This is a genomic window from Pseudomonadota bacterium (assembly GCA_036141575.1).
Lineage (GTDB): Bacteria > Pseudomonadota > Alphaproteobacteria > UBA2136 > JAPKEQ01 > JAPKEQ01.
This window is the reverse complement of sequence record JAYZXF010000011.1, coordinates 57,672-173,014: the sequence shown is the minus strand read 5'-3', so window position 1 is coordinate 173,014 and position 115,343 is coordinate 57,672. Positions and strand designations below refer to the sequence as shown.

The window sequence follows — 115,343 nt, the reverse complement described above, 5'->3', positions numbered from 1 at the left end:
GTGCAGGCGATGTGTACTGAAATGTACATGAGTCGAACCCAGCAATGAAAAGTATATTTGCAGCATTTGAGAGTAGAGTGAAAATACACAAAGGCCAGCGATTGCTGGCCTTTGCGAGATACAGGACAAAACTTTTAATGCAGGAACTTGGGGGACCCCGCAGCCTTGCCGCTTGGTGATCACCTCCTATCTCAAAGATGTGTGATTCATATTCACCCCCTGTTACCAGTTGAAGATAATTTATTAACGCATCTCTCATTATAAATTGCACGAAAAATAGGCAGTACATTTTCACATCCAATTATGTCCTGTTGTAAATGTGCACATTTTTCAGGCAATTAAAAAATCTGTGTTATGATGGTTTTTATCCGCTTGAGAATCCCCACTCCCTGAGTTAAAGTTTTCCTATGATAAAGCTCCTATTCAATACCATTTTCACATTTGCTCTACTTGGCGCACTTGTGCTCTTTTTTGCATTTAATCCATTTGTAGAGTGGCGCCTGCAAAATACCTTGCAAGACTCCCTTGAACAAACAGTCACCTTTGAAAGTATGAGACTCTCTCCATTTACAGGCTCTGGGGATATTGGTGGTGTGACAATCAATGGGATTGGAGAGTTTAGTGAAGAGATACTTCTGTATATTCCACGTATTGATGTTAAATTTGATCCATTCTCACTTTGGAGCAACACACTCAACATTGAAAGCATTGGCGTGCATGATGCAAAAATTGAATTTGCAGGTACGGTTACAAAGAACAACGTCAGCACAATGGTTCAGCACCTCTCTAACATGCGCGTTCCTGAAAACTCTACAAGTGACGAGCTCAGACCGTTCTATCACAAACGCTACACGCTAGGCATGACAACCCAAAAAGGCACAAGGGTTGCCATTGAGCCTAACATTCTCAGAGGGCATAGCATCAGCGCAGATGTACCCATGTCAACAACACGTGAGCCCCTAGGTGGAGGCAGCGCCACATTAGAACAAGTCACATCATTCCTTATTCTGGATGTACTGAGCCGCAGCCCTGAAGCTATTACTGGTGAATTCAACCTTCTTAAGGAAGGGCTTGTTGGACTTGGGCTTTTGGATAAAGATGTTCTAACCCCTAAAGAAGAAAAGCCGGGGTTCTTTGGGCGTCTACGCAATAAGATTACAAACCTATTTTAATAAGTAAGGATCAAACACATGAACCAACCGATTTTACATAGTTTTAGATTTTGTCCTTACGCCACACGTGCGCGTATGGCTCTTGCCGCAGCAGGTATTGAGTACGGACACCGTGAAATCAACCTTTCTCAAAAGCCTCCTGCTTTTCTTGAAATTTCAGCAAAAGGCACAGTACCAGTTCTTCTGCTTGATGATGGAACTGTGATTGATGAAAGCCTTGATATCATGACATGGGCAATGGATCAAAATGATCCATTTGGCTGGAATGAACTATCTCAAGATGAGAAGTCAGCCATGCTTGAAATTGTAAAACTTATTGATGGCGACTTTGCTAAAAATAGCTTCTTCCTCCGCAACCCTCATAAAGTAAACTTTGATGATGTACACGGCAAAAAGCAGCGCAAAACGGTAGAAGAACTTTACGAAGAGCCATGTAAAGAAACTTGTGAAAAGCTCAACAGTATTTTTGCCAACCAGCCATACGTGTCTGGTGCCAAGGCAGGTTTTACTGATATTGCCATGTTCCCGTTTGTTTGGTTCCTTGCACAAGATGTATCTTGGCTCAAAGCTGGAACGTACCCACACCTCGTAGAGTGGCTCCAAAATATGGAAGAACAACCTTTCTTCCTAAACTCAATGAAACGCTTCAATTTCTGGCAAGGTCAGAAAAAATAAATAGAAAACGCGTTCTAAAAGACACAGCGCATCCCTTGATTCACAGAGGCCTGACAGAAGTCAGGTCTCTTTTTTCTTGTGTCTGAGCACAAAAGATTTTGTAATGAAAATAACAACAATATGTTTAGGTAAATAAGAGATCTAATGATCCGTTTGATTCTTTCAAAACCGGTTATTGGCGGGGTTCTCGCCCTTTTCATGGTGTACAGCACCATACACCTCGATCTATTTGAAACACTTGTTGGCTTTGCCTTTATTGGAACAATCTTCGGTTCCGCTTTTGTGATTCAAAAATCTAAAGGCTCTAATGGTGAGCGCGGTTTTGAAGAACACCTTAAATTCCTAGATGGTATGACCGGTAAAAAGAAAACAGGAACCATGGGTTCGGCTTCTTTTGCTAATACAGAGGATCTGCGTCGTGCAGGGTTACTTGGTGAAAAAGGCTTTATTGTTGGCAGATACAAAGGCCAGTTTATTCGTTACAACACACCAGGCCACATGATGACATTTGCACCAACACGTTCTGGTAAAGGTGTAGGTCACGTCATTCCAAACCTGCTCACACACCCAGGTAGCGTTGTTGTAAATGACATTAAGGGTGAGAACTTTGGTGTTGCAGGTCGCCAAAGACAAAAGTTTAATAAGGTTTATACCTTTGCTCCATTTAACGATAACAGTAACTGTTACAACCCAATGGACTTTATTCGTACAGGCACATCAGACGAGCTTGATGATGCGCGTATGATTTCAGACATGATTATTATTGAAGGTGCAAGCGACCCATTCTGGGACCGTGAAGCGAAAAACCTTGTCACAGGTCTTATTCTTTATGTCGCCAATGAAAGCCCGAAAGCGCTACGTAATATTGGTGAAGTACGCTATCTCCTCATGCAATCACAAAAGGATTTCCAGCTCACAGTAAAGGATATGTGCCGCTCTAAAAATAGCTTTGTACAGCGTGCAGGTGCATCGCTGAGCGCGACAGAGCCTAAAGTCCTTGCCAGTGTCCTTTCTACAGCCAAAGCCCAAACAGCGGTATGGGATAGCCCAAGGCTGAATGCCATCACATCTCGTAGTGACTTTGACCCACTGGATATTAAACGTGAACCCTCTTCACTATTCCTGATTATTCCACCTGAGTACTTGGACGTATATAGTACGGTAATTCGTCTCTTCACAGGTATTATGCTGGCTGCAATGATTCGTGCCAAAGGTCAACCAAAAGACCGTATTCTCTTCCTGATTGATGAGTTCCCGGCACTGGGTTACATGCAGAACATTGAGGTTGGTATTGGTTACCTTGCTGGTTATGGTGTGACCTTGTGGATGTTTATCCAGGATTTGAACCAGCTGAAGGATAACTATCCAAAGTGGGGATCATTCCTTTCTAACTGTGCCGTGCGTGCTGCCTTTGGTACCAACGATGTAGAAACTGCAAAAGTCCTTTCAGACATGATGGGTACCACAACAATTCAAGTTGAAAACAGCGGAACATCAAAAGAAAAAGGTCAGCTGATGGGTGGTAACGTGAGCAAAAACTTCAGTGATACGTCACGCGCTCTTATGACACCTGATGAAGTTATGCGAATGCCGTTTGACACGCAGCTTGTGTTTGTGCAAGGCTGTAAGCCTATTCTCGCAGAGAAGATATTTTACTTTAAAGACCCTGCCTTTAAGGGACTCTTTGATAAGTGGGACGGCTAATAAAAAGGAGATAACTCATGAAACGAACTCTTGGAAAAATTGTTCTTTGTGCCCCTCTTCTTATGCCAACTTTCTCTCACGCCACAACACTTATGCCGAATGTTCTGGAGATGTTTACATCTAAGACGTGCCCGTCTTGCCCGAACGCGGATAGAAACCTTACAGAAATGGCAAAAAAAGATGGTCGCCTTGCGCTCTCTTACCATGTCAACATTTACAAGAACCGTAAACTCAAAGATCCATTTATTTTGGTTGAAAATAACCTTCGCCAAAAAAAGTACAATGCTCTACAAAATACCAATGTGCGCTACACCCCTCACTTTGTGATGAACGGTGAATACCACATGAATGGTGGCAATAGCTTTAAAACAAAATGGCACCTTCTTCGCCATGAAAAATCTGAAGAAGAGATTTCAAATATTCACCTGACTGAAGCAAGAGATGGCTACACCCTCTTTCTTGGCGAGACCGATAAAATCAACCTTGCTCAAGACCTTTGGCGCGTCACATACAGAACAGACAACAGCTCTCACAAAATTAATACTGTAACGTCTATTGAAAGGCTCGGTGTATGGAAAGGCGGCGAAGCCTTTGTCCCTGTCCAAAAAGCAGGCAAAAATGAAGCTGTTGCCATTCTGATTCAAGCCCAAAATCAAGGCCCGATTTACACAGCAGTTTTGCCATAACTCAAAAAGCATTTGCTCCAAAACCTGTTTTTAGATAGAAAAATAGAGATTCTTATCTTTTTCTTTCTTTTTTCAGGAGTATATACATGCAAACCTTAGAAATTACTAAACTGTTTCAATTTAATGACGGCCGTTTTCTTTGCCTCGTTCTGCCTGAAGAGCCCGAAGATGAGGATAATGGTTTTCTGCCAGGCTCTATTGATGACGAACCGGATACGGGCACCATCTATATTGGTCATGAAGGCAGCAATATCCAAGTTTTGGATATTCTACCTATGAGTATTATGGGCGGTGGTGTCACACAATACCTCACTGCAGAAGGAGCTCTTCATTTCTCAGCACCACACATGAACATGCCCCCACGCTGGGAGAAAGAAGAGCTCACCGATGTCTCATACGACATTGATAAATATATTCTTGTTCGCCGTGGTGACAAAGTGATCTTTGAAAAAGTGATTGATCACAACTTTTAAACGAATGAAAAGCATCGCATTTGCGGTGCTTTTTTGTGCTCAAGATGTTAAGATAGACTTATGAATATTTTTATTGCTTCAGCACTCAGTTTTTTAAGCGGTCTAGGAATTGGACTTGCCTTGCTTTGGTTTAGACGTAACGATGCCGGAAAAATGGCAGAGCTACTCCTCTCGCAAAAACAAGAAGAAATGGATAAAACCATTTCTCAAATGCGTGATGCCTTCAGCACCCTCTCTTTGGAGGCTCTACAACGCAACACTGAACAATTCCTTTCATTGGCCTCTGAAAATCTAGACAAGAAAACTCAGGCTGGTAAGCAGGAGCTTGGCGCTAAAAAAGACATGATCGACCAAACCCTTAAAACTATGAAGGGAGAACTCGATAAAGTACAGGGTATGGTACAAACCATTGAGAAGGATCGTAAAGCGAAGTTTGATGTCCTCTCAAGTCAGCTCACATCTGCCGCTGAAGAAACCAAACAACTGCGCGAAACAACACATGCTCTAAAATCAGCTCTAAGCAACGCGCAAATTCGTGGCCAATGGGGTGAGCGCATGGCTGAAGATGTTCTGCGCCTTGCAGGATTCCAAGAAGGTATTAACTACCTCAAGCAACAGCAGACAGAAAAGAAGAGTCGCCCAGACTACACCTTCTATATGCCACAAAATCGCGTTGTACATATGGATGTGAAATTCCCTCTTGATAACTACCTTGCTTATATGGAAAGCGAAAGCGAAGTGGAGAAGAAACAGTTCCTCAAACAGTTTCTTGCAGATGCCCGCCGCCGTGTAGATGAAGTGACAAAACGTGACTACGTTGATACCACACAAGACACACTGGATTACGTGATCGTATTTATTCCAAATGAGCAAGTTTACAGCTTCCTGCACGATCAAGACCGTACCCTTGTCGATACAGCTCTGGGTAAGAAAGTTATTCTTTGTTCACCAATTACACTGTACGCCATTCTTGCCGTGATTCGCCAAGCGGTAGATAACTTCCAGATGGAGCAAAAAGCTGGTGAAATCTTACGTCTGATTGAAAAATTTGGCGCGCAATGGGGCAAGTTTACAGATGCCATTGATAAAGTTGGGAAGAAGATTGAGGACAGCAATAAGGCTTTCCTTGAACTCACAACAACACGCCGTAACCAGCTAGAAAAACCTTTGCGTGAAATTGAAGCGCTCAGACAGTCTGATAAAATCTTCAAAACAAGCTCAGGCCAACCACTTGAGTTGATTGAGAATGAAGATAAAAAAGAAAAAGACGCCTAGTCTAAAACAGGCTTCACAACTTTTGGAATCAGCTTGCCGAGCGGGCGCACGACAGAGCCTTTATACATTTGCTTTTTCGCCTCTGTCATCATGATACCGCCAAAAGGTGAACGCACCCCCTGTCCGACAGACTCAAAGAAGCTTGATTGCTTAAGCAACATTTCAAAACTGAGACAAGGCGTATGAAGAATGCTCCTTTGTGAAAGTTCTGTCAGGTTAGCGTCACGAATAAGGCGAGAAACTTGCAGCCCTGTATAAGGCCTTCCACTTGCGAGCGGCGAAAGCGCATCACGACGGCTCCAGTTTGACAGACGATTTGCCGTTAGAATAATGAGGCGACCTGACTCACTCTTTAATGTGCGCCAAATTTCGCCCATCACTCCATCCTCATGGAAAGAATGCTCCAATACATGAGAGACAATAATCACATCGAAGGTTTCATCTTGGAATGGTAGAGAGTCCTCATGCACAAGTACACTTTGATTCATACCAGATTCAGGCCATGGTACGGCTCCCATCCAAGAAGGATACGCCATGGTAACATGCGCTTCTTTTTCCCAAAGGTGAACATAAGGTGCTGTAAACCCAAGCAAGAGAATACGCTGACCGCGGCGATCTTCACATGCTTTTTCAAGGGCATGATTCACCGTACGTGCTGCCATACTTCCAACAGAAGTATGAGACCAATTCCTGAGTTTCAGAATATCTAACATTTTGCTATGATAGGCCACATGAGTACATGTGTCGAGACCATCCCTGTTTTGAATGATAATTGGGTTTACCTAGTTGAAAGCCAGGCATCTGGTGATTGCCTACTGATTGATGCAGGTGAAGCTGCACCTGTATTAAAAGCACTCAATGGCAGAGAACTCAAACATATTCTGCTCACACATCATCATGGCGATCATATTCACGGCGCGGCAGATATCCAAAAACAAACAAGATGCTACATGAATGGTGCTAAAGCAGACCTAGCAAGACTTCCACGCGGTACAGAGCCTCTTCCAGAAGTATGGGGCTGGGAAGAGTATGAATTTGAAGTGATTGAATCTCCAGGACACACTGTGGGTCATGTGATGTTTTATGAAAAGAATAACCACTGGCTCTTTAGTGGAGATACGCTCTTTATTGCAGGATGCGGTAGATTATTTGAAGGCTCACACGCACAAATGTTTAACACCCTACAACGCATTAAAGAGCTCCCTAATGATACAAAGATCTTCTGTGGGCATGACTACACAAAAGCGAGCCTTACCTTTGCTGCGCATCTCTTCCCGTATGATCAAGACATTTTAGAAGCGCTTACGCTTGCAGAAAAGAATATTCACCCGAAGATCACAACCCTCGCCACAGAAAAGAAAATTAACCCATTTTTAAAAGCTGAAACACTAGAAGAATTTAAAGAGTTTCGTATAATGAAGGATAATTTTTAGGAGACGCTTATGTTTTTAATGTCGATATGGATTTTGACGACAGTCATCACATACATTATTGCTGCAAGATACGACCTTGCCAAACCACATGTTCTGGCGTTTGGTAACCTTATCTTACCTGGAGTCGGTCTCATCTATACACTCTACCTTGTCCATATTTACCTGCCAAGAAGAGAGGGGCGAATTCCACCTGTTCTTATTTTTATACGTGTCTTTATAGAAGAGCTTGCTAAAGAATTTAAAAAATGGCGCAGTAAAAAATAAGCTTAATCCGCTGTTTCAAGCAAACCTGTCTTCTTCTTATCCATAATAATTTCACCGGTTTCAGGAATCTCCGGAATCACGCGTGATTCTAAATCAAGGTGCCCATAGCGCTTAAGGCTTGCAACAAATGACCCAAACTTTGTTTTTGCTTCAATACGCTGAGGAACAAAACTTTTGTCATTTCGCACCCAAATCGTCCAGCGATCTTTTACATCCCCAAGAGGCGTCCCATCACGATTAAGCTTTTGCATGCTTGGCTGAACTTTAAGGGCCTGATGGCCATCAATTTTACCCTGCCCCACCACCTTGAGCTTCATATCGTAGATATAGTCATTTTGCGCGACAGCATGTTGGTACATATCCCCAACCTTGATCTCACGGTCGCCAAGTGTTTTTCTAAAGTAATACAGAGCTGAAATCATATCTCTTGTATGTTCTGGAGCTCCAAAACCAACAGGCTTTTCATTGCCGCGAATATTATGGTAACGAATCATCTTTGCGTTTCGATCAAAGGTGATTGTTTTATGACCTCGATAATCATTTTCATTCAGCTCAATGGTTTGCCTGATTGAATAAAAAGGCCCCTCGTCTAAAACAGGTGAGTGAATACCTTCTGTGGTGAGGCGATCTCGCAATTGAAATGCTCTTGAATCTGTCCAAGCCCGAGCAAGAATGGTGTACCTATCATCTTGCGGCTTAAATAGAAGCTCAGCTTCCCCTACATTGAGCCATCCCCACATTTCCACAAGGTAATGAAGGCGTTCGCCCTTCTCAAACCAGTCCTCTGGCTTTGCATAAGAGGTATGTATCAACATAAAAGTGGTCAGAGTGCATATAATTAGCTTTTTCATCATTGTCCTTATCCTTGTGGTTTCTGTCATATTATCAAAAATGCAACAGGTTTGCTGATGTTTTTTCTCATAGAGTTGCAGGGGTTGATGTTCTCACGTTAGACTGGTTGCATGATGAATTTAAAACGTTTCATGGTCGTAGGAGCCCTCAGCCTTATGCTGAGTGGCTGTTTTGGCGATGCCACAGAAAAAGCCAGAGATGCAATAGATTCTCAACGCTATGAAAAAGCACATAAAATTATTGATAAAGCTCTCTCAAAGCGCACCCAAGATGCTCACTTAAACGGACTCAAAGCAGAGCTAATCATTAAAGAATGTGTAGCCAATAAGTGTTTTGATACCCAAACAGAGCCCCTCATGTTTGACCAATACCTTCGCTACGTGACAGCTCCAATTATTCTGGATAAGAAACAATATACACCGCTAGATGTTATTCTAAACCATGTTGATGATATGAAGCTCCCTAAAGAGCGTACAAATATGCTACTTCATATGGTCAATTCAACTCAGTCTGGTGGGTTAAGAAATATCCTTGTGCCACACACATTGAATACATTAGGCACCTTCATTGAAGAACAAGACAGTGACAATGCCCTGCTTATACTTGAGCAACTTTCAGAGAGTAAAAAAATTCCTGCACAGATGCTTAGCATGACAAGTGCAATATCTGGAATGCTGTCCGAAGACGTATCACAAACCAAACTTTCTATGGAAGATATTCGTAAATGGCGTGATATTCCAAGGTATGGCGAAACACTCATTCCTGTATTTATTAAAACTCTGACACGAACTGTTGGTAAAGATGTAAAAGGCAGCAACCTTCTTCTCAATGGTAAAGCCATAATCCAGTTATTGGATATTCCTATTTTCAAAGTCCCAGAAGTGAGCGAGCACCTTTCGATAGGTTACAAAAAACTTGTCCAAGATCCATTTATACAAGAGCAACTTGCAGACAATACCATCAAATCTAACATTGCCCCAATTCAGGACAGTCTCCTTAAAAGAGGGCTTATTGTTGTAAAGCTTGCAGATGCACAGCTCACTTATCAGCCTATTGCTGTGAAGCAAGTGGACTTTTCAGAATCTGATAAGAAGAAACTTGTTGAACTCTTTATGGTGCAAACAGCCTTATCTTTCAATTTAAACAACCTTGAAAACTGGCAAACTTACCTTGAAGAAATGATCACTCTTTCAGAGCGTTACAAACTGCCAGAAATTTTACTCTATAGCATTGAACCTGAGCGTGTTCCAAGTAACATTGTTGCTCCATATAATGCTTATCTTCTTGGCATAATTCGCCGCATGGTGAATGCCAACGAAAATGCTGTACCATTTTTAACGAAACTTATTCTTAATAGTGATAACGAAGAAAATCTAACGGTTCAAGCCGAAGAGATTATTAAAAACGCTATGAATAAAGCTATTGAAGCTGAAAACTATGAGCTTATTTATACGTATGGTGTATTTAACCCAAAAGTCGCCCAAATCTCTAAGCAGAAAATTATTACAAGCATTATTGATGGCCTAGAAAAGAAATGGGTATCTAATGATTTTACTGGAATGATTAAGCTATCTGATTTTCTAAATAACAACATGGGCATTGAGTTCAACTTAGATAACTTTTTACTACAAAAATTTGATGAGTTCTTAGCCTCTGATGAAATTAAAGCAAAGTTGAACGGAAATTCCTTCCAAGATTTCCTAACACTCAATATTTTAAAGAGTGCAGACCTAGGTGTAAAAGCTGATTTTGCTGCGGAACGTTTAAAAGCGTCTCCCTCTCTCTTTAATGCTTCCCTTAAAAATGCCATTATTTCAGCTGGTGATGGCTACAATGTGGCACACACCCTTCTAAAATTAAGCGATTACTTTTATGTAAGTGATTTTAGCAAAAAAGAGCAACAAACTTACGCCATGAACGCCCTCAAGGCTGCCATTAGCTCAGATGCAAAGCTCGGCGCTCTAGAAATTGCCCTTAAAGGTGAAGTTTTAAAGAAGGTTTTTCCTGAACTTCCGCAATCATTCTTCCTAAACCAAGCACTTAATAGGCTAAAAACTCCTGAAGAGTCTTCTCTATTCTGGAAAAACCTGCCAGAACACCTCAAGGAAATTGTCATTAAGATTCGTCCACAGTTTGTTTACATGCTAGAAGCCTTAGATGCCTTTTCAGACGGTGAAAGAACTCTCGCTTCTGAGAAAATTGCACTCATTAGTGACGATCAATACATGAAGCACCTACAGCCTATTGTGAATGATATCCGTATTATTGTACGTAAAAACCAAGGAACCTACATTATGAAGGACCTTGATGCAGATATTCCGCTTCTTGTGATGAAAATGGAAACTATTGATAATCCTAACCATAATGACTTTTCACAAATTCAAACTGTAAAAGCTACATTCATTAATAAAATGGGTTCTATCACAATTAGGTCAGATAAAGACCTGACGAAGAACTCAGGTAATGTGTACGCTTACAGCATGATCGTGCCATATGATGTCGATAAGCAGTCTTTGATTATCTCTGATGATGCGAAAACAACTCCAAACCTTCCGGTGAAGTTTAATACACTCTATGGTGATATTGACTCTGTAGAATTTGAAAATGGCAGCATTTATATTAAAGCATCTAACGGTAAAAGCTACCAGATGGAACGCCTAACAGATAAAGTTAATAAAAGCATCTTACCAAACGGCCGCTACGCAATCACGAAGATCACAAGCGATTCAAACGAAGCGATTGAATACTCTCTTCCTGAGGGCACGATCTTTAACTTCAAAACGCTGGAAAGTGGAAGAATTCACGATGCCGTGAAAGAAACAACTCTGTACCCAATTGAAGGCCTTGTTCTTCATCCTGCAAATAACGTTGCAAGAACCATTACAGGTTACTACTCACCAGACACACATACATCTCTTGTGAACTATAGCTACCAGTTGCAAGACGGTGGCCAACTGTTTGCTTCTGCTAAATGCCAGATTTTAGACACAGCCCTATTCTGTGCCGTAAACAATAAATTTATGTCTCGTAACAAGTATAGTCATATTGTTGAAGGGCGTCGTGCAAGACAAGGCAGTATGAACCCTGCAAAACTGATTCAAGAGCGAGGCCTGCTCCCTCCACAAACAAATTAAGATGGGCTCTTATACACTTCTTGATGGAAGACTTACCCTGTGTGGCAAGTACTATAAATCAACAGAAGATGCACTTTGGCTCGCCAGCAACATCTCCCCTAAACAAGATGAGAGCATTTTAGATGTTGGCGCAGGAAACGGTGCTATAGGGCTTAGCCTGAGTACACTTCATAAAATACCTGTGACACTCATTGAAAATAATACCAACCTTATTGACAGCCTTCAAAGTGCTATTGAAGCAAACAAAATTACGAATGCTGATATTCTAAAATGTACCTGGCCTGAAACCCAGATCACCAAACTGTATGACTATGTGATTAGCAATCCGCCATTCCACCTAATTGAGGAAGGCTTCCAAAGTCAAACTAAACAAAAAGAACATGGCATCCATAAGGATGACTTAGCCCTGTGGATTGAAGCTTGTTGTAAGTCTTGCACACCGACGGGATCTGTATCGCTATTTCTCTCTCTAAGGAGCTTTAACGCCCTTTCAGAGCATTTAAAAGGTCTCGGGCTTAAAGAGGTGACGGATATTATCTCAAACAAGCAAGAAATGCCTCGTGCTTGCATTGTAGAACTTACCCCAAGCTACACAGGAAGCCCTCAACATTACACACTCAACTGCTCTAACGAAGACATTCGCACTGAGGTTTTACGACGTGGCGGTAAAATAAAAGCGCACCGTTTGGCGCGCTCTTAATTTTTAATCTATATTAGATCTGGTTTGCGAGGTAAAGCACTGTCGCTGTGCCTGCTTCTAGGTTGTACTCTAGAGTCACGCGACCAAGGCTTGCGCTACGCTCACCATCAATACGAAGATCAACTTCATCTGCTTCGCGAATTGGAACATTGTCCAAGCGAATTTGAATGAAATCACCGTCTGCGCGACTTACTTGCTTCATACCTACAAGACCACCGTTACCGTAATCATGCTTCACACGGTATGTTTTACTTTGGATCTCAAAGTCTGGAAGAAGATTTTTGAAAGAGTGTAGGTTTGAGTATGGAGGACGCATTGCAAATGGAGTGACTAGAGCTGATGCGTTTTTGTAAGCATCACCATTTGTTGTTTGGTGCGGCCACATACGGTGACGTTCGTAAAACTCACTGTTTGCCATTTCAATTTTAATAAGATCATCAACAAGTTGCGCTGGCGAACCAAATAGCGTATCCCAAGATACACTCACGCCGATAAATGCAGCGACACTGGATACCATCCCTGTTACTAGAATAAGTTCTTCTTTAGCCATAGTTAGCTTGCCAGATTGAGACCAAAACAGTCCTTTGACACGTTGTAGCATATTCAAATCTCCCTCATATACATACATAGTTTAAATCATATAAACACCGTTTCGCAAGCCCATACAGTATACAATGCACATTATGTGCCAAAATGATCAAAAGTATATGTCATAAAAGTCACACCCCCTTACAGAACATAAGGTTAAAGCCCAGAACCCTTATATGTTTTTATCATGGTAATGAGCACAGCGTGCGAGCAAAACCCTAAGGGGTTTTGGCGAAAATATAGATTTTATATAAGCGCTGAAAGCGCGAAATATTCAAAGAAACTATATTTTCAAGATCATATTTGCGGAAAGTTTGTTCCTTCAATAAACTTTAGAGAGCAAGCTAAAGCAGGGATAAAGGATCAACATCAATGTCCAAACGCACAGCATTTGGCAACTTATATGCAAGAAGCGTTTTCTGCACAAAATCATGCGATGGCACGGGAGATTTAATCAAAATCATATAGCGGAAGCGGTTTTTAATGCGCACAAGCCCCATAGGTGAAGGCCCCATTACCACATAGCCTGCAGGCGCTGTGCGCTGCATCTGCTCTGCAATGAGTCTGGCATGGTGTACTACTTCATTTTCAATAGCCCCACTAAAGAACAAAGCTGTCAAACGAGAAAACGGCGGATCATTCCACTGCTTACGGTGTTTCACTTCACTGGCGTAAAAGGCATCCCTGTCTCCAGTCGCAATGGCTTTAAGGGCTTGGGAGTTTTTATCCAGCGTTTGAATAAGAACACGGCCTTTATCCTTACCGCGGCCTGCCCGGCCTGCCACTTGGTACAGAAGCTGAAAAGCCTTTTCTGTCGCACGAAAGTCTCCCTGCGTGTTACCCAGCATCGTATCCACCACACCCACCAGAGTTACATCCGGGAAATCATGGCCTTTGGCGACCATTTGCGTACCCACCAGAATATCAATTTCACCAGCTCTCATCTTTTCAATCAGCTGACTCATTTTTCTCACGGTTGTGAGGGCATCACTATCTGCTACAGCGATACGCGCTTCAGGGTAATATTCAGCAAGCTCATCCATAAGTTGCCTTGTACCTGGGCCATACGGCAAAATACGCTCTGATCCACATTTCTTACATCTATTTGGATAAGACATCGTATAAGCACAATGATGACAGCGTAGATGCCCGCCATGAACAGTTAATGTTGTCGAGCAACTTGGGCATTCTGTTTTTTCACCACAGTCTCGGCAGAGTGCCATAGGCGCATGGCCACGACGGTTTAAATAAATAATAGACTGTTTACCCTGCTCAAGAGTTTCACCTATGGCCTGAATCAGAGGCTCACTCATATAGTGCCTTGCCCCTTTCGGTGGATTCGCTGCAACATCAATCAGCTCCACATCAGGCAAAGTGGCTGCACCGTAGCGGCTTTTCAGCGGAAGCATTTGGTAACGGCCTTGATCTGCGTTATACCAACTCTCAAGAGACGGCGTTGCACTGGCCAGAACCACAGGGCACGACATCTTCTTTGCAAGAACCACCGCCATATCCCGACCGTGATAACGAAATAGGTCTTCCTGCTTATACGCACTATCATGCTCTTCATCTACGACAATCAATTCTAGGTTTTTATAAGGGAGGAAGAGCGCTGACCTTGCTCCAACAACAACGCGTGCTTTGCCGGTAAGCACACTCCACCATGCTTTATTTTTAGAGCCTTCTGCTTGTGAGCTATGCCAAACGGCTGGGGCAAACCCAAAACGGGATTCAAAACGGCTTAACCATTGTGGTGTCAGTGCAATTTCAGGAAGAAGCAAAAGAACTTGCCCCTCACCTGACTCCAACATGTTTTCCAAAACATCAAAGTAAACTTCGGTTTTGCCACTCCCTGTCACACCATCAAGAAGGAATGGCTGGAAAGATTTCTCATGAGCCGCACCAAAAATTGCATCAGCCGCCTTGCGCTGGTCCTCATTCAATGTAATTGAAACAGATGGATTCACACAAAGCTCTGCCTCTTCGGCATGGATCCATTCGAGGCAGCCTTGATGGGTAAGACCTTTAATCACACTACGCCCTGCGCCTGAAGCTTCCATAAGGGTCGTTGTATTCATAGGTCCTGCATCTAAGGCACCTAATACATCTTGCCTCTTTGGCGTCATCTTATCTGGCATTTTACCTGTAAGAGCGAGTACAAGTTCAGGAGAAGGTTGATCCGGAATTGAGGCTTTAACAAGAAGGGAGCGAAGCACTTCACCCATTGGCGCGAGCGTATAAGAACCTGCCCATAAAAGGAACTCAGCCATTTTAGGGTTGAGTGCTGGCACATCTGTGCGAAGTTTGGCTTCTTTTAGCTTTTTAAACGCATCTGGTGGGTTGATTGCTACCACGAGAGCAGCAACTGTCTTTGTGCTTTTCATGCCGAGGGGCACTTCCGCCCAAGAATATAACTCAGGTTCATCCTCTGAATAGACTTTATAATCCAGCGTTTTAAACAACCTTTGAGGCACAATAACACGTATCACTTTTGCAACACGCTCGTCCATTTGTTGCACATCAGCAGTTGTCGAGAACAGATCCATTGTGAGAGAATAACAAATACGGGGAAAACTTGCACAATTTTTGACAGCGCCCACACGTCAAAAAAAGGCCCGAGATGTAAAACACCCCGGGCAAGTCATAAGAGGGAAGCTCGCGGTATGAACTCAAAAATAAAATTCATTCCGTAACTATATATAGTTATGGGTACGATGATGCCGTTTGTTAACCCCCTGACTCAAAAAAAATTAAAAATAATGGAAACTCATGCGTAATACACCTGCAGCACAAGCCACAACAAACGTGACAATGCGTCCAACCAATGCAGACGATATCATTGAATATCTGCGCCAGAACCCTAGCTTTTTCCAAGAGAACAAATCTATCATTGATGAGATTGTTCCTAATGGCAGCATGGACTTTGGCTCTAACGTTGTTTCAATGCAAGGTACGCAACTACGCAAGCTTCAAGAGCAAATTGGTTCTTATAAACGTCGCAACCAGATGCTGATTCAAACATCTCTCGACAACCAAAAGAGCTTTGAAGATATCCATACCCTTATTTTAAACTTGATGCGCTGCACGACCCTTGAATGCATTGAGCGCACAGTAACAGCACACATTAGTACTATGGAAGTAGACAGTGTGAAGTTCCTTACAGTTGGAACTGAAGAAGGCCAGATGACACCAGAACAAGTGACTGACTTGAAAGGTGAAGAATATCATAGTATTATACTAAGAACTCTGAGTGAAGGTGCGGAAGATATCCTTCACGGTGACAAAGCCCCTCACATACAGAGTGACGCCCTATTGATTTTACATTCCCTCGAAGAACAACCGCTCGCAATTATTGCAATTGGAAGCACAGATAAAGAGCGATTCCATGAAGGACAAGGCACAGAATTACTTCAGTTCCTCTCGGAGTTCATTGGATATCGTCTCGCCGAAGTCCTTGCCCACTAAAGGAACAGATATGCCCACCATCGCCCACTATATTCATCACCTCAAAACGGTGAAACGTTTCAGTGTGCGCACTCTTGAGGCGTACGCACGTGACCTTGAAGATCTTTTACAGGATAAACCTTACGACAGCTTCAATGTGCATGACCTTGAAAGCTGGATCACCACCAAACGTACAGAAGAAAACTTAAGCGAAAGCAGCATCAATCGTAAACTCAGCGCTCTGAGAGGCTTTTATACATGGCTGAAGAAAGAGCATGGCTTTGATAACCCAAAAATTCGCACATTCAAGAATATTAAAGCGCCCGATAAAATGATTCATGCCGCCTCCCTTAGTACGCTTGAGACATTTATGAACGGCATCCTCTCTTATGAACATAAACAAGGCTGGCGTGACACCAGAAATCTTACAATTGTGAGCTTGCTTTATGCCACGGGCCTACGTGTCAGCGAGCTACAGGGCCTGGTCTGGAAAGATATTGAAGGTGACACCCTCCGCGTTAAAGATGGTAAAGGCGGTAAAGAGCGCCTTGTCCCTCTTATTCCTAAAATCATAGAGCGACTCAACACATGGAAAGACATGTCTCCACACGTTGGGGCAAGTGCGCCAGTATTTCCAGCTGCTGAAGAGCGCTTAGATGCCCTCACCACAAGGCGCATTCAGGATATTTTTAAAGAAACCTGCGCGAGGCACGGTATTGATGAACACCTGACGCCACATACCATGCGCCACAGTTTTGCGACACACCTTCTACAAAATGGCGCCAATATCAGAGAGGTACAGGAACTGCTTGGGCATAGCCATTTGGCAACCACGCAAAAGTACCTTTCAGCAGACCTAGATTACCTTAGAAGCCTCCACAGCAAAGCCCACCCATTAGAGACAGAGGTAGGAGACGTCAAAAAAATGGCTCAGACAAAGACCCATAAATAAGTATAATGAATTTGAGTAAGCGAATAAAAAGAATGCAAACAACCATGCTTAAAGTACTAACTCTTCTAATGGCTCTTCTTGTGAGTGTACAAGGTTTTGCCGAAAAGAAAAAAGAGCAGATCATCCTAGAAGTGATGTGGGATGACGCTGTGCGTGGCTCTGTAACCATTAACGATGAAAGCATTTGGAAATTCCCGCTCACAGAACAGGAAGAAACAGCCCTTAAAAACCTTCCCGCTTCTATTAAAGAGCAATTGAGCATTCACTCTTTTAATCCTGAGCAAAACCTTGTCAGGCTTTATGCAAATAAGCTATTTGAAGACCGTGTCAACGTGCTGCAATATAAGTATGTGAAGCACACAAAAGAATATATTCGATACCGCCCATCACGCCTTGGTTACTACCTCTACAGAACAGAAACACCAAAAGATCAGGACTCATGGGTGCTTATGGACTACAAACAAGAGCCCATTGATAACTCTGGTGAGATGACAGCCCTTATTAACCCATTTAATGAGCTTGTACCTTTCTATATTGATAACTTTGTACCAATGGACGAAGAACTTGCGACAACAGCAGACAATGTGCGTGCCACATACAGAGAGTTGACTGTTGAACTCATGAACGGAAACTTCACCAATTTAGAAACACTGAACCCTGCTCACAAACTACAGTTTGATCTCTTCAAGAATAAAGCCCTGCTCAATAACAACCAATTCAGTTGCAGACGTGGGGACCGTACAGATGCACGTATTCGTTTTATGAATGGCGCAGCGTTTGTGACGGGTGACCTTGCTTCATGCTCTGTTATTACAAAAGATAATCAACAGGATGATATCCAGTTTGATTACTTCCAATACCAATATGATGGAAAAGATTGGGTTCTCGCTGACTTCCTTGTCAGGCACCCAAGTCAGCTAAGCGTGTTCCCTGATGATTCTGAATCATCTTCTAAAGGATTGCAGCTTGATAACTTCTCTGTAGACTCAGACGACTCTTCTTCTGCTAACTGATACTGAAGATAGACATCTCTCAGTTCGTTTAGAACTGCGTCAAGACCAGCACCACTTGCTGAAGAGAAGACGTGCGGCTTTACACCTGTCTGCTCTGTAAAGTCAGCAACAAGCTCTTCTGAAAACTCATCGTCACCAATAGCATCAGACTTACTGAAGGCAAGAACTTCTGGAAGTTGAGAAACAGACTCATCAAAGTAATCATCATATTCCTCAAGCTCTTTACGAATCGTTTGGTACTTTTCAACCGGATCGCCCTCTGTTGGGTCAATCAGGTGAAGAATCGCACGGCAACGTGCTACGTGCTTAAGGAACTGGTGGCCAAGACCACGGCCTTCCGCTGCACCTTCAATCAGACCAGGAAGGTCAGCCATCACCATGTCTGTGCCGTAATGACGCACCATACCAAGAGCTGGGTGAAGCGTTGTAAATGGGTAGTCTGCCACTTTAGGCTTGGCGTTAGAAACGCGAGAAATAAATGTAGATTTACCAGCATTCGGGAATCCAACCAAACCAACATCTGCAAGAAGCTTAAGACGAAGTTGCAGTGTCATCTCTGTTGCAGGTTGGCCTTTACCAAATTGGCGGGGCGCACGGTTTGTTGAAGACGCAAAAGAAAGGTTTCCACGACCACCGTTACCACCTTCACAGATGACAACCTCTTGGCCTTCCTCTGTCATATCAGCAATCAGCTCTTCTGTTTCCCAGTTCCAAATCTCAGTACCAACAGGAAGTTTCATGATGACATCATCACCATTTTTACCGTACATGTTACTGCCCATGCCGTGTTGGCCTTTACCGGCCTTAAAGTGCTGGTTAAAGCGGTAATCAATCAATGTATTGAGGTTGTTTGTGGCCACAGCAATAACGCTACCACCCTTACCACCATTACCGCCATCTGGGCCACCAAACGGAATGTTACGCTCACGACGAAACGAAAGACAGCCATCACCGCCTTTTCCTGAGAATACATAGATCTTCGCTTCATCTAAAAACTGCATAACTTATAGCCCTAACTGCTTCTGTAATTTCATAAATTCGCGCCAGCTTTTGACGTGAACAACGTGAAGATGGGGATTATCCGCCAAAATGTCAAGGTAGCGGTCCCTTCTTTTTTTCCAACCCTTCATAGAATGGACAAACACCATATGCAGCCAGCCCAGCGAAAAACGCTCCTCACAGCCTTCTGGGGCATTGGGGCGCACCTTTCCATAGTTGGTAACCAAACGCTTTGCAACGCGGTACTGACACCCCAAAATGGAAAGATCTAGAAAGAAGACTGTTTCCGCACGCTTTAAGCGCTGCGGGAGTGATTTACGATAAGCTCCTTCCATGACCCAAGAGTCCTTACCAATCAAAGCATCATGAATTGGCATCCACTCTTCTACTGGACGCGGGTTCCAGCCTGGTGCATGCACCACACGATCCATTGAGATAAACTCCGTACCTAGTCTCTCAGCCAAGCGGCTGGCAAATGTGGTTTTACCAGCGCCGCTTGGGCCAAGAATACAAATACGCTGCCCAAGTTCACGAGGCTGCAACATGACTAATCTCAAAACCATCTTCGTAATGGACAATATGCTTCAAGCCACCCTCTAGAATTTCTAAATGATCGGGCACAAAAGCAGGTTTAATGTTGTAATCCCTGATATCCTTAAGGGGAATCCACACAAATGGGAATTGGGCGCCATCTAACTCATTCTCAGGAATGACAGCATTCTCTGGCAGATTCGCACGGTAGTACATTGCAATTTCATGACACTTAGACCCTGAAGTTGGCCTTGTGAAGAAATATTCAATAATTGCTGCAAGTTCTGTGTCATCTTCTTTAATGATAAGACCTGTCTCTTCTTCAACCTCTCGTACCACTGTTTTTTGCGTGCATGTTCCGCAGTTCACACGACCACCCGGGATAAAGTAAATATCTTCATCTGGTACATAGAGTGTAAGGAGCTTCTCATCACGCACGACCAGATAGCCGCAACGGTGAATGAGCACACCTGCACCAACCTGCACAGTAATATCACCCGGTTCTGTATAGAATGGAAGTTGTTTAGCCATAGCGTATGATCTCCTTTTTTTAGACACTCTACTCTGGCGTTCTACAAATAATCTATCTTTGCGCTTCAGGTGCTCATGTACAATGCAGTACACTGCACTCCTGTTCTCAAGATATATTATTTTCGCTGGCGCCAGAGCGAATTTGGTTTATTTATAAAAACGCGCAAAGGCCGGCTTTATAGCCGACCCTCGCAGAGATTTGAGTATGTAAGAAGTTTACGCTTCTACAGAAACAAATGTGCGGTTCTTGAAACCTTTAGCAAACTTAACGTTACCATCGTTAAGTGCAAATAGAGTGTAGTCTTTACCCATGCCTACACCAGCACCTGGGTGGAATGTGCTACCACGTTGGCGTACGATGATGTTACCAGCGTCAACGCTTTCACCACCAAATTTCTTTACACCAAGACGTTTACCTTCAGTATCACGTCCGTTTTTAGAGCTACCACCTGCTTTTTTGTGAGCCATTTACTTACCCTTTACTTTACAGAAATTTCTTGAATTTCAAGTACAGTCACGTACTGACGGTGACCTTTTTTACGACGGTAGTTCTGACGACGCTTCTTCTTGAACACGATCACTTTTTTATCGCGTACTTGCTCAAGTACTTTCGCCTTAACTGTTGCGCCTTTAACTGTTGGTGTACCTACAGTGATCTTGTCACCGTCACCAATAAGAAGAACATCTTCAAGAGTTACGCTTTTACCAGCTTCTGCTTCCAGACGCTCAACGTTAACTGTGTCCCCTTTAGAAACTTTTAGCTGCTTACCGCCACATTTTACTACTGCATACATGTCTTTGTTACTCATTTTGTATCGCTTTATTCATTCGATAAATTTGTATTCGTCTGGGGTTATTACGTTATTTATACCCTCGTGTCAAGTGTTTGTGGACAATTTTTCTCCATCTGTCAGTGATTTTTATACATGAGTTTTAGTGCCCCCTATAAGCATTTAGAGTTTGGGAGGGCTCTACGCATGACAAAACTACTACTGCTTTGCTTTGGAATTATGTTTAGCCTTTACGGCTATGACCATCTGTCTGATGGTTCTCTCACGGAAGAACCTGCTGAGATGGTAGAAGCATCTCAGGAAGACACGCCCACATCATTTACGGAGCGCATTTCTCAGAAAAGGAAATCTTAATGGCTCTCACTGATCCTTTTGTTCTTGCTCAGGTCATAGGGATCCTTGTCTTTATATCTAGTAAAGGCGCACTTCTTATTTCGAATGATTTACATATGAAAAACACGCTCTGTGCTGTACTAGCGCTAAGCAGTGTTCAATACATACTACTTGGTGAATGGTTTGCCTTCCTTACAGTTTTATGCGCAAGCTTAAGGTTTCTTGCCTCTAACTATTACCGACAAGATTCCATTATGGTGGTTTTCATAGCTCTATTTGCTCTACTAGGATGGTTCTCATATCAAACACCTATGGACGTTCTACCGATGCTTGGCTGCGCTATTATTACCTATGGTGCCTTTAAACTCAGTCAAGACCATCTACGCTTTGCGTTCATACTCTCTTCTATCTGCTGGGGGACATATAACTTCATCATAGGGGCATACGCAGCAGGGCTTTCTGACTGTGTCACGTTTATTATTGTCATCGCCGCACTTATGAAAAACTCTTGCACGCCTGACACGTTCTTTGCTAAAAACCCATTCAAACAACTCAATTTTTCTTTTTCTAACAAATGAGGCCCGTCATGGCATGGCTCAAGTGGGAACAAGGCCGCCAAGGTGGCGGATACCGCAAATTCAAACTCTTTCAGCTGTTTAAACGTATGGACGGCTATATCATTGATTACCCTGTCGGGTTTTCACTCCCAACACATAAAGACCCAACACCTCACGGCAAGCACTACCGCCTGAACATTATTCTTTCTGGCGAGGGTGATTTTTACAGTGAGAATTCCATCATTGATACCAAGTACATTAAGCTATTCAGGCCTGACGTGAATGATCATGGTGTGAAAGAAATCGCCAAACGCAGGCGTGTTCTTTCTTTTGGGATCGTCATTTAACACGAATAAAAAAGAGCGCCGTGGCGCTCTTTTTAGTTATGCAGTCTTTTTCTTGGCTGCCGGCTTTTTAGCCGCTGTCTTTTTAGCTGTTGGTTTCTTAACCACCTTCTCAGCCTTAGCAAGCGTCATAGGAGGCAGTTTAAGCACGTATTGCTTACGCCCCTGTGGCTCATGATAGATACGCATCATCACTTCACCCAGAACCCCCATACCGATCATCTGAACACCAAGGATGATAAGCATCACACCAAGGATAAGAAGCGGACGACCACCAATGTCAGAACCACCAAGCTTAAGCAATGTTAGGTATGTACAAATAAGGCCACCCATACCAAGGCTAATCAGGCCACCCATACCAAAAGCATGGATTGGACGGTTAATGTAACGCAGGATGAATTTTACAAGTAGAAGATCTAGCAGTACGCGGAATGTTTTATCAAGGCCATACTTAGATTGACCAAATTGGCGTGCATGGTGTTTCACAACCACTTCTTCAACTTTAGCACCGTACTGAGATACAACAGCAGGGATAAAACGGTGTAGCTCACCGTAAATACGTACTTCATCGAGAACTTCACGGCGGTAAGCTTTAAGCGAACAACCAAAATCATGCAGCTTCACACCTGTCACGCGGCCAATTAGCTTGTTACCGATTTGAGATGGAATGTTGTTCTTCCACTTGTTGTCCTTACGGTCTTTACGCCAGCCAGATACAATATCTGCATCTGTCTTTTGCATGTGTTCAATAAGCTTTGGAATATCTGTTGGATCGTTCTGAAGGTCAGCATCCATTGTAATAACAACATCACCTGTTGAGTGATCGAAACCTGCCTGCATAGCAGCAGTTTGACCCGAGTTGCGACGAAGCAAGATTGGGCGAAGCGCTTTGTACTTAGCAGAAAGCTCTTCGAGAACCTGAGCACTTTTATCTTTAGAGCCATCATCAATGCAGAGAATTTCCCATGTCCATGGGCTTGCATCCATAACTTTGCTTACGGCTTCAAGAAGGTGCGGAAGTGACTCTTCTTCGTTATAAACTGGGGCAACAACTGAAATATCAACTTTAGCTGCTTGGGTCATACTTAAAATCCTTTACTTACAACTGCAAGGCAATAGCCGCCTTCACAGGTTTCATATGGCTGGACGTCTGCAAAATGCTCATTAAACGCCTCTTGCCTTTCTATATCATACAAGAAGAACTGTTGGTATGTTTTCTTCTCGGCTGCAATTTCATGCGGGCGGTGTACCGCCACATAAGGCACCTTGGATATAAGCCTTACGCTCGGTTGATGCAAGCCCACAAAGTAAAATTGATCGCCCTCCTCAAAATGAGAGGCCACATACTCAGCGTGCTGCTTCAGCGCACCTTGCTGAACTTGGTAAACAGTTGGGCCAAGACCGTTAAAGAACAGGAATAGCACCATACCGTAGCTGACAGCCCACAGCATAACCCCTTGGTGGTAACCACGCTTAATGAGCGAGAACCCTGCAACCGAGCCCACAAGAATCAGCGCCGCAATCGCAACACCAATAATTCCGATATCAAATTCTTGCATCAATACAGATTGCAGCAGAATGTCATCAACAGGCCATTCCATACCAAAGTTTTCTTGAAGGTATCTAAAAATGCCAAGTACCCAATCAGGACCTTCACCAAACAGAGCTTTCGGTAGCCATTTCAGAAGGAAGAAGAACGCAAACAAAATCATAATGAATGGAAGCATCCACATCATTTGCCAGCCTTTAACCTTCATGTTGTTGATACGATCAAGGCGCCCACCGATCCAAAGTGCAAACCCTGGAAGCGCTGGAACAATGTAATGTACAAGCTTTGTTTGAGAGAAACTAAACACAGCCACTACACCCACAAACCAAACAAGCCCAAGCGCTGGAAGCACCTCTGATGGGTTATCTGAGCGCAAGTTGCTCATAAAACCTTTGGCTTGCCACCATAGCGCTGAAGGCGCAATAAGCACCCAAGGGAAGAACCCAATCGCAACCACACCAAGGTAGTAGTAAGGTGAGCTTGTATGTGTATTCCCAAGACCACTAAAGAAACGCTCTACATTGTGCTTCATAATAAATTCAACAAAGAAATCTGGGCCGTGCGCACTAATAATCATTTGGCACCAAGGGAACAAACCTAGCGCAATCGCTACAAGAATAATAAATGGGTTTGCTGCCTTTAAGCCGTGCCCAATACCTCTCGGGTTCATAAGAACTGCTGTTCCAACCACAAGCGTTGGCACAAGCGCCACCACAGGACCTTTAGTTATAAAACCTGCAGCAAACACAATACCTGCCACCCACGTAGCAACCACACTCCGCTCTCTGGCATAGATATTTGCAACGAGCGTCATCGTTGAACAGAAGATAAAGAAGTTCATCACCATATCTGCAATGGCTGCGCGAGCAAGAATCATAAAGGATAAGTTTAACGCCATCACAGCGGTGGCCATCATGGCATAGCGTGGATTACGCGTCATACGTTCTACAAAAATATACATCGCGAGGCTGAGCAAGAACGCCGCAATTGCACTTGGAACACGTGCCCCTAGAGGGGTTTCACCAAACTGCTCCATACTAAAATGCTGCAACCAGTAAATCATTGGTGGCTTATGGTAGCGCGGCTCACCGTTATATGTCGGCGTTACAAAGTCACCACGTTCACGCATTTCAATTGTTGCTTGTGCAAAAATGGCTTCATCGACATCAAACAAACCATAACGATCCAAACCAAAACCAAAAAGAATGGCCAGCATTAAAAACAGGCCAAGTACGTGATTTCTAATTTCTTTACGCTCTGAAACAGGCATATAACGAGACATAGGGGTTGTGTCCTTTATTTTTGAATCTGTCTTTGCAGGTCTGCTGGGGCCACTCTAGGCCACATCCAGTATGCCACAAAAAATCCGAGTGCACTGCCTGCAATCACATCACCAAGGTAATGAGACCCAATTCCCATACGGGCATATGATGCAGAAACAGCATAGAAAAGCCAAACAGGCGTATATTTAGGCCAATAACGGCTTAGAAAGAAGAAAAATGCCCACGTCGTTGTTGCGTGGCCAGAAGGGAAGCTATGCATATTGGAAGCAGTTTCAAACCATTCCATTTCATACCAAGTCTTCACTTTATCGCTCAACATTTTTGGACGAGGTCGACCAAAAATGTGCTTCAAAGGAATCACAAGTAAACCTGTAAATGAAATAACAAGAGTCGCACGCCACCAAAACATACGTAGTTTAGGCTGGTAATCATACCACGTTAAATACGTCATCATACCCAGGCCAATAGCAAGCTTAAACTCCAACTGCCCCATCCATGAAAGGTAACCATAAAGGTCTTGTAAATACGGTGCTTCTTCTGTGGATTGATACTTCATAATCCACCAATAGAGAGAACGATCAACTTCCGTAAAATAACAGATATAACCAACAGCAAAGAAGACGCCAATCAGCGCCAATGGCCAATGGGCCTTAAAATGCTTGCAAAATAAACTGACAAAAGACATCATGCGCGCTACTGTAAAGGGGATAAACATGTGTGGCAAGAACAATTGCACACAAAAACCAACATAAGGCAAAATTATATTTTGGAACAAACACATACTGGCTCTTGGTACCTGATAAAACGCCTCATGAAAGGCTATATTGCCAAACATAAAAGTCGTATTTTTATCGCAATTTTATGCATGCTGATCGTTTCTGCAACAACAGCGGGCATCACATACATGGTCAGACCTATGCTAGACGAGGTCTTTATTGCTGGTAAAAAATCGTACCTCTTTTGGGTTCCTATTATTATTCTAGGGCTGTTCCTCTTTAAAACATTTGCCACATATATTCAGGGCTATTACATGGAGTATGTTGGCCAGCGTCTTGTTGCAGACCTTCAGTACGATCTTTTCAAACATACAATGAACCAAGACCTAACATTCTTCCAGAAGCACACAACATCAGGCCTGTCTTCACGCTTTTTGTTTGACCTACAGCGCCTTAAAAATGCAGTGAGCCAAACCATTTCTGGCACACTTCGAGACTTTACCAGCGTAGTTGGTCTTATTACAGTTATGGTTGTTCAAGAGCCTGTTCTTGCACTTATTTCCCTAACACTGCTGCCACTTGCCGCTATTCCAATTTTACGTTTTGGTAAAAACATGCGTCGTTATAGCTCTGGTAGCCAATCTGAAACTGGCCGTTTTTCTGCCATTTTAAAAGAAGCTCTGGGCTACAATCGCCAAGTTAAAATTTACGGTATGGAGCATTATGAAAATGCACGCGCCAAAAACGCCATTGATAATGTCTTTATATATACAGTAAAAAGCGCACGTGTTCGTGCCATCGCCTCTCCACTTATGGAGCTTCTAGGCGGTGTAAGCGTTGCCCTTATTGTGGCTTATGGTGGCCACCGTGTCATGAGCGGTGAAATCACGCCTGGCGCTTTCTTCTCTTTCCTTACAGCACTGATGATGCTGTACCGCCCAGTGAAAGGCATCGCGAACATTAACAATGTACTGCAAGACGGCCTTGCTGCGGCAGAGCGTACGTTTGAGCTTATGGACGAACCAAACAAGGTCCAAGAAAAAGAGAATGCTGAAACTCTCAATGTAAGCAAAGCAGATATCCACTTTAAAGATGTCAGCCTGACATACGGAGATGGTACAGAAGCTCTGAAAGACTTTAACCTTCATGTTCCAGCAGGTAAAACAGTTGCGCTTGTTGGCTCATCAGGTGCAGGTAAAAGCTCTGTTCTCAATATGATTCCACGTTTCTTTGACCCAACAAAAGGCGACATTACAGTAGACGGTACATCTACGCAGGATGCTACGTTAAAGAGCCTGCGCCAGCACATTGCGCTTGTAACACAAGACATTGCTATCTTTGATGATACTGTTCATAACAACATTGCTTACGGCGCGGAAAACGCCAGCCGTGAAGATGTCATGAAAGCTGCTAAAATGGCCGCTGCACATGAATTCATTGAAACGCTAGATGAAGGTTATGACACGGTTCTTGGTGAAGAAGGATTTAAACTTTCTGGTGGTCAGCGTCAGCGTATTGCCATCGCTCGCGCCATGATTAAAAACGCCCCTATTCTTCTACTTGATGAAGCGACATCTAGCCTTGATAGCGAGAGTGAACAAAAGGTTCAAGACGCTCTATCAAGCCTGTCCAAAGGTCGCACAACACTTGTTGTGGCGCATAGACTTTCAACCATTAAAGATGCGGACCAAATCCACGTTATGAAGGATGGTCAAATTGTTGAATCAGGTACGCATGAAGAACTGATGAAAAACAAAGGCATCTACACAGACCTGCAAAACCTACAAGGGCACGCTGCATAATGAAGAACATTAAATACTACGGCCTCGCAATTATTATCCTGCTCTATAGCTGGATTATTCGTCTAACTTGTAAAATTCAAGTTCAAAACCGCGACGCACTGGATCGTTTTTGGAAAGATGACAAACCTGTAATGATGCCTGTTTGGCATGGTCGCCTGTTCTTCTTTACGATTATGCCGCAGTTTAGACACCCCGTCACAGCCATGATTTCTCTGCATAAAGATGGCCGTATGGTTGCCGCTTATGCCAAATTCAGAAAAACACATGTTGTAGATGGATCAAGCAGCACGGGCGCAATCAAAGCCATGAAAGCCATGATTGATGCGGGTAAAAATGGCCATACGCTTCTCACAACACCTGATGGTCCTCGCGGCCCAGCTTATAAACTCAGCCGAGGCACACTTGAAATGGGACGCCTTTCAGGCCTACCTATCGTGCCACTCTGCGGTACATCCACAAAAGCAAAAATTTTGAAAAGTTGGGATAACTTTATGATCCCCCTACCCTTTTCAACAATTACCATTCATATTAGTGAACCACACCACTGTCCTTTCAAGAGCGATAAAGAACAACGACAATCCCATGCTGATATCCTTGAAAAGGCTATGCGTACGCAAATTGAATGGCTTGATGATTACCACGGGCCTATCAAAAAATGATCTGGCTTTACCGCACATTGTGGGTGGTTTTTGGACCTCTTATTGATATTGCATTCTGCATTCGCCTTTATAAAGGTAAAGAAAAGTGGAATAAACTTCCTGAACGTCTTGGCTTCCCAAAAACAGGGCGCCCATGTGGCGATATTCTGTGGATTCATGGTGCCAGTGTTGGTGAAATGAAAAGCCTTTTCCCTCTTGTCAGCGCACTTTGTGAAAAATTGCCAGAAGCAACAGTTCTACTTACCAGTGGCACAGTGACTTCTGCTGAGCTTGTTGCCAAACAACTGCCAACATGGAACGGACAAGTCATTCATCAAATGGCGCCCCTCGATTTTGGTCTATCTGTTCACGCCTTCCTCAAGCACTGGCAACCGAAAATGAGTGTGTTTGTTGAAAGTGAGTTTTGGCCTGAATATCTCAAACAAGCGCCAAACCCAATGCTCATCAATGCGCGTGTGACAGCGAGATCTTATAAGAAATTCAAGAAGTTTAACTTCTTCTTTGGCCCCCTACTCGCACGCCTCACAGGCGCTCTTTCACAAACAGATGAAATCTCTGAAAGGCTCAGAAACCTTGGTGTACACAATGTAGAAACAGCACCAAACATTAAAGTTGATGCCCCTCTTGAAGAGCCTGATGCGGAGCAGCTTGCAAAGTTTAAGAAAATGATTAACGGCCGCCCTGTCCTTTGCTTTGCCAGCACACACCAGCCAGAAGATGACATTATAGCCATGATTCATAGAGGCCTAAGAGAAGACATTCCAGACCTCATTAGCATTGTTGTACCACGCCACCCAGAGCGCGGAGAACACATTGCTGAGTTTTTCACACCTCTTGGAATTATCACAAGGAGGCGTAGTTTAGCTGAAGGAATTGACAAACAAACTGACATTTTCGTGGCAGATAGCCTTGGCGAAATGCCACTTTGGTACAGTCTCGCTGACGCTGTAATCGTTGGTGGCAGTGTCTTTCCGCACGGTGGGCAGAATCCGCTTGAGCCCCTAAAAATGGGTAAAGTGGTCCTGTGTGGTGAATATATGTTCAATTTTGACTCCCTCTTAACTCCGCTAAAACCCTATAAAACACCGGAATGCTATGCGGATTTAACTGAACTCAAAAAGAGGGCCCTTCATGTTTTGACAGACAAGACGCTCAAAACAAAACTAGAGAAGAATAATATAAAAGCAGCAGCCAGCCTATCTGGCGGGACTGAGACAGCCATGCTTGCCATTTTAAAGGCATGGGAGAATGCGTCATGAAAACACCTAAGTTCTGGCAAAAGAAAGAGTGGCGTTCAAACGTCCTTTTGCCTGTGTCTTGGGTCTATCGCGCACTCAGCCTAACAGACCTCACACTTAAAGGCCTCCTCGCACAGTCTGTTTCTGTACCTGTGATCTCGGTTGGGAATGTAACAGCTGGCGGCAGCGGCAAAACACCTATTGTGATGGCTCTTGCGGGCTACTTCCATGAAAAAGGCGAAAAAGTCGCTATTTTGAGCCGTGGCTACGGGGCACAAGACAAAACATGCCGCAAGATTGCTCCCTATGAACATGCCTGTGACGCAGGTGACGAGCCTGTTATGATGGCAACAGAAATGCCTTACGTAGATGTTTGGGTCAGCCCAAACCGTATAAAATCTGCAAGCCATGCTATTAAAGAAGGCGCCACATTGATTCTACTTGATGATGGCTTCCAGCACAAAAAGCTCAAACGTACAATTGATCTTGTGTGTATTAAGTCTCTTGGCAACAACCGTATGCTACCGGCAGGGCCACTCAGAGAGCCTCTGAGTGCCTTAAAACGTGCAGATGCTGTGATATGGACAGGTACAAAAACACGCAAAGTGAGCCCACGCACGTTCCAAATTAAGAGTATTTCAACAGCACCTAAAACCAAAACAAATAAGTGGGTTGCCTTTTGCGCCCTAGGCGCGCCTGACCATTTCTTTAGATCCTTGAGAAAATCTGGGGCCAAACTTGTTGAAACCGTAGCCTTTGCAGACCATGCCACATATGAAGAAGCAGAAGAAATTATGCTACAAGAGCTTGCTGAGAAGAAAGGTGCGGACCTGATTACGACAGCAAAAGACGCTGTAAAGCTCAGCAAACCATTTATGAAGCACTGCACCATTGCAGGGCATGAGCTTGACCCTAAAGGCATTCAAGAGCTTGGCGAGTTCCTTTCAGAAGAGCTTAAAAACAAGAAAAAATCAAAATAGCTTTAAGGCATTTAGACAGTATTTGTCTTACTCCAGATATATCCCGTAATAATTTGTAGTGCGAGGCAGACTGCCGCAAAAATTAAAATCGTAATACCTGGTAGAAGACCTTGTGCAAAGAAGAGCGCTACGAGACCAACCGTCATCGCGTAAGGCCACATACGACCAAGACTAATTGCCATACCTAGAATCAGGCCCATCTTTAAACCTTCACCAATAGATCCACCTGTAACACCAAGTAGGCCACCACCAATCACATTCACAAGCGCCCAAACAACGGAGATGCCGACAACACCAACGTAAGTGAGGTACTGCAGCGTTTCAGGAACTTCAGGAACCTCCATCTCAGGCGCAAAGTAGTCCAGTGAAATCCATGCAGAGCAGAGCAGAAGAACTGTGTGTAAAATTGCCATTATCATTGTAATCATGATGCATCCTCCGTGTTTAAAAGTAGTAAGTTTGGATCAAGCGCCATATTGCGCCAGTAAAGCCCCCAATGCAAGTGTGGTCCTGTCGATCTCCCCGTTGAACCGACTTCACCAATTTTAACGCCTTGCTTAACCGCGTCCCCTGCCACCACATCCATTTTATCAAGGTGAGCATAAATGGTGTAAACCTGATGACCATGATCCAAAATAATCAAGTTCCCGTTAAAGAAAGAATCAGCAAGAGCGAGCGTCACAATACCGTCTGCCGGCGCTTTAACAGGCGTGCCTGTTGGTGCAGCAAAATCTGTCCCTTTATGCCAGCTGCGCTCTTCCCCGTTAAATACACGACGACTACCATACACACCACTGATGCGGTATCCATCCACAGGTTGAATAAAGTTCTGCATAAAGGCTTTATCATCTCTAAAGCTTTTACGTGCTGCCAGAATCTGGCTTTTATCATTTTTAATACGCTTTAAGTCATCCGGATTAGGATTCACTTTACGCTTTGGAATACCGTTAATTTTTTGAGTTTTATATTCTTGAGGCTCAATCACAAGTGGCTGTGTCATCACTTCACCGCTTGCAAGCTTTACAGAAAGCTCTAGCACAGCGTCTGATTTTCTTGGAATTGGCGCAAAGAAAGTGCCATCCTCGCCAACTGTCGTCTGAATTGTACCAAGCTTAACGGTTGCACCTTTGGGCACTTCTCCATACACAAAACCACCTTGTCTGAAAACTCCATCTGTTGAGATAAGAGGAGATGCAAAGGCGTGGAGTGAAGTTCCAATTACTGAAAGAAGTAGAAATAGCGTAGTTCTTAACGTCATAGCCTATTCTCTCATAGAAGCATCCCCTAACACAAGGGGGCTTTAAATACATATTTAAGATGGATTTTTGATTTTTCAGGAGCTTCATTTTAATTCGCTCAGCATTCACGAAAATGAATGAGTGAAAAGCGCGCAGCCTGCCGTGTATTAAATATACACAAAGGCGAGCACTGAATGGCTCATTTATTTGCAGTTATGCTGAGTAGAATTAAAAAGAAAAGGAGACAGATACATTCTGTCTCCCCCATTTATCGCGATGATCCCGTTAAGGTTGCCCTGTGCCTAAAACCCCAAGTGGCACTCCAAAATCACTTAACCCTTCCTAATAAAGGTATGGGTATGATTGTTGACTCTGTCAAGGGGCAGACCCTATTTTGTGGGTTCAACGGCATCCACCGTAGCAGAGCGTACACCGTCTGAAAAGTGAATTTTAATTTTTTCTGGTGCAAGACTTGACGACTTTATGAGGGTACCATCTTCGCCTGTAATGTAAGCAAATCCGCGGCTTAGTGGCGCATCAGGCCTTAAGGCTTCCATATGCTTGAGCATATATTCCAGACGATCTGTTCTGGTTTTTAACTGCCCTTTCAACGCCTTATAAAAAACTTTTGGAGAAACGGTCTCTAAACTCTGTTTTTTGACGTTACAAAGCGATGTCAGACGAACTGGATCAAGCTTACCAGCGTAACGACCCAATACAATTTGGCGGTTTTCTCTCTGCCGTTTTGCACGCTCTACAAGCTTTTCATAAGCATAGTCTAGGCGCATTTTATCCTGTTGAAGCTTACTTACAGGGTTTGGAAGCCTTTGCTTAAGGAGCGTCACATGCTGACGCTTACGATCTAGCTGTTGTTTCACATCCTTTGTGAGCTGATGAAGCACGCGCGCAAGCCCCTGAGCAATATCACTCTTAACAGGCACGACCATTTCAGCGGCAGCTGTTGGTGTTGGCGCACGTTTATCTGCAGCAAAATCACAAAGCGTTACATCAGGTTCATGGCCCACACCACTAATCACAGGAATATCAGAAGCCGCCACAGCACGCACAACATCTTCTTCATTAAACGTCCAAAGGTCTTCGAGGCTACCACCACCACGCGCTACAATCAGCACATCTGGACGCTCCGTACCTGTGAGTGCATTCATACGCCCAATCGCTTCAACAACAGCTTCTTTAGAGCCTACGCCCTGTACGCTCACAGCCTCAAACACAACAGGAATTGGAAAACGCGCTGTAAGACGGTGCAACATATCGTGAATCACCGCACCTTGCGGGGATGTAATAATACCAATACGTTTTGGTAAATATGGCAGAGGCTTTTTCAGGTTTTCAGCAAACAGCCCCTCTTCAGTCAGTTGCTTCTTTAAAGCTTCATAGCGCATCATGAGTGCGCCCTCACCTGCAAGCTCTAAACTTGAAATCACAAGTTGATATTCACTACGTGCACCAAACGTACTCACCTTACCGCGAGCAACCACCTGAAGGCCGTCTTCAAGGCGCATACCCATCGCACGAAGCTTATCAACAGTACCGCGCCACATAACGGCGTTAATTACACTGTCATTATCTTTAAGGCGTAGGTACGCATGGCCTGATGCGGCAAGTTTCAGAGAAGAAATCTCACCCTCAACAGCCACACTAAAGAAGTTTTTTTCAACCAGCATGCGCAGTTGATTTGCAAGTTGAGAAACTGTCAGATGATTCGGTGTTGGCTCAGGTGCAGGAACCTCTTCTTTAGGAGCAGGTTTAGAAGCCGCTTGAGGGGCTGGCTTTGCTTTCTCTTTTGCTACCGCCTCAGCCTTTTCATCTTCTTTAGATTCAATGTAATCAAATAAATCCATAGACTTAAAAACCTCCAAAAATTGGAAGGCGTTTGGAAAAGATGAAAATACCCTGTAAACTCATACCCAAACAGTATAGGAAAAGGCCATGAAACTCAACACACTTGAACGATTCGTTGTCAACTCAGCCCCACGTGCATGGGTTCAAGAGTTTATTGAAATTCCTAAAATGTTAAAACATGCCCCTCTTCCTGATGAACCCCACGTTCTTGAAGTTGGGTGTGGCAGAGGCCGAGGCCTCAAAGCCCTTCATAAAATTTTAAACCCTGCCAAACTACACGGGTTTGACTTTGACCAAAAACAGGTTGCACGTGCTCGTAAAATTTGCCCTGAAGCTTACAGCTGGCACGGTGCTCTGCCAAAAATTCCAGCCAACCAAGGGACATATGATGGCGTTTTTGACTTTGGTGTGCTGCACCATATTGAGAATTGGCAAGAAGCCCTAGAAGCAATGGTCGATGTGACAAAGACTGGCGGCCATATTTATATTCTTGAATATTACAAAGCCTTTATTTGTAATCCGCTGATTAAAAATCTATTAGACCATCCTCAAGATAATCGTTTTTCACATACCGAACTCATTGAAGAATGCAAAAAGCACGGCCTTGCCGTGCTTCATGACCATCACAAGTTTAATGCGATGGGAATGGTTATTTTACAGAAAACAGAACCTGTTCAATAATTTATTTAAACCACTATTCAGGTGCTATGGCGCGAAAATTTATTTTTAAAGGAGCGCAGAGTACAAAAAAGTACTTCAGCGACGAGAAAAGAAAATTTCCGCCCATATAAATAATTATTGGATATGGTTCTTAACCTTACGCATCCTCATCGTCTGCGATCATACGGCCAAACCAGCCCTTTTTCTTCTTCTCTTCTTTTTTCTCAGCCTTAGCTTCTAGCTCACGCTCAAGTTCTTCACGAATGTTTGGGTTACGTGCGCTACCGCCCGCTGCATCAATCAGCCAGCTATCTGGGCTTGTTGACTCAACCTTAGCGCCTTCGCTTGAAAGAAGAATATCACGTGCAGCACGACGCTCTTCGTATGACTGCTCTTCACCACTGCGTGGTGGACGAAGGTCGTAGCTTGGAGGAATTGCCAAAGATGGCCCTTCAATAACCGCCAGCTCATCTGGTGCTGTTTTTGATGTAATGCCTCCGCAAGCGCTCAGCGCCACTGCAGAAAATGCGACAATATATTTCTTCATGAAGTTATTCCTCTCCGTTTATCACGCCATTCTATAAAACCATCTAGCAGAATGCAACCAACACCCGCACTAATAAAAATATCTGCCCCATTACAAATGAAGAATGGGTATTCACCAAAGCGCAGACTAATGAAGTCAATCACAGCGCCATAGTTCAGCCTATCCGCCATGTTACCAAGTGCACCACCCATCATAAGACCAAGGCCAAGCTGCAAGTAAATAGAACCTTTTTGCCCCATCCACCATAGGAAGAATAAACTTGCTACAATAGCAAGCGCTGAAAGCTTATAAGGCATTAGTTCACCCATTGCCCCGTCCATATCACCAAGAAAGCTAAATGAAACCCCTCTATTAAAAGAGAGTGTCCACTCCACAAGCCCTGGAATAAAGACCTCTTTAAACGGTTCAGCTTTAAGCGCCATTTGTTTTGTCACCATATCAATCGCAAATGCGAGCACAGCAAGCGCTATGCCCCATTTACGTACGGTAAAAAAATTCACCATTAAGCTGCCGCACCTTGTGCTTCAAGGCCGTCGAGCGCCTCACCACAGCGCTGGCAAACATGGTCATGTGCAGCGTGCATTGTTTCATGGTAGCTCCAGCAACGTGGGCATTTTTCACCAGAAGCTTTGCTTGCAACAATCTCATCACCTGAGAAATTTGCTTGAGATACAATGAGCAGCTCAGCAAGCGGCAAGTTCATCTCTTCTGCTGAAGCAGGAAGTGTAATGGCAACATCAAGGTTAGAACCGACAGTCCCTTCACTACGTAGGGCTTCAACCTTTAGGTTGACTTGCTCACGCAGTGTCCAGAAAGGTTCAAACTGCTCAAGAACCGCTTCATTTTGCCAATCTGCTGGGATGTCATTCCATTCAGCAAGATGCACTGTTTCAGATTCACCAAAGCGGCTCTTCCAAACTTCATCTGTTGTAAACGGCATCATTGGCGCAAGGTGCGTTGTGATTTCTGTGAGCAGAGCCATCAACACAGTTTGCACACTACGACGACGCTGACCAGATTTTGCATCACAGTACAGCACATCCTTACGGATATCGAAGTAGATGTTAGATAGATCCGTCGCACAGAAGTTGTACAGCGCACGGTAAGCTTTGTGGAATGTGTACGCGTTGTACGCTTCCTTCACTTCTTTCAGCACACCTGCAAGGCGGGCAAGCACCCACTTTTCAAGCTCTGGAAGATCTGCGTAAGCTACCGTATCTGTTTCTGCGTTAAAGTCAGATAGGTTCCCAATCAGGTAACGGAATGTATTACGGAAACGACGGTAACCATCAGCAATACCGCTCATGATTTCATCACTGTAACGAATGTCTTCTGTGTAATCTGCGCTTGAAACCCAAAGACGAACAATATCCATACCGTACTTTGCAAGGAGCTCTTGCGGCTCTACACCGTTACCGATGGATTTACTCATCTTCATACCTTTACCATCCACCACAAAACCGTGCGTGAGGACAGTTTCATACGGCGCTTCACCGTAGCTGGCAACTGATTCAAGGAGTGAGCTATGGAACCAACCGCGGTGCTGGTCAGAACCTTCCCAGTACACATCTGCAGGACGTTTGCCATCTGTGCGGTGGAAACGGCTGTTTTCACCATCACGCTCGTTTTCAGCACGCATGACGTGAGCGTGTGTTGTGCCACTATCAAACCATACATCTAGAATGTCGCGCTGCGGCTCAAGGTCATCAAGGCTGAGGCCTTTGCTCTCTAACCAGCCTGCAGGGAAGAGTTCCGCCATGCGGCCTTCTTCAATACGGCTATCCCATGCATCAATTGTTTCATTCTCAACAAGGCTTGCAATGTGCTCAAATAGAACTGCATCATTCACCACTTCACCTGTATGCTTATGCACGAACAGAGTGATTGGCACACCCCATTTACGCTGGCGAGAAATACACCAGTCCGGACGGTTCTCAATCATGCTGTAAATACGGTTACGACCATACGCAGGGATCCACTCAACCGTATCGATCTCTTTAAGTGTTTCACCACGTAGGTTTTTATCATTATCTAGACCAACAAACCATTGAGGCGTTGTACGGAAAATTACAGGGGCTTTACTTCTCCAGCTATGTGGATAGCTGTGTGTGTACTTGTACCAACGTAGAAGCGTGCCGCGCTCTGTCATCTCTGCGATGATGTCTTTCTGCGCGTCCCAGATGCTTTTACCTGAAAGCGTAACACCTGTTGCCCCTAGGTCTGCAACAGTTTCACTGTATGTTCCATCGCCAAGCACTTGACACTCAAGCTCAAGACCAACTTCACGACCAATCTGGAAGTCTTCCGCACCATGTGCAGGGGCGATATGTACAAAACCTGTACCGCCATCTGTTGTCACGTGGAAACCTTCAATCATTGGAGATTCACGGTCATAGAATGGATGTGAAAGAACCACACCTTCAAAATCTGAACCTTTTTGCGTTTTGATCACCTCAAACTCTTCCATGCCACAGTACTTTGTCGCACTTTCAAGAAGGTCTGTCGCAAACCAGTATTTCTGGCCTGCTTTTGCTACAGCTTTTTCATGGGCTTGTTTTACTTCAACAAGGCTGTACTCAAAATCTACACCGTAAGCAACGGCGCGGTTAGCTGGCATAGTCCAAGGTGTTGTTGTCCAAATCACAACAAACTCGTTTGGCTCACTTTCATCTGAGCCTTTTACAGGAAGTGCCACAAAGATCGCTGTTGAATCTTTATCTTTGTAATCTACCTCTGCTTCAGCAAGGGCTGTTTCTTCAACAGGTGACCACATCACTGATTTTACGCCTTTGTACACATAGCCTTTTTCAAATAGGCGGCCAAGCTCACGCACCATGCCGGCTTCGTTTCTCGGGTTCATTGTCAAGTAAGGCTCATCCCAATCGCCAAGGCAACCCATACGCTGCCAGTCTTCTTTTTGAGCATTCACCCACTTCTGAGCATAATCACGGCAAAGCTTACGAAGCTCTTTTGTTGAAAGATCATCTTTGCTTTTCCCTTTTTCGCGGAGCTCAGTTTCAACCTTCCACTCAATGGGTAGACCATGACAGTCCCAACCCGGAACGAAAGGCGCATCAAAACCTTGCATAGTTTTAGAGCGTACAACCAAGTCTTTAAGAACGTAACTGAGGACGTGTCCCATGTGGAAACGGCCGTTAGCATATGGAGGGCCCAAATGCAGAATAAAGCTTGGAGACCCTTTACGTGCTTTTCTAATTTGCCCGTAAATATCTTCCTCTAGCCAGTTTTTTACCCACTCAGGCTCACGCTTTGGCAGCCCTGCACGCATGGGAAAATCAGTTTCAGGAAGATTCAAGGTTTGTCTCAGCTCTTTATCAGCCATGATTTTCTATCTTTCAGTTACTTTTTTCATTAGTTCATTTTTTCGAGAAGTTCTAATGTGACGATCGGCATCGCATCGTCAATAGGCGGAAAGTCTAGCACTGCTAGTTCCCCATCCTTAATTACAACTCTCATAAGTTCCACATTATCGTGGAAGCCTTCACTATAAAGTAAACGGGTTAAATATTCACCGTTTTTTATAGTTGTATAGCGAGAAAGCGAAGCCACTCCCTCACAAAAACGTAGTTTAAGCGTTGGCGCGTAGCCAAGCAGACTTTTAGCATGGTTCAGATCACCACTCTCAAGTGCTTCACGAATGAGTGTAGAAGCCATCTCCACACCCTGCATATCTTTGACTGCTGGCACAATGTGCGTGGTAAAGCCATGCGATGCGCTTACACCCTGCATCGCCTCAGCCGACCCTTCACGACCACGTCCAAAAGCGAAATCATCACCAACAACCACATGCTTCGCATTTAGGTATTTGCCCAAATGTTCTTTCATGAAAGTTTCAGCAGAGGTGCCTGCGTATGGCTTTGTAAAGCGCACCGCAGAAACAATATCCACATCATTTCGACTCGCAAGGCGCACTTTATCAGCAAACGGTGTAATACGGCCTGGTGCGTTTGGTGTGAGCACGCGGCGCGGATGAGGTTCAAATGTCATCATCACAACAGGCAAATTTTCCTGCTCCGCAAGTGCCTTTGCAGCCTTTAACACGGATTGGTGTCCTTTATGAACACCATCAAAATTACCAATCGCCACAACAGAGCCATCTTTCAGCTCTGCACAAGGGGCAAAATGACGTTGAATTTTCGCCTGTTTTTTCATAGAGAGCAAAGTACGGTTTTTCCTTAGAAAACACAAGCTTTTCCTATAAGGAATACATATTTCACTTGCCAGAGCGAAAGCCATACGAATATAGTAAGGACATCTCTAACTTCATTCCCGTTTCAAAACTTAAGGAGTCCTCACTATGCGTGAAGATATCCCCACAGCTCTCACATACGAGACCCGTGTCACAAATAATAGCCACGGTGATCGCAAAGGGAGCCTGTTTCTTATCCTTGGACAATCCGGCATCGAAGATTACGAAGCCACCATTGAACGCTTTCAAGACACCCAAACCAATGATCGCCGCAGCCCACACTTTGTTATTGGGCGCGACAAAGGTAAACTCGCCAAAATGGTTGAGATTCGCAAAAAATCATGGTTTGCAGGCGTTGACAGTCGCTGGAAAGCTCATGTTAATCTGAACAAGTATGGTGTGACTATCTGCCTTTGTGCAAAAGAAGGTCAGCCTTATACAGATTATCAGTATGATGTCCTTAATCGTTTGATTGCCAATCAAATGAAAAACACTTTGCATAACCATAATGCAGATCAAATTGTAAGCCACCAAGATGTGCGCCCTTGGCGCCACTGCGGTGTAGGCCCTCAGTTTGAGTGGTATCGCTTGATTCAACAAGGCAATGCCTCGGCATGGAAATCTATTGCAGAAGCAACAGACCCATGGCACGCCCTGCACGAATTTGGCTACCGCGGCTCCAAGCGGGCCATGGTGACTGCATTCCAAACGCGATTCATGGCTAGCACCATCACCGGTGAAATGGACAGTTTGACTGCAAACTTCATCATGGGCTGCCCCTAAACGAACAGAAACCACCTGCTTTAGGGTGGTTTCTTTTTGCTTGATTTTTCTCCACTCTTCAGGCATTTTCACGCTGTCTATAGCAAATAGCTTCTATGCCGAAGTGGTGGAATTGGTAGACGCGCCGGACTCAAAATCCGGTGCCCATTTGGGCGTGAGGGTTCGAGTCCCTCCTTCGGCACCATTTCAAACAAACTTCAAAAAAGTGCGCAGGATTTTTATACGCCTGTCCGTTTACTGTATAATCACATAAGCAAACAAAGGATTTAAGACCGATGAAAAAAACAGTAATTGCACTTAGTCTCGCCCTTGCCCTACCAACACTGGCGCTGGCTGAAGAAGATAAAAAACGTAAGGGCCCACGTATGGACCTAAACGGTGATGGTTACATCACAAAATCTGAAATGCTTGAAGCACATAAAAAGCGCATTGATGAAATTTTTAAGCGCGGCGACAAAAACGGCGATGGCAAACTTGATCGTGATGAGATGAAATCTGCAAAAAAGAATATGCGCGAAAAAATGAAAAACTATCGTGAAAAACGTAAAGAGCGCCGTAGCGACCGCAAAGCCTCTGAAGAGTAAGATATATGAGCGATTCTCTAAACACGTTGTATAAAAAAGCTGGGGAAGGCGATAGAAATGCCTTCCACCAGCTTGTACAACGAGTGGGTAATCAGCTGTATAAAATTGCGCTATACCTGTGTAGAGGTGATGAATCGATTGCGGAAGATGCCCTGCAAAACGCACTCATCAAACTATGGCAGCATGCGCCTAAATGGGAAGAGCGAAGCACATTCACCAAATACGCGAGTAGCATTATTTACACCTGCTGCATGGATGCTTTTAGAAACCTAAAACAGCACAGTGAATTAGAAGATGATACTGTTATCGATTTTCCAAAGGCTGAAAAACGTCTTAAGGAAAAAGAACAGCGCCAAACGGTTACAGAGAAGCTAAAACAATTACCAGAGCGCCAAAGAGATGCCATTTTACTGAGCTTTTATTTTGATAAAAGCCAAAAGGATGTGGCCAAGGCACTCGGCACGACTGAGAAAGCTGTTGAAAGCTTACTTGTACGTGCTAAAAAATCTCTTAAAGAGTCAATCTCTCATGACGAAAAGGAGGCAATGTTATGAGCAAACAACTTTCATCAGATAAGCTACTAGAAATGGCAAGCATTGCTACTGAGCATGAACAGCTTCCTAAACAGCAACCAAGCTACAGACCAATCCTTACTGGTGCAATTGCAGCTTCAATTGTTGGGATCATTGCTCTAACATCTGCTTACTATAGTGCAGATGTAAGCCTCATTGAGTCAGATGAAGAAATGGTTGACCTGATTGTTTATGAAAGCTTTGAGAGCGATTTCTTTTAAGTTGTACAAACAATCATTTTATCTTTATAACTCATGGTTATGAATAAGAAAAACATTGTCATTTCAGCACTACACAGCAAAACAGGCGGCGGCCTGACATATATCAACGGCCTACTCCATGAGTTTTCTAAACAACATGACGTAAACATTACCGTACTGAGACACAAGCGATACGCCAAACTAATTCATGAACATGACAATATTACCTACATTGATGTAGAAAGCCCAAAAAGCAAAATACTTGGAACCCTTTGGGAGCAAATTATTGTTCCATTTTACAGCTATAAACTCAAAGCTGATCATACGCTTTTTAATACAAACTTCTGTGCCTTTGCCGCCAAAAACCCATCTATTATCATCCACACAGATGGTAGCGTTTTAGAGCTTGTGACAGATTGGAAAAAAAGATTGTACTGGCAAGCCATCAATACTCTTACAAAGCTTTCTATTAAGCGCGCACATCATATTTTTACAGTATCTGAAAGTGTAGCAGATACATGGATTGAAAAGACAGCTCCTGAAAGAAGCAAAGTACAAGTCATTTATGCTGGCCTTAAAGCATCAGCCACAGGCAAGGATGCTCCATTTGATGATAATTTCTTTAATATTGTGACTGTGGGTGATGTGTACCCTCAAAAGAACTATACATTTCTTGCGAAAGTTTTACAGGCTGTTTCAGAAAAAGAACCAAGTGCCAAACTTCATATTATCGGTACGGTTTATGATGAAGCCGCCAAGAACCTTTTCTTTAAAAAGGTAAATGAATACGGCCTGCAAAACCGCGTCCATTTCCATGGTCGTAAACCACATAAAGAGACACTCTCCTACATCTTACATGGAGATGTGTATGTGACAGCAAGTCAAGTGGAAGCCTTAAACATCCCACTTATTGAGGCGCAATTACTAGAAACACCTATTGTCGCAAGCAATATTCCTGTTCATAGAGAAGTGCTAAGCCAAACTGATGATCTTGTAGATACAAACATGCTCAACAATGCAGAGCTCTTTGCAAGTAAAATTATTGCAGCAAAAGGCACTATTGCAGACCAAAAGAACCCGCTTCTCAGCGAGTTCTCTTGGCCAAAAGTTGCAGAGAAAATTCTAAGCAAACTTTCTTAAGGTTTTGTTTAGAGTCTTGGTGGGTTAAACTCTCTTGCTTTATCCGTATCCCACTCATCAATCTCTGTTACAGCTTTAATTTCCCAATCTTTCTCAAAGCCAGATACAGGCCCCCAGAAGAGATAAGCAGCGGCAAACAGAGGTTCATTTCTCAGGTTACGAATATGCTTCCACCTTGTATGGTATGACCATCTATCACAGCATACATAGATACGGCACGTTGTCTTCTTCCAAAGCGTCATAACCAGACCATCTTTCGTTGAAGATTCGCCACCATAACCTTGGCTTAAGTCCATAGCTAACCACTGAGACAGACCACGAGATTTATAGTTATTGGCTTGTAATGCAGAATCCCACTTAAAGGTATCTTCACCAAGCATAAATCTCTGTTTACCTTCATAAGGCCACTCTACGTTAAAGTCTGTGTACCAGTACTTCCAACCAATATGGGCGTACTCAATCTTAGGAATGAGACTACCATCAGTTGGCGCAGGTGTAATCATCGGGTAAATGCTATTTGTTTTGGCAATTGTGTAAGCACGAGCAGCCACAATTGCTTTATTCGCAAGCTCTGTTCCATTGATAGCAAAACCAGTCATAGGTTCAATGGCACCCCATGATCCAACACATTTTCTTCCGTCAGCGTATCGATTTGGTACGCCAGGCCCTGTCATAGAGTCAGGGTTAATACGACCATTTTGATCACATGGAATACTATCCGCAGTTACCGTACCAAATGAAGCTTCTTTCTCAACCCAATCAGGACGGTGTTCTTCAGAAGCAAATAGAAGTGGTAGCTCAACATCTTTACCTTTATCTTCTGCACCCATGAACCACTTCAAGCGATATACAGGCTGGAAGAGGAGCTCCAGTCCACTTACATTCATGATACGCATAAGGTCAGGGACACCTGCCTCAGCATCAATATTTGGCGTTGGCGCAAGTGGTGTACCAGGAAGCGTCATATTTTCCCATGTTTCTTGCCCACTTACGGCAAGGTCACATGTAAATGAACGACGAATACTTTCAGCGGAACCACTTGACTCAGCACGTGCCTCTGGGCTAATACCAAATACGTGTGCTTCATTAAAGGATACACCGTGCATATCTACACCAGCGCCACCATCACTATGGTTTGTTTCAGCCACAAGGTCATCAAGGTCGCCCAGGTAACTAAATCCAGGCTCACCAACAACTTCAACCATTGCCGTAGGCTCACTGTAATTCACTTTCAGAGAACATGCTGGAAGGAGTCTTACAACAAGTCTTGGGCCTCTCCATGTCCATCTAATATAGTAGTAATAACATGTCTTATCACGATCAAATCGCAGGACATCGCCCCAATCTGGCGCCATACCATGCTGTTCAAAATCATCAACCCATGCCATTGTTTCAGCAAAGTCAAAGTCATCCTCACTCTTATATGTACCAGCACCTTTACCAAGCCCTTCAACACTACGGTCATCATCTTCGTCTGTTCCCTTCTCAATAGAACCACCTTCGCTTGGTTCATCGTATCTAAGGAATTCAAAGTTTCTTGTACCACCTTCATTGAAGGTTGTTTTCAGGCCTTTGTCATCACCACCCGATCCATAGCCAGGCGTACCAGGTACAACCTCATCAGGTTCGTAAGGTTCTGTTGGCTCCCCAGGCTCATACCCACCATCATCAGGAAGAAGAGGTTCATTTGGAATGTCAGCAACAGGTGCACATTCTTCACCAGAACCATCACTAGACGTATTATCTACATCAATCCCTTTAAATTTCTCACCATAGTGGAAAGCACTCGTACAGAAACCATCATAAGCATTCTGGCCTTTCACAAGCATGTCACCAATCAGGTAAGGGCCAATCAAGTGAGCTGCACCATATACACCAGACTTTGTGACTTCAAGACAACTTGGACCAGCCTTTTTGCTTGCAGCACCGCTAGCAAGGCGCTTTTTACAACCTGCGTAGTAATATTCACCTTTTTGTTTTAAACACCTCTTACCGCCTTCATTAGTGAGGTAAGGGTTATTTGGATCGGCAAGGTATTCATCCAAGCTATTATATTTACCACCAGATTCTTTCTTAATATCATTATCAATGATCTTTTTGTTTTGCTCATAATAGCAGTTAAACGCTTGCTCTTGAGCAGGACCATTACATCTAAAGCAATCATTTTTAACCTGACGACAGCCACTGTAACAACTACTTGGAACGCGACTTTCATCACCAAGAGTCGCTTGGTTAAATTGGTACTTACCAACGTAGTTACCACCACCACCACCAACAATACAGTAGTTACCACCACCCTCAGCAAAACCAAGAGCCTTCTTCCAGTCTTCAAAACCACCACAAAGGCCTGGTTGAGTAGAACTTGGGCTACCTGTACCCGTATCCTCAGGCTCTGGTGTTTCTGGTTCTACTTCAGGAATAGCCTGGCCAGTTGCATCTTCTTTCAATGCACTTGTTGCACCATCAAAATTAGGCACAGCATTCACTGCAGACTGGGTCTGTGGAGAGAGAAGTCCACTCGCACCATTGACCATGTTACCGCCTGTTTGTTGTACCATATTCATAACACCAACAAGCTGCTCAGGCTGAGGAATCCCTCCAAAAGCGCCTTGTAAAGCTGCAAATGGCTGGCCAATATCCATCAGGCTTGTCATATCACCCAAAACATCTGGGTTAGAGAGTAAGCTTTCAGCAAAATTATTTGGAATAAACCCAAGCTGAGTTTTAAGATCTTTAAGCGCGTCTGTCAGCTGGGCAAGTTCACCAACATTACCGATAATATCCTGTAGATCACTGTTAAACATACTCGAGAGCTGAGGTAAAATTTGCATATCATCAAGGTTAATTAAGTTGGCAAGGTCACCCACATCTAACCCATCTAAAAACTGTCTCACATCTAAGTTTAACGGAAGCCCTGCAAGAATGGCATCAACATCCGGCAGGTTAAAGTTAATATCACCAGGAAGTGTCAGGCCAAAGTTTGGAATTTGCAGACCAAAACGATCCGTTAAAGCATTTAAATTACCTTGTAAAAACGGTGTATTTTGAAGTGTATCAATAATACCGTCATCTAAAATACCTCGAACGGCATCAAGGTCACCGCTAAATTGGTTAAAGACATTCACAGATGTCACAATATCTTGAATATTTGGTACAGCACCAAAGACCTGCTGCAATGAAGAAAAGTCCCCAAGATCAGACATAAGGCCTGTCACATCCGTTGACATCACTCCAAGAAGCTGCCCTGACAAGTCTGTATTAAAACTAAGATCGCTCTTTAGATCATCAAGGGCGCTCGTAAAGTCACTCGCAAGTGAGATATTTCCAAGCATACCTCGAATTTGAGAATCAAGCATCCCGTTCGAAACAGTAAGTGCATTCAAATCGTTCAAATTCATAAGCGCGGCAACTTCATCAGGTGTCTTGCTATTTAAGAAGTCTTTAACAGAGTTATCTACAGATGCTGGAAGATCATTAATCGCCGATGTCATTTCTGAAACATTAAAGTTAACAGGACCTGCATTCGCAGGCGTACTCAGGTTCACTAAAAGACCTAGAAGAACAAAAGAATATAAGAATAGATTTTTCATCGCACTCTACCTCGCAAGACTTGGGACAGAATCTGCTACATAAGCTTTAACCTCACGGTCATAGCTAAATGTTACATCTTCCATATTATGGTCTAAAATAACTGAGTATCCATTTTCTTTTTCTTTTAATACTTCAATTCCGCCAGAAAAACTAAAGAAGATGACGTCATCTTCGCGATATGGCTTTCTAGCAATGTATGTTGGGCAGCCATAGAAATTGCAGTATCGTCCACTCTCAAAACGGAACACAACTTCTGGAACACCGTCAGAGTTCAGATCAATATCTTGATATTGAAGCTTGGATTCAGAAAGCGAGAATCCATCACCCTCTCCATAGTGTTTCCACACTTGCTGAAACAGCCTCTGATAGTCATTTTTCAGGACCTTTGGCCCTGTAAAATCAACAGGTTTACCTTTCAGCATATTTGACTGAAGAGCATACCCAGAAACACCCAAAAACATAATTGAGAAAACAATAAAGAAAAGCTTACGCAGGTTCATGACCTATCTCCTAAAATTCCACTACCTATTTATAAGTATTGGCATTAATCCCTTCGTTTTCAAGCCTAAAGAGTAATCATAAAAAATATAAAGGCCTTCCTGTGGCAAAAGCATCAGGTTATGATAGAATTGCAGATACATAGGCAATTTGGAGCTCATAATGATTAAAAAATACATCCTACTTGCACTCACTTTTGCAAGCATCAGCATGGTCAGCCTTGCTGAGAACACATCCTGTGAAGAGCAAGGCGGGTTCACAATGAAGGCCTATGGTCGTGAGATCTGTAATTTTAAAACTCTTGATAAAGACAAACCTTGCGGCACAGATAATGACTGTCAGGGGAATTGCCTACTTGTCAGCACAGTAAATGAATCTCAAAAAATTAAGATCACTCCAACAGAAGATCCAAGGAACCCTGGTAGATGCAGCATGTACAGTCACCCTGTTGGTTGTGCAACACTATTTACAGGTGAAAAATGGTGTAGTACAGACGATGCCGCTGAGGTCAGAAAAAAAGGCGATTTCCTTGAAACAACGAAGCACATGCAGCTTAAAATTATGTATGAACGCTTCCTGAACAATCTAGACACTGGTTACTTTACACTTGCTCAAAATACAGCAGGCCTGACTGGTTGCACAGGCGATAACGCCCACCTGCTCTGCACAAGAACACAAGCCATGAACTGCCTCATGAAAGGCAATACAACAGTCCTGCTCTCTAAGACAGGATATGTATGTGCCGAGCTCACATCAGATGGCGGCCAAAAATGTTCTTCATCTGAAAAATGCCAAGGCCTATGCACAATTAAAGAAAACCTTTCAACAGAAGAACTTGTTGAGTTTTGGGAAACAGGCGACGACATCGGAAAATGCACGCTCACAAAAGAAGTTTTTGGCTGTGTACGTAAACTCACTAAAAAAGATGGTGTCCCTTCTATTCAAAGAATTTGCAGAGACATCTAAAATCCGTATCATGGTCTCTTGAATAATTGAATAAGGAGACCTCTACATGAAACCTCTTAAGGCCTATGACGTAACCCCAGAGTTTGGTTTTTTAAGCCCATATCCAATGGATGAAGTAGAGCTTCCTGAAGTTTTTGATGCCATTGCTGGTGCTGGCGATATGCTCAGCGGCCTGATGACAAGCGGCAGGCTCAGAACATTCCTCAATCACCTTCCTGAAATTGATATGGATGCATGGCTTCCAGAATTAGACGATGCGCAGCTTCGTATGCTGATGGTGCGTTACTCTTTTCTTGTGCAAGCGTACGTATGGGGTGAAAAAGAAGCCGCTCAAGTCCTTCCAAGAAACATTGCTGTACCCTTCTGCAAACTTGCAGAACGCATTGGCCAATACCCTCTTCTGCCTTACACATCTTACACGCTAGACAACTGGTTTAAGATTGACCCAGATGGTGACGTGAACCTAAATAACATCGCAACCATTCAAAACTTCTTTGGTGGCGTTGATGAAAACTGGTTCATCCTTGTGCATGTTGAAATTGAAGCGAAAGCCGGCAAAGCCCTTGCAGAAATTCCATGGGTCATTAAAGCCGTTGAAGAGAAAGACCTGCCTCGCATCGTCGAAGGCCTTAAAACCATTAAAGAGGCTTGGAACGAAATTAACCCTGTGTTTGACCGCATGCCTGAACAGTGCGACCCGTACATTTACTACCACCGCGTTCGCCCATACATTCACGGTTGGAAAGGTAACCCTGCCCTACCAGATGGACTGATCTATGAAGGCGTTGATAAATACAAAGGTGAACCACAACCATTTAGAGGTCAAACAGGCTCACAAAGCTCTATTGTTCCGACAATGGATGGCTTCCTCGGTATTGCCCATGAGAACGATCCTCTTAAAGAGTACCTTGATGAACTTCATGAATACCGCCCACCTGCACACCGTGCCTTTATTGAAGACGTACGCTCTGAAAGTAGACTCCGTGATTTTGTGACCTCTGCTGGTAACGCTGAACTCACAGGCCTATACAATGACATTGTTACGGCTGTTGAAGATTTCAGAACACGTCACCTTGAGTACGCTGCAAGCTACATTCATAAACAAGCCCGAGATGCTGACGGTAACCCAACTGACATTGGAACAGGCGGAACACCGTTTATGAAGTACTTGAAAAAACACAGAGATGAGAGTGGTAAGCACCTCATAAAATAGCACTTCTGGCCGCAAGGGCCTTGACCTGATACGCATAAGGTTATAAGTAGATGCTATGACAAATATTATTGCACCAGGAAACACGGCCCATGCGTCAATTGGACGCCTATGCCCATTTATGCTTGATAACGTTCCAATCCGCGGACGCGTTCTTCGTATTGACGATATCGTAAGCCAGATCCCATCTCTCACTAAACGTGACGCTGTTGTTGGCCAATGCCTTGCAGAACTCCTTGCAGCAGCAACGGTAATGGCGACAGACCTTAAGCAAGGTGCAGATGTCACAATTCAAATTCACAGCGACGGCCCTGCGAGCCTCCTTGTGGCGCAGTGCAGCCATGACGGCAGCCTGAAAGCTTACTGTAACCAAGAGAAAACAGATAAGCCTCTCACCTTTGCAGATATCGCTACAGAAAAGAGCATGCTGGTGGTAACTGTTAAATTTTCTGGTAAAGACGATGTTTTCCAAAGCATGGTTGAACTCAACAGTACATCCGTAAGTAGCTCACTTGAGAAATACTTTGAAGAATCTGTTCAGCTGAAAACATGCATTCGCGTTGTCACAGAGCGCGACGATGAGCGCATGCCAGTGGGTGCTGTCTTCCTACAAGCAACACCACAAGAAGATGAAGCCAGCGAAGATGATTGGACACGCATGGCCATGATTCTAGATACATTGACTCCTGAAGAAGCTCTTCCAGGCAAAATTCACGAACGTGAACTTCTCCGTCGCCTCTTTGCAGAAGATACAGTGCGCATTTTCCCAGAGCAGCCACTCAACTTTGTTGTGGCAGACATGCAAAGCCGCATGGAACGTGCACTTTCTTCTCTTGGACCAGACCAGTGCAAAACACTGCTTGAAGAAGGTCCAATTGAAATGACATGTGAGTTTACAGGCATTACCAAATCATTTGGTGAAGCTGAGCTGAAAAAGATTTTCGGCGATAAGTGGAACTAATCCAAAAGCGTGTACTTTTCGCAACGCTTTAGCTTATAGAACACATCCTTCCTGTTGACAGAACGCTCTCACTGTTTCAGCATAAACAGTATAGGTGTCGTGTGCCCAACGCTACATCTCACACAAATAACATAAAAAGAGAAAAGCCCATGTACCAAATTCTAGGTGCCACCCTAATGAGCGTGATCCTAACAGGATGTATGCTTGGCGGGACAAAAATGAGACCTGACCGTGAAGTTGTTAACGAAAACGGTGAAACAGTTCTTGTGACAGATACCAGCGAATTTGAGCGTGGTATTGTAAGTGCTTTTCCTGATATTCCTCTTCCATCAAGCCACACAATTGACCTTGAGCGCAGTGTTATCTTCACAAGCCCAAGCCAAACAGTGGGTAAAATCAGCATGGTTGGCCGTGGTGATGTAGATAGCCTGTACCGCTTCTTTGAGCGCCAAATGGCTGATAACGGCTGGAACAAAGTCAACGCTTTCCAGTCTGCAACATCATCTATGTACTATGCAAAGCCAGGTCGCTTTGTTGCAATCATTATCGAAGCTGATGTGAAACTTGGTAGCCGCGTAACACTCAACGTTGGCCCAGAGTAAAAAGCTAAGCTTTCTTTATTCTAAGCAAAGTTCTATAAAATTCGCTCAACCTTAGCGAAAACATTTAGGCGATTCAGCGCGCAAACCGACGTGTATTTTTTATACACGAGGTGAGCACTGCATGGCTTAAGCTGTTTGCAGCAAGGTTTGAGTAGAATTTTTAATCCATTCTGGGATTTTTTTGATCAAGCCACCAAGGTCACCTGATGTAAGAAGAAGAATAGCCGTCTCCTCTGTCACAAGTGGAGAAAGCGCTGCCAAACCATCTTCTGCATTGTGAATCGCTACAGTTTCATAGCCCGCAGCCTTTACACGCTCTACAATTTCGTCTTGTGTGAGCTGCTTATGGCTACCTGAGCCTTGCGTTGCTGGTTCATAGACTAGAACGTTCTCTGCACCTTCAAATACGTCATCATACCAATGAAGGGCATCACGGTTACGCCAGCTAAAGGTGTGCGGCTCAAACACAATAATCAGTTTCTTATCAGCGTAATGCAGTTTCATTGCTTCAATCGCTGCACGGGCTTTTTCATAAGAAGAGCCAAAACCTTCATGCACAGGCACAGATCCCTCAGGCGTTAGACGATCCAAACGACGACGAATGCCTTGAAAATCCTTAAGGCCTGCTGCAATAGCTGTGTAATCAAGCCATTCATTCTCAAGAATCATGGCGACTACACCACAAATGTTTTGCATGTTATGCGCACCAAGCAAAGATGTTTTAAAGGTGAGCGTTGCACCTTCAGGCATTAAAATATGTAGGAAACTTTCTGTGCCGTAATCAACAGATTGAACATGATAATCCGCATCCTTTGAGAAACCATATGTCACAGCTGTTTTACCAGAACGATTCACCACTTCAAGAGCTTCTTCATTATCTGCACACACCACAAGCGTACCTACTTCTGGCATACCTTTTACAAGCTCGATAAATGGAGCTTTATAATCTTCCGGAGTTGGAAACACATTTACATGATCATGCGTTGCTGCTGTCATCAGTACATGACCCGGAGCGTAATGCATAAACTTAGAACGGTCATCATCATTGGCCGATGGGTACTCATCCCCCTCAATCACAAACAGCTCACCAGAAGCTTTTTTAGATGTGCGTGGCATACCTGAGGCAATTGCACCCATAAAGTAGCTTGGTTCCAGCCCTGCATGCTCTAGAAGGAAAGAAAGAAGCGCTGTACAGGTTGATTTACCGTAGCTCCCAACAACGCAAATACGTTCTTTATCTGCCGAAACTTGAGAGAGAAGCTCTGGGTAAGAGTAAATTGGCTTTCCGCTTTCAACGGCTGCTTTTACTTCTTCGTTTTGTTCAGGCGTCAGCTTGGCATTTTTACCAATCATAAATGCATCGGTCTGTGCAGGAATGTTGCTTGCTTTATAGCCTTGCTTAAAGTCAAACTTATGAAGGGCAAGGTAATCGCTCACAGGCGGGTAAAACCCTTCATCACTGCCAGAAATCGTATGGCCAGCATCACGCTGTAGCATGGCCACAGCACTCATCCCTACACCACAAAGACCGATAACATGAATGTGCATTATCTATGATCTCCTGATCCTGAAAGCTTACCACGTGTTTTACGAGATTTTAGCTTTGCTTGGTTCTTTTCCATCAGCTCTTGCAGGTCTACACCAAGGCTTTCTGCTGTACGCGCAGCGTACCAAAGCACATCACCAAGTTCATCCGCTACGTTCTGGCGCATTTCAGCAGTGTCGCCATCACGGTACAGCTTCTTCACGTAGTTTGCCATTTCACCGGCTTCACTTGATAGACCAAGAGCACAGTACATAATTTCATGAATGTTACCTGTACCAGCATCTGGGTAGATTGCTGTTTCATTTGTCCATTTTTGGTAATCTTTAAGTGTAATTACAGTCATCCCCTTATTCCCCTTTTCTATTTCGCTCTTGGTTTAATGATAAATGTTGCAGCAATGACCAGAACAAATCCAAGCATAATGGCAACATTCCACTGGGCAAATGACAGCCCAAAAATTGTAAAGTCAATCGCTGCACAATCTGGCGCAGCTTTAAAGTTTTCAAAGCTAGACAGCAAATCATCTGCACTTGCAAGGCCGCCTGCGTTACCACGGCATGAAGCTGGAAGTTCTACCAGACCAAGCTGCCCCAGTGATTGATACATCCCCACATAACCACTATAAAGCACAGGTACAAGAAGCAGGAGACGCTTCCATAAAAAACTGATAGGAAGTTTAAGGCCAATAAGACCGACCACTACCATACCCCAATGCCCATAACGTTGTTCCCAGCACATTTTGCAAGGCTTGGCATCAAAGCCATATTCAAAAATAAAGGCTGCAATCACAAGCCCAAGGCTCCCGAGTAAAAACAACATCCAAAGGCGTTCTTCTGTCCAGAAATAGTTCAGTAACTTTTTCATTTATAAAGCTTTCTTCTTATATAGTATTTTTAATCATCAATAGACGCTAGCGAAAATGAATAGGTTATGAGAACCAGAGCGCAGTGTACTTAAAGTACATGAGCACTGGAAGCGCAATAAGCTAACATTTGCAGCAGTGGCTATTTAATGATTTAAATAACTATACATGTGAGTATATCAACTGACCTTCTTCACCGCCAGTGGAAGCAAAGAAAATCCAACACCAACACCACCCCACAGCGTAATAAAGCGGATAACAGCCACAGCTGCAACAGCAGCATCAAGCGGTACATCAGCAAGAGCCAGCAGCGCCAGCATAGACGCCTCAGCAGCACCAAGGCCGCCCGGCATCATTGAGGCACCACCAATGATAATTGGTAGAGCATAAATAAAGGCTGCCATAGACAAACTCACGTCATGTCCCATCGCCATAAGCACATGCTGGAACGCCCAAACAACAGCCATCCAACCAAGGAAGGAAAGGATCACAGCCTGCAAGAACACAATTGGTGAAACCAGTTGAGTAAGGTTACGAGCAATCTTTTGAAGCACGGCAAAGAAACGTTTACCACGCTTACCAAACAAGCGATACATTAGTTTAATTTGCATCAAAAGAAGCTTTGGCTGCGCCATAAGTGCGACAGCACCAATAAAGACAGCCCCAAATACGAAGATTGCTGTTTCCTGCATATGCGGCACAGCAAGTTTACCAAACAGCACAATCAAAAGCAGTGCAGCAAGGTCGGTAATTGGGTCCATCATCATCAGTGGGAGTGTTTTACGGTAAGGAATACCATGCCCTTTTTGCAAGAACCACAGGCGGAGTACCGCACCAAATTTACCCGGTGTTACCACCATCGCATTACCTGAAAGGTAGTAGAGCCAAATACGTTTAAGAGGTACTTTAAGCCCCAGCTTATTTACAAACAGCGGCCAGCGGTAACCACGAAGTCCCATGTTTGCAGCAGAACTTAAAACAAGCGCGCCCCATAGCCATGCAGGAAGTGCCTTAATATGGCCCCACACATCACCAACACCTACGTAAAGCATAGAGATTGCAACACCAATTGCGAACAGAATCGCAGAATAAACCGCAAGCTTTTCAGCTTTTACAAGTTTGCTTTTAGAAAAACGTTTTTTTGCTCTCGCCACGAAAATTAACCTTTCTGAATAAAGCCAACAGCTTTATAAATTTCAGCAACTTTAGCATCTGCAATCACAGCTGCACGCTCTGCACCATCTTTGAGAACACTATCCATAAAGGCGCGATCTGCAAGAATACGTTTGTACTCCTGCTGCACAGGCTCTAGTGAAGCCGCAACAGCTTCACCCACAGCCACTTTAAAGTCCCCGTAACGGCTGTCTTTAAATTCGCTGAGTGCATCTTCAGATGAAATGCCTTTTGTTGCCGCGTAAATTTCTAGAAGGTTTGTGATACCTGGCTGATTTTCAGCGTCTAGGCGCACTTGAGCATCATTATCTGTTGTCGCTTTTTTGAATTTTTTAAGAATCGTTGCAGGATCATCTTCAATCAGGACACAACCTTTACCCGGTAGGGATTTACTCATCTTACGCTCAGGCTGAGAAAGATCTTTCACGCGAGCTGCGACTGGTGGATGGTAATGCTCTGGCACCACAAACTTATCTTCACCGTAAATGCCGTTAAAACGAATAGCAATATTACGCGCCAGCTCAATATGCTGCTTTTGATCTTCACCCACAGGTACGATATCTGTGTTGTACAGCAGAATATCTGCTGCCATAAGCGTTGGGTACGTGAGAAGCCCAGCATTGACGTTTTGTTTATGCTGTTGAGACTTATCTTTGTACTGCGTCATACGCTCAAGCTCACCCACTTGCGTGAATGTGCTTAGCACCCAGTTAAGTTCTGCATGCGCTTTCACATGGCTTTGTGCAAATAGAATCGCCTTTTTAGGATCAAGGCCACATGCAAGGTACCAAGCGACACAGTCATACGTATTATCAATCAGCTCTTTCGGATCTTGACGCACTGTGATTGCGTGAAGGTTTACCACGCAAAAGATTGCATCATAAGCATCCTGAAAAGAGACGTGTTGTTTAAGGGCCCCAAGGTAGTTACCAAGTGTGAGGCGACCTGTAGACTGAATGCCACTAAAGGCACGCTTTTTATCTGCCATGCTTTGTACTCTTTATTTGAAATGTGTTAACAGCTGGAGTGTAACGCTATTTCAGCATTTAGGCTATATATTCCCGCAAAAATCTTACGGATTTATGTTGGTTTATTCAGAACATGAGAGACTCGCTCTACAGCCATCGAAAATGCGTTTTTAGGAAGCATGAAAGGCGATATGTATAAACAATACATGAGCCTGAGTACTGGACTAAAAACGTATTTGCAGAACTGTAGAGTAGAATCTAAAGGTTGACTGGGAGGTCAGCTTTGGATGCGTTCTTCACGCGGTACATTTGGCGGTCAGCCGCATCAAGCAGACTTTGGCGGTTCAGGTCTTCTACACCACTAAATGTTTGCAGACCAACACTTCCACGAATGGCAATTTGTTTGCCTTCATGGCTAATACACGCACTGTTAATGGCTTTACGCACAGCATCTGCTTTGTCGCGCGCAACACTTTCACTGACTTCTTGTAGAATCACAGCAAATTCATCGCCGCCAAGGCGCGCAATAATATCTGTTTCACGCGTTTGAACACCAAGTGTTCTGGCAACTTCTTTCAGAACCGCATCACCAGCATTGTGACCAAACACATCATTAATTTGCTTAAAGTCATCAAGGTCAATGTACAGAATCGCACCGCTACGCTTGTAACGCTTTGCGTTCTTCAATGTCATATCTAACTCTTCTTCAAACACCATACGGTTGGCTAGGCCAGTCAGGTGGTCACGGCGCGCAAGACGAGAAAGACGTTCTTCATTTTCTTTACGACGCGTAATATCTACAAACTGAAGAATGACACTGTCAGACCCTCCCATTGCATCTTGCATGCGAGAGATATTCAGAGATGTCCAGATATCATCGGCTTGATCATTCATTAAGCGAATGTCCATACCACGATACACACGGCCTGTTTTAAACACTTGGCGAAGCGCTTGGTTAAAGACTTCACGCTCATCTGGGTGCACAAAATCAGCCACCTTAGAACGCATCAAGCTATTCATTGGCTGGTTAAGCCAGCGTGTAAGTGCACGGTTTACCATTGTTGGTGAGCCATCTTCTGTCACAAAACATACACCATATGGCGCGTACTCTAGTGCCGTCGCGTAACGATCGCGGTGACGGCGCGCGTTATCTTTGAGACGGTTTGTTTCCGTCATCACATGAACGCTCCCTACAATCAGTTGAACCCGATCGTCGCCCATAATTGGCATAAGTTTAACTTGAATAAATTGACCGGCATTCCCCATCACACCTGCATCTGTGCGCAGCATGACATCGTTACCAGTACGAATAACGTGTAGAAACTGTTTTTTGAACCAGCGGGCACTGCGCTCTTCTAGCGCGTCACTTACAAACATACCTGACATATCACGACCAAGGAATTTGGTCATCGCGCGGTTCACATCGGTAACAAGAAACTCACCTGTTTCTATTGGTTTAACAATGAAAATGCCATCTTGAACAGTGGCAAGAACCCCCTTAAGGAGGTCTATCATATTAACATTGTTAAAGGCCTGTTTCACATCTTCACCCTAAACTCAATTTACCGCGAGTGTTTTTGTGGTATGGGGCGCAAATAGATACACGTCAACCCCCTGACATGGAAATACAGAAAAAAGTTTAACAAACTGAATTATTTTATCTTCACCCATTGATTCATCTGCTCTTATCTATAGGATAAGGGGTAGATACGAAGTATACCCCATTATAAAAAGTGATGCAATTTTATGCAGGTTTTGATCATAGGTTTTGGATATGTCGGCAAACACCTTGTAAAAGAGGCGGTTTCGCGTGGTTATAAGGTATGGGCAACCAGCCGTAACACAGAAAATTTCCTTGAAATTACAAAGGCTGGTGCAACACCACTCTTATTTGGAGATCCGCTACCAGAAGACCTGACACATATTCTGGTCACAACACCTCCACAAGACGGGAAAGATCCTTTCCTTAAATCTTATACAGGTAAACTCCCCAAAACTTTAGAATGGCTTGGCTATTACTCTACGACAGGTGTTTATGGCAACGCCCAAGGAAATTGGGTCAATGAAGAGAGTTCTCTTGGCGCCCAAAATGAGCGCGCTTTGGCACGCATCGCCTGCGAGACTAAATATAAAACCACAACCGCGCCCCTTGCCATCATGCGACTGAGTGGCATTTATGGGGATGATAAAAATACGCTTCAACGCCTTAAAGACGGTAAGCAAAACCTCCCTGAAGAGGCTGGCCCGATCTGTCGCATTCATGTAGATGATATTGTGACGCTCACGCTTGGGCTTATGGAGCAGCGCTTAACAGGCATATTTAATATCAGTGATGACGCACCTGCCAGCACGAGGAGTACTGTTTTAGAGGCTTGTAAAAAACTCAACATCGATCCAATGACACTTCCTCAGTCCAATAACATGAGCAAAGGGTTTGGTGGGGAAGGCTTTAGAAAGGTAGAAAACCAAAAAATCAAAGAGGCACTTCAGACTGAGCTGAAATACCCAAGCTTTACTGATTTTTTAAAGACTGTTTAAGACGCGTCCTTACTCGTGAAGACATGGTCTAAACCGTATTGTTCCAACTTCCTGTAAAGTGTTGAACGAGACACTTCCAAACGACGCGCAACTTCTGCCAAGTTTCCTTGTAGGGCAAAGACAGCCTTCTGAATATGAGCACGCTCCACTTCACTCAGCGGTGCGATCCCCTCACTGTCTGAGCTAGACGCGTCAGCGTGAGAAGCTGGTGTAAGGCTTTCCATATCTGTACTAAGCCAGTAAAAATCGTTCTTTTCTAGCTTGTTTGCATCCGTTAAAAGCGCTGTTCTGGTGATTGCGTTTTCAAGCTGGCGTACATTACCGGGCCAAGGCAGGCTTGAGATAAATTTCTCTGCAGGAGGGGTGAGTGACTTCTTCTTGTTATGTGTCGCGTTGTAAACATCGAGAAAGTGCTTAGCAAGCAAGACCACATCCCCTTCCCTCTCACGCAGAGCAGGAATGTGAACTGGGAAAATGTTTAGGCGGTAAAACAGGTCTTCTCTAAAACGACCTTGCTGAACCATCTCTTTCAAGTCACGATTGGTTGCAGCCACAATACGTACATTAACCGGAACAGGCATGCTTGAACCTACAGGATCAACCTCACGTTCTTGTAGAGCACGAAGGAGCTTTACTTGCATATTAAGAGACAATTCTCCCACTTCATCAAGGAAGAGCGTACCACCCGTTGCGGCTTCAAATTTACCAATCGCATCACTATCTGCGCCAGTAAAAGCACCTTTTTTATGACCAAAAAGCACACTTTCAACAAGCTGCTCTGGAATGGCTCCGCAGTTTACGGCAACAAATGGGCTTTTGCTTCTTGGGCTTGTAGAATGAATCGCACGCGCCACCATTTCTTTACCTACACCTGATTCACCAAGAACAAGAACAGAAACTTCACTCTCAGCAGCCTTATGCATAAGCCTGTACAGCGTTTTCATCGCAGGACTATCGCCTACAATGTCACTAAATTTAATTTTCTTTTGTAAACTTTGGCGGAGCGCAGAAAGCTCTACACGCATACTACGTTTTTCAGACACATGATCGAGCGCAACACGTAAACGCTGGTTGTTAATAGGCTTAACAACATAGTCATCTGCACCAGCCTGGATGGCTTTCATGGCTGCATCAATGTCACCTTCAGGTGCCATAACAATAGAAGAAATATTGTGTTCACCCATACGAATAAGCTGTAGAAGCTCAAAACCATTTAAACCACTCAACTCGGCATCCACCATAAGAATCCCTGGAGCTTCTTTGCTTTTATTGGCAAGGACATTAATAAACTGCTCCGCGCTTTCATAAGCACGGTAGCTGTATCCTATACGGTTGAGTAGCGCACCAATAGACTTGGTTTCCGCTTCACTCGGGTTTACAATAGCAATCGTCTGAGTCATTACTCTAGCATGATCCAAAATTTATCCCCTTTAAAAGTATTCTTTGTTATTTTGCCCGCTCACATTACAAATTTAGGGATGTAGTGTGGCTTCTTCGCTTATTTTTGCGTAAAATTCCTCAATTGTTGTCATAGCCTCTTGAATCGATTCAATTTGCTTCTCTTTCTCTTCTCTAGAGGTTTCATTTGCGTTTTTTTCTGACACCTCACAGATTTTACTAAATGTTTCAGCACCTAAGTTGCCAGATGCGCCTTTCAGGCGATGGGTACATTTCATCCAAGATTTCAGATCTCCGCAGGATGCAGACTCTTTTAAAGACTCAATATCCTTTTTGCCATTTTCAATAAACAGGTTAAAAAGCTCTCTCTTCGCAGACCAATGCCCGCTACAAACCACATCCAAATGTCCCATATTCACAGGAAGTTGATTATCAAATACACCGCTACCGTTTAGCTCTTGCTGATCTCCATCAAATACAATGTAAGGAGAAAGCTCTTCTTTTAGCTCACACACCTGTAAAGGCTTTGACAGATAGCTATCCATTCCTGCTTGCAAACATTTCTCTTTATCGCCAACCATGGCATTGGCTGTAATAGCTATAATGGGAATATGTTCCAGCGTAGCCTCTTCCACGTTACGGATAATTTTCGTGACATCAAAACCGTCCATTTCAGGCATTTGACAATCCATTAAAATAAGATCAAAACGGTCATTTTCAAACATTTCTAACGCAACTTTACCGTTTTCAGCACAGGTAATACGGTGGATACCAAGTTTCTTTAAAAACTTAATCGCAACCTCTCTATTTACTTCATCATCTTCAGCAAGAAGGATACGCGCATCTTCACATGGCAAATTTGATTTACCTTTAGAGAAGTGTTCTTCAACTTCTGTGCTTAACTGTAAGTCTTCAGCAGAGGCTTCTGTAAATGGAATACGGACTGAGAACGTAGACCCAAAACCAATAGAGCTATCTACTTTGATCTCACCACCCATCATGGCAACCAGCTCTTTTGTAATAGCAAGACCAAGGCCCGCCCCACCAAATTTACGCGTATTAGAGTTATCCACCTGCGTAAATTTATCAAAAATTGTTGAGAGCTTATCCTGCTCAATCCCAACTCCTGTATCAATCACATCAAAGACAACAAAACAGATAGGCCCTTTAGCTTGCAATGCAGAAACACGTACAGAGATATGCCCCTCCTCTGTAAACTTAACGGAGTTCCCAAGTAGGTTTGTCAACACTTGACGCAATCTGCCAGAATCTCCCATGACATATGCTGGAACCATTTCATCAACCTGAAGTGAAACGTCTAAACCTTTTTGTTCAGCAGCCATTTTGATAAAACCCATCGCCTGATCACAAATGCTATGAATTTCAAACGGCGCAAACTCAAGCTCCAGTGCACCAGCTTCAATTTTAGAAAAATCTAAAATATCATTCAAAATATTGAGAAATGCAGACCCTGATGAAACAATTTTTGTCGCATAAGATTGCTGTTCAGGGGATAAATCTGTCCCACTTAAAAGCTCGGCCATACCAAGTACCCCGTTCATAGGTGTACGGAGTTCATGGCTCATGTTTGCGAGAAATTCGCTCTTTGAAAGATTGGCTTGTTCAGCAACTTCCCTTAAGCGATTCGATTCTGCTAAATTAATTTCAAGCTCTCTTGTCACAGATTCAGCACGCAAGTGCGCAAGCTTCAATTTCTTTAGCATATCCTCTTGCTTTTCCTGCACATGTTTCATATGCAAACCATGCTGTTGACGCTCATAGGCGTAAGCAAGCTGGGTTCCAATATTGGCAAAAACTTCTAGAAGCTCATCATCAGGTGCATGACGTTTTTTGCTATAAAATTCAAGAATGGCTACTGTTTTATCTGCTACAACAACAGGACAGGCCATAGCACTCATAAGCTGTGCGCTCGCAGCGGCCTCGGCTCTCATATAAGTGGACTCTTTACGAATATTTTCAATCCAAAGCGGAATCTTGGCTTGTGCAATTACACCAATCCACCCCTGCGTTACAGGTGTATCAAAATGCCTTGTCGCATCTTTAAAAGATGCATAAAGATCCTCATCAGCACCATACCAAATACCCATACAGGTCATAGATTCATTCACGGTATGGCGCTTATAGACATGACCTATATCCCAGTAAGGCAAAGAACAGGTTAGTTCTAGGACTTTTTCAACCGCACTCTCAAAACTTTGCGCTTTGTTGGTAACCAGAGCCATGTGGCTCATAAACCGAAGCATTTCTGCTTGGTTTATTGCGGCTTTATTGCCCGCCACAATACATCATCCACCGACGACGCGCATGTGTGACTCTTTAAATGTGGCACACATTTTGGCGTAATTTTCGAGCTTCTCTCTTGGGAAAGGTTTTGTGACAAAACCTTTGGCACCAGCGTCCATGCTTTTCATCACATTTTTAATCTGGCTATTCCCGCTGAGCATTACAACAAAGGCTTCTGGGTCAAATGTCATAATCTCATCAAGAAGTTTATGGCCATCAATCATTGGCAAATTAATATCTAAGAAAACCATATCTGGTGCATTTAGCAGATAGCTTGAAAGTACCTCTGGCCCATTAGTTGCCTTAATGACGGTAAAATCTCGTAAAATATTACCAACAATTTGCTGTGTAAACTCATCATCTTCAGCGACAAGAATATGCACGCCTTTACGGTGTTCCCTTTGCGCCAGAAGGCCTTTTGCATAATCCATATCGACTTGGTCAATCACACGCGCAATGCATTTTTCTGCTGTCATGTTTTCTTTTTCGAAAGCTTTACGCTCTTCTTCTGAAACTTTCTCAGCAAGACCTTTTAGGAAAGACCACTTCACACTCAAATCAAGAATATGCACATAAGCATCTCTGGCTTCAATCTCACCAGCAAAGGCATCAAGGATAACGTCTTTCAAATCTTCAAGCTCATCCATACGGGCTCCTCTTAGAAGAATAAAGATATCTCCTGTATCACAGAAAAAGGCTTGAGCTTTTCGGTTTTGAGAAATGTTTTCTTGAATCTGGTAAAGAGGTTCTTGTAAACCAATCATGTTTCCACCTGCGGATGGAACGTGCACATGTAAGGCGCGCCACGCTGTTGCGCGTGGCTTAATATTATCTAGGGTTTGGAGCAGCATATCCGCAGCTCTAAAAGAGTTAATAATCATCACGTATTCTCCTTACTCGGTACCACCTTATGGTGTCCTATTGTAATCCATTTACACTAAAAACTAAAAACCTGACAGTCTCCAAACAGCCCTTAAACAGACAAAGTTTTCAACATGTTATCACAGCATGACACATAACCAACACACCTTTAGAAAGTCTGTATAAAAAAGAACCGCAGCGCTGCTGCGGTTCTGTCCTCATGAAGTCGTTTTAACCAGACATAGCATATAAACCCTTTAGGTTTGCACAAGCTTCTACACAACTTTTAATCTTTTCTTTTTGGAAAGGCTTTGCAACAAAACCCTTGGCACCTGATTGAATACTTCTCTTTACATGCTTCATTTGCGTATGGCCACTCATCATCACAGCAAAAACATCACGATCTACTTTTTTCATTTCTTCAAGAAGGCGGTGACCATTAATTTCTGGAAGTTCAATATCAAGGAAAACCATATCCGGAGCATTCAACAGGTAGCTTACAAGTACGTCTTCACCTTTTCTGGCTTTAATGAGTGTATAATCTGTCAGCATGCTAGACACATATTGCTGCAAAAGATCATCATCCTCTGCAATCAAAATATGGAGATGCTTTCTCTTCTCCCTCAGTTTAATAAGAGATTGTACAAAGTTCATATTAGTGCGGCTTAAAACATGATTCACGCGCTCATCTACTGGCATTTCTTTAACCACAAGATACTTTTGAGACTCTATTGAAATTTTTGCAGCCATTTCTTTTAGCTGGCTCCACTGAGTGCCAAGCTCGTAAAGTGTCTTCGTGACCTCACGGCTTTCTTGTCCTTTACTCAAAGATAAAACTGTAATCTCTTGAACCTTAGCCATAAGCTCAGCGCTTGCGCCACGTAGCAGAACAAAAACATCGCCTGTTTCACAAAAGAATGCCTGAGCCATATAATGATCAGGGATGCACTTCCTTATATTTTGAATTGCTGTTTGAAGGTTCATCATATCCCATGAGTTTTTCATAGAAGGAATATAAACATGTACAGCACGCCAAACGGCTGCATTTGATTTCACCATTTCTAGGGCTTCTAATAATGATTTTGCTGCTGCTGACGAATTCACAATCATTGTATTTCTCCTTGCTACACATTTATTATAGCGTCCCACATTAGAACATATAAACACAACTTCTGACAGTGTGCGACCTTTATTTGTTCACTTAAACAAGTGACTGATGTACCCGTTTTTTCAAAACAGGTAGGGTTTCCCGCTCAAACCAAAGATTCTTTTTGAGCCATATATTGTTGCGTGGTGAAGGGTGTGGAAGAGGAATATACTGCGGAGCATATTCCTGACAAGCCTGAACAGTTGCCGTCACTTGACCTTTATAAGCCTCACCTAAGTGCCACTTTTGTGCATACTCACCAATAAGGAGCGTCAGCTGAATATCTGGTATATACGCAAGGAGCCTCTCCCTCCATGCTGCTGCACATTCTTTTCTTGGTGGGAGATCTCCCGACTTGCCCGTACCAGGATAACAAAATCCCATAGGAAGAATTGCCACCTTCTCTGCGTTATAAAAGGTTTCTTTGTCTATCCCCATCCACTCACGTAAACGGTCCCCGCTAGGATCATGAAATGGAATACCTGTTTCATGCACACGACGCCCAGGCGCTTGTCCTGCAATTAAAATCTTGGCTTTAGGATGAACCTGAAATACTGGCCGTGCGCCATACGGCAAATCAATCTCGCAAATTGTACAGCTTTGTACATCATGAATAAGTGAAACTTTTGTCATATAAATACGGTAAGGAAACAAACAGGTTATAACAATAGAAAAACAAAAAAGAGGCCTCAAGCAAGATAAAGAGGTTTTTCGCCTGATTCTTAGACTCCACAGTACGTTTCTTTTGCGATTTATCCTCGTTTAACCACTTAGGATACACCTCGCTAAACTTAAAATCCTGTACAGCTGAGATAGCGACAGGCTTTTGTAAGCCATTAAACAAACTATCTTCAATTTCAACGTCAACTTCTCCGTTAAACTTAGCTGTAAAAATACGACTCAACTCACAAACAGCACGTTCAACCAGTTTCAGAAACATTTTAGTCAGCCAGCATATAGAGGTCAGTGCAGCTTTTATTAGCCCTCACCTTGGATCAGACCACAGGCCTTTTGCATATCTTTATAAAAAATTTACAAAACACTTTTTAGAACCGTATCGTTTTTTAACAAGGCTTTAACCATACTGAATATCAATATAGATTAACAAACAAGGAGAAAGAATATGTGGTTTGTAATTGGAGTTGCAGCTGTTGCAGGTGTGATTTATTTCGGTGGAAATAATACGGGTGATGGCTTTGGTGAAGACCTTGAACGCACTGGTGAGCGCATTCAGGGGGAGCGTTACTAAACAGTATTAACGGTTTTAACATGCCTCTTTTTAGAGGTATGTTAAAATCTTTATAGTTTTTTTACACTTTTATTGCCATATTACATGTATGGCAGAGTTTTCTAAAAACACCGACATTGAGCACAGCCCAAAAGGGCTTTTCAAGCTTTTCATTGGTGTTATGCCGCACTCTGGTAAAGTTCTGCAGATGCTGAATGAAGTGACTGAACGCTATGAGTCTGGAGAAACAGTCTATGTTTCCTCACTAAATCCAAATTATCACGCGCACAAAACAACAGTAAACCGCATGCTCAAAAACATGAATCAGTCCCTCGAAAGGCTGGCTCATGAAGATGTTTTATCCAATCCAGAGGCTTTAGACGGGTTAATAGAAGCAAAGCCCAATATTGTTGCTATTGGCACACTTATCCCTCAAGGTTGCGACACCGTAAAAGAGCGCATAACGGTCATAGATTCTCTTTTAGAGGCTGGTATTGACGTATATGCCTGCTTAGATACGTTTCAAATTGAGGGTGTAGCAACAAGCTATTCTAAACCTTTCACTCTGAGTACATCACAGCTTTTGTTTCGGAGTACTGTGCTATCCGCGGATAAAATTGAGATAGTAGATACATCCGTTTTAACAGCAACAAAAACTTTTAAAAGGCTCCCTTTAAAAAGATACCCCATCATTCAAGAACACATTAAAACATTTGTTCAACCTGAATGGACCGAGCATAATCGGCAAATTGCTCTATCATTTGCTTTAGAGCATGCAGTGCAACATGCAACTGTATCAAACCCTAATGCCAAAAGTTACTTTTCTGAGCTTACAGAAAGGTTTAAATCAGCCAAATTAAAAACCATTTTTTTTGACACTTGTATATCAATTTTAACAGTATTTATTTGTACTTTTGTGCTTCACATCCTGGAGAAAAACTTCCAAACAATTCCTGCACTCAATGCTCTTGTTTACATGACGGGCATGGTTTCTGTTGCGCTTTTTACAGGTTTATATGCAGGCCTTATGAGTGGCTTTATGGCTTACCTTGCCTATAACTTCTTTTTTATGAAGCCACTCCATACATTTTTAATTAATGAGTTCAGTGACATTGCCATTGCCATTGTCTTCGTCTTTTGCTCAATTCTTGTCAATGTATTGACCCACGCGGCGCTCCGTAAAACAACGCACTTTCAAATCACACAAACACGTGAACATACTATTTTATCTGATTACCTCAATAAACTTGTAAACACTCAAACCAGCTCTGCTGTCTTAGACATTTTTCATAAAACTCTTAAAAACGACCTTAGCCTTAAAAATACGGTCTGTGTATTAACGCCTGAGCAGCAATTTGAGTACTACGGCCCTTATGAAGAAATTTTAACCGAAGAACGCAGACATGAAATTGAGAATGCGCTTCTCAAGCAAAATCAAAAGTCGATACAAAACGCAGTGACTTGGATATTTGAAACGGAGAAGCAGCCTTTAGGAATTGTTATATTTGATGAAAAAGATAAAAACGAAGCGTTCAAGCAAAAAGCGCTTATTGATAAGCTGACAAAAATTACCATTTCTTTAGCAGAGCGTTATACGCTTGAAAAAACTATACAAGAAACGCTTATTGCAAATGAGCGCGAAAAATTGCGTAGTGCTCTACTCTCCTCTATTTCTCATGACCTTAAAACACCACTTGTGGGCATTGTAGGGTCTTTATCAACGGTAAAATCTTACGGTGATTCCATCGATAAGGAGGATCGAGATGATCTCATTGATAGCGCAATCAACGAAGCAAATCGCCTTAACCAATTTATTAGCAATATATTGGATATTTCAAAAATTGAAGCAGGAGCTTTGTCTCTCAAACAAGGGTGGCATCCCTTGCTAGAAATGGCACATAACACTCTGGGACGCTTTAAGGGGATTGCATCGACACATAATATGCAGGTTAGCACTATGCTCGGCGACGATGTTACAGTATATGTTGATCCCGTTTTATTGGGTCAAGTTCTGTTTAACCTTGTTGATAATGCCCTTAAGTATGCTGGCAAATCTGCTGAAATTACCCTTCAAATTGAGCCAGAAAAATCAGGTGGTGTTTTTATCAGCGTGATTGATAATGGTAAGGGCCTAGATGAAAACGCCATTAGCCATTTATTTGACAAATTCTACCGCGCAGAAAAGCAGGACAGCCAAACAGGCACAGGCCTTGGCCTTGCTATTGCGCACGGTATTATGGAAGCCCATAGTGGCAGTATAAAAGCCTTTAACCGTAAAGACGGAACATTAGGCGCCGTTTTCCAATTGTTTTTACCAAAGGAGCATGTAGAGTATGAATGACAGCATCATAAAACCCAAAATACTGATTGTAGACGACGAAGCGCAAATTCGTAAATTCTTACGCGTAAGCCTCAAAGCCAATGGCTTTGCCGTAGAAGAAGCCGAAGATGGTGCTGAAGCTGTACGGCTCGTAGCAGCGATTAAACCCGACATGGTGATTCTGGATTTAGGTCTTCCAAAACTTGATGGTCAAGATGTAATTGTGAAGGTCCGAGAGTGGACATCGGTCCCCATTTTAGTGCTTTCAGTCCGTGACGGTGAAGACGAAAAAGTAAAAGCTTTGGACCGTGGCGCAGATGATTATATGGTGAAACCTTTTGGCGTGGATGAGCTGATTGCCCGTGTAGGCAGTATTTTGCGCCGCGTTGCTCAGGAAGAAAATGCTGGCGACACAACCATTGAAAGTGGCCCACTGCATATTGACCTTCCTTCACGCACAGTGACGATTGATGGTGAAAAAATTAAACTTTCTCCTAAAGAATTTAATCTTTTAAAATACCTTGCGATTAATGCTGGAAAAGTGATTACCCACCGCCAACTTCTTAAAGAAGTTTGGGGTGCAGGTTACGCTGACGACAGCCAGTATTTACGGGTTTATATGGGCCAGCTTCGTAAAAAAATTGAGCAAGACCCCAACACCCCTGCTTATTTATTAACCGAACAGGGTATAGGCTATAAATTTGCGATTGTAAAAAAGGACTAAATTATGATTGAAACACTTTTTGAAACTTATAGCCTCAGTGCAAGCGATATGGCGATAAGGCTTGTTTTAGCCGCCTTTTTAGGATTACTCCTTGGGTTAGATCGTGATTATAAAAATAAACCGATTGATTTTAGAGCTTACATGTTTATTTGCTTAGGGGCTTCAGGTCTTGGCATTCTAACACTTGAAGTTGGTTATATGATGCAGTTTTACGCTGATACGCTTAAATTTGATGTTGCTAAAGTCGTTGCAGGTGTGCTTACAGGCATTGGTTTTGTCGCAGCTGGTGCGATTATTAAACAGGGTAGTGCTGATGTAACTGGTACAGCCACGGGTACAAGTATTTGGGTCTCAGGTTGTATTGGATTGTTTTGCGGGTTTGGGCTTTTTTTACCGGCTATAATGATAACAATAATTGTTTTGTTCACGCTTATCGGTTTTGGAGTTATCCGCAAAAAAATTACGGGTGAAAGCGATAAAGAACCAAGCGATTAAACCATAAAAAAAACGCGCCTTTCGGCGCGTTTTTTGGGGTGGCAAACACTACAGACTTTGCTTAAGGTTGCGCATGGTTTGGTGCGTCTCTTTAAACGTTGTAAAGTTGCTTGCAATCACAGCATTAATGTTTGGTGGCACATCGTCATGCATAGCATCTTCAAAAGCTTCAAGTGTTTTATCTTCTACTTCTTCAAGCTGCTCAATCAGTACTTTTTCATCATCACGGAAAAGCTTCTGCATAGATGCATACCCTTGGCGCAGTGTCCCTGAAACGGTTCCGTTTTCTTCTACTTCATAACCACGGCCGTCAATGAAGGGTTCCATATCGTCAATAGCTTTTTCACGAGCATTCGCCATAATCGTAAACAGATTTTTAAGCTCAGGATTATTTACATCCTCAGCACCTTTGCGGTAAAAGTCTTTACCATCATTACAAATCTTAACCAATTCGTTTAATTTTTTAGCTGTATTTTTCATTATTGGTTCTCCTTTTTTGTTAACCATGTTCATAGTATAAGGGGGCACTTATAAAGATGCTGTTGAAGAGATTTCATAGTTTATAAAAAAAATATAAGTGGATTTAATACGCGTAAAAAAAGAGGGCCGGAGCCCTCTTTTTAAATTAAAAACCGATTAATACGTTATTTTTACAATACGGTTTTTAGAGTTCGCGACACCATCACGTGTTTCAACAGGCAGGTTATTCTCACCAAAAGCTGTTGTATCGAACGTAACTTCACCGTCTAACTGACCACTCAAGTATGAGACTACACTGTCTGCACGCTTCTCAGAAATCCATTTGTTATAGGCTTCTGTTCCTGTGGTATCGGCAAAACCTAACACTTTAATATGGCGTTCATTTGAGTTTTTCACATCATTTGCGATGCTACTCAGCACACGCTTATCAGCGGCATCCAACGTATAGCTATCAAGAGCAAATGATACGCGTTCTGTTGTAGGCTTTACAACAGGCCTCTTTTGGGTTGGCAGCGTCGCAACATACTGCATTTTAACAATACGATCTGGGTATATGGCATTCAACTCTTTCATTGCGCTCACAAATTCTTCCGTGCAATTTGCAAGGTTGTGATTACGCATTTGTTCTTCAGAGTGAATAACCATGCAATCAAAACTAGATTGCGCTCGTGCAGCTAGGCGTGGAATTTCGTTTCTAGCACCAGCATCTAGCACACGATTTAAATCGTTACGAGCTTCAGTCAAAGCATCATAATCGCTATTTGAAAGCGTAGTACGATTCAGCTCCATAGGCACTACTGTTTGACCAGATGCAACTTTCACAGCACGGTTTTTTAAATGGCGTGTATCGTCCAGATCAGTAGTATGCATTTCTAGAGCCGACAGGCTATTATAGTCTTCTGTAAGGTACTCGTTAAATTTTGATTCAGCAAAAGCTGCACCCATAACAGAAGCACTTACAAAACCAGTTGTTATCAGTGTTTTCATATATTTCATTTTAAATTTCCTTATTTTTAATTTGTAGTAATTTTTTAAGAGCCTGCGGCGTTTTCAACCGACTCACCAAATGATTCAGCGCTTTCACTGAATGACTCGGCAGCATTTTCTAGAGGTCCATCGTTTCTTTCCTCTATCAAAATCAGTGCTCCTACGGCCACAATAATGACAAGACCAAGAATGATTGCATTTTTACTCATAATAAATCCTTTCTATTCTATGATTAAGACGATGCCTCACCCCTAAATACACTCTGTAGAGACTTAGGGGTGGGCTAACGTCTATCTTTACTTTAACTTTCTAGACGGGTCTGTAGCGTGTAGAAAGCGCGAGTCTGGTTAGGGCTCATAACGATATGAGACATTTTTCCACCTTCAACACTTTCAACAGTCGTGTTTTCAAAAGGAACTGCAGCACTGGTTTCGTTCATACCAAATGTTCCGCCGAAAGTTGCAATGACGTGTTTCACTTCACCACGTTCAATGACAAGGTCATCAATATCAGCAACTGACTCGCCACCTTTTGTCTTCAAAACACCATCTTTCAAGTTTCTAATTGAAAGTTGATTGTCTGAAAGAGTCACAGTGTTACGACTGTCTGTGTCGTAACTAAACTCTGCCATACTTTCATAAGCATCTTTAGAAACCATAATTGCAGCTTCACCATTGCTGTTAAAACTTAGGCTGTTTGGCTGAACCATCACAAGACGGCTACCTAGGCCAAACACACCACCACTTGAAAGAATAAATCCTTCGATAGATCCCTCTTCATTTATGATGATATCTTGAATTGTGGCAATTTCATTACCGCTCATGTCACGTACAGCATTTCCTAGGATATAGCTTGTTGTACTGTTCTCACTCACCATCGCATGGGGTACATTAGGAACAATTTGCTCTTCACTGGTTACAAAGTGTTTCACTTCCGAGTAGATGTCATTGGCACCCTCTTTTGTGGCGTCCCAAGCATCAGCAGTCACTTCTTTAGTATCTTTCCACGTCTCAGCAGCGGCATCCTTGGTGTTGTCCCAAGCTTGATTCATGTCTTCAGCACTGTAATGTGTTACGTTTTGCTTAGCACTTTTTTCAGCATTGTCCATAGCATATGCCGTCATAGTAAGTGCTGTTGTCGTAAGCAATGCAGCAGCTGTTAGGGTTTTTGTATAAGTTTTCATTGTATGTTTTCCTTTCATTGTTTTGTTTGTAGCTGGGCGTTAGTGTAATTTCTGCCCGATAAATGCACCTGCAATGGCAGCAACCGCAACACTGACAAAAGGGTTGTCTTGCACTGGTTTGGTTACATCACTATCAAACAAATGCAGAAGTTCCTTGGCAGCGCCGTCGCACAATGCACGTGTTTGCATGTATGCTTTACGCTCTTCGCTTTTAAAAGCAAGGTATGCACCCCAGCCTGAGAGAGCAGCAACTGTTGCTGACACTCCGCACACTATGAGAATGGCTGACGTTTCAGAAAGTGCTGTCGCGTTTACCATCAGTGTGTAGCATGCAATGATTGCGGTAATTGTTGTCGCCACAAGACTTGCCCCAGCTAAAAGCATGAGTGCTATAAATTTTTTACTTGCATACGCTTTTGGTTTGGCAAACCTTGCGGCAATGTAATCAGACGCAATCAAACTGAGGTGTTCAATATTAGCCATTGTTACGCTTACCTTTTAGTAGAACTGAGCTCAGTACAAGACCCGCACCAAAAGCGATTGCCATGCTGGCAAGAGGGCGCGCTTGCACACGTGATTCTACATTTTCAATTTTTTCTTTTCCGTAAGCTTTTGCTTCAGCAGTTTTTGTTTTTGCTGTTTCTGTGATGTCATTTTGAAACTTTTGTGTCAGCTTCGTCACATCTGTTTTAAGGGCGTTCAAGTCAGACTGGACAGCTTTCCACTCTTTACTTGTGTCAGCACCATTTGTTACTGGTTTTGGCATTTTATGTTCCTCCTTTTTATGTGTTTGAACATGATCAAAGTATGGCGAGGCCTGTATAAAATTTCTGCGGATAAGTGATATAAAAAAAGTAAAAAAAATATAAAAATCAATAAATTGTATAAATTTAAATCTTTATAGTTTTTTTATACATACAAAGATGATTCCCCTTAGAACCTTTACGTAAAGGTAAGCATAATAAGTTTACGTTTGAAAAACATATTAACAAATGAAGGAATGTAACAATGTTAAGATTAGCACTTATCTTTTTTGTAGTTGCCCTTATCGCAGCCCTCTTTGGTTTTGGTGGTATTGCGGCTGCAGCAACTGATATTGCGATGTTTGTGTTCTACATCTTTGTAGTCCTCTTCGTCATCAGCCTTATTTTTGCTTTGATTGATGGTCGTAGACCGCCAACCGCATAAATAAAATCCAAGAAAGGTGCTTTCGAAGCACCTTTCTCTTATGATTAAAACATAATATTTTAGGATACCCCGATACTCGGCTGTTACTTTTAAACATGTTCACAGCCTAAAATATGACAAGAAAGGTTACTCAAAAAATTGAACCCTACCAGAATAAAACAGTGCTTAGTTTTTGCCTCTGCATATTCACTCTTCATGGTTTTTCATGGGGTGGCATATACTGAGAATAAAGCCGAAGAAACCTTTGAAGAGCGTATCCCTGATACTCTTATTGAAAGAGACGACCAATTTTTTACATTCACCTTTGAGAATGACCTTTTCACAGGATCAGACAAGTATTACACCAATGGGGCCCGACTATCCCACTATGATACTGGCGCCAGAATGCCTAACAAAATCAAAAATACCCTCAATAAAGTTCCGGGCATTGATATTACAGAAACCAGCTCTGTTTACTACAGTATCGGGCAAAACCTTTATACACCACAAGACCTAACCGTAAGTGCTGCTCAGCCAAACGATAGACCCTATGCAGGCTTTCTTTACGGGGCAATAGGCGCTTCCACTCTAGAAGATAACCATGTTGATAACGTAGAACTTGCCTTAGGTGTTGTAGGCCCATCAGCGCTTGGTAAAGAAACGCAAAAAACAGTGCACAGGTGGTCGGGCGCGCAAGACCCTAAGGGATGGGATAATCAGCTAAAAGATGAACCTGCTATAATGCTGAGTGCAGAAAGGGTTTGGCCTGAGGCTCATACAGAAGAGTTTAAGGGTTTGCTTCTCAGAGTATCTCCTCACGTCGGGGCAACACTTGGTAATGTTTATACTTATGGCGCAGCAGGCGCAACATTTCAGCTAACCCCTAAGAAATACCAGTGGCAAACTCCGCCTATTCGCGTAAGACCAGCAATACCAGGGTCAGGTTATTTTGCAGTCCCTGAAGGCGCTTTTGCTTGGTCATTGTTTGCAGGAATTGAAGGTAGAGCCATTGCCCGTAACATCTTTTTAGATGGAAATACTTTTAAAGATAGCCACTCTGTTGATAAAAAACCTTTTGTTGCTGATTTTAATACCGGCGTAAGTCTCACAAAAGGCCGTGCTCGTATTTCCTATACCATCAACTGGCGTACAAAAGAGTTTGATAACCAAAGCAGCAATGCCATGTTCGGCGCCGTTTCAGTGGGATACCGATTTTAGGGTATTTTTTATTTATATGTAGTAGTAAGTTGGTCTTTATTCATTGTAGTTGGCCTACTAAGTTCGTCAAACTCATGTATCTCAACATCACGTAAGTTTCTCTCGTACTCAATCACATCATTAACCCTAACAAGCCCGTGATGGAAATACTCTCTTACGATTTGCTTTGCATCACTTTCACTAATTGTCATTTTTGATTGAGACATAACCTGAAACATCCTCTTTGCCATTTGAGCTAAAAACAGCCCTTTTACCTTGGCATCATCATAACAGTAGGTCTTGAACGAGTACATCAACTCACCTTGACCGAGAAGACTCTTTAAATATTTTGGGACTGGATGGCGGAAATAATAGATTCCACCTCGTCTTTGAATATACGAAACCTTAGCCATGCGATTGTACCACCTGCTTGTACGGGTTGCTTTTTACATGGAAAAACTGATTGAAAGTCATGGTTTTCTAAGAAAATGGCGCGCCCGAAAGGATTCGAACCCATGACCTCGACATCCGTAGTGTCGCGCTCTATCCAGCTGAGCTACGGGCGCACTGAGAGTGTATATAACAATGTATGCAGAAAATTGCAAAGGGAAAATATCACTTTTTTTGTTTTTTTTATGCCAAGGCTTTCTTTTTTTGCCTACACTGCTGTTTATGGAATTTTTAAAAGACTTTTTCGCGTTTGATAAAGATGAGCGCCCGCTTATAAAATCGGCGCTTTTCACGGGAAGAACTTACTGTATTTTTGCAGGCTATATCGCCCTATTTGCCCTTTACACTTTTAGTACGGGCTTAAACCTTTCTACAGAACAACTTGCTGCATGGGGCGGCGCATTCCTACTCCTAAGCCTTCTTACAGAAGTTGACGTAAAACACTTTATTCTGCCAGATCACATTACTGTACCGATGATTCTAGTACTTTATCTCGTAAGCCCTCTCACAAGTGGCCTCAGCTCCTCTGAAAGCCTGTGGGGGCTCGCCATTGGTGGTGGTGCGTTTGCCCTTCTCGCTTTTACTTTCTTTAAAGTGACTGGAAAACACGGCATGGGTGGCGGCGACATTAAACTGATGGCTGCACTTGGTGCTTGGGTGGGTGTTGCAGGCATTCCAATTTTGATGCTTTTCGCTTCTCTTTCTAGCCTTATTACAATCTTTATTCGTAAAGGACTCTCAAAAGGAGAACTGAAAGACCCTCTTCCGTTTGGACCATTTCTATGCACAGGCGCAGTTCTGGCAATTTTATTTAAAGATATTTACTGGCAAATGACACAAGTTGTTGTAGGAGGATAGTAAAATGACACGCCTAATCATACTCACCATTCTAAACTTAAGCTTGCCGTTTCTTGTGTATTACTTGAAACGCCGAATCACCAGAATGTGGCAGAGACGCAACGAACCTCATATTATTGATGTTACACCAGAAGAACACATCACACCAACAGTGAAGCTTGTTATCATTGGGCTTATTCTCCTTGCGATCTCTTTGGTTGTGCTAAGGTTTTCTTCTCCTGATTCCCCATCAGAATCTTACACAAGAAGCAAAACATTGAGCGCTGACTACTAAAGCAGAGCTTGCTAGAGTTCAAATATCCTCATAAAATCTGTAGGTTATCGTTATTTGGAACATAATCAAAATAACGGTGCGGGGGCGTTGCTGCCCCTGCCACGCACGAATGCCAAACAAAACCACGCTTTTGTGCTGGCATAAGGGCAGTGTAAAAAATAATAAACCAATAAAAAGCCTACAATAAAACATGACGGATCAGTCACCCTTAACACGTACAGATCTTGTAGATATCGTAACGCCCTCCCGGCGTGGCGCAGCTGTCTATAAAGATATTCTTGTTGAGGCGGCCCAATCTCCAGAAAAGTGGATTAGGCACCACTTTATTGTTGTGTTTGATACAGACACCGACCATGAAAGGCTCAAGCTAGAGCACTGGCTTGCCCATACACGCGAAGTATTGCCCCTCCCTCGCGTCACAGTTCTTACAGCCACAGAAACAGAGCGCCGCAATCAAAACGCTTTGCGCCAAAAAGCACTTGAGCAAGGCAGTAACCCGTATGTTTACTTCCAAGATGATGATGACTTCCTCCCTCTCAATCTCGATCACTTTTTACAAGCAGCAGAAGAAGAGCAAGAGCTTGCTGCAGTTTATGGCGTCACAGAAACTGTAAACAGTAAACATCACCTTATTGAGCAGTTCCCAACCCTCCATAACAACATGTTTGAAGTTGATGCTGAAGAAGCCTCAAGATGGTTCCCAACCTACGCTCACCCGATTGCAGCCCTCTTTAAGCGAGACATGGTTGAGGACATACCTATTTACAAAGAAGGCGACCCCTCTTTTTGCACAGGCGCCTCAGTGTTTTGCCTTAGGCTTACAGAAAGCGGCAAAGCATTTAAGTTTATTCCCAAAGTGATTCGCCAAGTGAAATTGCATGAAGACAATGATGACGGCATCCTGACAGAAATACTTAGAGAAGAAATTGCCAGAGACATTAAAGATTGGCTCTCTGAAATTAGAAACGAAGACATTAAAGGTTTTCACCTTGAAATTGCTGAAGCTCTCGAGAAAGGTTGGATTACAACATTTAGAGAAATCGCCGCAATGGTAGAAATGAAATTGGGGTACTAAACTTTAAGAAGAAAACTTCTTTACAGTTTCCCCAGAATATAGAATAAAGAGGAAATTTAACTTTTCCGTTTATTTATGGAGATATACATGACGATAGCAATCGCAGTACTCGGGTTCCTTCTTGCGCTGAAGCACTTCTTTGCAGATGGCCTTTGGCAGACAGAATGGCACTATAAAAACAAGGGAACATTCTTGCACCCTGGTGGTATTGCACACAGCTTTAACCACGGCCTTGGTGCACTTGCAGCGCTTTTGGTATGGAAGTACGCTGTGCATCCTGAGCTTTCTCTAAGCCTGATTGGAGCGCTGTTCGTATTTGACTTCCTGACGCACTACATCATCGACTATTGCAAAATGAACCTCACCAAAGGCAAAGGTTACAGCGCAATGGGCGAAGACAAAGATGGTAAGCCTTGCCAAATGATCTATGACAATAAATTCTACGTTTGGCTCGTTGCAGATCAATGTGCGCACTTTACAATCTACGGCATTATGATAGCGATTGCCGCCGGCACGCTATAAGCCTGAATCGACACACACCTTAAAGCCCTCTCATACTTGAGAGGGCTTTTTGCAGGGGTATTTATAGGCACCCTTTCTTGCTTGGCCTATCATAAGTAAATAATGAGAAGCCTTATCACCATTTTCGTGATTTCCGCCCTAACCTTTACATGGGCCTCGTCTGCGTATGCAAGGCAACTGAGTTACAATACCCGTTCACTCAGTTCCGGCACCAACATTCATATGCTTTGGCGTGATATGTACGGCAAAAAGCGTAGCACTGCTTTTACAGTCCCAACATATGACTTTAGAGAGGGTGCACGAGGGTTCAAAGCCTATAGCCCCACAGATGTAAAGCGTCATACATATTCAGAACTTAAAAAGTACGCACGCACCCTTGAGGGGGGCGGAACTAAGGTTGACGTTAAACTCAAACACAAAGGCGTTATGTACAGCGTCCAAGCACGTTCACAGCACAGACTTAGCCAAGTACAACGCCAGATGGATTACAGGCTCGATAAAATTCAGGACCAGTATTTTAAGGAGCGTGGCCTTAAAACTTATACTGAAAATGGTACCGAGTATGTGATGCCAGACCACGGCAGCATTGCTAAAGAATATGTCGCTAAAATGCGCCCTGTTGCAACCGCGATCAAACAAGCCAACCAAGGCAAAAGCATGCGTGAAACTTTGGACTATGCCCTTAATTTTGTACAAGCAATTCCTTATAACACTCTGGTGAGTCGCGTGACCAGTAACGGACAAGGTTTTGCGACACCATATGGTATCCTTATGAACAACCAAGGAGACTGTGACAGCAAAAGTGTCATGTACGCTGCCATTGTTAAAAACCTATACCCGTCTATAAGCGTTGCGATGATCTATGTACCAGAGCATGCCTTTTTAGCAATCCGAGTACCTCAAGGAAATAATGACTGGGCCCTAAGACTTGATGGTCAAACCTATGTTCTCACCGAGCCCGCAGGGCCAGCCCTTGTTCCTGTGGGTCAAGTCTCACCAAACAGCAAAAAATACCTGCAAGGTAAAAACTACAGCTACGAGAGAATTAACTTTTGACAGAATAGCAAAACCCTTCTAAAAGTACCTGCATACAATAAAGGGATTGGTTATGTCACAAGTTCAAGCGCAAGACGCTCAAACAACTCACTCACAAGGTTTAGCTCACGCGGAAAAAATCCGTACGCTATGCGGTGAAATTGAAAAAGAGACAGATCTTTCTCCACACAACCCAAATGTAAACCGCATTCTCTCTTCTCTGGTATCTTACCTTTCACACATTGAGAACTGTGGTGAATGCTCATACATGCCTCTAGAGGCCCTAACGCAAGAAGCACAAAAGCTTCCTAAGCTTTGTGGTGAAGCGGAGTGCATGATGGAAAAATTCTGGGCAACGCACTTTATTGAAAAAGACGTCGTAACACAAGAAACCCTAAAAGAGTTTTGGTATTACAATAACTACAAAGCTCTATGGGACCTTGAAAAAGATCTTATTGCTGAAGCTGCACAAGGCAAAACACTTGTTTTCCTTGGGTCTGGTGCCATGCCATTTACAGCCTTCTTTGCAGCGTGGGACGGTTACGATGTAATTTGCATTGATTACGATGATGAAGCATGTACTCTATCTCAAGAGCTTATTCAAAAACTTGGCCTTACAGGTAAAGTACAAGTGGTACAGCACGACGCAACATCGTACCCCTACACGGCAGAACACTTTGTTATTTGTGCAAGCCTCATTGAAGGGAAAGAAAACCTATACAGCGCCCTATTTGAGCGCGGTGCTCAAAGTTTTGCCGTAAGAGATGCTGAAGGCGCGTACAAGTTCCTGTACACACCATCACCACGTCCAACGCTGGATACATATACTGAAGTTGCTTACACAACACCAAATGAACAGTGCATTAACACGCTTCGCTTGTTTGAACGATCAAATTTTAGCAAGTAGCACTTATAAAAAAGAGGAGCCAAAAGGCTCCTCTTTTTATTGCAATCTCTTCTAAAAATGCTTATCTATTATATATGAGCACACCAAAGGCAACACTTGAAGAACTTCTGCTGGCGTTCCAGCTTCCAGAAGAGTGGACCATAAAACTCAAAAAAGGCACGCTCACAGCGTCTGACCTTCGTCAGATTTATCGCCTACTTAAGCGTAACTATCTCAACCATCCTATGTACCAAGAACTCATGGAACTGCTTGAAGAAAAGCACCAAGAACTTGAAGGCTCACTTGAGCTTGATGATGCATTTGAAATGGCAAGAAACGATCTCGAGCCTGACTTAGAACGCTAGAACTGTACCAGCTGCTTCGTGTTCACAATCTCTTCCCCTGCATGCTTTGCATGAGAGAAATTCTTAATCACTAACCCATGAGGGTGGTGCGCTGACCACGCATACCAGTAAGCATAATGCGCCTTAATATCCACTTCAGGCGGTGCGAGGAGTTTAATACGCCCTGAAGGCTTCATCGGTTCAATAGCAAGCGGGATACGCTCCTTACCAAACCTAAACTCATAACGACCAGAGCCATAATTCACAAGCTCCGAAAGCTTGAATGCCACAGCAACTTTATCCTTACCGCGTGTGAGCTCTACACCGTAAACAAGCTCTTTACGTGGTAGCTCATCACCGTAGTATTTTGTCGGGAATACCAGCTTTGTATCGCGCGCAAATGTCGGACTAATTGGGTGTACATCGTATGGGCGGCTATAGCCTGTTTGCGTGTTCAAAACTGTTCCATCTGGGAAAGATTGTTTAAACATCTTCCAGCGTGTCATGAACACAGGAAGGTAAGAGAGTTTACCTCCAGAGAAATCACCTGAAATCGCCTCACCAACAAGTGGTGACCACAGCGAGTGGTGTGTACGGTCATACAAAATACCAGCCCCTTGATACACAAGACCTGTATGACCAAAAATAAGCTCCTGCCCTTCTACAAGGCGGTTAAACGCCAGGCCCGCTCCAGCAAGAGCGTCCCAACTTACGTACACAGGTACAGAGCCTAAAAGATCATTAACCCCATGGTGCCAGTTAAGAATTTTAACTGGGTATGCACGTGTATCTCCATTAATAGAAACGCCAACCACAAAGTCGTCATCTTGTAGAGTTCGTTCAGCAGCAACAGGAAGCACCTCAGGAAACACAAGGGTCATAATAGAGTCAGGCAAAGTACCGCCATCAAGAAGGCGCTCTTTTTGCACACGAAGGCGTGTAAAATCAAAAGAGATCAGTTGTGTTTTATCAAAAATACGGGCTGTAGGGCGCTCACTTTCGGCATGCCCTGTAAGAGCACTGAAACCAAGAATGAGCATTAAAATTCGTTTTAGCATGAGAGCATCATAAACCATTTTCTCTCAATCTAAAAGCAAACCCTCCTTGCTTCATTTGCTCTTGTCCTTTACACTTTTATGCAAATAACAAGGACAAACTAACCCCATGAAATATCTAATTCTTTCTCTTATGAGCCTAACAGTTGCTTTTTCTGCACAAGCAGAAGAGCGCACATGGCCGAACGATGCAACACTTGTAACACTGAGCGAACAGGCAACACGTAAGGTGGCACAAGACCGTCTAAATGCGACACTACGCGTTGAAGCAAAAGGCGTAAGCCCACGCAGTGTACAAGATGATGTAAACACAAAAATGAAAAAAGCCCTCGCCCTTGCAAAGATGAAAAAAACCATCGATGTGACAACAGGAAATTACAACGTTTACTCACGTGAAGAGCGCAATAAAGACGGCAAACTCATTAAAACACGCTGGTATGCTAGCCACAGCATTGTGCTAGATAGCGAAGACAACACAACACTGCTTGAGCTAGCAGGTGATATTCAAGAGCTTGGTTTTGTCATGAACGGCCTGAACTTCTACCTCAGTGAAGAAAAAAGCGCCAAAATTAGTGAAGAGCTTCTGCTAGAGGCCCTAAAACGTCTACAATCTAAAGCCAAAGCGATTGGTGCAACACTTGGTAAAGATGATGTACACCTTGCAAACGTCAACACATCTGGCTACATGCCGCCTCGCCCACAGCCAATGTATAAAGGCCGTGCAATGGCAATGATGGAAATGGCTGCCGACATGGCCGCACCCGTTGCCGAAGGTGGTGATGACACTGTACGCGTGACAGTTAATGCAACAGCTGTTCTCATGGACTAACAAGTCTCTAACACAACAAAAGCCCCCGCAAAGGGGGCTTTTGATTTTTCGAAAAAGCTTCAACGAAGCATATTGAATTCAAAGCGGTCCGTCTTTCCACGGAAATTGGTTTGGTAGACCGTCACAGTATTGGGGAACTCACTGCCAGAGTTATCAACAAAGTGAACAGAGTTCACTTTTGCCTCATCTGTCAGCGTCAGAACATAACGATCCCCGCCGGCACAGCGCTCAACAACAACATAGTCCAGTGTGGCTTTGATCACCTTACAGGTGTCTTCACCCTGGACCAAGTCTGTACCTTTACCAAGCAAGTTACGGCCTGGCAAATTCTCTTTGAGCTGTTCAGCAGCGCCGCGGCCAAGGCCGTCTGCAATACTGCCTTTATGGCGCTTCAGTTGGTTGTAGCGTGCTGAGTTGTAGTCAAAGACCACAAGTACTTCACGGCCACTGTCATCAGTAAATGTGATGTTCTCCAGCTGGAACCACTCTTCCGAAGAGTCCAAAGCTGGCGTTGCGCTGAGGGTTGCATTCACTTCACCAGCACCACCGCTCGTTACGGTTACTTTGGGTGCAGGGTCAGAACCACAAGCCGAAAGTATCACCATTGATGCCAGAGCAGCACCAAATACAAGAACACGTTTGATCATAGGAGTTATCCTTTTTGCAAAAGAAAAGAGAGGTTACATGACCTCTCTTTTATAGGGGTAATGCCTTAAACTTTCAAGACTTACTCTTTCCAACTCATGGCATAACCAGTGTCTTCTGCACCCTCTGGCAGGTCACTAACCACTTTAAGTGGGCGTCTTGTATCAACCATCACAGCTACTTCTTGTGCCATTTTACCAGCAAGCTTATCTTGCTCACGGTATTTTTTCGGGTGTGGCCCATGATGAAGCCCACGCGGATGAAGCGTAATCATGCCCTCACGCACTGTAGAGCGTGAGAAGAAGTTTCCAGCGTGGTAGAAGATCGTCTCATCATAATCAATATTACGATGATAGAACGGAACCTTCTGCGCATCCTCAGTGCTTTCATGTGGACGTGGCACAAATGAAATCACATAAAAGCCTTCCCCAACAAATGTGGCATGCACAGAGGGTGGCAGGTGATAGTTATGAGAAATAATAGGACGAATATCACGCCAGTTTAGAGCGTAAGGGAAGAGATCCCCTTTCCAGCCTGTTACATCAACAGGGTCAAATTCATAAGTGAGTTCAGTGACACCATCTGCGTCTTCAACACGCACAACCCATTCTTTGCCTTTACCGTGGCTGCCTTCTGTATTTTCTTCAGGCAAACGATAAACACCTGGGTCTGCATGGGCATGCTTACCAAGCAGGCCACGCTCTGGCAGGCCAATATGGCTTTCAATGCCATCAATCGTGTAAAGGAATGCATCTTCTGAAGTGAGCTGCAATTGGTATGTAGCGCCGCGTGGCAAAAAGAGGTAATCCCCTTCCACAAACTTAAGGGCACCAAACTCACTAATCAGCGTCCCTTCACCACGGTGCACAAACATTAAACGGTCACCAAGCGCGTTACGGCGCAGGTATGTCATGCTTTCACCAAGGTGCCAACCACTCAGCAGCACTTCATCATTGTACATGAGTGTTTTTTCAACATCAGAGTCGCTACCAACAAAGGTGTCTAGATAGAGACAACGCGGCTGCTTAGGGCCTTTAATTCCCGTCCAACCTGTTGGTGGTTTTTTATGGTAAATATGGCTTGCAGGGCCATCAAACCCTTCCGTGCCTAGCTCTTCCTCGTATGTATCTTTAGGCACTGACACATGGGCCTGTTTACTTGCATCGCCACGGCGAACTGGTGGGTATAGAGGAGAGCCTGCCATTTTTGAATCCTTATTTTATTGTGGAGACAGTATAAAAGAAATCCACATTAAAAGAAACAAAAGGCTACAGGTTTATAAAACGCATATTTATAAATTCTCTAAGCATAAGCGAAAACATTTTTTAAACGATACGCACAGCCTCCCTAAAGAAATAAGGGTAGGATTATTTCTTTAGGGCCATTTAACGACAGGGGGCATACTCATCAAAATCGCTTCTGTATTTCCACCTGTTTCAAAGCCAAACTTAGTACCACGATCATGCAGAAGATTAAACTCAACATACCTGCCACGACGCACAAGTTGGTGTTCACGGTCTGCCTCTGTAAAAGGTTCATTCATGCGACGCTCAACAATTTCAGCATAAGCTTTTAAGAACCCTTCACCTGTGCCTTGAATCAGTTGCCAGTCTTTCTCTAAATCACCACTGTTTAAGCCTTCAATAAAGGTGCCACCAACACCACGCGGCTCATTTCTATGCGGCAAAAAGAAGTACTCATCAGCGGCTTTTTTATATGTTTCATAGGTATCAGCACCGTAAGTATCACAAGGTTCTCTCAGTGCATCATGGAAGAGTTTTGTATCGTCATCATATGGGAAGTATGGTGTGAGATCAGCACCGCCACCAAACCAGCCGATAGATGTTTCAATACGACGAAGGTTCATATGAACTGCTGGCACCTTTGGATTTGCCATATGGGCAACAAGGCTGACGCCACAAGCCCAGAACTCACCACCACTCTCTGCTGCACCCGGAATTTGTTCACGAAACTTATCGCTAAACGTGCCATGTACATGTGAAAAATTCACACCCACTTTCTCAAAAACTTCACCACGCATCACACGCATTTCACCATGGCCCTGAAGCATCTCACCTTCAGGCTTCACCCACGGCTGAACATCAAACTTGCCACTACCATCTAAATCTTCAAACGTTTCTGTCACGCGCTCTTGGTAATGTTTAATCCAAGCGGCAAAGTCAGCTCTAAATGTCATTTGTCTTCTCCTGATGGAAGTTTATTCATTTGTTTCAAGGCCTCAAACGTTGCCATACCTGCACTTTGTGCCACGTTGAGGGATCTAGCTTCTGGTAGCATCGGGATTTTAACCAGCGCATCTGCTACATCCAGAACATCTTCATCTACACCAGTGCTTTCACGCCCCATCAATAGCATATCGCCTTCTTCAAAAGCAAAGTCCTGCAGTTCTGTTTCTGCAAACTTTGTCATCACCACAAGACGGCTGGCCTGAGGTTTAGCCTGTATAAACTTATCAAAACTTAAGTGACGGTGTAAATCAACCTGATCTAAGTAATCCATACCGGCACGACGCATTTTCGGCTCATTCCAAATAAAACCAAGGGGCTCAACCACATGCATAGACACCCCAAACGCTGCACAAGTCCGTGCCATTGCCCCCATGTTTTGGGCAATCTCTGTTTGGTACAAAATAAGGCTAAGTGGTGTTTTATTCATGGGGCTAAGAGTGCACAGAAAGCGCATAAATATCAAGCAAGAAAAAAGGCTCTCCTAAACAGGAGAACCATAAAGTCGATTACCATTCGCGGCGCATTTTCAGCTTAATACCGTCAGGCTTAAACAAGCCTTTCATTTTTGGGGTGATTCTGCATTGCCATTCACCAAAAGAGCAATTGATACCGCGACGCATGCGGCGAATTTTTTCCTCTGCCTGGGTTCCTGTAATATTTTTGGAACTACCAGACTGACGCCTGTGCGTTCTGTAAGTGGGTTTATCTGAACCATAACGGTGCTCAAATAGCTGCCAATCAACATCAGCAGGTCCAGCAATTACAGAAGCAGGGGTAAAGAACAGAAATGCAACAAGGAGTAGCTTTTTCATGGAGAAACCTCCAGATAGAAAGGACCACAGATTCACTTGTTACATACTGTTATGGAAGGATATCCTCTCTCCGTCAAGCTTAAATCATTATTTTTAAATGCTGCAAACTTAAATCAAACCATGCTTTTTACCGATAATTGCAAGTGCATCCAATGCGTTAGAGATATCCAATTCACTTAGAGCAGCACTCATCTGAATACGCAGTCTCGCAGCGCCTTCTGGCACCACAGGGAACCCAAACCCTGTCACAAAGAAACCTTGTTTTAACATTTCATCCGCCATTTGAATGGCAAGGGCGGTATCGCCAACAATAATTGGAATAATCGCACTTTCCCCATCGAGAGGTTTAAAGCCAAGAGCCTTCAAACCATCACGCATTTGCTTCACGTTCGCATGTAGCTTTGTCATGAGCTCAGGCTCTCTTTCAAGCGCTTCAAGCGCACCAATTGTGCCCCCAGCTGTTGCAGGAGAAATGGCGTTTGAAAAGAGGTGTGGACGTGAGTTTTGTACAAGAAGCTGTGTTAGCTCTTTAGAGCCACAAATATAACCACCTGCGGCGCCACCAAGTGCCTTACCAACAGTTCCTGTAATAATATCAACCTGCCCCTCAAGACCGAAGTGTTGGGTAATACCTTTACCTGTTTCACCAAGTACACCCACGCCGTGACAATCATCAACAATAAGCACCGCATTGTACGTCTTACACAGCTTTACAAGCTCAGGAAGCTTTGCAATGTCTCCTTCCATAGAGAAGACACCATCTGTCACCACAAAACGGTTAGGCGCATCCTGAGACGCTTTTAACTTGGCTTCTAGGTCAGCCATATCGCTATGCTTATAAACATCTCTCTGCACAGCCTTAGAAACCAGACGGCAACCATCAATAATGCTGGCATGGTTCAGCTCATCACTCAGAAGCACATCACCCGGTTTACAAATGGTTGGAAAGAGTCCTGTATTGGCTGACCAGCAAGATGGGTACGTCATGCATGACTCTGTGCCATGAAATTTCGCAAGTTTCTCTTCAAGCTCTTCATGAATCGTCATAGTACCGCAGATAAAGCGTACAGACGCTGTACCATTACCATATTTTTCAAGCGCATTTTTTGCTGAGGCAACCACATGAGGGTGATTGGCCAGACCAAGATAGTTATTAGAAGAGAGCACAACCACTTCACCGCCCGCTTCACGCATGTTTGTATGAGCAGACATCGGCGCATCCAGGTGGCGAAGCTCTTTAAGAGTCCCTGCTTCTTTATGGCCTTGAATCTCTGTTTCTAGGTGAGACTGAAATGATGTGTTCATGGGCAGGTGCTCCTCTTCTTCAATTTTTGTGGCACAAGCATACCACGAATTTTAAAAATGAAAAAAGGGCGCCCTGTGGGCACCCTTTAAGTTTAATTCGTTTCGCTGAATGGTCTAGCTCACACAAGCTTTCTGCCATTCCTCTTCCGAGCAGGTATCACCGCAAACCAAAATATAGATTTGCTCACCTTCTCGCTTCATCATTGGCACCACACCAAGCTTTTCATTAAACGGTGCATTGGTATCCATCAGCTTGAATCCTTGGTCAACCATTTGGTTAACAGTATTCAATTGCTCTGGGGTGGCACGGTCGATGAAAGTAATCTTACTCATGTATTGGAAGTCCTTTTCAGGGAGTGGCAAGTATAGAGGCTACACAAACACAACGCCTCAGAGAAATTACTGGAAACCCAGCAAATAGGTAAGTTCAGATATTTAAAGCTTGTCTAATATATGGATTTTTAAGCCTGTTTCAAGCACTATCCCATGATTTATGTCAAAAAAGATTAAAAATGGCTAAAATCAAGGACTGTTTTAATGCTTTTTCCGGCTTTCATGTGGGCAAAAGCATCTTCAAAGTTTTCAGCTTTAACCGTATGAGTAATGAGTTTTTCCACTGTATCTGCATGAGAGCGCTGGAATGTATCGACCTGTTCCCAAGTTTCATACATCTTGCGGCCGATCACACCATGTACAGAAACACCCTTCATGATGATATGTTTTGCAAAATCAAAGGAAATTTCACTGCTTGGGAGACCAAGCATCGCAACTGTACCACCAGCCTGAACTGCTTCAAAAGCATCATTCATACCTGCTGGATGACCACTCATTTCAAGAACAGATCCAATCTCTACGCCTTTAAGGACACTCCACTTATTTGCATCCGCACTATCTACGGCTTCATCTGCACCAAATTGAAGAGCAAGAGCACGTTTTTCAGGGTTTGGCTCAAAGACAAACACACGTTTTGCACCACGCGATTTCGCCATTGAAACCGCAGCAAGACCAATGGTTCCCGCTCCAACAACTAAAGCATTTTTACCACCCACATCAGCTGCGTCTACCGTGTGCATTGCATTACCAAGTGGATCAAAAATCGCCGCATGCTTTGTTGGAATAGAAGAGTGAACAGGCCATACATTGCTTTCAGGGAAATTAAAGACTTCTGCAAAGGCACCATCACGGTGCACGCCAATAATCTCTGTTTGTTCACACAGGTGTGCTTTGCCAGCTTTACAGAGTGAACAGACACCACATACGACATGACATTCACCACTCACCATTTGCCCTGTTTCTACACGTGTAACACCGTCACCAACAGCAACCACTTCACCCACAAATTCATGACCAAGAATACGCTGAGGCTTCACATGCTCTTGTGACCATGCATCCCAGTTATAAATGTGCATATCTGTACCGCACAGGCCTGCGTAGTGCACTTTAATTTGCACTTCACCAGCGGTTGGTTTTTCAGGGTGAGATGTTTGGATAGGAGAAAGCCCCACAGCAGCTTCCGTTTTGGCAATTGCAAACATAGGCATTATCCCCCTCTCCTTTTAAATTGTGAGCCATATCATAGCACTCCTTTTTATATGTTTACAAGCAGGCAACAAAAAAGGTGCCCGTAGGCACCTTTTCTGAGTTCGATTTGTCAGAGACTTACTGCTTAGGCGGCAAGTCAGGATCATAAGGAACGATGGTAATCATTCCCGAAGACGGCGTCCCATCAGGATCTTGGTTTTGGGCATTTGCACCTTCACCTTTTTCACCTTCTGCACCTTCTTCACCTTGAGCCTCTTCCGTAACTTCACCGTCCTGTTCTGTTTCAACAGGCATAGTGAATTCGATATCAGGCTTAGGTTCACCTTGACCTTGCGCTTGTCCTTGGCCTTGCTGGCCAGGCTGTTGCCCTTGTTCGGCATCACCCTGCTCACCTTCACCTTGTTCGCCTTCGCCTTCCGGCTCAGTGCCATGAACCTGATCCCAAGCCTCTTGGAGGCCTTGTGCGAGATCATTGTTCTTTTGGTCCTGATAAAGCTTACAAGAATGAACTTCCGGATAAACCGGCGAGCTCACCCAAAGGTAAACATAGCCACGCTCAGTGACAGGACGTGCCCGCAGCGTGTACTTGACGAGGTCAGCGCCTTCAATCAGCTTCAGAAGCGGTTTCCCGTTCTCACCAATCTTAGGATTGCCTTCAGCGTCCAGCACAGGTTCAACCACTCGGTCGACCGTTTGCCCTGCCCCAAACATCATTCGGGGCTGTCCTTCAGCGTCGTAAACAACGCTAAAACAACCAGGGTTCGGCATGCCGATGTAGTCATTTTTACCTTGGCTATAAGCGCCATCATAAATGACGTTAGGCATATTGACTTGAATGAGCGTATTCACAGCAAACAGGACTGCGCCCAAGCTGGCCACACACAGTGCGACCCAAGGGCGAACCTTCACCCCCAACGCTGCGGAAACGCCCACAGCGGTGGAGATAAGAAGGAAAGCACCAAGTGCAGCGGAAACCACATACACCACGGCCAAGGAACGCCCATCCATGACATATTCCATTAGAAAGTCATACATAGCTTTCTCCTTTAACGCGAGTGCGGACCAGGCCTACGGGGCGAAGAGGAACCACAAATTGAGTTCCGGCCACCGGGCGCCGTTGCAATACGCATTTCAGTTGAGGGTGCAAGCACTGAAGATTCAATGACCTGACCATCCTCATTCACCCGAAACTGTACACCATACTCCATACGCGAACGCGTGTAAGGAATTTGATGTTCAATCAGGTAACGATCAGGCTGATCTTTGTTGACCTCAATTTTCAAGTCTACAAGCAGCGGTACTTCTTCACTCACCGGGTCACGGCTAGAGAACAAGTGTACCGATACAATGTACTGTCCTGCAGGAAGACGAAGGCTACGTGCGCCCACAACCTCACGGTTGATGTCATCCTTCAGGTCAGATCCCGACCAGCCGCGATCATCCTCGTCCAATTTCAGGAGAGGTGATTTACGGATTTGGCTGGGATAACCCACAAGCTCACAGCGGCCACCTTCATCAGCAATATAAGCCACCCACAAGTCAAAGTCTGACATGGAGTGACCAGGCTGAATCGGAACACCAGCTGATTCAAGCTTAGCACGGCGGGAACTGTTCGGATCATCCCGGTAGGGAAGGCCCGTGTCCCACACAGAGGTAATATACAGTGCGGATTCTTCTGGCTCGACAGGGTCGGCCTTTGGATTGATAACCAGAAGCAAGAGGATAATAAGGATGAGCAGTGTGCCGGCAAAGCCGGCCCACGCATCCGCGATCAAATTCGCAACCGCATTATCTCCGCCGAAGTCATCAAAAGAATTGTCAAATCGCATGATGTGACACTCCTTCTATGTTACGCAGCGGGATCTTACGATTCCTCCTGCTGAGTTTTCAGTTCATTCCATTTTTGCATCAAGCCAACAACCAGCTCAGGATCATTCACAACTGGCAACACTTGCGTGTCCGTCATGGTGATAACCGTATTGCTGACTTCACTTGCATTCATGCGTTGGGTGATTGCCAAATAGGTGGCAACCGCAAAACCAACAGCACCATACAGTGTGGTTGCAAAAGCTGTCTTAAAGCCATCGAGAGCAGAACCAATCTTGCCCACAATTTCTTCAAAGACGATGGATTCACTCAAACCAAGGGATTCAATACCGAACATAAAGCCGGCAAATGTCCCGATCAGACCAAGAACGGTCAAAAGACCAGACACACCTAGAACCCACATCAACCGACGACCAAGCTCGCTGTTAAAGCGGTCCTGAAAGTTGTTGATGTTGATTTGGTATTTGGCATTGGTTTTGAGCGACTTGCCAATCCGAAGATACAGACGTGCAACAATGGAATCTTGGCTCACACCAGTGATGTTACCAGTCACCATTGTCAAAACACGATCAGTCGGATCAACAGACTCATCGTCCAGATAAGCTTTTGTCTTTTTGGCATCAATCATGGCGCGGTCGAGTGCAAGACCAGAGCGCAACAGATTAAACCAGACCCAAGCGATAGCGACACAAATGCCGATACACCACCAAAATGGCACAGTACCGACTTCAAGGATAAAAGGATCCAGAACACCTTTACCATAGCCCAGCAAGCCAGCAGTGGCGAGCACAGCCAAGGTAAAGATAAACTTGATGGTATTTTTGTAGACCATGTTTTTAAACATGATTCTCTCCTTTCGGAAAAGAGAAGAACGCCTTTGTAGGCGGGGCTCCATAAGTGGAGCAAAATTTACGATATAGATTGATAGATTGAATTAGTATACAACACAAAATAAGTAGTACAAACAACAATATGTAAAATATTTGATTTTTTTTAGGGCTTCACAAGAAAAAACCCTCTCGCTTGAGAGGGTTTTTAAAGTGTTTTGCCTTAAGCAACAGCTGTTTCTTCAGGTTGAGGCAGGTTTACATGCTTCAGGTGAAGTTCCATCATTTGCTCTGGTGACGCTTCGTTTGGAGCACCTGTCAGAAGGTCTTCCGCACGCTGTGTCATCGGGAAGGCTGTAATTTCACGGATGTTTGCTGTATCAGCAAGGAGCATAATTGTACGCTCAACACCGATTGCCCAACCACCATGTGGAGGAGCGCCAAGTTTAAAGGCGTTAATCATACCGCCAAACTGGTCATCTACTGTGCTCTTATCGTAGCCAGCAAGCTCAAAAGCTTTGTACATAATATCTGGGCGGTGGTTACGAATCGCACCTGACAGGATTTCAAAACCGTTACATACCGCATCATACTGGTAACCTTTAATCTCAAGTGGATCTTTTGTTTCCAGCGCTTCCATACCACCTTGTGGCATAGAGAATGGGTTGTGTTCGAAATCAAGCTTACCTGTTTCTTCATCACGCTCGTAAATTGGGAAGTCAACAATCCAGCATAGGCGGAATGCGTTTTCTTCCTTAAGGCCAAGGTCTTCACCAATACGTACACGCAGTGGAGAAAGTTGCTTGTAAAGGTCTGGTGTTTTACCAGCAACGAAGAATAGGCTGTCACCTTCTTTAAGACCAGCACGCTCAAACATAGCTTTTACACTATCTTCAGAGATGAACTTAAGAAGTGGGCCTTTAAAGCCGCCTTCAGCCCAAGTGATGTAACCTGGAGCCGCTGGCATACCAAGAGACTTTTGTGCCCAAGAGCCAAGCTTTTCAAACCAGCTACGAGGTTGTGCAGCAGCCCCTGGTGCAGGGATTGCACGAACATGGCCGCCTTTTTCAACGATGCCTTTGAATACGCCAAAGTCAGAAGCAGCCCAATCTTCGCTTACATCCATAATTTCAATGGCGATACGAAGGTCTGGCTTATCTGATGCGTATTTCAACATAGACTCAGCGTAAGGAATACGACGTAGTGGACCTTGGTCAACGTCATACTTCACGCCTGTAAAGTCAGAAAATTCTTCAAGAAGTGGCGGGTACACCGCTTCAAATGCTGCAAATGTGTCTTCTTGCGTCACAAAGCTCATTTCCATATCCAGCTGGTAAAACTCAGTTGGTGAACGGTCAGCACGGGCGTCTTCATCACGGAAGCAAGGTGCAATTTGGAAGTACTTATCAAAACCACTCACCATAAGAAGTTGCTTAAACTGCTGTGGCGCTTGTGGAAGAGCGTAGAACTTACCTGGGTGTACACGAGACGGGACAAGGAAGTCACGCGCACCTTCTGGTGAACTACTTGTAATCAGTGGCGTTTGGTGCTCTTTAAAGCCAAGATCCCACATACGACGACGCATAGAAGCAATCACATCGCTACGTAGATCAATGTTACGAGCCATACGCTCTGTACGAAGATCCATAAAGCGGTACTTCAGGCGCATTTCTTCTGGCACTGATTCATCACTAATGTTGTAAGGAATTTGCTCAATTTCAGCGCTTAGAACATCCATAGATGCCACATCAACTTCAATTTCACCTGTCGACATTTTCGGGTTCACTTGCGCATCATCACGCGCAACAACTTTACCTTCAACACGGATCACTGTTTCAAGTGATGTATGCGTCACTTTATCAATCAGGTCAGTCCCTGCACTTTGTGGATCAAATACAATTTGAGTAATACCAAACGCATCACGCAAGTCAATAAAAGCAACCCCACCGTGGTCACGGCGACGGTAAATCCATCCAGAGAGAGTGACTGTCTCACCAACCTGAGTTTTGTTAAGTTCTCCACACGTGTGTGTTCTGTATTCGTTTGGCATATTCTGTGCTTACTTAATTATGTGATGTTTAATATGCGGATTTTTTACGCATTAGGGCTGTAATGTCAACCGTTTTAACACTATAATATAAGATACGTATGAAAAAAATGAATAAAACACTTATTGTTGCGCTAGGGCTCTGTGTAGCTCCCAATCTCTATGCTCAAAATATTTTTGAGCGTGCCCTTCTGCAAGAAGAACCTGAAGCATTTGAGAACCAGAAAACTTTAGATGAACTCAATGAGTTTAATGAATCAACAGAGCTTCAAAAAAGATCACGCATTAAAGATGGTAAAATGGTAGAAACCGATGTAGTGGCGGAAGACGAAAGCAACATTAGACGTGATGAGGCTTACATCAAGCAACTTCTTGAGTTCCGTGAAATGGGCCTATCTGATACAGAAATTTCAAAACGCATTATTATGATTGAAAAGCTCCAAGATATGGGCTTTGCCAACACTGTAGAAGGGTTCATTAACGCTGCCCGCACAGGTAATACTGATGCGGTTTACCTGTTTTTACAAATTGGCCATGACCTGAATAAACAAAATTCATTTGGAACATACCCACTTCTCACAGCTGTGCGTGCTGACCAGACTCAGATTATTGAAATTCTCCTGGAGGCTGGCGCAAATGTAAACATCGCCAACTCTATTGAAGAAACGCCGCTTATTGTTGCCGCTAAAAACAACAACCTAAATATTGTAGAGCGCCTCATTGCTAAAAAAGCGCAAGTCAATGCAACCAATGCGGAAGAATGGACTCCGCTCTACTACGCCATTGAAAACAATAATGCTGAGCTATTTGATACACTTATTAAAGCTGGTGCCAACTATAACCACCAAAACCGCTTTGGTATTACACCACTTATGTTGGCATCTTACAAAGGGTCAATTAAGTTCACTAAAAAACTTTTGGATCTTGGTGCAAACCTAAGGCCGCGCGATATTAACAGTAATAACGCACTGTTGATCTCAGTGATCTATGGACACTTTAATGTAGCCAAATACCTGCTAGAGCGTGGTGCAGATGCCAATACAACCAACAGAAACAGCCGTACAGCGATTGATCTTGCACTGGACTATGGTCACCTTGATATTGCGAACCTACTTCTTGCCCATGGTGGTAAGCGCGGCACAATTCTCGGGGTTGGTGGCAACTAATACGTTTAACTTCAGAAATAAAAAAGACCTGATTTACAGGTCTTTTTTATCGTCTCCATTAATCAGAGCACGAAGCTTATGGTTTTTACGACGCTCCACAACACGTGACATCGGATAAGTTGTGAGCTGGCGTAGGCCTGCGACCGTTGTAAACGATCTAAACATACCCATTGCACGTGAGCGCATCAGTTTGCGAATCTCTTCTGGGCGAACCTTACCCTCTTCTTTGATTGTCGCAAGAAGAGGAATAATAAGCAGAATCAAAATTGCTGCACCAACAAATAGGAAATCGTAGTTACGCATATCGTAAGCTACAACAGCAGTGGCATCAGCTGGTGTTGTCCAAAGGAATTTAAGTCCAAGGCTATAACCATCTAACTTTTCTACAAAGTAACCACCAGCAATAGAGGCAATACCAGCAGAGAGCGATGATAGCATTGTTGATGTTGCCATGTAACTTGATGCTTTTTCACGCGGTGCAATTTTAAGCGCAATCACCTGTGTAGAAAGAATGACTCCCGAAAGCCCTACACCAATAAGCAGGTGAATCAAAATCAAGACTGGAATTGTATAAGGGTGCGGCTCTGGCAAAGTTGTCAGAGGCCACAACAATAGTGAAATCACAAAGAAAGGCAAACACGCACCAAGCGCAGCCGTATGTGAAAAACGGTCTGCAATCATGCCCCACCACCTAAAGAATGGTACCTGCATAAACTGCCCAAGAGCCCAAAAGCCCATAACGTAAGTCACAGGTAGAGAGATCACTTGTAGCATGTACACCGTAAAGAATGGCACCGCGAGGTTAAAAGCAAAAAGTAAGCACAACAGGAAGAAGATCAGTTTTCTAAAGCTGGCATCTTTAAGCGGCAAAATAAACTCTCGAATCATGGCCATTGGCGGCGCTGTTTCTGCAGGCACGTCAGGCCAACGCGCGTAGTAATAAAACGAGAACATCCCGGCAACAAGACCAAGACCAAAACAAATTTGAATAATAGGAATGGTCCATTCCTCATTATAGGCGGTCCCTAAGTCAACCCCGATAGCCGCAACAACTGCGGCAATAGTCCCTGTAAGGGTAAAGTAAAACATGCGGTTTCCAAAAACAGAACCAAGTTTCTTTTCTGGGATCAGTGCACGAATCCAACCATTCCACGCCCCCGTTGAAAACCCACCAGAAAAATGCTGCATAAAGGAAAGAAGAACAATCAGTTTTAAAGCCACCTCAGCCTCAAACATAAATGGAGACGCAATAATACCAAGTGCAGCAAGGCGGTAGCCCATTGAACCCAGAAGGCCAAAAACACGACGACGCCCAAAATGGGCAATCAGCATAACCGCTGGAATTTGCGCAAATTGACAAAGAAATGGGAAAGCGCCAAGTAAACCAATTTCTACACCTGTCGCGCCAAGCTCTAGGGCAAGTTTAATGAGTAGGACACCTGTAATCAGGTTGGCCATAATCCCTGAAAAACCTGCCTCAATAAGGGTCAGGTTAATATTCTTATCTACATCGTTTTGGGTATGCACAGGCGGACTCCTTCTATGCGTTATACCCAAGCAGTCTAAACACAAAAAAAGAGCCCCGCAATAGGGGCCCTTTTATTTTTTATCGATTTTTTATGCGGCCTGTGCATCAAAAGACGCAAGGACGTCCTGAATCTGCTGAACAGCCCAGTCAATCTCGGCTTCAGTGATCACGAGTGGCGGCGCCAAACGCAATGTTTTTGCATGAGTTTCTTTGCAGAGGACGCCCTTCTTCAAGAGAGCCTTCGCCACAGCTTTTGCTTCCACCTTTGTCGTATCAATATCGACACCAACCCAAAGGCCTGCACCACGGATCTCTGTAATCAGAGATGTGTTCAGAGCTTCAAGCTTGTTTTTCAGATATGCACCCAGTGTTGCACTGCGCTCTGCAAGCTTTTCTTCCACCAAAATGGCCACAGCTTCTTTACCAACAGCACAAGCAAGCGGATTACCGCCCCAAGTAGAACCATGCGTACCTGGTGTGAATACTTCCATCACATGCCTTTTACCAACACAAACACTCAGCGGGAAAAGACCTCCACCAATTGCTTTAGCAAGCAAGAGCATATCTGGCTTCTCTTCGGCAATTTCATGTTCAAAAGCAAAGTTTTTACCTGTACGACCCATGCCTGTTTGGATTTCATCCACAATCAACAGCACATCATTTTCCGTACAAATTTTGCGCACTTCTTTCAACCAGCCTTCAGGTGGCAGAATAATACCGCCCTCACCCTGCATTGGCTCAGTCAGAAAGGCAACTGTGTTTGGGGTAATGGCGTTACGCAAAGCTTCCGCGTCACCAAACGGTACAGTTTTAAAGCCCGGTGTGTAAGGACCATAATCTGCCTTTGCCTCTTCATCATCAGAGAAAGATACAATCGTTGTGGTACGACCATGGAAGTTACCGCCACTGACGATAATTTCAGCCTTGTTCGCTTCCACACCTTTTTTCTGGTAGCCCCACTTACGCGCAGCTTTAATGGCTGTTTCCACAGCCTCTGCGCCCGTGTTCATTGGCAGAACCATGTCCAGGCCTGTCACATCACACAATGCACGCGCAAATGGCTCAAGCTGGTCGTTATAAAACGCACGAGACGTAATGGCCAGTTGAGATGCTTGTTCCATAAGCACACTCAGCAAACGGCGATTACCATGGCCAGCATTCACAGCGCTATAAGCGCTCATGAAATCAAGGTACTCTTTACCGTCCATGTCCCAAACTTTGGAACCTTTACCGCGGCTCAGCACCACACCAAGCGGTGCATAGTTATGAGCAACAACCTGCTCTTCGTGTTCAATCCAGCTCTTCTGAGTATCAGACATGCTTAGAACTCCTCTCCATACAAGGTTTTCAGTAAACGGAACATAAGATCATATGTTTTAGAATCCTCATCCTTATACGGGTTAAACTCTACAAGCTCAAGCCCTTTTAAGGAATTGTCTCCCCTTAGCCCTTTTAGAGCATTTAAAACGTCATCCGCCATAAGGCCGCCTTTTTCAGGTGTCCCCACAGCAGGTGCAAATTCTGGATCAAAGCCGTCCATATCAATGGAAATACCGTATCCAGCTGTCCCATTGGTTGCACGCTTAAGTGCATGCTTAAAGCAGGTTTCAAACCCAAGGGCACGCACGTCATCCATTGTGTAAACCTTAACGCCTTTACGCTTAAGAAAAGCTTCTTCACCCGGTTCAAATGAGCGAATACCAATCAGCGTCACATGTTCAGGCGCGAGCTTAGTCCCTGCTGTACCAAGAGAAGGAAGAGGCTCTTCCCCTTCCCCGAGAAGGGCTGCTAAAGGTTGGCCGTGATAATGGCCACCCCATTTCCCTTGATGGCGGGTTTCTGGTGTATGTGCATCCATATGTGCATCCAGCCAGATGAGGCCAAATTTTTCTTGTGCACTCAATTCTGCTGTCAGCGCGCTCCATGTTGCTGCAGCACTAGAATGATCACCACCAATAACAACAGGAAGTTTGCTTTCTGAAAGAGCAGAAGACACATCAGATGTCAGACGCTCAAGAACATCCATAACCAGCTCACGACGGCTATCAGATGTTTTATAGTTTTTTGCGAGTTCTTCTGAAAATGGAATTTTAGGCTCAATAATGCTGTGCCAGCCAGCCTTCATACCATGGCGATTAAGCGTTTCTTCAAAGGCGTGTTTTTTAAGAAAGAGGGGAGCCTCACCACAGCCACTATCTCCTGCGCCCCAACCTGAAGCGTAACCAATAAGTGCAATTTCTTGTGATGATGCATGCGTCATATAACGTCCCCTATTTTTTTGTGAATTTATTTTGCTCAAAAAGAATGCCCGCTAAAAGCGGGCATTTCAAGTTTTTTCGCTATCAATCAGCTGAATGAAAGCAATTCATTTTTGAATCAAATTTTGTGGTTTTTGAATGCGCCGAGTACAAGAGGTACTTGAGCAGGCAAAAAGCGCAAAGGCTGTTCAAAAAGGTTTGCTTAAGCGTGTGATTCGATCCAAGAAACGATGTCACCCTTTGGCATTGCGCCAACTTTGGCATCAACCATTTCACCGCCTTTGTAAAGCATCATTGTTGGGATACCACGCACACCAAGCTTAGATGGTGTTTCTGGGTTTTCATCAATGTCCATTTTCACAACTTTAACTTTACCGTCTAGTTCAGTTGCCACTTCATCTAGAATTGGCGCAAGTTGCTTACAAGGCCCACACCACTGTGCCCAAAAGTCGATAAGAACTGGTGTTTCTGAGTTAATTACGTCTGCGTCAAAGCTTGCATCTGTTGCATTTACCACTGTGCTCATGTGTCTTCCCTCTCTGGTCTTTTACGAGTCAAATTTCTTATTTATTTTATAACAGCCCCAAGGATATTAAGACCAGTGAAAAACGCTATAAAACAAATATAGCACTACTGTAGTTCTATTTTTTCGAACTGTCAACTCTATCGAGACGAATTCCGTTTGGCGTAATCCAAAGAAGATATGAACTTATACTCTTACTGCTATACAAAGAAGACATCGCTTTTTCATATAGGCTCACCTGTGCTTGATAACGCTCCATAGTTTCACCTTCTTCTGGAAGGTATGATGCTGTTTTGTAATCAATAATATGAACATAATCTTCACCCATCACCACACGGTCCATCACACCACTAACAAGCCCCTCTTTCAAGCTCACTCGAAATGGCACCTCTGCCTTTGAGTTTTCACCAAAGAATTGTGGATAATCTTGAATGACTTTCTGAGAAAGCTTAAAACTTTCCTCCATCACCTTATCTGAAATCAGGTGTGTATATTGTTTTTTGAGGCGTTCAAGAAAGTACTCAAGCTCGCAAGGGGTGCAACCGCTTTGCATAGCAGGTAGGTGTTCAAGACATTTATGAATGAACGCACCACGCGCAAAATCTGCTGGGTTTGGCGCTTCTGTCAAAAGCGTATCTACATCAAACCCTTTACCAGAAGATGGTTTTAAACGAGGCTGCATACGCTCATGCTTTGGCGTTGGTACTGGGCGCACTTCTTTAAGTACGGCAACCTTCTCTTCTTCAGCAAGAGGCAACTGTTCCTCTGCTGGCGTGTAATAAACCTTTGCACCATCCGAGCGTTCTCGCCACTCAGCACCTTGCTCTTCCAGCATACTTTCAATCCAGACGTACCAGCTCTCAGCACTTTTCTCTTTTGCGGGTACCCCACACACCATCAAGTGATCTTCTGCTCTTGTCATTGCCACATACAGAAGCTTCATATCATCGCCGTACATGCGCTCAAGCTCTTCAGCCTCAAGTGATTTTTGAAGCTCACTTTTACTTTCTGTACTTTGGCGAAGAAGGACGTATTTGCTGTCCTTTTCCCAAAAGACTTTCTCCTTACTCACCGTGATTGCGCTTGTTGTATCAGGTAGAATCACCACAGGAGCTTCCAGACCTTTAGAACCGTGAACCGTCATTAAACGTACACCTTCCGCGCCACTTTCTGAGCGCTTCACATTGGTGCTACGGTTCATGGTTTCATGCACAAAACTTGTAAGAGGTTGGGATTTTTTATCTGCTGTTTTGGCAAGTTTGAGAAGTTCGCCCCAGTAAGTATCAATCACTTCTGGCTTTACACCTTGGCGCATGGCATATGCTCCCAGCGCGCCTCTACTTTGTACAGCAAGATGAAGAAGGGCTTCACACCCTTCTGATGCTTTACGGCTTAATTCCTGCACCCATTCTACATAATCTACAAAGCGGTCATCTTCTGCAAAAGAGGCCCAAAGTGCACCATCTTTCAAATTCCCTCTGAGAGATTCAATCACCTGATCACTTACGCCCCAAAGCGGACTTTTCAAAACTTGCAAATGCGCGAGCTGGTCTAGCGGGTTCAGCACCACACGCATCACAGCTAAGATATCTTGTACAAACTGAATATCTTTCAGCGTCATCACATCAGCACCACCATGCGGAATACCAGCTGCATCAAGTGCAGCAATGAGCTCTGGCATCATGGTACGGTTTTTAAGGAGAATCATCACATCACTGGCTGTAACAGCTTTACCTGTGGATGGAAGTACAGCACCACCTTTTAACAGGCCTTGAATCCACCCTGCCACCTGAGCAGCAAGCGGCGTATATTTACTCACAGGTTTTGGACGATCAGACGGCATAATCCAGCCGTTCATTTCCGGCGCTGATTTCTTCTCTTCTTCTAAGAGCGGATGAATCTCAACAACACCTGGCGCACCGATACGCTGGACACCGTGCGTTTCACCAGCACTTGAAGCATACGTCCCTAGACGTTGATTAGAGAGCAGCATATCCACACTACCAAGCACCGCAGCACCTGAACGGAAAGAAGTTTTCATATTCACCACAGGGTCACGCTCTGGTTGGGCCTGTTTTAAGTAATCACGCATTGCAAGGAAGACTTCTGGCTCTGCGCCACGGAAGCGATAAATACTCTGCTTCATATCTCCAACGGTAAAGAAGGTGCGAGGCGCTTCTTCCGCTTCATGTACTCCTTCACCAATAAAGAATTCACTCAACAGCGCACGTACAATATGCCACTGACGACCATCGGTATCCTGCGCCTCGTCCACCATGATATGCTTGTAGCGTTGATCTAGTCGATACAGCACCCAATCACGATTTTCTTCATCATTCAGGAGTGTCACAAGCGCATCAATCAAATCATCATGGTCAATCTGTGCATGAGTCTTTTTCAAGTTTTCATAATGTGAAAGCACCATAGACGCCATCATGAGATAGGCTTGCGTTTCGGCAAAAGTGTCCCCCGCAGCAAGGAACTGATACACCGCAAGAACACGCTCTGTTTCTAGCTCAACAGCCTCAAGCATTTCTGGTGTAAAACCTTCATAAACCTTCTTTGTGGCAAAGCGTTTTACAGGCTCTTTTGCAGCCGTTAAAAAGGCACGTGCGTAGCTCTCAAAGTAGAAAGATCTGTTTTCTGATGAGCTGGCCTCAAGGAAGTTTTGGAGCTTGGCTGCCTGCTTTTTATCTGTGCTTGAGGCACTTTTTGAAAAGGCGTCTTGCACCAAAAGAAGAGCATCCTTATAAGGTGTAGCTTCGCCCATCGCCTGCTGTTTTTGTGTGCGCCAATGCTCAGCATTTTCGAGGCGAGGGTCTAAGTCATCTTTAAGGGCTGCCAGTACACCTGCAAGACCACCCGCTTCTGCAAACATATTTTTATAACGGCGGGCATTATGGATAAAGTCTGTAAACACATCTCTGAGTGTTGACTCCGCCATACGCTCTGCAAGACATACAAACGCCCAATGAGGTTCTTCTGTTTCTGTACGTGTACCAAGAAGTTCAAAAGTACTTTGTAGAGCTTGTTCTAGGAGAGCACGTTGCTCTTCATCATCAAGAATTTGACTGCCTGGGTAAATGCCACTCTCAAGCGGAAAACGAGAAATCACCTGACCCGCAAAGGCGTGAAGCGTGGTAATGGTCATAGGTGGTTCACTATCTAACACAGCAGTAAGGAGCGTTTTCGCACGTTGCATTTCATCTTGCGTTGGCGCACGTTCTAAAAGAATATCTAAGTTATGGCGTAGCTCTTCATCAGAACATTCACTCCACTCTACTAGCGCTTTTACAAAACGCTCTTCCATTTCTCTCGCCGCTGCCTTGGTAAAGGTAAGTGCCAAAATATCAGACGGTTTCAAGGTGAGGTCATGTAAAAATAAGCGCAACAAACGGCGAATTAAAACATAAGTTTTACCTGTTCCGGCAGAAGCACTCAGCCACACACTACGAGACGGATCATACGCAAGGCGCTGGGCTTTTGTCGCTTCAAGCGTGACAGCGTCACGACGCATTTTTACAGTACTCATGCGGCGCCTCCTTCTTTGCTCACCCATTCACGAACACGGCAGATACCACTGTAGTCACACATTTCACAAGCGCCTTCTAACTTTACAGCAGACACACCACCCGCCACTGCAGGCCATGTTTTATCTTCACCATAATAAAGCGCTTTCAAGCTGCTAAGGCCTTCTGTCGCTTGTTCCATGAGTGTTTCCACTTGGCCTTCATCATTTGCCACATACATAGCTTTTGCACCATCGCGGCTACCTGCTGGCAAACGGAGGTATAGAAGCTCTTTCACTGTACTGTGATGTTGGGCTTCTAGCCACGCCATGGCTTCTAAAATAAGTTGAGGCTGAGCACCTGTGAGCACATCTTTCTTGGTTGGGAGCGTTCCCGTTTTATAATCAAGGATACTGAGCTTACCTGCGTTATCTCCGTCTACACGATCAAGGCGAGAGAAGAGAGGTACAGGTGTTTTCTGTGATGTTGCATCTTCTTCTATGGCCTGCTGATACCAGCCTGAAGACAAGCGCTCATGCCAGAAGGTAATAATGTCTGGGGCAAGCTTTTCAAAACGTGTCATCCATACCGCTTGCACAGCTGCAGGAAGTTCTTTCTCCATGAGACTGCGTGCACACTCAATAAGCTCTTGTGTGTCACTCTCTTTATAAGACGTATCCAAATGCGTATGTTTCATACAAAACATCGCTAAAACATCATGAATTAAATTCCCACGTAATGCCGCGTCTGGAGATTTATTATAAGGTTCTAATGCATTAACCCCCGCCCCTTTGCGCATATACGCTTTGTAAGGGCAGCCCATCATGTCTTTCACATAACTTGGTGACCAAGCTTTCGGAGAAGCATCTGTACTCGCATGAACGGCAGCATGTTCCGTTAAAGGCGTACTTTCACCTGCAAGGCGACGACCTTCTGCGGCATCTACAATAACACGGCCTCTTTGAATGAGTTTTTCATACGACTTTGTGCCCATGGCACTCTTTAAACGCATTAAGAAACGAGATGGTAAAGTTGCACCATCATCACTCTGTGTGCGACGTGTCAAAATCACATCTTTCGTATAAAGTTGGCTTAAAAAGTCATGAGCACTCAGGCCAATTGAACTCTCTACAGGTGGAAGACCCAAATCACGACGCTGTTCATAAGACAGCCACACATCAGGTGAAATGCGTCCCGGTGTTGTACCCTCATTTAAACCACCAAGGATCACGGTATCGTAACGTTGCAAACGGCTCTCTAAAGGACCAAGAATTTTAAGTCTTGGATGCGCACCTTCTGTGCGGTTTGGAATAGAGACGGTTTCAAATAGGACATCAAAACGTTCCGCATAATCTTTAAAGGAAAGCTGGGCCGCCATATGTTCTGTTTGTTGGATCATAAGCTGCCACGCCTTCAACCCCTCTTCCTCTCGCATTAGGAAACTGCGACCGTACGGTGAATCTGCAAGGCTTAATAGAAGCTCTAAATGCGCCTTCAGCCAATCACTTAAAGAACGAGAAGCCTGCGCATCAAATGCTTTGAAGGCGTCCAACATATGCATAAACTGCTGTTTAATTTCATCCGAAATATCAGACGCCATTTCAGCTTTTGTTTGCCATGCACCTAGAGAGCTTGCACCACGAATCATCCCTCGAAGAAGTGAGGCATCTAGTGTGCCTGCTGCATAAGTTTTCATACCTCTATTGGTTACAGGACTTAAAACCAATCCGGCGAGCATATCAGCCTTATAACCAGACATCATACACTCTAAAACTTGCAAAGATAGTGTACCTAGAGGGGTGCTTACAAATGGGGAACTATTGGTTCTATCTACAAAGAGGCCGTAGTGGGTTAAAAGCTCTTGCACACGGAAAGCAAGTGCCAGATCAGAGGTTACAAGGGCACAGGTGCCTTCTTTCTCCATTGCTTTTTCAGCCATGGTCCAAGCAACTGTTTCAGCTTCGCTCTCTAGGTGAGCTGTTTCGCAAAGTGTGAAAGTTGAAATATCATGGCCGAGAGAAGGTACAGCATCAAACAAGCTGACATAGCTTGTTTGAGTATCTGCTTTGAGAGGCTCTAGCTGCGAAACTGAAAGCTGCCAACTTTTCATGAAACGCTGTAAACCATATAAAGGATGGGTAGGCTCTAAAAAATCTTCTGCAAAGACATGCGGAAACGCTTCTTTATCCATGGGCATAATAAAGGACGCTTTATCACAATTTGAAAGAGCTTTCAGCATTGCCTGTGCAGGATCAATCGTATCACTAAAGCCAATCACCCAAACATCATTTGTAAGGTCATTCTTTTCATACTGCGCGGTATATGTTTTAAGAACATCAATTTTATGGAGTGTTTCATCCTTCATATGGCCTTGTTGCAAGTAGCGCGGATACACCTTTGTGAGGCCTTTTAAATAAAGGGTCACATCTTCCCAGCGGGCTTGCCACTCTTCTGGAATTGCGCTTTCCAGTGCTTCCATTTCTACACCACTCAGCAACATCTTTTTCCAGAGTGTGTCGAGATGTTTAGCAAGGTTAAGAGCCTTAGACCACTGGGCATGTGGCATGTTTTTCATACAAAACTCAGTGAGAAACATAAGACGTTCAAAACCAGAAACAACTTTACCGCCTTCAGGTTCATCAAACAAAAGAACATCATCTGTTTCAGCTCCCATTGGACGAATATCAGGAAGAAGGACACCACCGCCAGCTTTTTCAAGAAGACTTTCAGCCAGACTATCTGCCATACGTGACGACGGCACCCAAACCGTAATGTGTGTGAGCGCAAGAGGGTTCTGTGAAGGGTTATATTTTTCCAGAAGCATTTCTGCGCACACACCAAAGAAATCTCTAGAAAGTGAAGTATGGAAAAACTTTGCCATGGCGCTTACGCCGTTTGTTTTTGCGGATGATCACTCATCAACTGTTCTGCAAAAGCGAGACCTTCAGGTGTCCCCATATCAGCCCACAGCCCATCAAATGGTAATCCGTATAAGGCTCCACTGTGCATTGCAGCATCGTACTGCTCAATGAGAGAAAACGGCTCAATCTCTCGGCCTGCAAAAAGATCAGGTGTCAAAACTGCTGTGCACATATAAACCCAAGAAGAGGTTTCAGAGCTACGACTCAAAATTTGGCCCGCAGCATCCATTTCATAATCTGCTTTTGGCGCACGGAAGGCAGATGTTTTATCCAGTTCAATCAGGCTAAGGAGGGCTTGCATATGCTCTCTATGGAATGTGTTTTCAAGTGCCTCAAACAGTGCAGGGCCACCTGTCCAAATCGCATCTCCATTGACAAGGAAGAATGGTTTGTTTTCAAAAAATGGAACGGTTTGGCAAATGCCACCACCAGTATTAAGAAGTTGTGCTTCACGGAAAACCTTCACCTGCACACCTGATGTCTGGCTCCACGCTTCAACCGCGAACTCTACATGTTCTGCAAGGTAATGTGTATTGATGGCAATTTTCTCAACACCATGTGCCTTCAAGTGGTCAAGTACATATAAAAGAACAGGCTTACCGCACACCTCAATAAGAGGCTTTGGAGTCTTTTGTGTCAAATGGCCAAGGCGTGTACCTTTACCTGCTGCCAAAATCATTGCCTGTTTAATACGTGCCATATGTTCTTACGATGCCTTCTGTGCTTTAAGGTATTTTTCTTCGTACACTGGGTACACGCGGTTCAAGTACTCTTTAATTGGCGCTGCCACAGGATGTTCACACAAACGCGCAATGGTCTGCCACACTTCACCCATACGTGAAAGCGCATCCTCTTTACCGTCACGCTCTTTCAAACGAACCAGAAGCCCTGTTACTTTAAACATACGATGGAGGGCACCAAGTACATAAGCAGCCTCAAAGGCATCTTTGTCTACACCGTGATGCTCTGCAAGGTTTGTAATAAGAGCTTGTTTCACATGCTCTGAAACAGGGTAGCGATCTTCTAGTAGGCATGCGAGATCAAAGGCACAAGAACCAAGCTTTACATCTTGAAAATCAATCAGCCCAAGCTCACCACTTTCAAGCACCATCATGTTACCAACATGGAAATCCCAATGCACAGGCACTTGAGGCATGGCCGCAATTTGTGGGTAAAGATCAAACCACAGGTTTCTCCACTCACGGCGGGCCCCTGTTGGTGTCGCATGGCCTTTTGCATATGGTAAATACCAGTCTGTAAAACGGCTTGCTTCTGCAAATGTCGTATCTTCTGTGTACTTTGGAATATCTGTAAGGTTTGTGCTTTGGAAAGCTTTGAGCATTTCAAAGGCTTTACTTAATAGCAGCTCATCTTTAGGGGCACGAATCAATGCCTTATGAAGAATCGTATCACCAAAATCTTCAAGCATGGCATACCCATGTTCAAGGCTATATTCGTAAATCGCAGGCACATTCACGCCCTGCATCTTAAGAGATTTTGCATGACGAACAAACGTTGCCAAATCTTCTAGCCCTGGAGGCGCGTTCATAAGAACACGTGAACCTTCACCTGTTTTAAAACGAGAGTAACTTCTCAAAGAGCAATCTTGAAATAGCGGTGTTAGCACATGGCCACGCAGGCCATTTTTACTCATATACTCATGTTCAGAGTAACGGTGTTCTTGTTTATCTTCTTTCTCACTGAATGTACCAATGCGCTCAAGGCGAAATGCCCAGCTACCTGAAGCAAACATTTCCACATCACGAGAGTCATCTGACCCGTGGCTAATATTGATTGTAAGGGCATCTGGAATATCAAGTTCAGCGATTGCGACATCTGTTCCAGCAACAGGTGGCAAACTTGTTTGTACTTTATCGGCCCACTCAAGAAGGGTCACACCGTCTCTAAAGAATGGAGACAAGCTTAACGCTTCAAGTTCAACATCTGGGTTCTCAATACGGTAACAATCCACGTGCGCAACAGGGAGGCGCGCGTCATCATAGGTTTGCACCAAGGTAAACGTTGGGCTTGGGACATGAGCATCTTTACTGCCGAGAGCATGCACAAAGGCACGACTAAATGTCGTTTTCCCCGTACCGAGCGTACCATTTAAATAGAAACGATCCCCCGCAACTGTAAACTTAGCAAGTGCTTCTGCAAGTTTTTCAGTATCCTGCTCATTCGTCAGGTGTGTCCTAAAAATCTTCATGGGTGCTATCATCATATAGCTTCTCAAAAGAATCAAGGAACATTGAAAAAATCTATGCTAAAGTGAAAAGAACAAACATCAAGAATAGAGCGGAAAACATGGCTGAAGAGAACAGCATTTTGACACCAAGTAGCGACGAACAAGTTGCATGGATTTTAGGTTACGAAGAAGAAGACACTTCTGAAGAAAGTACTGGCATCCCGAGAGAAGAAATTGATAAAGCTCTAGGTGGCCTCAAATTTGACTATAAACTGTATGGGTTTAAGTCTGCTGTTTTCACGATGCAAACAACACTAGAGAAGTATATTTCTAAGCCGCTCACGAATGGCATTTTGCTCTTTGTTCTACAAAGCTTAAACGCCGATAAAAATAATAAAGCATCTCTTGATGGCATTACCGCCCTGTTTGTAAACCGCGGCCTCAACCTTTCTCGCCCACAAGAGCAAAACGAAGCCTTCATTCCGTTCATGGTGCAAAAGCTTGAGCACATTCATGAGCCTGAAGCCCTCATCAACATCTTCTTTAAAGAGCCTGATTTTATTATGGGCAAAACTCAAGAGCCTATCACTGAGAATGATAAAAAGGTTCTTGGAAACTGCATTAAGGTCCTTGAGAATCACTGGAAGAGCATTCAGCACATCAAACCAGACTTTTCGCCAATCAAACTTGCCTTTGGCCAAATGGATGATGCGCCAGCGATTGAAACACACCTTAGAAAGTTTATTGAAAAAGCAGAACCAACAGGCATGCTTTTAGAGCAGCGCGCCCTTATTGAGCGCAAAACAACAGAAGCGATTAAAAAGTGCTATCAAAAAGATCTAGATACGCCCATTACATCAGGCCAAGCCAAACAAGCTGAAATGCTTGCACACTGGATTTTGGATGCCGCAAATGACAACCCTCAAGCCCTCAATAATCTGTGTAATGTGATCAACTTTGCCCTGACACAAAACTTGCTTGATCAACCTCGTTTCCACGATCTACCTCAAGACATGCAAAAAGATAAAATCGAGCTTCTTAAGGCGCGCCAAGCAGAACTTCGTAAAGCCCTTCGATTACAAGAAAATGAAAGGCTCACCGAGCTCCTTCTTCTTAAATTTATTGAAGGGAACTTTGCTCCTGTCCTTAAAGCATTCTTACGTGCCCTCATCCCAAGCATCGCAGAAGATAGCCTAAATGCTGGCGCTGACTTTATTTGTGGTGCCAAACCTGAAGGAGATATCTCTCATCCTCATGTTCCAGGTATGATTCGTGAAAGCCACATTTTAAATGCGCGCATGAACCTACATAAAAAATTAGGTTTGCTCGCCTTGCCAACAGAAGAAAATTCACGTACATAAAACCATCTAAACCTGTTCATAAATACATTTAAGGACACGGTTTGAGATGAAAAAAGGTATTTTGCAAGACGATATGTGCAAACTGTACATGAGGAATAAAAAATAGCGTTTTTCGCGCAAATAAATAATTTATGGATAGGTTTTATGAGTAAAGTGATTCAAAAAGATGTTGCCATTGTTGGCGCTGGCCCTGTCGGACTGTTTACAGTCTTTGAGATGGGTCTTCTTGGGTATAACTGCGTCGTCATTGACTCTCTTCCACAAATTGGTGGACAGTGCAGCGAGCTTTACCCTGAAAAGCCAATTTATGACATCCCTGCTTACCCAATGATTCTGGCTGGTGAACTGGCAGATAAGTTGGACGAACAAATTAAGCCGTTTAACCCTGAGTACGTTCTTGGTGATGAAGTGACAACTCTTGAAGGAGAAGCCGGTAACTTCACCCTTACAGCTGGCGAAACAACCATTAAAGCAAAAGTCATTGTTGTTGCAGCGGGTGCTGGCGTATTTACACCGCGTAAACCTCCAATTGCGAACCTTGCAGACTTTGAAAAGAAATCTGTCTTTTACGCTGTGAAGAAAAAAGACCAATTTAAAGACAAGACGGTTGTGATTGCCGGTGGTGGTGACAGTGCTGTGGACTGGGCTGTTGCACTTGGTGATATCTGCACACACATTCATGTAGTACACCGTCGTGACGACTTTAGAGCCGCAGAAGCCACTGTACAAAAAATGCGCGAACTTGAAGCTGAAGGTAAACTTACACTTCATACCCCTTACCAGCTTAAAGAGCTAACAGGTAAAGACGGAAACTTGACTCAAGTGACGCTAGCCAAGCGCGGCGATGAGGACAAAGTCATTGATGCCGATAACCTGCTTTGCTTCTTTGGCCTTGTTCCGTCACTTGGTCCACTTGCTAAGTGGGGCCTTGGTATTGCGAAGAAGAAAATTGTCGTTGAACCTGCAACAATGCAAACAACAGTCCCTGGTATCTTAGGCTCAGGTGATATTACAGAGTACCCAGGTAAACTAGACCTAATCCTCACAGGATTTGCGGAAAGCGCCATTGCTGCCAAAACAGCGCAAGGTATTATTGAACCAGACAAACGCTTCAAACTGATTTACACCACAAGCAGTGGTGTACCAGGAGAATAAAAAAGAGCGCCTGTGGCGCTCTTTTAATTTTTAAACATTACAAACTATCTGGATTGTTTGGTCGCTCTTTAAGTGTACGAATCTCTGTACGACCATCAAAGTACACACGCACCACAAAGTATTGCTCTGGCTCATATGGGCTTGCCATACCAGAGAATGCAAAGGCGTAGTACCACCAACCGTTCACATCCATATTCAGCGCACTTAGGTCTACATTGGTGAGAAAAGCACCCTTAGAGAGAGCAATGTTATGATCAATCGTTGCGTTATAAGCCATAAGGGCTGCACGTGTAAACTCAAGTGCACCTTCCAGATAAAAGGCCTGCCCACTCATAATGGTATCTTTTTGACACCAACCAAAGCGACCACCAAACGGATGTTTTAGGTGATACGTTAAGCAGAATGTATCTGCATAAGCGTCAAGGTGAGGCTCTGCAAATTTCTCGAGCGTGATGTTTGTTTTATAGCCACCAACACGACCAACAACATCATCAAAGTATTTATTCAGGCGAGGGTTAAAAAGGAACCCAACATCTACAAGGCGGAAAAAACGACCATCTGGTAATTCTAGGAAGTGGCTTACATAAGGTGTTTTACTTTTTCCTGTATCCATCCAGCCATGATGAACAGTCAGGAACATGGCCTTACCAACAGTGCTGTAGCTTACAAATGTTTTATCGCAACCATGCACATTGCTGATAGGCACATCACTTTCAAATGTGCGACCAAGACAAGAAAATGGGAAAGCAGCATCTGCTTCTTTAACGTTTACGCTGGGCGCCCAAGCAAAGCTTTGCGCAGAAATAAGTAGAAATACAAATGTGTAAAAGAGGCGTACCATCGCCTAATTACCGTACAACTTCAGCCCGGTAAGAGCGCGTAATTTGACCTTCAGTCGTTGTCTCATGCACATCAACAGTCCCGTAGCTTACGAGTGTTGAAATCACATCATCTTCAACTGGAGAAAGTTGCAAGAAACCGTGCTCACCACCTGTTGAAATGCGCACAAAGTCGCGGCCAATTCTTAGGAATGGTGAAGGTCTGCCAGGCATTGGCGGAATGAAAAGACGCACCACTTTTTGAGCCGCATCAATCTGAAATTTGAACGGGATTGGAGTATCTGGTGCCATGTTAGTTTTAATTTCCATAAGGCCTACTCTATCAAAGCTTTTCGTTTCTGCAAATAAACATTTTTTATTCTCGCCCCTACAGCACTCTAATTACTGAGTAGGAGTGTGCCCCTATCAACCCAGAACGGTTCTTCCATACCTTCAGAAGACACATGCGCCCAAGCCTCATTAAGCTCATGTACCTCAAGGTCAGTACCTGATGTGAGTTGTACAACAGGATCATTAAAGTGGCTTGGTTCGCTATAACCAACAGTATCTAAAATCAGAACAGCAGCTTGCGTACTATTAAAGAAGCCTTCTGCTTTTTCAACCACGCCAGAAAGCTCAGGCACCATTTCAGGCGCTTTAGATGCGACCAACCCAAGTGTCTCTCGAATCTCTGGCAGAGCCTGATCAGCTGCAGCCACAATAAAGATGGCAAAAAAGATCCACATCTTCTTTCTAAATTTAACTTTGTCCGCACGCTTAAGACTTGGCGTTTTGCTCAAATCAGATACATAAGGAGAAAGTTCTTCTGGTTGCCTTTTGGCTGTTTTCTTACGTGTTTTAGGAGCAGGTGGCACCTGCTTATTAAAACGGACATGGTTTTGTGTTCGAGAAGCTTTATTTGTCATGCCCATAGAATACGTGTATTTTACTGAGTTGCAAGACCACAAAAAAGGATCACGCAAAAAAATGGATTATGAAATCCTCACCGTCCTATTGATCGTTTTCGGATCAATTATACTTTTTGTAAGCGAAAAACTCCCTGTAGATATGGTGGCAATGATTGTTCTTGTTGCCCTACTCCTGACAGGTCTTGTGGATGAAGATAATATTCTTCAAGGGTTTTCTAACCCAGCAACTATTACTGTTGCCGCAATGTTTATTCTGTCAGCAGCACTGCAGCGAACAGGTGTGGTGCGTTTTCTGGCGAACAAGCTCTACATCCTTGCAGGTAAGAGCAAAATGCGCCTCAACATTGTGCTTATGACAACATGCGGTACACTCAGTGCCTTTATTAACAATACAGCGACTGTTGCGGTTCTTTTACCTCTGGCTCTTCGCTTTTCATCAGAGCGTAACATCAGCCCAAGCCGTATCCTAATGCCCCTTTCTTTCGCCGCACAATTTGGTGGCGTATGTACCCTAATTGGTACCACAACAAACCTTCTTATGAACCTCTTCCTTATTGGGGCAGGCCTTGAACCTTTTGGTATGTTTGAGTTTGCGAAATTTGGTGTTATTTGCTTTGTGGTTGGTATTATTTACATGATCTTTGCCTCTAAATTTATGCTGAAGGATCGCGAACAAACAGAAAGCCTATCTGAGGATTACCGCCTGCAAGATTACATGACAGAAATGCGTGTCCTTAAAGGGTCTCCCCTCATTGGACAGCGCGGTCAAGATAATGCCCTTACTGAAATTGGTGGACGCATTATTGAAATGGTACGTGAAGGCAAAGTGGTTTGGGCTGCGCATAACAGCACGATTCACGAAGGTGACCTACTGGTTATCCGTGGTGATGTAGACCGCATTATTGAGTCTGAAAGTCGCCTTAAACTTGAAGACTGGGCCAAAGGGCACCTAAATGCCTCTCACCTTGAATCAGATGACATCAGCCTTCTTGAAGTGATTGTTCCAACAGGCTCTCCAATTGTAGGTCGCACCCTCACACAGCTTGACTTTTACTGGCGCTACCACGCAGCCGTACTTGGTGTTCGCCGTCGTGGTGCTGTAATTAAAACGCGTATCCGTGACATCACCTTTAAAGAGGGTGATACCCTTCTTGTACAGGGTCATAAAAATGACCTTCTACACCTTGCTGATGATGCTGATTTTGCATACTTGCAAGACCTGACAACTCTTAAACTTAAAACAAGTAAAGCCTTCCTTTCAGTGGTCATTCTCGCCTCAGTTGTTGGTGCGGCTGCCATTGGTACTGTTTCAATTTTAACAGCTGCCCTATGTGGTGCACTGGCTGTTGGTTTTACAAGGTGCCTCAATGCAAAAGAGATGTATAACGCTGTTGATTTACGCGTTGTGATGCTTCTCGCTGGCCTTATTCCACTGGGTGCTGCTATGGAAAGCACAGGCGCAGTGGCCTCTCTTGTAGATATAGTCATGAGCTACATGGGAAGCCTTGGCCCAATGTATGGCCTTGCCAGCATTTATATCCTAACAATGGTGTTGACTGCCGTTATGTCTAACAATGCAACGGCTGTTCTTATTGCACCTCTTGCTCTGCAAGTTGCAAACTCATTTGGTGTTGACCCGAAACCTTTCCTGGTCGCTGTAACGTTTGCGGCGTCAACATGTTTTGCAACACCTGTCGGATATCAGACAAATACTATGGTCTATGGTCCAGGAGGATACAAATACCTTGATTTCCTCAAGGTAGGCCTACCACTGAACATCATCTTCTTTATCCTAGCTATGGTTTTCTTGCCACTCCTCTGGCCACTATAGAGAGAAGACATAAGAAACTGGTGCGTTGTTTTCTATGAAAGGCCCCTCATTTAGGGATACACTAGGAGGGAACAACAAATAATAAAAGTGGATGTCTAACTTCTATGAGTATTGCAGACGATTTTATTGCAGTCCTCCAGCACAATGCTGGCCGCCTAACCCCTCAACAAGCGATGGACCTTGTCCTTGCGAAAGCAAGACGTCATACATTTGCTGAGGCTGGTAGCACATTTATCGTACGCCCATACGATGGTGAGCCAGAGCAGCTTAAAGCAATGACCATGCAAAATGATGCACTACAGCTCGATCCTCAAACTTTCACTATGCCTGTCGATCTAAAATCGATTGCAGGTTACGTTGCCCAAACTGGTGAATCTGTTTTGATTGACGATCTGTATGACATTCCAGGCGGTGTGCCTTTCACCTTTAACAGAAGCTTTGACGATAAGACAAACTATCGCTCAACAAGCATGCTTGCCTTCCCACTGAAAAACTTTTATGGCCGTGTTATTGGCGTTGTTCAACTCATCAACCATATCGATGGTGTTGGTGATGATGGTCGCCCGCTTTACCATCCGTTCACATTGCAACATCAAGAAGATATGGAAAGCCTTTCAACAATTATTGGTGCCATGGTTGAGCGCATTGACCTGATCCATGAGATTGAAAGACTGAGAAAAGATTCAGGTGAAGAATCTCTTGAAGAAGCAATGAAAACTGATGGTGATCAATGGTCTTCATGAGGCAAAAACTTGCCCTTGCTCTAACCATTTCTAGTTTGTGCCTATTAGCGGCACCTACTTTTGCGCAGGAAAAACAGGCAGAAAACCCTCAAGACCAAAAAACTCAAAAAGCATCTGCTAAAATTCCACCAGCTGCTTACCTAGAAATTCTCCTCAAAAAAATTACTGAGGATCCATCAAACCTTAAACTCAATTTTGAATATGCTACCCTTGCCAAAAAAATGGGGCTTCTCGATGAAGCCATTTCTGCTTATGAGCGTATGCTTATTCATAAACCTGATCTCCCTCGCGTTAAGCTTGACCTTGCCCTTGCTTACATGCAGCTCAAGGATTTTTCTCGTGCAGAGACGCTATTTAATGAAGTCCTTGAAGGAAACCCTCCTGAGGCCGTTAAACAAAACATTAGTGCCATGCTTACACGCATTGGCGCTGCCCAAAAACGCCATAAATTAACGGGATCACTAGGTTTTGGCTATGCGTCAGATTCTAACGCTTCTGCCGCACCTAACAGTGGGACTGTTTCTGTTTTTGATGTTTTAGTTCCTGTTGGAGATGGTGGAGGAGAAGATGCTGATGAAAGTATTTTTACGACAGCTTCAGTCAATCACTCTTACACATTCAACCATCAAAAAGGCTACACATGGGATACATCGCTCAGTGTCTATAAGACAGAGCAGATGTCAATCGATACGCTAGACCTTACGGTTTACAACGTAAAAACTGGCCCTACTTATACCTTAGGACAAGGCACAAAAGTTGGTTTTGAGGGTGCTTACAGTGATATTAAACTGGCTCACCAAGACTATTTAGAGATTACAAGTCTGCAAGCAGATGTAGAAAAAGTCCTTCACCCAAAAGTTAAGGTCAGCGCCTATGGTAAAGTTGAAAACCGAGATTTTACGAACAGCCGCACAACCACAACATATGAAGATAAAGACGGTAAAGCCAGAGAATTTGGCGGTACAGCCCTTGTTGCCGCAACACCTAAAGATATCTTTAATGTATCCCTCACACATCGTCGTGAAGACACCCAAACACTCTACAATGACAACACACAGCAAACTTTAAACGTTGCTTATACACGTGTGCTGCCAAAAGACATGTTCTTTAACGCAAGCTGGAAGGCTAAAAACAGCCAGTACAAAGGTGTAGATATTCTTGTAAGCCCAACAGTGGTTAGAAAAGACCACACCCGCACAGTTTCTGCCCTCCTTGGTAAAAAGTTTAAAGGTGACTGGACAATTTCAGTAAACTACCAACATGCAGAAGCAGATAGTAACCTTGTCAACTATGAGTATGAGAATGAAAAAATCCTTCTCAGCGCAACAAAGCAATTTAGTCACTCATGGTAAAAGCACTCTTCCAGAAGCTTTTCTCAGTAAGTGTTTCATTCTTACCTTGGCTTGTCCTTCTTATGGGACTTGCTATTTCTATGACGTCTATTGGCCTTATTGAGGTGATTCAACTTAAAGTCTTTGATCAATACCAAAAAACTTGGCCTCGTACAGATAACACGTACCCTGTATATGTTATTGATATTGACGAAAAAAGCCTGGCTGAAATTGGTCAATGGCCTTGGCCACGTACAATTCTTGCAGAGCTTGTAGAAACATCTTTTGAAACATATGGCCTTTCAGGTCTCGCATTTGATATGGTATTTGCAGAGCCAGATCGTACGTCACCTGAATTTGTAAGCCAAAACTGGCCTCTATCAGAAACAGCCAAAACAACCATTCACGCTCTACCAGAGCATGATGACATTTTTGCTGAAACTATCAAAAAATATAATGTAATTGCAGGCCTCGCCTTTAACTTTGAAGAGCAAACTCGCAACCATGATAACCTTGCGCCACGCGTGAGCTTATCAGGCGTAGCAAACTATAAAGACTGGCTTTCTAGCGCTGAGAATGTAACCCGTAATTTAGATATTATTGAAGCAGACACATCAGGCCTTGCCCACTTTAATATGATGCCTGAAATTGACAGTATTGTCCGCTCTGTCCCTGCTTTTATTGAGTTTAAGGGTAACGCTTACCCAAGTCTTTCTATTGAGCTACTTCGCGTTGCTATGGATCAAAAATCTTACCTTGCTTTTACTGAAGAAGGCGCAGGTCTTACAGCATTTAGGCTTGGTAGAACGGATCTTATTATTCCAGTTGATAAGGGCGGTCGTATTTGGACACGCTTTAAAAAATACAGCCGTGATCAATACGTTTCAGCAAGTGATATTCTCAACAAGCGCCTTCCTGAAGGGTATTTTGAGCAAAGTCTTGCATTCTTAGGTACATCTGCTCCAGGGTTGTTTGATTTACGTTCATCTCCACTTGATGCCGTTGTGCCGGGGGTAGATATTCACAAACAAACTCTTGAAACCATCCTCAGTGGAGAATTTTTACAACGTCCATGGTGGTCTGAGCTCTTCCCAACGCTCTTTATCTTTATTAGTGGTGTGATGCTGATTGTGCTTGTGAACCGCTTTGGCTCTATCTGGGCAGGAATCGTTGCGGTCAGCATGCTCGCTGTAAGTATTTCGGTGAGTATTATTGCCTTTAGAGATTACGGATACCTGATTGATGCTACGGTTCCAACATCAACATTGATTGTGATGTTCATGATTCAGAACTTTATTAAGTATGCCCGCGAAGAGGCCTCTAAAAAGCAAATTCGTAACGCCTTCTCTCACTACCTTTCACCAGAACTTGTCAATAAGCTCAGTGAATCTTCTGAAGCTCTACACCTTGGTGGAGAACAAAAGAATATGACAATCCTATTCAGTGATATTCGTAGCTTCACTTCCATCTCTGAAAAGCTTACGCCTGAAGAGCTCAGCGGCCTTTTGAATGACTATCTAACACCCATGACAGATATCATCATGAAAAGTGAAGGGACAATTGATAAGTACATGGGTGATGCCATTATGGCGTTTTGGAACGCCCCACTTGATATTGAG

116 protein-coding genes and 2 tRNA genes (1 of these 118 only partly in view) are annotated in these 115,343 nt (G+C 43.8%); 53 read left to right on the top strand and 65 right to left on the bottom strand.

What is annotated here, in order from left to right:
* The first annotated feature begins 407 nt into the window (after window positions 1-407).
* The 6 genes from VX730_05255 to VX730_05230 all read left to right on the top strand — a co-directional run bounded on the left by VX730_05255 (window position 408) and on the right by VX730_05230 (window position 5,985).
* On the top strand, window positions 408-1,172 hold the full coding sequence (locus VX730_05255) for a hypothetical protein (protein MEC9291792.1): 765 nt from the start codon (window positions 408-410) through the stop codon (window positions 1,170-1,172).
* Between the two features lie 18 nt (window positions 1,173-1,190).
* Complete coding sequence (locus tag VX730_05250) at window positions 1,191-1,847, top strand: glutathione S-transferase family protein (protein MEC9291791.1); 657 nt, start codon at window positions 1,191-1,193, stop codon at window positions 1,845-1,847.
* Window positions 1,848-1,991: 144 nt separating this feature from the next.
* The gene (locus VX730_05245) at window positions 1,992-3,551 is read left to right on the top strand and encodes a type IV secretory system conjugative DNA transfer family protein (GenBank protein MEC9291790.1); all 1,560 of its coding nucleotides are present in this window, start codon (window positions 1,992-1,994) and stop codon (window positions 3,549-3,551) included.
* Window positions 3,552-3,568: 17 nt separating this feature from the next.
* Window positions 3,569-4,237 carry a DUF1223 domain-containing protein gene (locus VX730_05240; GenBank protein ID MEC9291789.1) on the top strand — a complete coding sequence of 223 codons (669 nt, stop codon included), beginning with the start codon at window positions 3,569-3,571 and terminating at the stop codon, window positions 4,235-4,237.
* Between the two features lie 86 nt (window positions 4,238-4,323).
* Window positions 4,324-4,710, top strand: coding sequence for a hypothetical protein (locus VX730_05235; GenBank protein ID MEC9291788.1), 387 nt, complete (start codon window positions 4,324-4,326; stop codon window positions 4,708-4,710).
* 60 nt (window positions 4,711-4,770) lie between these two features.
* Window positions 4,771-5,985, top strand: a complete 1,215-nt coding sequence (locus tag VX730_05230) for a DNA recombination protein RmuC (protein MEC9291787.1) — start codon at window positions 4,771-4,773, stop codon at window positions 5,983-5,985.
* On the opposite strand, the gene VX730_05225 is transcribed toward VX730_05230, so the two are convergent.
* Window positions 5,982-6,698 carry a methyltransferase domain-containing protein gene (locus VX730_05225; GenBank protein MEC9291786.1) on the bottom strand — a complete coding sequence of 239 codons (717 nt, stop codon included), beginning with the start codon at window positions 6,696-6,698 and terminating at the stop codon, window positions 5,982-5,984. The genes VX730_05230 and VX730_05225 overlap by 4 nt on opposite strands.
* An 18-nt stretch (window positions 6,699-6,716) precedes the next feature.
* On the opposite strand from VX730_05225, the gene gloB reads away from it, so the two are divergent.
* Window positions 6,717-7,418, top strand: coding sequence for a hydroxyacylglutathione hydrolase (gene gloB, locus VX730_05220; protein ID MEC9291785.1), 702 nt, complete (start codon window positions 6,717-6,719; stop codon window positions 7,416-7,418).
* A gap of 18 nt (window positions 7,419-7,436) precedes the next feature.
* A complete protein-coding gene (locus VX730_05215) occupies window positions 7,437-7,682 on the top strand; it encodes a hypothetical protein (protein MEC9291784.1) in 246 nt (81 codons plus the stop codon).
* 2 nt (window positions 7,683-7,684) lie between these two features.
* On the opposite strand, the gene VX730_05210 is transcribed toward VX730_05215, so the two are convergent.
* Window positions 7,685-8,536, bottom strand: a complete 852-nt coding sequence (locus VX730_05210) for a DUF3108 domain-containing protein (GenBank protein MEC9291783.1) — start codon at window positions 8,534-8,536, stop codon at window positions 7,685-7,687.
* Between the two features lie 108 nt (window positions 8,537-8,644).
* Between VX730_05210 and VX730_05205 the strand changes: the two genes are divergently transcribed.
* On the top strand, window positions 8,645-11,668 hold the full coding sequence (locus tag VX730_05205; protein MEC9291782.1) for a hypothetical protein: 3,024 nt from the start codon (window positions 8,645-8,647) through the stop codon (window positions 11,666-11,668).
* A 1-nt stretch (window position 11,669) separates the two neighbouring features.
* Window positions 11,670-12,368: a methyltransferase gene (locus VX730_05200; protein ID MEC9291781.1), complete on the top strand. Its 699-nt coding sequence runs from the start codon at window positions 11,670-11,672 to the stop codon at window positions 12,366-12,368.
* 13 nt (window positions 12,369-12,381) lie between these two features.
* On the opposite strand, the gene VX730_05195 is transcribed toward VX730_05200, so the two are convergent.
* Entirely contained in the window at window positions 12,382-12,969 is a 588-nt protein-coding gene (locus VX730_05195; GenBank protein MEC9291780.1) for a hypothetical protein, read from the bottom strand.
* Between the two features lie 331 nt (window positions 12,970-13,300).
* Window positions 13,301-15,502 carry a primosomal protein N' gene (gene priA, locus VX730_05190; GenBank protein MEC9291779.1) on the bottom strand — a complete coding sequence of 734 codons (2,202 nt, stop codon included), beginning with the start codon at window positions 15,500-15,502 and terminating at the stop codon, window positions 13,301-13,303.
* Window positions 15,503-15,725: 223 nt separating this feature from the next.
* Here priA and VX730_05185 point away from each other — a divergent pair, with 223 nt between their 5' ends.
* Genes VX730_05185 through VX730_05175 form a run of 3 tightly spaced genes read left to right on the top strand, consistent with a single transcriptional unit; the run spans window position 15,726 to window position 18,365 of the window.
* Window positions 15,726-16,421 (top strand): DUF484 family protein, encoded by a 696-nt coding sequence (locus VX730_05185; protein MEC9291778.1) that lies wholly within the window; start codon window positions 15,726-15,728, stop codon window positions 16,419-16,421.
* A 10-nt stretch (window positions 16,422-16,431) separates the two neighbouring features.
* Window positions 16,432-17,352: a tyrosine-type recombinase/integrase gene (locus tag VX730_05180; GenBank protein ID MEC9291777.1), complete on the top strand. Its 921-nt coding sequence runs from the start codon at window positions 16,432-16,434 to the stop codon at window positions 17,350-17,352.
* A gap of 44 nt (window positions 17,353-17,396) precedes the next feature.
* Window positions 17,397-18,365, top strand: coding sequence for a hypothetical protein (locus VX730_05175; GenBank protein MEC9291776.1), 969 nt, complete (start codon window positions 17,397-17,399; stop codon window positions 18,363-18,365).
* Here the strand turns inward: VX730_05175 and obgE are convergent.
* The 5 genes from obgE to rplU all read right to left on the bottom strand — a co-directional run bounded on the left by obgE (window position 18,266) and on the right by rplU (window position 21,235).
* Window positions 18,266-19,366 (bottom strand): GTPase ObgE, encoded by a 1,101-nt coding sequence (gene obgE / locus VX730_05170; protein ID MEC9291775.1) that lies wholly within the window; start codon window positions 19,364-19,366, stop codon window positions 18,266-18,268. The genes VX730_05175 and obgE overlap by 100 nt on opposite strands.
* Window positions 19,367-19,369: 3 nt before the next feature.
* Entirely contained in the window at window positions 19,370-19,909 is a 540-nt protein-coding gene (locus tag VX730_05165) for an AAA family ATPase (GenBank protein ID MEC9291774.1), read from the bottom strand.
* Window positions 19,893-20,426 (bottom strand): NUDIX domain-containing protein, encoded by a 534-nt coding sequence (locus VX730_05160; protein ID MEC9291773.1) that lies wholly within the window; start codon window positions 20,424-20,426, stop codon window positions 19,893-19,895. Before VX730_05160 ends, VX730_05165 begins: the two co-directional genes overlap by 17 nt.
* 216 nt (window positions 20,427-20,642) lie before the next feature.
* Window positions 20,643-20,894 carry a 50S ribosomal protein L27 gene (gene rpmA / locus VX730_05155; GenBank protein ID MEC9291772.1) on the bottom strand — a complete coding sequence of 84 codons (252 nt, stop codon included), beginning with the start codon at window positions 20,892-20,894 and terminating at the stop codon, window positions 20,643-20,645.
* Between the two features lie 11 nt (window positions 20,895-20,905).
* Window positions 20,906-21,235 carry a 50S ribosomal protein L21 gene (rplU, locus tag VX730_05150; protein ID MEC9291771.1) on the bottom strand — a complete coding sequence of 110 codons (330 nt, stop codon included), beginning with the start codon at window positions 21,233-21,235 and terminating at the stop codon, window positions 20,906-20,908.
* A gap of 168 nt (window positions 21,236-21,403) precedes the next feature.
* On the opposite strand from rplU, the gene VX730_05145 reads away from it, so the two are divergent.
* The 3 genes from VX730_05145 to VX730_05135 are packed head-to-tail and all read left to right on the top strand — an operon-like array spanning window position 21,404 to window position 22,454.
* Window positions 21,404-21,571 carry a hypothetical protein gene (locus tag VX730_05145; protein MEC9291770.1) on the top strand — a complete coding sequence of 56 codons (168 nt, stop codon included), beginning with the start codon at window positions 21,404-21,406 and terminating at the stop codon, window positions 21,569-21,571.
* Complete coding sequence (locus VX730_05140) at window positions 21,571-22,128, top strand: YgjV family protein (protein ID MEC9291769.1); 558 nt, start codon at window positions 21,571-21,573, stop codon at window positions 22,126-22,128. The genes VX730_05145 and VX730_05140 overlap by 1 nt, the downstream gene beginning before the upstream one ends.
* An 8-nt stretch (window positions 22,129-22,136) precedes the next feature.
* Entirely contained in the window at window positions 22,137-22,454 is a 318-nt protein-coding gene (locus VX730_05135) for a 2OG-Fe(II) oxygenase (protein ID MEC9291768.1), read from the top strand.
* A gap of 36 nt (window positions 22,455-22,490) precedes the next feature.
* Here the strand turns inward: VX730_05135 and VX730_05130 are convergent, their stop codons facing one another.
* Genes VX730_05130 through VX730_05120 form a run of 3 tightly spaced genes read right to left on the bottom strand, consistent with a single transcriptional unit; the run spans window position 22,491 to window position 25,920 of the window.
* Window positions 22,491-23,534 (bottom strand): glycosyltransferase family 2 protein, encoded by a 1,044-nt coding sequence (locus VX730_05130; GenBank protein MEC9291767.1) that lies wholly within the window; start codon window positions 23,532-23,534, stop codon window positions 22,491-22,493.
* Window positions 23,535-23,536: 2 nt separating this feature from the next.
* On the bottom strand, window positions 23,537-25,282 hold the full coding sequence (locus VX730_05125) for a glycosyltransferase family 39 protein (protein MEC9291766.1): 1,746 nt from the start codon (window positions 25,280-25,282) through the stop codon (window positions 23,537-23,539).
* A 14-nt stretch (window positions 25,283-25,296) separates the two neighbouring features.
* Window positions 25,297-25,920 (bottom strand): phosphatase PAP2 family protein, encoded by a 624-nt coding sequence (locus VX730_05120; GenBank protein ID MEC9291765.1) that lies wholly within the window; start codon window positions 25,918-25,920, stop codon window positions 25,297-25,299.
* Between the two features lie 174 nt (window positions 25,921-26,094).
* Here VX730_05120 and VX730_05115 point away from each other — a divergent pair, with 174 nt between their 5' ends.
* The 4 genes from VX730_05115 to lpxK are packed head-to-tail and all read left to right on the top strand — an operon-like array spanning window position 26,095 to window position 30,678.
* Window positions 26,095-27,801 carry an ABC transporter transmembrane domain-containing protein gene (locus VX730_05115; protein MEC9291764.1) on the top strand — a complete coding sequence of 569 codons (1,707 nt, stop codon included), beginning with the start codon at window positions 26,095-26,097 and terminating at the stop codon, window positions 27,799-27,801.
* Complete coding sequence (locus tag VX730_05110) at window positions 27,801-28,460, top strand: lysophospholipid acyltransferase family protein (protein MEC9291763.1); 660 nt, start codon at window positions 27,801-27,803, stop codon at window positions 28,458-28,460. Before VX730_05115 ends, VX730_05110 begins: the two co-directional genes overlap by 1 nt.
* A complete protein-coding gene (locus tag VX730_05105) occupies window positions 28,457-29,719 on the top strand; it encodes a glycosyltransferase N-terminal domain-containing protein (protein ID MEC9291762.1) in 1,263 nt (420 codons plus the stop codon). Before VX730_05110 ends, VX730_05105 begins: the two co-directional genes overlap by 4 nt.
* On the top strand, window positions 29,716-30,678 hold the full coding sequence (gene lpxK, locus VX730_05100) for a tetraacyldisaccharide 4'-kinase (protein MEC9291761.1): 963 nt from the start codon (window positions 29,716-29,718) through the stop codon (window positions 30,676-30,678). The genes VX730_05105 and lpxK overlap by 4 nt, the downstream gene beginning before the upstream one ends.
* Before the next feature lie 11 nt (window positions 30,679-30,689).
* Here the strand turns inward: lpxK and VX730_05095 are convergent, their stop codons facing one another.
* The 3 genes from VX730_05095 to xseA all read right to left on the bottom strand — a co-directional run bounded on the left by VX730_05095 (window position 30,690) and on the right by xseA (window position 33,778).
* On the bottom strand, window positions 30,690-31,106 hold the full coding sequence (locus tag VX730_05095; protein ID MEC9291760.1) for a hypothetical protein: 417 nt from the start codon (window positions 31,104-31,106) through the stop codon (window positions 30,690-30,692).
* Window positions 31,103-31,936, bottom strand: coding sequence for a M23 family metallopeptidase (locus VX730_05090; protein MEC9291759.1), 834 nt, complete (start codon window positions 31,934-31,936; stop codon window positions 31,103-31,105). The genes VX730_05095 and VX730_05090 overlap by 4 nt, the downstream gene beginning before the upstream one ends.
* A 369-nt stretch (window positions 31,937-32,305) precedes the next feature.
* Window positions 32,306-33,778 carry an exodeoxyribonuclease VII large subunit gene (xseA, locus tag VX730_05085; GenBank protein MEC9291758.1) on the bottom strand — a complete coding sequence of 491 codons (1,473 nt, stop codon included), beginning with the start codon at window positions 33,776-33,778 and terminating at the stop codon, window positions 32,306-32,308.
* A gap of 88 nt (window positions 33,779-33,866) precedes the next feature.
* Between xseA and VX730_05080 the strand changes: the two genes are divergently transcribed.
* Window positions 33,867-34,460 carry a class I SAM-dependent methyltransferase gene (locus VX730_05080; GenBank protein MEC9291757.1) on the top strand — a complete coding sequence of 198 codons (594 nt, stop codon included), beginning with the start codon at window positions 33,867-33,869 and terminating at the stop codon, window positions 34,458-34,460.
* A 136-nt stretch (window positions 34,461-34,596) separates the two neighbouring features.
* On the opposite strand, the gene VX730_05075 is transcribed toward VX730_05080, so the two are convergent.
* Genes VX730_05075 through VX730_05060 form a run of 4 tightly spaced genes read right to left on the bottom strand, consistent with a single transcriptional unit; the run spans window position 34,597 to window position 39,159 of the window.
* The gene (locus tag VX730_05075; GenBank protein MEC9291756.1) at window positions 34,597-34,986 is read right to left on the bottom strand and encodes a DUF3035 domain-containing protein; all 390 of its coding nucleotides are present in this window, start codon (window positions 34,984-34,986) and stop codon (window positions 34,597-34,599) included.
* A complete protein-coding gene (gene lspA / locus VX730_05070; GenBank protein ID MEC9291755.1) occupies window positions 34,983-35,489 on the bottom strand; it encodes a signal peptidase II in 507 nt (168 codons plus the stop codon). Before lspA ends, VX730_05075 begins: the two co-directional genes overlap by 4 nt.
* The gene (ileS, locus tag VX730_05065; protein ID MEC9291754.1) at window positions 35,489-38,329 is read right to left on the bottom strand and encodes an isoleucine--tRNA ligase; all 2,841 of its coding nucleotides are present in this window, start codon (window positions 38,327-38,329) and stop codon (window positions 35,489-35,491) included. Before ileS ends, lspA begins: the two co-directional genes overlap by 1 nt.
* Window positions 38,330-38,358: 29 nt before the next feature.
* The gene (locus VX730_05060; GenBank protein ID MEC9291753.1) at window positions 38,359-39,159 is read right to left on the bottom strand and encodes an adenylyltransferase/cytidyltransferase family protein; all 801 of its coding nucleotides are present in this window, start codon (window positions 39,157-39,159) and stop codon (window positions 38,359-38,361) included.
* 145 nt (window positions 39,160-39,304) lie between these two features.
* Here VX730_05060 and VX730_05055 point away from each other — a divergent pair, with 145 nt between their 5' ends.
* The 6 genes from VX730_05055 to VX730_05030 all read left to right on the top strand — a co-directional run bounded on the left by VX730_05055 (window position 39,305) and on the right by VX730_05030 (window position 42,475).
* Window positions 39,305-39,979 carry an N-acetylmuramoyl-L-alanine amidase gene (locus tag VX730_05055; GenBank protein MEC9291752.1) on the top strand — a complete coding sequence of 225 codons (675 nt, stop codon included), beginning with the start codon at window positions 39,305-39,307 and terminating at the stop codon, window positions 39,977-39,979.
* A gap of 97 nt (window positions 39,980-40,076) precedes the next feature.
* Window positions 40,077-40,163: transfer RNA gene (locus VX730_05050), tRNA-Leu, on the top strand.
* Between the two features lie 91 nt (window positions 40,164-40,254).
* Window positions 40,255-40,563, top strand: coding sequence for an EF-hand domain-containing protein (locus tag VX730_05045; GenBank protein MEC9291751.1), 309 nt, complete (start codon window positions 40,255-40,257; stop codon window positions 40,561-40,563).
* 5 nt (window positions 40,564-40,568) lie between these two features.
* Window positions 40,569-41,117, top strand: a complete 549-nt coding sequence (locus VX730_05040; protein ID MEC9291750.1) for a sigma-70 family RNA polymerase sigma factor — start codon at window positions 40,569-40,571, stop codon at window positions 41,115-41,117.
* The gene (locus tag VX730_05035; GenBank protein ID MEC9291749.1) at window positions 41,114-41,356 is read left to right on the top strand and encodes a hypothetical protein; all 243 of its coding nucleotides are present in this window, start codon (window positions 41,114-41,116) and stop codon (window positions 41,354-41,356) included. The genes VX730_05040 and VX730_05035 overlap by 4 nt, the downstream gene beginning before the upstream one ends.
* A gap of 39 nt (window positions 41,357-41,395) precedes the next feature.
* On the top strand, window positions 41,396-42,475 hold the full coding sequence (locus tag VX730_05030; GenBank protein MEC9291748.1) for a glycosyltransferase family 4 protein: 1,080 nt from the start codon (window positions 41,396-41,398) through the stop codon (window positions 42,473-42,475).
* 8 nt (window positions 42,476-42,483) lie between these two features.
* Here the strand turns inward: VX730_05030 and VX730_05025 are convergent, their stop codons facing one another.
* Complete coding sequence (locus tag VX730_05025; protein MEC9291747.1) at window positions 42,484-46,065, bottom strand: hypothetical protein; 3,582 nt, start codon at window positions 46,063-46,065, stop codon at window positions 42,484-42,486.
* A gap of 6 nt (window positions 46,066-46,071) precedes the next feature.
* Complete coding sequence (locus VX730_05020) at window positions 46,072-46,566, bottom strand: hypothetical protein (protein ID MEC9291746.1); 495 nt, start codon at window positions 46,564-46,566, stop codon at window positions 46,072-46,074.
* A gap of 160 nt (window positions 46,567-46,726) precedes the next feature.
* Between VX730_05020 and VX730_05015 the strand changes: the two genes are divergently transcribed.
* The 4 genes from VX730_05015 (at window position 46,727) to VX730_05000 (ending at window position 50,303) form a co-directional block, all read left to right on the top strand.
* The gene (locus VX730_05015) at window positions 46,727-47,530 is read left to right on the top strand and encodes a hypothetical protein (protein MEC9291745.1); all 804 of its coding nucleotides are present in this window, start codon (window positions 46,727-46,729) and stop codon (window positions 47,528-47,530) included.
* Window positions 47,531-47,576: 46 nt separating this feature from the next.
* Window positions 47,577-48,743, top strand: coding sequence for an indoleamine 2,3-dioxygenase (locus tag VX730_05010; protein ID MEC9291744.1), 1,167 nt, complete (start codon window positions 47,577-47,579; stop codon window positions 48,741-48,743).
* 55 nt (window positions 48,744-48,798) lie between these two features.
* Window positions 48,799-49,701: an Hsp33 family molecular chaperone HslO gene (locus VX730_05005; GenBank protein ID MEC9291743.1), complete on the top strand. Its 903-nt coding sequence runs from the start codon at window positions 48,799-48,801 to the stop codon at window positions 49,699-49,701.
* Window positions 49,702-49,850: 149 nt separating this feature from the next.
* Window positions 49,851-50,303, top strand: coding sequence for a hypothetical protein (locus VX730_05000; GenBank protein ID MEC9291742.1), 453 nt, complete (start codon window positions 49,851-49,853; stop codon window positions 50,301-50,303).
* 126 nt (window positions 50,304-50,429) lie between these two features.
* Here VX730_05000 and VX730_04995 read toward each other — a convergent pair whose 3' ends face one another.
* The 6 genes from VX730_04995 to VX730_04970 all read right to left on the bottom strand — a co-directional run bounded on the left by VX730_04995 (window position 50,430) and on the right by VX730_04970 (window position 56,367).
* On the bottom strand, window positions 50,430-51,851 hold the full coding sequence (locus VX730_04995) for a Mur ligase family protein (protein MEC9291741.1): 1,422 nt from the start codon (window positions 51,849-51,851) through the stop codon (window positions 50,430-50,432).
* Entirely contained in the window at window positions 51,851-52,183 is a 333-nt protein-coding gene (locus VX730_04990; GenBank protein ID MEC9291740.1) for a nucleoside triphosphate pyrophosphohydrolase family protein, read from the bottom strand. Before VX730_04990 ends, VX730_04995 begins: the two co-directional genes overlap by 1 nt.
* A gap of 26 nt (window positions 52,184-52,209) precedes the next feature.
* Window positions 52,210-52,713 (bottom strand): disulfide bond formation protein B, encoded by a 504-nt coding sequence (locus tag VX730_04985; protein MEC9291739.1) that lies wholly within the window; start codon window positions 52,711-52,713, stop codon window positions 52,210-52,212.
* 177 nt (window positions 52,714-52,890) lie between these two features.
* Window positions 52,891-53,865, bottom strand: a complete 975-nt coding sequence (locus VX730_04980; GenBank protein ID MEC9291738.1) for a lysylphosphatidylglycerol synthase transmembrane domain-containing protein — start codon at window positions 53,863-53,865, stop codon at window positions 52,891-52,893.
* Window positions 53,866-53,870: 5 nt separating this feature from the next.
* The gene (trpS, locus tag VX730_04975) at window positions 53,871-54,872 is read right to left on the bottom strand and encodes a tryptophan--tRNA ligase (GenBank protein ID MEC9291737.1); all 1,002 of its coding nucleotides are present in this window, start codon (window positions 54,870-54,872) and stop codon (window positions 53,871-53,873) included.
* 238 nt (window positions 54,873-55,110) lie between these two features.
* On the bottom strand, window positions 55,111-56,367 hold the full coding sequence (locus VX730_04970; protein ID MEC9291736.1) for a sensor domain-containing diguanylate cyclase: 1,257 nt from the start codon (window positions 56,365-56,367) through the stop codon (window positions 55,111-55,113).
* Window positions 56,368-56,598: 231 nt separating this feature from the next.
* Between VX730_04970 and VX730_04965 the strand changes: the two genes are divergently transcribed.
* Window positions 56,599-57,390 (top strand): hypothetical protein, encoded by a 792-nt coding sequence (locus VX730_04965; GenBank protein ID MEC9291735.1) that lies wholly within the window; start codon window positions 56,599-56,601, stop codon window positions 57,388-57,390.
* Here the strand turns inward: VX730_04965 and VX730_04960 are convergent.
* From VX730_04960 to VX730_04935, 6 genes are all read right to left on the bottom strand, one after another.
* Window positions 57,387-58,790, bottom strand: coding sequence for a sigma-54 dependent transcriptional regulator (locus tag VX730_04960; protein MEC9291734.1), 1,404 nt, complete (start codon window positions 58,788-58,790; stop codon window positions 57,387-57,389). The genes VX730_04965 and VX730_04960 overlap by 4 nt on opposite strands.
* Before the next feature lie 72 nt (window positions 58,791-58,862).
* Window positions 58,863-61,040 carry an ATP-binding protein gene (locus tag VX730_04955; GenBank protein MEC9291733.1) on the bottom strand — a complete coding sequence of 726 codons (2,178 nt, stop codon included), beginning with the start codon at window positions 61,038-61,040 and terminating at the stop codon, window positions 58,863-58,865.
* A gap of 54 nt (window positions 61,041-61,094) precedes the next feature.
* The gene (locus VX730_04950; GenBank protein ID MEC9291732.1) at window positions 61,095-61,973 is read right to left on the bottom strand and encodes a response regulator; all 879 of its coding nucleotides are present in this window, start codon (window positions 61,971-61,973) and stop codon (window positions 61,095-61,097) included.
* Between the two features lie 211 nt (window positions 61,974-62,184).
* Window positions 62,185-63,063 carry a response regulator gene (locus VX730_04945; protein ID MEC9291731.1) on the bottom strand — a complete coding sequence of 293 codons (879 nt, stop codon included), beginning with the start codon at window positions 63,061-63,063 and terminating at the stop codon, window positions 62,185-62,187.
* Between the two features lie 91 nt (window positions 63,064-63,154).
* A complete protein-coding gene (locus tag VX730_04940; protein ID MEC9291730.1) occupies window positions 63,155-63,733 on the bottom strand; it encodes a uracil-DNA glycosylase family protein in 579 nt (192 codons plus the stop codon).
* Entirely contained in the window at window positions 63,708-64,040 is a 333-nt protein-coding gene (locus tag VX730_04935; protein MEC9291729.1) for a hypothetical protein, read from the bottom strand. Before VX730_04935 ends, VX730_04940 begins: the two co-directional genes overlap by 26 nt.
* Window positions 64,041-64,223: 183 nt before the next feature.
* On the opposite strand from VX730_04935, the gene VX730_04930 reads away from it, so the two are divergent.
* The 4 genes from VX730_04930 to VX730_04915 all read left to right on the top strand — a co-directional run bounded on the left by VX730_04930 (window position 64,224) and on the right by VX730_04915 (window position 67,867).
* The gene (locus VX730_04930; GenBank protein ID MEC9291728.1) at window positions 64,224-64,349 is read left to right on the top strand and encodes an entericidin EcnA/B family protein; all 126 of its coding nucleotides are present in this window, start codon (window positions 64,224-64,226) and stop codon (window positions 64,347-64,349) included.
* An 88-nt stretch (window positions 64,350-64,437) separates the two neighbouring features.
* Complete coding sequence (locus VX730_04925) at window positions 64,438-66,669, top strand: ATP-binding protein (GenBank protein ID MEC9291727.1); 2,232 nt, start codon at window positions 64,438-64,440, stop codon at window positions 66,667-66,669.
* A complete protein-coding gene (locus tag VX730_04920) occupies window positions 66,662-67,372 on the top strand; it encodes a response regulator transcription factor (GenBank protein ID MEC9291726.1) in 711 nt (236 codons plus the stop codon). The genes VX730_04925 and VX730_04920 overlap by 8 nt, the downstream gene beginning before the upstream one ends.
* Window positions 67,373-67,375: 3 nt before the next feature.
* Entirely contained in the window at window positions 67,376-67,867 is a 492-nt protein-coding gene (locus VX730_04915; protein ID MEC9291725.1) for an MgtC/SapB family protein, read from the top strand.
* Between the two features lie 48 nt (window positions 67,868-67,915).
* Here the strand turns inward: VX730_04915 and VX730_04910 are convergent, their stop codons facing one another.
* The 6 genes from VX730_04910 to VX730_04885 form a co-directional block, all read right to left on the bottom strand.
* Complete coding sequence (locus tag VX730_04910) at window positions 67,916-68,347, bottom strand: PA2169 family four-helix-bundle protein (GenBank protein MEC9291724.1); 432 nt, start codon at window positions 68,345-68,347, stop codon at window positions 67,916-67,918.
* A 156-nt stretch (window positions 68,348-68,503) separates the two neighbouring features.
* On the bottom strand, window positions 68,504-69,343 hold the full coding sequence (locus tag VX730_04905) for an OmpA family protein (GenBank protein MEC9291723.1): 840 nt from the start codon (window positions 69,341-69,343) through the stop codon (window positions 68,504-68,506).
* Between the two features lie 35 nt (window positions 69,344-69,378).
* Window positions 69,379-69,543 carry a hypothetical protein gene (locus VX730_04900; GenBank protein ID MEC9291722.1) on the bottom strand — a complete coding sequence of 55 codons (165 nt, stop codon included), beginning with the start codon at window positions 69,541-69,543 and terminating at the stop codon, window positions 69,379-69,381.
* A 92-nt stretch (window positions 69,544-69,635) separates the two neighbouring features.
* Entirely contained in the window at window positions 69,636-70,517 is an 882-nt protein-coding gene (locus VX730_04895; GenBank protein MEC9291721.1) for a PRC-barrel domain-containing protein, read from the bottom strand.
* Window positions 70,518-70,556: 39 nt separating this feature from the next.
* Window positions 70,557-71,000, bottom strand: a complete 444-nt coding sequence (locus tag VX730_04890) for a hypothetical protein (GenBank protein ID MEC9291720.1) — start codon at window positions 70,998-71,000, stop codon at window positions 70,557-70,559.
* The gene (locus VX730_04885; GenBank protein ID MEC9291719.1) at window positions 70,993-71,283 is read right to left on the bottom strand and encodes a hypothetical protein; all 291 of its coding nucleotides are present in this window, start codon (window positions 71,281-71,283) and stop codon (window positions 70,993-70,995) included. Before VX730_04885 ends, VX730_04890 begins: the two co-directional genes overlap by 8 nt.
* A gap of 242 nt (window positions 71,284-71,525) precedes the next feature.
* Here VX730_04885 and VX730_04880 point away from each other — a divergent pair, with 242 nt between their 5' ends.
* On the top strand, window positions 71,526-71,705 hold the full coding sequence (locus VX730_04880) for a DUF1328 domain-containing protein (protein ID MEC9291718.1): 180 nt from the start codon (window positions 71,526-71,528) through the stop codon (window positions 71,703-71,705).
* A 195-nt stretch (window positions 71,706-71,900) separates the two neighbouring features.
* Window positions 71,901-72,902, top strand: a complete 1,002-nt coding sequence (locus VX730_04875; protein MEC9291717.1) for a lipid A deacylase LpxR family protein — start codon at window positions 71,901-71,903, stop codon at window positions 72,900-72,902.
* Between the two features lie 8 nt (window positions 72,903-72,910).
* Here the strand turns inward: VX730_04875 and VX730_04870 are convergent, their stop codons facing one another.
* Window positions 72,911-73,294 (bottom strand): DUF6538 domain-containing protein, encoded by a 384-nt coding sequence (locus VX730_04870; GenBank protein ID MEC9291716.1) that lies wholly within the window; start codon window positions 73,292-73,294, stop codon window positions 72,911-72,913.
* A 76-nt stretch (window positions 73,295-73,370) separates the two neighbouring features.
* Window positions 73,371-73,447 (bottom strand) — tRNA-Arg (locus VX730_04865).
* A gap of 106 nt (window positions 73,448-73,553) precedes the next feature.
* Between VX730_04865 and VX730_04860 the strand changes: the two genes are divergently transcribed.
* From VX730_04860 to VX730_04830, 7 genes are all read left to right on the top strand, one after another.
* The gene (locus VX730_04860; protein MEC9291715.1) at window positions 73,554-74,189 is read left to right on the top strand and encodes an A24 family peptidase; all 636 of its coding nucleotides are present in this window, start codon (window positions 73,554-73,556) and stop codon (window positions 74,187-74,189) included.
* A 4-nt stretch (window positions 74,190-74,193) separates the two neighbouring features.
* Window positions 74,194-74,463 carry a hypothetical protein gene (locus tag VX730_04855; protein MEC9291714.1) on the top strand — a complete coding sequence of 90 codons (270 nt, stop codon included), beginning with the start codon at window positions 74,194-74,196 and terminating at the stop codon, window positions 74,461-74,463.
* A gap of 190 nt (window positions 74,464-74,653) precedes the next feature.
* Window positions 74,654-75,538: a hypothetical protein gene (locus tag VX730_04850; GenBank protein ID MEC9291713.1), complete on the top strand. Its 885-nt coding sequence runs from the start codon at window positions 74,654-74,656 to the stop codon at window positions 75,536-75,538.
* 87 nt (window positions 75,539-75,625) lie between these two features.
* The gene (locus VX730_04845) at window positions 75,626-76,060 is read left to right on the top strand and encodes a DUF3307 domain-containing protein (protein MEC9291712.1); all 435 of its coding nucleotides are present in this window, start codon (window positions 75,626-75,628) and stop codon (window positions 76,058-76,060) included.
* A gap of 222 nt (window positions 76,061-76,282) precedes the next feature.
* Window positions 76,283-77,116, top strand: coding sequence for a hypothetical protein (locus VX730_04840; protein MEC9291711.1), 834 nt, complete (start codon window positions 76,283-76,285; stop codon window positions 77,114-77,116).
* A gap of 52 nt (window positions 77,117-77,168) precedes the next feature.
* Window positions 77,169-78,002, top strand: coding sequence for a nicotianamine synthase family protein (locus VX730_04835; protein ID MEC9291710.1), 834 nt, complete (start codon window positions 77,169-77,171; stop codon window positions 78,000-78,002).
* A gap of 74 nt (window positions 78,003-78,076) precedes the next feature.
* The gene (locus tag VX730_04830) at window positions 78,077-78,346 is read left to right on the top strand and encodes a hypothetical protein (protein ID MEC9291709.1); all 270 of its coding nucleotides are present in this window, start codon (window positions 78,077-78,079) and stop codon (window positions 78,344-78,346) included.
* Here the strand turns inward: VX730_04830 and VX730_04825 are convergent.
* Window positions 78,343-79,383: a DUF3179 domain-containing (seleno)protein gene (locus VX730_04825; protein ID MEC9291708.1), complete on the bottom strand. Its 1,041-nt coding sequence runs from the start codon at window positions 79,381-79,383 to the stop codon at window positions 78,343-78,345. The genes VX730_04830 and VX730_04825 overlap by 4 nt on opposite strands.
* A gap of 106 nt (window positions 79,384-79,489) precedes the next feature.
* Between VX730_04825 and VX730_04820 the strand changes: the two genes are divergently transcribed.
* Window positions 79,490-80,209, top strand: a complete 720-nt coding sequence (locus tag VX730_04820; protein ID MEC9291707.1) for an SIMPL domain-containing protein — start codon at window positions 79,490-79,492, stop codon at window positions 80,207-80,209.
* 59 nt (window positions 80,210-80,268) lie between these two features.
* On the opposite strand, the gene VX730_04815 is transcribed toward VX730_04820, so the two are convergent.
* The 12 genes from VX730_04815 to aspS form a co-directional block, all read right to left on the bottom strand.
* Window positions 80,269-80,856, bottom strand: coding sequence for a hypothetical protein (locus tag VX730_04815; GenBank protein ID MEC9291706.1), 588 nt, complete (start codon window positions 80,854-80,856; stop codon window positions 80,269-80,271).
* 80 nt (window positions 80,857-80,936) lie between these two features.
* Window positions 80,937-82,058 (bottom strand): homogentisate 1,2-dioxygenase, encoded by a 1,122-nt coding sequence (locus VX730_04810; GenBank protein ID MEC9291705.1) that lies wholly within the window; start codon window positions 82,056-82,058, stop codon window positions 80,937-80,939.
* A gap of 171 nt (window positions 82,059-82,229) precedes the next feature.
* Window positions 82,230-83,051, bottom strand: coding sequence for an oxygen-dependent coproporphyrinogen oxidase (gene hemF / locus VX730_04805; GenBank protein MEC9291704.1), 822 nt, complete (start codon window positions 83,049-83,051; stop codon window positions 82,230-82,232).
* Entirely contained in the window at window positions 83,048-83,530 is a 483-nt protein-coding gene (locus tag VX730_04800) for a tRNA (cytidine(34)-2'-O)-methyltransferase (protein ID MEC9291703.1), read from the bottom strand. Before VX730_04800 ends, hemF begins: the two co-directional genes overlap by 4 nt.
* Before the next feature lie 79 nt (window positions 83,531-83,609).
* A complete protein-coding gene (locus VX730_04795) occupies window positions 83,610-83,915 on the bottom strand; it encodes a hypothetical protein (GenBank protein MEC9291702.1) in 306 nt (101 codons plus the stop codon).
* A gap of 108 nt (window positions 83,916-84,023) precedes the next feature.
* On the bottom strand, window positions 84,024-85,220 hold the full coding sequence (locus VX730_04790) for a glycine C-acetyltransferase (protein ID MEC9291701.1): 1,197 nt from the start codon (window positions 85,218-85,220) through the stop codon (window positions 84,024-84,026).
* Window positions 85,221-85,334: 114 nt separating this feature from the next.
* Window positions 85,335-85,553, bottom strand: coding sequence for a hypothetical protein (locus tag VX730_04785; protein ID MEC9291700.1), 219 nt, complete (start codon window positions 85,551-85,553; stop codon window positions 85,335-85,337).
* A gap of 173 nt (window positions 85,554-85,726) precedes the next feature.
* The gene (gene tdh, locus VX730_04780; GenBank protein ID MEC9291699.1) at window positions 85,727-86,761 is read right to left on the bottom strand and encodes an L-threonine 3-dehydrogenase; all 1,035 of its coding nucleotides are present in this window, start codon (window positions 86,759-86,761) and stop codon (window positions 85,727-85,729) included.
* A gap of 118 nt (window positions 86,762-86,879) precedes the next feature.
* Window positions 86,880-87,797, bottom strand: coding sequence for a hypothetical protein (locus VX730_04775; protein MEC9291698.1), 918 nt, complete (start codon window positions 87,795-87,797; stop codon window positions 86,880-86,882).
* 11 nt (window positions 87,798-87,808) lie between these two features.
* The gene (locus tag VX730_04770) at window positions 87,809-88,591 is read right to left on the bottom strand and encodes a hypothetical protein (GenBank protein MEC9291697.1); all 783 of its coding nucleotides are present in this window, start codon (window positions 88,589-88,591) and stop codon (window positions 87,809-87,811) included.
* 35 nt (window positions 88,592-88,626) lie between these two features.
* Window positions 88,627-89,433, bottom strand: a complete 807-nt coding sequence (locus VX730_04765) for a hypothetical protein (GenBank protein MEC9291696.1) — start codon at window positions 89,431-89,433, stop codon at window positions 88,627-88,629.
* Window positions 89,434-89,639: 206 nt separating this feature from the next.
* Window positions 89,640-91,466 (bottom strand): aspartate--tRNA ligase, encoded by a 1,827-nt coding sequence (gene aspS / locus VX730_04760; GenBank protein ID MEC9291695.1) that lies wholly within the window; start codon window positions 91,464-91,466, stop codon window positions 89,640-89,642.
* Window positions 91,467-91,573: 107 nt separating this feature from the next.
* Here aspS and VX730_04755 point away from each other — a divergent pair, with 107 nt between their 5' ends.
* Window positions 91,574-92,629 (top strand): ankyrin repeat domain-containing protein, encoded by a 1,056-nt coding sequence (locus tag VX730_04755; GenBank protein ID MEC9291694.1) that lies wholly within the window; start codon window positions 91,574-91,576, stop codon window positions 92,627-92,629.
* 33 nt (window positions 92,630-92,662) lie between these two features.
* Here VX730_04755 and VX730_04750 read toward each other — a convergent pair whose 3' ends face one another.
* The 8 genes from VX730_04750 to tsaE all read right to left on the bottom strand — a co-directional run bounded on the left by VX730_04750 (window position 92,663) and on the right by tsaE (window position 105,577).
* Window positions 92,663-94,156, bottom strand: coding sequence for an MFS transporter (locus tag VX730_04750; protein MEC9291693.1), 1,494 nt, complete (start codon window positions 94,154-94,156; stop codon window positions 92,663-92,665).
* 90 nt (window positions 94,157-94,246) lie between these two features.
* A complete protein-coding gene (gene rocD, locus VX730_04745) occupies window positions 94,247-95,476 on the bottom strand; it encodes an ornithine--oxo-acid transaminase (GenBank protein MEC9291692.1) in 1,230 nt (409 codons plus the stop codon).
* Between the two features lie 2 nt (window positions 95,477-95,478).
* Entirely contained in the window at window positions 95,479-96,417 is a 939-nt protein-coding gene (locus VX730_04740) for an arginase (protein ID MEC9291691.1), read from the bottom strand.
* A 200-nt stretch (window positions 96,418-96,617) separates the two neighbouring features.
* Window positions 96,618-96,941 (bottom strand): thioredoxin, encoded by a 324-nt coding sequence (trxA, locus tag VX730_04735; GenBank protein ID MEC9291690.1) that lies wholly within the window; start codon window positions 96,939-96,941, stop codon window positions 96,618-96,620.
* A 115-nt stretch (window positions 96,942-97,056) separates the two neighbouring features.
* Window positions 97,057-100,470, bottom strand: a complete 3,414-nt coding sequence (locus tag VX730_04730) for a UvrD-helicase domain-containing protein (GenBank protein ID MEC9291689.1) — start codon at window positions 100,468-100,470, stop codon at window positions 97,057-97,059.
* Window positions 100,467-103,328: a PD-(D/E)XK nuclease family protein gene (locus VX730_04725; GenBank protein MEC9291688.1), complete on the bottom strand. Its 2,862-nt coding sequence runs from the start codon at window positions 103,326-103,328 to the stop codon at window positions 100,467-100,469. The genes VX730_04730 and VX730_04725 overlap by 4 nt, the downstream gene beginning before the upstream one ends.
* Window positions 103,329-103,333: 5 nt before the next feature.
* The gene (locus tag VX730_04720; GenBank protein ID MEC9291687.1) at window positions 103,334-104,068 is read right to left on the bottom strand and encodes a nucleotidyltransferase family protein; all 735 of its coding nucleotides are present in this window, start codon (window positions 104,066-104,068) and stop codon (window positions 103,334-103,336) included.
* A 6-nt stretch (window positions 104,069-104,074) separates the two neighbouring features.
* Window positions 104,075-105,577 (bottom strand): tRNA (adenosine(37)-N6)-threonylcarbamoyltransferase complex ATPase subunit type 1 TsaE, encoded by a 1,503-nt coding sequence (tsaE, locus tag VX730_04715; GenBank protein ID MEC9291686.1) that lies wholly within the window; start codon window positions 105,575-105,577, stop codon window positions 104,075-104,077.
* 98 nt (window positions 105,578-105,675) lie between these two features.
* Here tsaE and VX730_04710 point away from each other — a divergent pair, with 98 nt between their 5' ends.
* Window positions 105,676-106,917, top strand: coding sequence for a hypothetical protein (locus VX730_04710; GenBank protein ID MEC9291685.1), 1,242 nt, complete (start codon window positions 105,676-105,678; stop codon window positions 106,915-106,917).
* A 144-nt stretch (window positions 106,918-107,061) separates the two neighbouring features.
* Complete coding sequence (locus VX730_04705; protein MEC9291684.1) at window positions 107,062-108,072, top strand: NAD(P)/FAD-dependent oxidoreductase; 1,011 nt, start codon at window positions 107,062-107,064, stop codon at window positions 108,070-108,072.
* A gap of 37 nt (window positions 108,073-108,109) precedes the next feature.
* On the opposite strand, the gene VX730_04700 is transcribed toward VX730_04705, so the two are convergent.
* The 3 genes from VX730_04700 to VX730_04690 form a co-directional block, all read right to left on the bottom strand.
* A complete protein-coding gene (locus VX730_04700; GenBank protein ID MEC9291683.1) occupies window positions 108,110-108,913 on the bottom strand; it encodes a hypothetical protein in 804 nt (267 codons plus the stop codon).
* Between the two features lie 7 nt (window positions 108,914-108,920).
* Window positions 108,921-109,220 carry a hypothetical protein gene (locus VX730_04695; protein MEC9291682.1) on the bottom strand — a complete coding sequence of 100 codons (300 nt, stop codon included), beginning with the start codon at window positions 109,218-109,220 and terminating at the stop codon, window positions 108,921-108,923.
* Between the two features lie 68 nt (window positions 109,221-109,288).
* Window positions 109,289-109,816 (bottom strand): hypothetical protein, encoded by a 528-nt coding sequence (locus VX730_04690; protein MEC9291681.1) that lies wholly within the window; start codon window positions 109,814-109,816, stop codon window positions 109,289-109,291.
* A gap of 61 nt (window positions 109,817-109,877) precedes the next feature.
* Here VX730_04690 and VX730_04685 point away from each other — a divergent pair, with 61 nt between their 5' ends.
* The 4 genes from VX730_04685 to VX730_04670 form a co-directional block, all read left to right on the top strand.
* Complete coding sequence (locus tag VX730_04685; GenBank protein ID MEC9291680.1) at window positions 109,878-111,650, top strand: SLC13 family permease; 1,773 nt, start codon at window positions 109,878-109,880, stop codon at window positions 111,648-111,650.
* 104 nt (window positions 111,651-111,754) lie between these two features.
* Complete coding sequence (locus VX730_04680) at window positions 111,755-112,393, top strand: GAF domain-containing protein (protein ID MEC9291679.1); 639 nt, start codon at window positions 111,755-111,757, stop codon at window positions 112,391-112,393.
* A complete protein-coding gene (locus tag VX730_04675; GenBank protein ID MEC9291678.1) occupies window positions 112,390-113,745 on the top strand; it encodes a porin family protein in 1,356 nt (451 codons plus the stop codon). The genes VX730_04680 and VX730_04675 overlap by 4 nt, the downstream gene beginning before the upstream one ends.
* Window positions 113,739-115,343, top strand: the 5' portion of a protein-coding gene (locus VX730_04670) for an adenylate/guanylate cyclase domain-containing protein (protein MEC9291677.1). It continues 573 nt past the right edge of the window; 1,605 of the gene's 2,178 nt are visible here — the first part of the coding sequence; its start codon is at window positions 113,739-113,741; its stop codon lies beyond the right edge, outside the window. Before VX730_04675 ends, VX730_04670 begins: the two co-directional genes overlap by 7 nt.

Bases quoted from the DNA above. Each gene is read 5' to 3' on its own strand.
- VX730_05255 (MEC9291792.1), top strand. From the start codon at position 408: ATGATAAAGCTCCTATTCAATACCATTTTCACATTTGCTCTACTTGGC.
- VX730_05250 (MEC9291791.1), top strand. From the start codon at position 1,191: ATGAACCAACCGATTTTACATAGTTTTAGATTTTGTCCTTACGCCACA.
- VX730_05245 (MEC9291790.1), top strand. From the start codon at position 1,992: ATGATCCGTTTGATTCTTTCAAAACCGGTTATTGGCGGGGTTCTCGCC.
- VX730_05240 (MEC9291789.1), top strand. From the start codon at position 3,569: ATGAAACGAACTCTTGGAAAAATTGTTCTTTGTGCCCCTCTTCTTATG.
- VX730_05235 (MEC9291788.1), top strand. From the start codon at position 4,324: ATGCAAACCTTAGAAATTACTAAACTGTTTCAATTTAATGACGGCCGT.
- VX730_05230 (MEC9291787.1), top strand. From the start codon at position 4,771: ATGAATATTTTTATTGCTTCAGCACTCAGTTTTTTAAGCGGTCTAGGA.
- VX730_05225 (MEC9291786.1), bottom strand. From the start codon at position 6,698: ATGTTAGATATTCTGAAACTCAGGAATTGGTCTCATACTTCTGTTGGA.
- gloB (MEC9291785.1), top strand. From the start codon at position 6,717: ATGAGTACATGTGTCGAGACCATCCCTGTTTTGAATGATAATTGGGTT.
- VX730_05215 (MEC9291784.1), top strand. From the start codon at position 7,437: ATGTCGATATGGATTTTGACGACAGTCATCACATACATTATTGCTGCA.
- VX730_05210 (MEC9291783.1), bottom strand. From the start codon at position 8,536: ATGATGAAAAAGCTAATTATATGCACTCTGACCACTTTTATGTTGATA.
- VX730_05205 (MEC9291782.1), top strand. From the start codon at position 8,645: ATGATGAATTTAAAACGTTTCATGGTCGTAGGAGCCCTCAGCCTTATG.
- VX730_05200 (MEC9291781.1), top strand. From the start codon at position 11,670: ATGGGCTCTTATACACTTCTTGATGGAAGACTTACCCTGTGTGGCAAG.
- VX730_05195 (MEC9291780.1), bottom strand. From the start codon at position 12,969: ATGCTACAACGTGTCAAAGGACTGTTTTGGTCTCAATCTGGCAAGCTA.
- priA (MEC9291779.1), bottom strand. From the start codon at position 15,502: ATGGATCTGTTCTCGACAACTGCTGATGTGCAACAAATGGACGAGCGT.
- VX730_05185 (MEC9291778.1), top strand. From the start codon at position 15,726: ATGCGTAATACACCTGCAGCACAAGCCACAACAAACGTGACAATGCGT.
- VX730_05180 (MEC9291777.1), top strand. From the start codon at position 16,432: ATGCCCACCATCGCCCACTATATTCATCACCTCAAAACGGTGAAACGT.
- VX730_05175 (MEC9291776.1), top strand. From the start codon at position 17,397: ATGCTTAAAGTACTAACTCTTCTAATGGCTCTTCTTGTGAGTGTACAA.
- obgE (MEC9291775.1), bottom strand. From the start codon at position 19,366: ATGCAGTTTTTAGATGAAGCGAAGATCTATGTATTCTCAGGAAAAGGC.
- VX730_05165 (MEC9291774.1), bottom strand. From the start codon at position 19,909: ATGTTGCAGCCTCGTGAACTTGGGCAGCGTATTTGTATTCTTGGCCCA.
- VX730_05160 (MEC9291773.1), bottom strand. From the start codon at position 20,426: ATGGCTAAACAACTTCCATTCTATACAGAACCGGGTGATATTACTGTG.
- rpmA (MEC9291772.1), bottom strand. From the start codon at position 20,894: ATGGCTCACAAAAAAGCAGGTGGTAGCTCTAAAAACGGACGTGATACT.
- rplU (MEC9291771.1), bottom strand. From the start codon at position 21,235: ATGAGTAACAAAGACATGTATGCAGTAGTAAAATGTGGCGGTAAGCAG.
- VX730_05145 (MEC9291770.1), top strand. From the start codon at position 21,404: ATGACAAAACTACTACTGCTTTGCTTTGGAATTATGTTTAGCCTTTAC.
- VX730_05140 (MEC9291769.1), top strand. From the start codon at position 21,571: ATGGCTCTCACTGATCCTTTTGTTCTTGCTCAGGTCATAGGGATCCTT.
- VX730_05135 (MEC9291768.1), top strand. From the start codon at position 22,137: ATGGCATGGCTCAAGTGGGAACAAGGCCGCCAAGGTGGCGGATACCGC.
- VX730_05130 (MEC9291767.1), bottom strand. From the start codon at position 23,534: ATGACCCAAGCAGCTAAAGTTGATATTTCAGTTGTTGCCCCAGTTTAT.
- VX730_05125 (MEC9291766.1), bottom strand. From the start codon at position 25,282: ATGTCTCGTTATATGCCTGTTTCAGAGCGTAAAGAAATTAGAAATCAC.
- VX730_05115 (MEC9291764.1), top strand. From the start codon at position 26,095: ATGAAAGGCTATATTGCCAAACATAAAAGTCGTATTTTTATCGCAATT.
- VX730_05110 (MEC9291763.1), top strand. From the start codon at position 27,801: ATGAAGAACATTAAATACTACGGCCTCGCAATTATTATCCTGCTCTAT.
- VX730_05105 (MEC9291762.1), top strand. From the start codon at position 28,457: ATGATCTGGCTTTACCGCACATTGTGGGTGGTTTTTGGACCTCTTATT.
- lpxK (MEC9291761.1), top strand. From the start codon at position 29,716: ATGAAAACACCTAAGTTCTGGCAAAAGAAAGAGTGGCGTTCAAACGTC.
- VX730_05095 (MEC9291760.1), bottom strand. From the start codon at position 31,106: ATGATTACAATGATAATGGCAATTTTACACACAGTTCTTCTGCTCTGC.
- VX730_05090 (MEC9291759.1), bottom strand. From the start codon at position 31,936: ATGACGTTAAGAACTACGCTATTTCTACTTCTTTCAGTAATTGGAACT.
- xseA (MEC9291758.1), bottom strand. From the start codon at position 33,778: ATGGATTTATTTGATTACATTGAATCTAAAGAAGATGAAAAGGCTGAG.
- VX730_05080 (MEC9291757.1), top strand. From the start codon at position 33,867: ATGAAACTCAACACACTTGAACGATTCGTTGTCAACTCAGCCCCACGT.
- VX730_05075 (MEC9291756.1), bottom strand. From the start codon at position 34,986: ATGAAGAAATATATTGTCGCATTTTCTGCAGTGGCGCTGAGCGCTTGC.
- lspA (MEC9291755.1), bottom strand. From the start codon at position 35,489: ATGGTGAATTTTTTTACCGTACGTAAATGGGGCATAGCGCTTGCTGTG.
- ileS (MEC9291754.1), bottom strand. From the start codon at position 38,329: ATGGCTGATAAAGAGCTGAGACAAACCTTGAATCTTCCTGAAACTGAT.
- VX730_05060 (MEC9291753.1), bottom strand. From the start codon at position 39,159: ATGAAAAAACAGGCGAAAATTCAACGTCATTTTGCCCCTTGTGCAGAG.
- VX730_05055 (MEC9291752.1), top strand. From the start codon at position 39,305: ATGCGTGAAGATATCCCCACAGCTCTCACATACGAGACCCGTGTCACA.
- VX730_05045 (MEC9291751.1), top strand. From the start codon at position 40,255: ATGAAAAAAACAGTAATTGCACTTAGTCTCGCCCTTGCCCTACCAACA.
- VX730_05040 (MEC9291750.1), top strand. From the start codon at position 40,569: ATGAGCGATTCTCTAAACACGTTGTATAAAAAAGCTGGGGAAGGCGAT.
- VX730_05035 (MEC9291749.1), top strand. From the start codon at position 41,114: ATGAGCAAACAACTTTCATCAGATAAGCTACTAGAAATGGCAAGCATT.
- VX730_05030 (MEC9291748.1), top strand. From the start codon at position 41,396: ATGAATAAGAAAAACATTGTCATTTCAGCACTACACAGCAAAACAGGC.
- VX730_05025 (MEC9291747.1), bottom strand. From the start codon at position 46,065: ATGAAAAATCTATTCTTATATTCTTTTGTTCTTCTAGGTCTTTTAGTG.
- VX730_05020 (MEC9291746.1), bottom strand. From the start codon at position 46,566: ATGAACCTGCGTAAGCTTTTCTTTATTGTTTTCTCAATTATGTTTTTG.
- VX730_05015 (MEC9291745.1), top strand. From the start codon at position 46,727: ATGATTAAAAAATACATCCTACTTGCACTCACTTTTGCAAGCATCAGC.
- VX730_05010 (MEC9291744.1), top strand. From the start codon at position 47,577: ATGAAACCTCTTAAGGCCTATGACGTAACCCCAGAGTTTGGTTTTTTA.
- VX730_05005 (MEC9291743.1), top strand. From the start codon at position 48,799: ATGACAAATATTATTGCACCAGGAAACACGGCCCATGCGTCAATTGGA.
- VX730_05000 (MEC9291742.1), top strand. From the start codon at position 49,851: ATGTACCAAATTCTAGGTGCCACCCTAATGAGCGTGATCCTAACAGGA.
- VX730_04995 (MEC9291741.1), bottom strand. From the start codon at position 51,851: ATGCACATTCATGTTATCGGTCTTTGTGGTGTAGGGATGAGTGCTGTG.
- VX730_04985 (MEC9291739.1), bottom strand. From the start codon at position 52,713: ATGAAAAAGTTACTGAACTATTTCTGGACAGAAGAACGCCTTTGGATG.
- trpS (MEC9291737.1), bottom strand. From the start codon at position 54,872: ATGGCAGATAAAAAGCGTGCCTTTAGTGGCATTCAGTCTACAGGTCGC.
- VX730_04970 (MEC9291736.1), bottom strand. From the start codon at position 56,367: ATGATAGACCTCCTTAAGGGGGTTCTTGCCACTGTTCAAGATGGCATT.
- VX730_04965 (MEC9291735.1), top strand. From the start codon at position 56,599: ATGCAGGTTTTGATCATAGGTTTTGGATATGTCGGCAAACACCTTGTA.
- VX730_04960 (MEC9291734.1), bottom strand. From the start codon at position 58,790: ATGACTCAGACGATTGCTATTGTAAACCCGAGTGAAGCGGAAACCAAG.
- VX730_04955 (MEC9291733.1), bottom strand. From the start codon at position 61,040: ATGAGCCACATGGCTCTGGTTACCAACAAAGCGCAAAGTTTTGAGAGT.
- VX730_04950 (MEC9291732.1), bottom strand. From the start codon at position 61,973: ATGATTATTAACTCTTTTAGAGCTGCGGATATGCTGCTCCAAACCCTA.
- VX730_04945 (MEC9291731.1), bottom strand. From the start codon at position 63,063: ATGATTGTGAATTCGTCAGCAGCAGCAAAATCATTATTAGAAGCCCTA.
- VX730_04940 (MEC9291730.1), bottom strand. From the start codon at position 63,733: ATGACAAAAGTTTCACTTATTCATGATGTACAAAGCTGTACAATTTGC.
- VX730_04935 (MEC9291729.1), bottom strand. From the start codon at position 64,040: ATGTTTCTGAAACTGGTTGAACGTGCTGTTTGTGAGTTGAGTCGTATT.
- VX730_04930 (MEC9291728.1), top strand. From the start codon at position 64,224: ATGTGGTTTGTAATTGGAGTTGCAGCTGTTGCAGGTGTGATTTATTTC.
- VX730_04925 (MEC9291727.1), top strand. From the start codon at position 64,438: ATGGCAGAGTTTTCTAAAAACACCGACATTGAGCACAGCCCAAAAGGG.
- VX730_04920 (MEC9291726.1), top strand. From the start codon at position 66,662: ATGAATGACAGCATCATAAAACCCAAAATACTGATTGTAGACGACGAA.
- VX730_04915 (MEC9291725.1), top strand. From the start codon at position 67,376: ATGATTGAAACACTTTTTGAAACTTATAGCCTCAGTGCAAGCGATATG.
- VX730_04910 (MEC9291724.1), bottom strand. From the start codon at position 68,347: ATGAAAAATACAGCTAAAAAATTAAACGAATTGGTTAAGATTTGTAAT.
- VX730_04905 (MEC9291723.1), bottom strand. From the start codon at position 69,343: ATGAAATATATGAAAACACTGATAACAACTGGTTTTGTAAGTGCTTCT.
- VX730_04900 (MEC9291722.1), bottom strand. From the start codon at position 69,543: ATGAGTAAAAATGCAATCATTCTTGGTCTTGTCATTATTGTGGCCGTA.
- VX730_04895 (MEC9291721.1), bottom strand. From the start codon at position 70,517: ATGAAAACTTATACAAAAACCCTAACAGCTGCTGCATTGCTTACGACA.
- VX730_04890 (MEC9291720.1), bottom strand. From the start codon at position 71,000: ATGGCTAATATTGAACACCTCAGTTTGATTGCGTCTGATTACATTGCC.
- VX730_04885 (MEC9291719.1), bottom strand. From the start codon at position 71,283: ATGCCAAAACCAGTAACAAATGGTGCTGACACAAGTAAAGAGTGGAAA.
- VX730_04880 (MEC9291718.1), top strand. From the start codon at position 71,526: ATGTTAAGATTAGCACTTATCTTTTTTGTAGTTGCCCTTATCGCAGCC.
- VX730_04875 (MEC9291717.1), top strand. From the start codon at position 71,901: ATGGTTTTTCATGGGGTGGCATATACTGAGAATAAAGCCGAAGAAACC.
- VX730_04870 (MEC9291716.1), bottom strand. From the start codon at position 73,294: ATGGCTAAGGTTTCGTATATTCAAAGACGAGGTGGAATCTATTATTTC.
- VX730_04860 (MEC9291715.1), top strand. From the start codon at position 73,554: ATGGAATTTTTAAAAGACTTTTTCGCGTTTGATAAAGATGAGCGCCCG.
- VX730_04855 (MEC9291714.1), top strand. From the start codon at position 74,194: ATGACACGCCTAATCATACTCACCATTCTAAACTTAAGCTTGCCGTTT.
- VX730_04850 (MEC9291713.1), top strand. From the start codon at position 74,654: ATGACGGATCAGTCACCCTTAACACGTACAGATCTTGTAGATATCGTA.
- VX730_04845 (MEC9291712.1), top strand. From the start codon at position 75,626: ATGACGATAGCAATCGCAGTACTCGGGTTCCTTCTTGCGCTGAAGCAC.
- VX730_04840 (MEC9291711.1), top strand. From the start codon at position 76,283: ATGCTTTGGCGTGATATGTACGGCAAAAAGCGTAGCACTGCTTTTACA.
- VX730_04835 (MEC9291710.1), top strand. From the start codon at position 77,169: ATGTCACAAGTTCAAGCGCAAGACGCTCAAACAACTCACTCACAAGGT.
- VX730_04830 (MEC9291709.1), top strand. From the start codon at position 78,077: ATGAGCACACCAAAGGCAACACTTGAAGAACTTCTGCTGGCGTTCCAG.
- VX730_04825 (MEC9291708.1), bottom strand. From the start codon at position 79,383: ATGCTAAAACGAATTTTAATGCTCATTCTTGGTTTCAGTGCTCTTACA.
- VX730_04820 (MEC9291707.1), top strand. From the start codon at position 79,490: ATGAAATATCTAATTCTTTCTCTTATGAGCCTAACAGTTGCTTTTTCT.
- VX730_04815 (MEC9291706.1), bottom strand. From the start codon at position 80,856: ATGATCAAACGTGTTCTTGTATTTGGTGCTGCTCTGGCATCAATGGTG.
- VX730_04810 (MEC9291705.1), bottom strand. From the start codon at position 82,058: ATGGCAGGCTCTCCTCTATACCCACCAGTTCGCCGTGGCGATGCAAGT.
- hemF (MEC9291704.1), bottom strand. From the start codon at position 83,051: ATGACATTTAGAGCTGACTTTGCCGCTTGGATTAAACATTACCAAGAG.
- VX730_04800 (MEC9291703.1), bottom strand. From the start codon at position 83,530: ATGAATAAAACACCACTTAGCCTTATTTTGTACCAAACAGAGATTGCC.
- VX730_04795 (MEC9291702.1), bottom strand. From the start codon at position 83,915: ATGAAAAAGCTACTCCTTGTTGCATTTCTGTTCTTTACCCCTGCTTCT.
- VX730_04790 (MEC9291701.1), bottom strand. From the start codon at position 85,220: ATGAACACATCATTTCAGTCTCACCTAGAAACAGAGATTCAAGGCCAT.
- VX730_04785 (MEC9291700.1), bottom strand. From the start codon at position 85,553: ATGAGTAAGATTACTTTCATCGACCGTGCCACCCCAGAGCAATTGAAT.
- tdh (MEC9291699.1), bottom strand. From the start codon at position 86,761: ATGCCTATGTTTGCAATTGCCAAAACGGAAGCTGCTGTGGGGCTTTCT.
- VX730_04775 (MEC9291698.1), bottom strand. From the start codon at position 87,797: ATGTATGACTTTCTAATGGAATATGTCATGGATGGGCGTTCCTTGGCC.
- VX730_04770 (MEC9291697.1), bottom strand. From the start codon at position 88,591: ATGCGATTTGACAATTCTTTTGATGACTTCGGCGGAGATAATGCGGTT.
- VX730_04765 (MEC9291696.1), bottom strand. From the start codon at position 89,433: ATGTTTAAAAACATGGTCTACAAAAATACCATCAAGTTTATCTTTACC.
- aspS (MEC9291695.1), bottom strand. From the start codon at position 91,466: ATGCCAAACGAATACAGAACACACACGTGTGGAGAACTTAACAAAACT.
- VX730_04755 (MEC9291694.1), top strand. From the start codon at position 91,574: ATGAATAAAACACTTATTGTTGCGCTAGGGCTCTGTGTAGCTCCCAAT.
- rocD (MEC9291692.1), bottom strand. From the start codon at position 95,476: ATGTCTGATACTCAGAAGAGCTGGATTGAACACGAAGAGCAGGTTGTT.
- VX730_04740 (MEC9291691.1), bottom strand. From the start codon at position 96,417: ATGACGCATGCATCATCACAAGAAATTGCACTTATTGGTTACGCTTCA.
- trxA (MEC9291690.1), bottom strand. From the start codon at position 96,941: ATGAGCACAGTGGTAAATGCAACAGATGCAAGCTTTGACGCAGACGTA.
- VX730_04730 (MEC9291689.1), bottom strand. From the start codon at position 100,470: ATGAGTACTGTAAAAATGCGTCGTGACGCTGTCACGCTTGAAGCGACA.
- VX730_04725 (MEC9291688.1), bottom strand. From the start codon at position 103,328: ATGGCAAAGTTTTTCCATACTTCACTTTCTAGAGATTTCTTTGGTGTG.
- VX730_04720 (MEC9291687.1), bottom strand. From the start codon at position 104,068: ATGGCACGTATTAAACAGGCAATGATTTTGGCAGCAGGTAAAGGTACA.
- tsaE (MEC9291686.1), bottom strand. From the start codon at position 105,577: ATGAAGATTTTTAGGACACACCTGACGAATGAGCAGGATACTGAAAAA.
- VX730_04710 (MEC9291685.1), top strand. From the start codon at position 105,676: ATGGCTGAAGAGAACAGCATTTTGACACCAAGTAGCGACGAACAAGTT.
- VX730_04705 (MEC9291684.1), top strand. From the start codon at position 107,062: ATGAGTAAAGTGATTCAAAAAGATGTTGCCATTGTTGGCGCTGGCCCT.
- VX730_04700 (MEC9291683.1), bottom strand. From the start codon at position 108,913: ATGGTACGCCTCTTTTACACATTTGTATTTCTACTTATTTCTGCGCAA.
- VX730_04695 (MEC9291682.1), bottom strand. From the start codon at position 109,220: ATGGAAATTAAAACTAACATGGCACCAGATACTCCAATCCCGTTCAAA.
- VX730_04690 (MEC9291681.1), bottom strand. From the start codon at position 109,816: ATGACAAATAAAGCTTCTCGAACACAAAACCATGTCCGTTTTAATAAG.
- VX730_04685 (MEC9291680.1), top strand. From the start codon at position 109,878: ATGGATTATGAAATCCTCACCGTCCTATTGATCGTTTTCGGATCAATT.
- VX730_04680 (MEC9291679.1), top strand. From the start codon at position 111,755: ATGAGTATTGCAGACGATTTTATTGCAGTCCTCCAGCACAATGCTGGC.
- VX730_04675 (MEC9291678.1), top strand. From the start codon at position 112,390: ATGAGGCAAAAACTTGCCCTTGCTCTAACCATTTCTAGTTTGTGCCTA.